At 66.8% G+C, this 114,179-nt stretch carries 101 protein-coding genes (1 of these 101 running past the window's edge); 52 read left to right on the plus strand and 49 right to left on the minus strand.

Annotated features, from left to right (window positions below; genetic code table 11):
- Positions 1–72: 72 nt before the first annotated feature.
- Together istB and istA are read right to left on the minus strand one after the other, a co-directional pair.
- Entirely contained in the window at positions 73–867 is a 795-nt protein-coding gene (gene istB, locus ASG43_RS00005; RefSeq protein ID WP_055845215.1) for an IS21-like element helper ATPase IstB, read from the minus strand.
- A complete protein-coding gene (gene istA, locus ASG43_RS00010) occupies positions 857–2,386 on the minus strand; it encodes an IS21 family transposase (protein WP_156381419.1) in 1,530 nt (509 codons plus the stop codon). The genes istB and istA overlap by 11 nt, the downstream gene beginning before the upstream one ends.
- Before the next feature lie 488 nt (positions 2,387–2,874).
- Between istA and sctE the strand changes: the two genes are divergently transcribed.
- From sctE to ASG43_RS00055, 8 genes are all read left to right on the plus strand, one after another.
- Positions 2,875–4,068, plus strand: a complete 1,194-nt coding sequence (gene sctE, locus ASG43_RS00020) for a type III secretion system translocon subunit SctE (protein WP_056498794.1) — start codon at positions 2,875–2,877, stop codon at positions 4,066–4,068.
- A 31-nt stretch (positions 4,069–4,099) separates the two neighbouring features.
- The gene (gene sctB, locus ASG43_RS00025; protein WP_056498797.1) at positions 4,100–5,065 is read left to right on the plus strand and encodes a type III secretion system translocon subunit SctB; all 966 of its coding nucleotides are present in this window, start codon (positions 4,100–4,102) and stop codon (positions 5,063–5,065) included.
- 22 nt (positions 5,066–5,087) lie between these two features.
- The gene (locus ASG43_RS00030; RefSeq protein WP_056498800.1) at positions 5,088–5,579 is read left to right on the plus strand and encodes a hypothetical protein; all 492 of its coding nucleotides are present in this window, start codon (positions 5,088–5,090) and stop codon (positions 5,577–5,579) included.
- A gap of 74 nt (positions 5,580–5,653) precedes the next feature.
- On the plus strand, positions 5,654–6,130 hold the full coding sequence (locus ASG43_RS00035; protein WP_056498803.1) for a hypothetical protein: 477 nt from the start codon (positions 5,654–5,656) through the stop codon (positions 6,128–6,130).
- Between the two features lie 26 nt (positions 6,131–6,156).
- On the plus strand, positions 6,157–6,759 hold the full coding sequence (locus tag ASG43_RS00040; protein ID WP_056498807.1) for a hypothetical protein: 603 nt from the start codon (positions 6,157–6,159) through the stop codon (positions 6,757–6,759).
- Between the two features lie 2 nt (positions 6,760–6,761).
- Entirely contained in the window at positions 6,762–8,267 is a 1,506-nt protein-coding gene (locus ASG43_RS22410) for a hypothetical protein (protein WP_156386310.1), read from the plus strand.
- Positions 8,268–8,521: 254 nt separating this feature from the next.
- Positions 8,522–8,818, plus strand: a complete 297-nt coding sequence (locus ASG43_RS00050) for a hypothetical protein (protein ID WP_056498815.1) — start codon at positions 8,522–8,524, stop codon at positions 8,816–8,818.
- Positions 8,819–9,170: 352 nt separating this feature from the next.
- Positions 9,171–9,863, plus strand: coding sequence for a superoxide dismutase (locus ASG43_RS00055; RefSeq protein WP_056500827.1), 693 nt, complete (start codon positions 9,171–9,173; stop codon positions 9,861–9,863).
- A 393-nt stretch (positions 9,864–10,256) separates the two neighbouring features.
- Here ASG43_RS00055 and ASG43_RS00060 read toward each other — a convergent pair whose 3' ends face one another.
- Both ASG43_RS00060 and ASG43_RS00065 read right to left on the minus strand, forming a co-directional pair.
- On the minus strand, positions 10,257–12,161 hold the full coding sequence (locus ASG43_RS00060) for a potassium transporter Kup (RefSeq protein WP_056498818.1): 1,905 nt from the start codon (positions 12,159–12,161) through the stop codon (positions 10,257–10,259).
- A 417-nt stretch (positions 12,162–12,578) separates the two neighbouring features.
- Positions 12,579–12,851, minus strand: a complete 273-nt coding sequence (locus tag ASG43_RS00065; protein ID WP_244487929.1) for a hypothetical protein — start codon at positions 12,849–12,851, stop codon at positions 12,579–12,581.
- 302 nt (positions 12,852–13,153) lie between these two features.
- Between ASG43_RS00065 and ASG43_RS00070 the strand changes: the two genes are divergently transcribed.
- Genes ASG43_RS00070 through ASG43_RS00080 form a run of 3 tightly spaced genes read left to right on the plus strand, consistent with a single transcriptional unit; the run spans position 13,154 to position 17,813 of the window.
- Positions 13,154–14,935: an N-acetylglutaminylglutamine amidotransferase gene (locus ASG43_RS00070; protein ID WP_056500835.1), complete on the plus strand. Its 1,782-nt coding sequence runs from the start codon at positions 13,154–13,156 to the stop codon at positions 14,933–14,935.
- The gene (ngg, locus tag ASG43_RS00075) at positions 14,932–16,629 is read left to right on the plus strand and encodes an N-acetylglutaminylglutamine synthetase (protein ID WP_056498820.1); all 1,698 of its coding nucleotides are present in this window, start codon (positions 14,932–14,934) and stop codon (positions 16,627–16,629) included. Before ASG43_RS00070 ends, ngg begins: the two co-directional genes overlap by 4 nt.
- Before the next feature lie 14 nt (positions 16,630–16,643).
- On the plus strand, positions 16,644–17,813 hold the full coding sequence (locus ASG43_RS00080; RefSeq protein WP_056498823.1) for an osmoprotectant NAGGN system M42 family peptidase: 1,170 nt from the start codon (positions 16,644–16,646) through the stop codon (positions 17,811–17,813).
- Between the two features lie 76 nt (positions 17,814–17,889).
- Here ASG43_RS00080 and ASG43_RS00085 read toward each other — a convergent pair whose 3' ends face one another.
- The 8 genes from ASG43_RS00085 to ASG43_RS00120 all read right to left on the minus strand — a co-directional run bounded on the left by ASG43_RS00085 (position 17,890) and on the right by ASG43_RS00120 (position 26,252).
- Positions 17,890–19,068, minus strand: a complete 1,179-nt coding sequence (locus ASG43_RS00085; RefSeq protein WP_056498826.1) for an alpha-hydroxy acid oxidase — start codon at positions 19,066–19,068, stop codon at positions 17,890–17,892.
- Positions 19,065–19,796: a histidine utilization repressor gene (gene hutC / locus ASG43_RS00090; protein WP_056500838.1), complete on the minus strand. Its 732-nt coding sequence runs from the start codon at positions 19,794–19,796 to the stop codon at positions 19,065–19,067. Before hutC ends, ASG43_RS00085 begins: the two co-directional genes overlap by 4 nt.
- 58 nt (positions 19,797–19,854) lie before the next feature.
- The gene (hisD, locus tag ASG43_RS00095; protein ID WP_056498829.1) at positions 19,855–21,192 is read right to left on the minus strand and encodes a histidinol dehydrogenase; all 1,338 of its coding nucleotides are present in this window, start codon (positions 21,190–21,192) and stop codon (positions 19,855–19,857) included.
- A gap of 8 nt (positions 21,193–21,200) precedes the next feature.
- On the minus strand, positions 21,201–22,001 hold the full coding sequence (locus ASG43_RS00100; RefSeq protein ID WP_056498832.1) for an ABC transporter permease: 801 nt from the start codon (positions 21,999–22,001) through the stop codon (positions 21,201–21,203).
- Complete coding sequence (locus ASG43_RS00105) at positions 21,998–22,948, minus strand: ABC transporter permease (RefSeq protein ID WP_056498835.1); 951 nt, start codon at positions 22,946–22,948, stop codon at positions 21,998–22,000. Before ASG43_RS00105 ends, ASG43_RS00100 begins: the two co-directional genes overlap by 4 nt.
- Before the next feature lie 80 nt (positions 22,949–23,028).
- Entirely contained in the window at positions 23,029–24,141 is a 1,113-nt protein-coding gene (locus ASG43_RS00110) for a PotD/PotF family extracellular solute-binding protein (protein ID WP_056498838.1), read from the minus strand.
- 28 nt (positions 24,142–24,169) lie between these two features.
- The gene (locus tag ASG43_RS00115; protein ID WP_082490607.1) at positions 24,170–25,240 is read right to left on the minus strand and encodes an ABC transporter ATP-binding protein; all 1,071 of its coding nucleotides are present in this window, start codon (positions 25,238–25,240) and stop codon (positions 24,170–24,172) included.
- 214 nt (positions 25,241–25,454) lie between these two features.
- A complete protein-coding gene (locus tag ASG43_RS00120) occupies positions 25,455–26,252 on the minus strand; it encodes a glucose 1-dehydrogenase (protein ID WP_056498843.1) in 798 nt (265 codons plus the stop codon).
- 361 nt (positions 26,253–26,613) lie between these two features.
- On the opposite strand from ASG43_RS00120, the gene ASG43_RS00125 reads away from it, so the two are divergent.
- Positions 26,614–27,477: a DUF6492 family protein gene (locus tag ASG43_RS00125; protein ID WP_056498848.1), complete on the plus strand. Its 864-nt coding sequence runs from the start codon at positions 26,614–26,616 to the stop codon at positions 27,475–27,477.
- A 19-nt stretch (positions 27,478–27,496) separates the two neighbouring features.
- On the opposite strand, the gene ASG43_RS00130 is transcribed toward ASG43_RS00125, so the two are convergent.
- Positions 27,497–28,441, minus strand: a complete 945-nt coding sequence (locus tag ASG43_RS00130) for a nucleoside hydrolase (RefSeq protein ID WP_056498852.1) — start codon at positions 28,439–28,441, stop codon at positions 27,497–27,499.
- 481 nt (positions 28,442–28,922) lie between these two features.
- Between ASG43_RS00130 and gndA the strand changes: the two genes are divergently transcribed.
- The 3 genes from gndA to ASG43_RS00145 all read left to right on the plus strand — a co-directional run bounded on the left by gndA (position 28,923) and on the right by ASG43_RS00145 (position 32,018).
- Positions 28,923–30,350: an NADP-dependent phosphogluconate dehydrogenase gene (gene gndA / locus ASG43_RS00135; RefSeq protein ID WP_156386313.1), complete on the plus strand. Its 1,428-nt coding sequence runs from the start codon at positions 28,923–28,925 to the stop codon at positions 30,348–30,350.
- Positions 30,351–30,447: 97 nt separating this feature from the next.
- Positions 30,448–31,215 carry an SDR family oxidoreductase gene (locus tag ASG43_RS00140; RefSeq protein WP_056498855.1) on the plus strand — a complete coding sequence of 256 codons (768 nt, stop codon included), beginning with the start codon at positions 30,448–30,450 and terminating at the stop codon, positions 31,213–31,215.
- A gap of 275 nt (positions 31,216–31,490) precedes the next feature.
- A complete protein-coding gene (locus ASG43_RS00145) occupies positions 31,491–32,018 on the plus strand; it encodes a gluconokinase (RefSeq protein ID WP_056498858.1) in 528 nt (175 codons plus the stop codon).
- 10 nt (positions 32,019–32,028) lie between these two features.
- Here ASG43_RS00145 and ASG43_RS00150 read toward each other — a convergent pair whose 3' ends face one another.
- Positions 32,029–33,144 carry an HWE histidine kinase domain-containing protein gene (locus tag ASG43_RS00150; protein WP_156386314.1) on the minus strand — a complete coding sequence of 372 codons (1,116 nt, stop codon included), beginning with the start codon at positions 33,142–33,144 and terminating at the stop codon, positions 32,029–32,031.
- 585 nt (positions 33,145–33,729) lie between these two features.
- On the opposite strand from ASG43_RS00150, the gene ASG43_RS00155 reads away from it, so the two are divergent.
- Positions 33,730–35,220 carry an MDR family MFS transporter gene (locus ASG43_RS00155; protein ID WP_056500842.1) on the plus strand — a complete coding sequence of 497 codons (1,491 nt, stop codon included), beginning with the start codon at positions 33,730–33,732 and terminating at the stop codon, positions 35,218–35,220.
- Positions 35,221–35,297: 77 nt separating this feature from the next.
- Here the strand turns inward: ASG43_RS00155 and ASG43_RS00160 are convergent, their stop codons facing one another.
- The 4 genes from ASG43_RS00160 to ASG43_RS00175 form a co-directional block, all read right to left on the minus strand.
- Entirely contained in the window at positions 35,298–37,586 is a 2,289-nt protein-coding gene (locus ASG43_RS00160; protein ID WP_056498866.1) for a glycosyltransferase family 4 protein, read from the minus strand.
- Complete coding sequence (locus tag ASG43_RS00165; protein WP_082490608.1) at positions 37,586–40,747, minus strand: glycosyltransferase; 3,162 nt, start codon at positions 40,745–40,747, stop codon at positions 37,586–37,588. The genes ASG43_RS00160 and ASG43_RS00165 overlap by 1 nt, the downstream gene beginning before the upstream one ends.
- Before the next feature lie 83 nt (positions 40,748–40,830).
- Positions 40,831–43,095 carry a UDP-galactopyranose mutase gene (glf, locus tag ASG43_RS00170; RefSeq protein ID WP_082490609.1) on the minus strand — a complete coding sequence of 755 codons (2,265 nt, stop codon included), beginning with the start codon at positions 43,093–43,095 and terminating at the stop codon, positions 40,831–40,833.
- Between the two features lie 234 nt (positions 43,096–43,329).
- A complete protein-coding gene (locus ASG43_RS00175) occupies positions 43,330–44,556 on the minus strand; it encodes a glycosyltransferase family 4 protein (RefSeq protein ID WP_244487931.1) in 1,227 nt (408 codons plus the stop codon).
- A 220-nt stretch (positions 44,557–44,776) separates the two neighbouring features.
- On the opposite strand from ASG43_RS00175, the gene ASG43_RS00180 reads away from it, so the two are divergent.
- A complete protein-coding gene (locus ASG43_RS00180) occupies positions 44,777–45,685 on the plus strand; it encodes a hypothetical protein (protein ID WP_056498872.1) in 909 nt (302 codons plus the stop codon).
- A gap of 94 nt (positions 45,686–45,779) precedes the next feature.
- Here ASG43_RS00180 and ASG43_RS00185 read toward each other — a convergent pair whose 3' ends face one another.
- Complete coding sequence (locus ASG43_RS00185; RefSeq protein WP_056498874.1) at positions 45,780–45,968, minus strand: hypothetical protein; 189 nt, start codon at positions 45,966–45,968, stop codon at positions 45,780–45,782.
- Between the two features lie 247 nt (positions 45,969–46,215).
- Between ASG43_RS00185 and ASG43_RS21905 the strand changes: the two genes are divergently transcribed.
- On the plus strand, positions 46,216–47,022 hold the full coding sequence (locus ASG43_RS21905; RefSeq protein WP_082490505.1) for a cell wall hydrolase: 807 nt from the start codon (positions 46,216–46,218) through the stop codon (positions 47,020–47,022).
- A gap of 79 nt (positions 47,023–47,101) precedes the next feature.
- Here the strand turns inward: ASG43_RS21905 and ASG43_RS00195 are convergent, their stop codons facing one another.
- The 6 genes from ASG43_RS00195 to ASG43_RS00220 form a co-directional block, all read right to left on the minus strand.
- A complete protein-coding gene (locus ASG43_RS00195; RefSeq protein WP_056498877.1) occupies positions 47,102–48,109 on the minus strand; it encodes a zinc-binding alcohol dehydrogenase family protein in 1,008 nt (335 codons plus the stop codon).
- Positions 48,106–49,089: an ABC transporter permease gene (locus ASG43_RS00200; RefSeq protein ID WP_056498880.1), complete on the minus strand. Its 984-nt coding sequence runs from the start codon at positions 49,087–49,089 to the stop codon at positions 48,106–48,108. Before ASG43_RS00200 ends, ASG43_RS00195 begins: the two co-directional genes overlap by 4 nt.
- A gap of 25 nt (positions 49,090–49,114) precedes the next feature.
- A complete protein-coding gene (locus ASG43_RS00205) occupies positions 49,115–50,641 on the minus strand; it encodes a sugar ABC transporter ATP-binding protein (RefSeq protein ID WP_244487932.1) in 1,527 nt (508 codons plus the stop codon).
- A 242-nt stretch (positions 50,642–50,883) separates the two neighbouring features.
- Positions 50,884–51,882: an ABC transporter substrate-binding protein gene (locus ASG43_RS00210; RefSeq protein WP_056498886.1), complete on the minus strand. Its 999-nt coding sequence runs from the start codon at positions 51,880–51,882 to the stop codon at positions 50,884–50,886.
- A gap of 146 nt (positions 51,883–52,028) precedes the next feature.
- Positions 52,029–52,457 (minus strand): RbsD/FucU domain-containing protein, encoded by a 429-nt coding sequence (locus ASG43_RS00215; RefSeq protein ID WP_056500847.1) that lies wholly within the window; start codon positions 52,455–52,457, stop codon positions 52,029–52,031.
- A gap of 106 nt (positions 52,458–52,563) precedes the next feature.
- On the minus strand, positions 52,564–53,553 hold the full coding sequence (locus ASG43_RS00220; protein ID WP_056498888.1) for an aldo/keto reductase: 990 nt from the start codon (positions 53,551–53,553) through the stop codon (positions 52,564–52,566).
- Positions 53,554–53,711: 158 nt separating this feature from the next.
- Here ASG43_RS00220 and ASG43_RS00225 point away from each other — a divergent pair, with 158 nt between their 5' ends.
- The 5 genes from ASG43_RS00225 (at position 53,712) to ASG43_RS00245 (ending at position 61,602) form a co-directional block, all read left to right on the plus strand.
- Positions 53,712–54,635 carry a GntR family transcriptional regulator gene (locus tag ASG43_RS00225; protein WP_056498890.1) on the plus strand — a complete coding sequence of 308 codons (924 nt, stop codon included), beginning with the start codon at positions 53,712–53,714 and terminating at the stop codon, positions 54,633–54,635.
- Positions 54,636–54,821: 186 nt separating this feature from the next.
- On the plus strand, positions 54,822–55,457 hold the full coding sequence (locus tag ASG43_RS00230) for a TetR/AcrR family transcriptional regulator (RefSeq protein WP_244487933.1): 636 nt from the start codon (positions 54,822–54,824) through the stop codon (positions 55,455–55,457).
- Positions 55,458–55,519: 62 nt separating this feature from the next.
- The gene (locus ASG43_RS00235) at positions 55,520–56,707 is read left to right on the plus strand and encodes an efflux RND transporter periplasmic adaptor subunit (protein WP_056500849.1); all 1,188 of its coding nucleotides are present in this window, start codon (positions 55,520–55,522) and stop codon (positions 56,705–56,707) included.
- Positions 56,704–60,321 carry an efflux RND transporter permease subunit gene (locus tag ASG43_RS00240; RefSeq protein ID WP_056498897.1) on the plus strand — a complete coding sequence of 1,206 codons (3,618 nt, stop codon included), beginning with the start codon at positions 56,704–56,706 and terminating at the stop codon, positions 60,319–60,321. Before ASG43_RS00235 ends, ASG43_RS00240 begins: the two co-directional genes overlap by 4 nt.
- Positions 60,322–60,399: 78 nt before the next feature.
- Complete coding sequence (locus ASG43_RS00245; protein WP_162244653.1) at positions 60,400–61,602, plus strand: bis-aminopropyl spermidine synthase family protein; 1,203 nt, start codon at positions 60,400–60,402, stop codon at positions 61,600–61,602.
- Here ASG43_RS00245 and ASG43_RS00250 read toward each other — a convergent pair.
- Genes ASG43_RS00250 through ASG43_RS23020 form a run of 3 tightly spaced genes read right to left on the minus strand, consistent with a single transcriptional unit; the run spans position 61,596 to position 63,945 of the window.
- The gene (locus tag ASG43_RS00250) at positions 61,596–61,871 is read right to left on the minus strand and encodes an acyl carrier protein (protein ID WP_056498902.1); all 276 of its coding nucleotides are present in this window, start codon (positions 61,869–61,871) and stop codon (positions 61,596–61,598) included. The genes ASG43_RS00245 and ASG43_RS00250 overlap by 7 nt on opposite strands.
- Positions 61,868–63,595, minus strand: a complete 1,728-nt coding sequence (locus tag ASG43_RS00255; protein ID WP_056498907.1) for a hypothetical protein — start codon at positions 63,593–63,595, stop codon at positions 61,868–61,870. The genes ASG43_RS00250 and ASG43_RS00255 overlap by 4 nt, the downstream gene beginning before the upstream one ends.
- On the minus strand, positions 63,592–63,945 hold the full coding sequence (locus tag ASG43_RS23020; RefSeq protein ID WP_056498910.1) for an S-adenosylmethionine decarboxylase: 354 nt from the start codon (positions 63,943–63,945) through the stop codon (positions 63,592–63,594). Before ASG43_RS23020 ends, ASG43_RS00255 begins: the two co-directional genes overlap by 4 nt.
- Positions 63,946–64,071: 126 nt before the next feature.
- On the opposite strand from ASG43_RS23020, the gene ASG43_RS00265 reads away from it, so the two are divergent.
- Positions 64,072–64,617 (plus strand): hypothetical protein, encoded by a 546-nt coding sequence (locus ASG43_RS00265; RefSeq protein ID WP_056498915.1) that lies wholly within the window; start codon positions 64,072–64,074, stop codon positions 64,615–64,617.
- Between the two features lie 72 nt (positions 64,618–64,689).
- On the opposite strand, the gene ASG43_RS00270 is transcribed toward ASG43_RS00265, so the two are convergent.
- Entirely contained in the window at positions 64,690–65,436 is a 747-nt protein-coding gene (locus ASG43_RS00270; RefSeq protein WP_056500850.1) for an SDR family oxidoreductase, read from the minus strand.
- Positions 65,437–65,608: 172 nt separating this feature from the next.
- Between ASG43_RS00270 and ASG43_RS00275 the strand changes: the two genes are divergently transcribed.
- Complete coding sequence (locus ASG43_RS00275) at positions 65,609–66,754, plus strand: glycosyltransferase (protein ID WP_056498917.1); 1,146 nt, start codon at positions 65,609–65,611, stop codon at positions 66,752–66,754.
- 161 nt (positions 66,755–66,915) lie between these two features.
- Positions 66,916–68,055 carry a DegT/DnrJ/EryC1/StrS family aminotransferase gene (locus ASG43_RS00280; protein ID WP_056498920.1) on the plus strand — a complete coding sequence of 380 codons (1,140 nt, stop codon included), beginning with the start codon at positions 66,916–66,918 and terminating at the stop codon, positions 68,053–68,055.
- Between the two features lie 12 nt (positions 68,056–68,067).
- On the opposite strand, the gene ASG43_RS00285 is transcribed toward ASG43_RS00280, so the two are convergent.
- From ASG43_RS00285 to ASG43_RS00315, 7 genes are all read right to left on the minus strand, one after another.
- On the minus strand, positions 68,068–69,702 hold the full coding sequence (locus ASG43_RS00285) for an FGGY-family carbohydrate kinase (RefSeq protein WP_056498923.1): 1,635 nt from the start codon (positions 69,700–69,702) through the stop codon (positions 68,068–68,070).
- Between the two features lie 125 nt (positions 69,703–69,827).
- On the minus strand, positions 69,828–70,604 hold the full coding sequence (locus tag ASG43_RS00290) for a glucose 1-dehydrogenase (RefSeq protein ID WP_056498925.1): 777 nt from the start codon (positions 70,602–70,604) through the stop codon (positions 69,828–69,830).
- 33 nt (positions 70,605–70,637) lie between these two features.
- Entirely contained in the window at positions 70,638–71,642 is a 1,005-nt protein-coding gene (locus ASG43_RS00295) for an ABC transporter ATP-binding protein (protein WP_056498928.1), read from the minus strand.
- A 24-nt stretch (positions 71,643–71,666) separates the two neighbouring features.
- Positions 71,667–72,497: a carbohydrate ABC transporter permease gene (locus ASG43_RS00300; protein ID WP_056498930.1), complete on the minus strand. Its 831-nt coding sequence runs from the start codon at positions 72,495–72,497 to the stop codon at positions 71,667–71,669.
- Between the two features lie 52 nt (positions 72,498–72,549).
- Complete coding sequence (locus tag ASG43_RS00305) at positions 72,550–73,416, minus strand: sugar ABC transporter permease (RefSeq protein WP_056498933.1); 867 nt, start codon at positions 73,414–73,416, stop codon at positions 72,550–72,552.
- A 204-nt stretch (positions 73,417–73,620) separates the two neighbouring features.
- Positions 73,621–74,934 (minus strand): sugar ABC transporter substrate-binding protein, encoded by a 1,314-nt coding sequence (locus ASG43_RS00310; protein ID WP_056498936.1) that lies wholly within the window; start codon positions 74,932–74,934, stop codon positions 73,621–73,623.
- 141 nt (positions 74,935–75,075) lie between these two features.
- Entirely contained in the window at positions 75,076–76,029 is a 954-nt protein-coding gene (locus ASG43_RS00315; RefSeq protein WP_056498939.1) for a sugar-binding transcriptional regulator, read from the minus strand.
- A gap of 222 nt (positions 76,030–76,251) precedes the next feature.
- On the opposite strand from ASG43_RS00315, the gene ASG43_RS00320 reads away from it, so the two are divergent.
- The 3 genes from ASG43_RS00320 to ASG43_RS00330 all read left to right on the plus strand — a co-directional run bounded on the left by ASG43_RS00320 (position 76,252) and on the right by ASG43_RS00330 (position 79,607).
- Complete coding sequence (locus ASG43_RS00320; RefSeq protein WP_056498942.1) at positions 76,252–77,646, plus strand: circularly permuted type 2 ATP-grasp protein; 1,395 nt, start codon at positions 76,252–76,254, stop codon at positions 77,644–77,646.
- A 2-nt stretch (positions 77,647–77,648) separates the two neighbouring features.
- On the plus strand, positions 77,649–78,596 hold the full coding sequence (locus ASG43_RS00325; protein WP_056498944.1) for an alpha-E domain-containing protein: 948 nt from the start codon (positions 77,649–77,651) through the stop codon (positions 78,594–78,596).
- Between the two features lie 207 nt (positions 78,597–78,803).
- The gene (locus ASG43_RS00330) at positions 78,804–79,607 is read left to right on the plus strand and encodes a peptidase (RefSeq protein WP_244487934.1); all 804 of its coding nucleotides are present in this window, start codon (positions 78,804–78,806) and stop codon (positions 79,605–79,607) included.
- 138 nt (positions 79,608–79,745) lie between these two features.
- On the opposite strand, the gene ASG43_RS00335 is transcribed toward ASG43_RS00330, so the two are convergent.
- Positions 79,746–79,964, minus strand: a complete 219-nt coding sequence (locus tag ASG43_RS00335) for an alkylphosphonate utilization protein (protein WP_056498947.1) — start codon at positions 79,962–79,964, stop codon at positions 79,746–79,748.
- A gap of 39 nt (positions 79,965–80,003) precedes the next feature.
- Complete coding sequence (locus tag ASG43_RS00340; RefSeq protein WP_056498953.1) at positions 80,004–80,369, minus strand: DUF971 domain-containing protein; 366 nt, start codon at positions 80,367–80,369, stop codon at positions 80,004–80,006.
- 245 nt (positions 80,370–80,614) lie between these two features.
- On the opposite strand from ASG43_RS00340, the gene moaA reads away from it, so the two are divergent.
- Together moaA and ASG43_RS00350 are read left to right on the plus strand one after the other, a co-directional pair.
- Entirely contained in the window at positions 80,615–81,604 is a 990-nt protein-coding gene (moaA, locus tag ASG43_RS00345; protein ID WP_056500853.1) for a GTP 3',8-cyclase MoaA, read from the plus strand.
- A gap of 15 nt (positions 81,605–81,619) precedes the next feature.
- Positions 81,620–82,087, plus strand: a complete 468-nt coding sequence (locus ASG43_RS00350; protein WP_244487935.1) for a hypothetical protein — start codon at positions 81,620–81,622, stop codon at positions 82,085–82,087.
- 6 nt (positions 82,088–82,093) lie between these two features.
- Here the strand turns inward: ASG43_RS00350 and ASG43_RS00355 are convergent, their stop codons facing one another.
- Positions 82,094–82,654 (minus strand): hypothetical protein, encoded by a 561-nt coding sequence (locus ASG43_RS00355; protein ID WP_056498959.1) that lies wholly within the window; start codon positions 82,652–82,654, stop codon positions 82,094–82,096.
- Between the two features lie 124 nt (positions 82,655–82,778).
- On the opposite strand from ASG43_RS00355, the gene mobA reads away from it, so the two are divergent.
- The 4 genes from mobA to ASG43_RS00375 all read left to right on the plus strand — a co-directional run bounded on the left by mobA (position 82,779) and on the right by ASG43_RS00375 (position 85,952).
- On the plus strand, positions 82,779–83,372 hold the full coding sequence (gene mobA, locus ASG43_RS00360; RefSeq protein WP_056498962.1) for a molybdenum cofactor guanylyltransferase: 594 nt from the start codon (positions 82,779–82,781) through the stop codon (positions 83,370–83,372).
- A gap of 120 nt (positions 83,373–83,492) precedes the next feature.
- On the plus strand, positions 83,493–84,284 hold the full coding sequence (locus ASG43_RS00365) for an ABC transporter substrate-binding protein (protein WP_056498965.1): 792 nt from the start codon (positions 83,493–83,495) through the stop codon (positions 84,282–84,284).
- 166 nt (positions 84,285–84,450) lie between these two features.
- On the plus strand, positions 84,451–85,158 hold the full coding sequence (locus ASG43_RS00370; protein ID WP_056498968.1) for an ABC transporter permease: 708 nt from the start codon (positions 84,451–84,453) through the stop codon (positions 85,156–85,158).
- Positions 85,159–85,160: 2 nt separating this feature from the next.
- Positions 85,161–85,952, plus strand: a complete 792-nt coding sequence (locus tag ASG43_RS00375; RefSeq protein ID WP_056498971.1) for an ABC transporter permease — start codon at positions 85,161–85,163, stop codon at positions 85,950–85,952.
- A gap of 22 nt (positions 85,953–85,974) precedes the next feature.
- Here the strand turns inward: ASG43_RS00375 and ASG43_RS00380 are convergent, their stop codons facing one another.
- Complete coding sequence (locus ASG43_RS00380) at positions 85,975–86,460, minus strand: Lrp/AsnC family transcriptional regulator (RefSeq protein WP_056498976.1); 486 nt, start codon at positions 86,458–86,460, stop codon at positions 85,975–85,977.
- Between the two features lie 202 nt (positions 86,461–86,662).
- Between ASG43_RS00380 and ASG43_RS00385 the strand changes: the two genes are divergently transcribed.
- The 3 genes from ASG43_RS00385 (at position 86,663) to ASG43_RS00395 (ending at position 89,190) form a co-directional block, all read left to right on the plus strand.
- Positions 86,663–88,168 carry an ATP-binding protein gene (locus ASG43_RS00385; protein WP_056498979.1) on the plus strand — a complete coding sequence of 502 codons (1,506 nt, stop codon included), beginning with the start codon at positions 86,663–86,665 and terminating at the stop codon, positions 88,166–88,168.
- Between the two features lie 118 nt (positions 88,169–88,286).
- The gene (locus tag ASG43_RS00390; protein ID WP_056498983.1) at positions 88,287–88,466 is read left to right on the plus strand and encodes a DUF1289 domain-containing protein; all 180 of its coding nucleotides are present in this window, start codon (positions 88,287–88,289) and stop codon (positions 88,464–88,466) included.
- Positions 88,467–88,470: 4 nt separating this feature from the next.
- Positions 88,471–89,190: a TIGR02281 family clan AA aspartic protease gene (locus tag ASG43_RS00395; protein WP_056498985.1), complete on the plus strand. Its 720-nt coding sequence runs from the start codon at positions 88,471–88,473 to the stop codon at positions 89,188–89,190.
- A gap of 46 nt (positions 89,191–89,236) precedes the next feature.
- On the opposite strand, the gene dusA is transcribed toward ASG43_RS00395, so the two are convergent.
- Complete coding sequence (gene dusA, locus ASG43_RS00400; RefSeq protein WP_280137180.1) at positions 89,237–90,235, minus strand: tRNA dihydrouridine(20/20a) synthase DusA; 999 nt, start codon at positions 90,233–90,235, stop codon at positions 89,237–89,239.
- A gap of 142 nt (positions 90,236–90,377) precedes the next feature.
- Between dusA and ASG43_RS00405 the strand changes: the two genes are divergently transcribed.
- The 5 genes from ASG43_RS00405 (at position 90,378) to ASG43_RS00425 (ending at position 95,252) form a co-directional block, all read left to right on the plus strand.
- A complete protein-coding gene (locus tag ASG43_RS00405; protein ID WP_056498988.1) occupies positions 90,378–90,659 on the plus strand; it encodes an acyl carrier protein in 282 nt (93 codons plus the stop codon).
- A 67-nt stretch (positions 90,660–90,726) separates the two neighbouring features.
- Positions 90,727–91,944: a beta-ketoacyl-ACP synthase gene (locus ASG43_RS00410; protein ID WP_056498991.1), complete on the plus strand. Its 1,218-nt coding sequence runs from the start codon at positions 90,727–90,729 to the stop codon at positions 91,942–91,944.
- Between the two features lie 31 nt (positions 91,945–91,975).
- Positions 91,976–93,244: a beta-ketoacyl-ACP synthase gene (locus ASG43_RS00415; RefSeq protein WP_056498994.1), complete on the plus strand. Its 1,269-nt coding sequence runs from the start codon at positions 91,976–91,978 to the stop codon at positions 93,242–93,244.
- A 29-nt stretch (positions 93,245–93,273) separates the two neighbouring features.
- Positions 93,274–94,338, plus strand: a complete 1,065-nt coding sequence (locus ASG43_RS00420) for a zinc-binding dehydrogenase (RefSeq protein ID WP_056498997.1) — start codon at positions 93,274–93,276, stop codon at positions 94,336–94,338.
- Positions 94,335–95,252, plus strand: coding sequence for a lipid A biosynthesis lauroyl acyltransferase (locus ASG43_RS00425; protein WP_056499001.1), 918 nt, complete (start codon positions 94,335–94,337; stop codon positions 95,250–95,252). Before ASG43_RS00420 ends, ASG43_RS00425 begins: the two co-directional genes overlap by 4 nt.
- Positions 95,253–95,270: 18 nt before the next feature.
- Here the strand turns inward: ASG43_RS00425 and ASG43_RS00430 are convergent, their stop codons facing one another.
- Positions 95,271–95,693, minus strand: a complete 423-nt coding sequence (locus tag ASG43_RS00430) for a L,D-transpeptidase (protein WP_244487936.1) — start codon at positions 95,691–95,693, stop codon at positions 95,271–95,273.
- A gap of 243 nt (positions 95,694–95,936) precedes the next feature.
- On the opposite strand from ASG43_RS00430, the gene ASG43_RS00435 reads away from it, so the two are divergent.
- From ASG43_RS00435 to ASG43_RS00455, 5 genes are all read left to right on the plus strand, one after another.
- Complete coding sequence (locus ASG43_RS00435) at positions 95,937–97,928, plus strand: GGDEF domain-containing phosphodiesterase (RefSeq protein WP_244487937.1); 1,992 nt, start codon at positions 95,937–95,939, stop codon at positions 97,926–97,928.
- 201 nt (positions 97,929–98,129) lie between these two features.
- On the plus strand, positions 98,130–98,471 hold the full coding sequence (locus tag ASG43_RS00440; RefSeq protein ID WP_056499005.1) for a hypothetical protein: 342 nt from the start codon (positions 98,130–98,132) through the stop codon (positions 98,469–98,471).
- A gap of 619 nt (positions 98,472–99,090) precedes the next feature.
- On the plus strand, positions 99,091–100,095 hold the full coding sequence (locus ASG43_RS00445) for an ABC transporter substrate-binding protein (RefSeq protein ID WP_056499008.1): 1,005 nt from the start codon (positions 99,091–99,093) through the stop codon (positions 100,093–100,095).
- A 115-nt stretch (positions 100,096–100,210) separates the two neighbouring features.
- Positions 100,211–101,122: a proline/glycine betaine ABC transporter permease gene (locus tag ASG43_RS00450; protein ID WP_056499012.1), complete on the plus strand. Its 912-nt coding sequence runs from the start codon at positions 100,211–100,213 to the stop codon at positions 101,120–101,122.
- On the plus strand, positions 101,115–102,173 hold the full coding sequence (locus ASG43_RS00455) for a betaine/proline/choline family ABC transporter ATP-binding protein (protein ID WP_056499014.1): 1,059 nt from the start codon (positions 101,115–101,117) through the stop codon (positions 102,171–102,173). Before ASG43_RS00450 ends, ASG43_RS00455 begins: the two co-directional genes overlap by 8 nt.
- 229 nt (positions 102,174–102,402) lie before the next feature.
- On the opposite strand, the gene ASG43_RS00460 is transcribed toward ASG43_RS00455, so the two are convergent.
- Both ASG43_RS00460 and ASG43_RS00465 read right to left on the minus strand, forming a co-directional pair.
- The gene (locus tag ASG43_RS00460; RefSeq protein ID WP_056499016.1) at positions 102,403–103,893 is read right to left on the minus strand and encodes a HAMP domain-containing sensor histidine kinase; all 1,491 of its coding nucleotides are present in this window, start codon (positions 103,891–103,893) and stop codon (positions 102,403–102,405) included.
- On the minus strand, positions 103,890–104,564 hold the full coding sequence (locus ASG43_RS00465) for a response regulator transcription factor (protein ID WP_056499020.1): 675 nt from the start codon (positions 104,562–104,564) through the stop codon (positions 103,890–103,892). Before ASG43_RS00465 ends, ASG43_RS00460 begins: the two co-directional genes overlap by 4 nt.
- Before the next feature lie 141 nt (positions 104,565–104,705).
- Here ASG43_RS00465 and ASG43_RS22415 point away from each other — a divergent pair, with 141 nt between their 5' ends.
- Positions 104,706–105,644 (plus strand): hypothetical protein, encoded by a 939-nt coding sequence (locus tag ASG43_RS22415; RefSeq protein WP_056499024.1) that lies wholly within the window; start codon positions 104,706–104,708, stop codon positions 105,642–105,644.
- Between the two features lie 219 nt (positions 105,645–105,863).
- Here the strand turns inward: ASG43_RS22415 and ASG43_RS22420 are convergent, their stop codons facing one another.
- Positions 105,864–106,115: a hypothetical protein gene (locus ASG43_RS22420; protein ID WP_156386315.1), complete on the minus strand. Its 252-nt coding sequence runs from the start codon at positions 106,113–106,115 to the stop codon at positions 105,864–105,866.
- Between the two features lie 110 nt (positions 106,116–106,225).
- Positions 106,226–106,372: a hypothetical protein gene (locus tag ASG43_RS23190; protein WP_200939450.1), complete on the minus strand. Its 147-nt coding sequence runs from the start codon at positions 106,370–106,372 to the stop codon at positions 106,226–106,228.
- Positions 106,373–106,544: 172 nt separating this feature from the next.
- Here ASG43_RS23190 and ASG43_RS00475 point away from each other — a divergent pair, with 172 nt between their 5' ends.
- Both ASG43_RS00475 and ASG43_RS00480 read left to right on the plus strand, forming a co-directional pair.
- Positions 106,545–106,889 carry a hypothetical protein gene (locus tag ASG43_RS00475; protein WP_056499026.1) on the plus strand — a complete coding sequence of 115 codons (345 nt, stop codon included), beginning with the start codon at positions 106,545–106,547 and terminating at the stop codon, positions 106,887–106,889.
- A gap of 140 nt (positions 106,890–107,029) precedes the next feature.
- Positions 107,030–108,061, plus strand: a complete 1,032-nt coding sequence (locus ASG43_RS00480) for a GlxA family transcriptional regulator (protein ID WP_056499029.1) — start codon at positions 107,030–107,032, stop codon at positions 108,059–108,061.
- 150 nt (positions 108,062–108,211) lie between these two features.
- On the opposite strand, the gene ASG43_RS00485 is transcribed toward ASG43_RS00480, so the two are convergent.
- Positions 108,212–109,048, minus strand: a complete 837-nt coding sequence (locus ASG43_RS00485; RefSeq protein ID WP_056499032.1) for a DUF1194 domain-containing protein — start codon at positions 109,046–109,048, stop codon at positions 108,212–108,214.
- A 67-nt stretch (positions 109,049–109,115) separates the two neighbouring features.
- A complete protein-coding gene (locus ASG43_RS00490; protein ID WP_056499036.1) occupies positions 109,116–111,629 on the minus strand; it encodes an FAD-dependent oxidoreductase in 2,514 nt (837 codons plus the stop codon).
- A gap of 225 nt (positions 111,630–111,854) precedes the next feature.
- Here ASG43_RS00490 and ASG43_RS00495 point away from each other — a divergent pair, with 225 nt between their 5' ends.
- On the plus strand, positions 111,855–113,576 hold the full coding sequence (locus tag ASG43_RS00495) for a hypothetical protein (RefSeq protein ID WP_082490507.1): 1,722 nt from the start codon (positions 111,855–111,857) through the stop codon (positions 113,574–113,576).
- 75 nt (positions 113,577–113,651) lie between these two features.
- Here ASG43_RS00495 and ASG43_RS00500 read toward each other — a convergent pair whose 3' ends face one another.
- A protein-coding gene (locus ASG43_RS00500; RefSeq protein ID WP_056499039.1) for an aspartate aminotransferase family protein crosses the window boundary here: on the minus strand, positions 113,652–114,179 show its 3' end. It continues 927 nt past the right edge of the window; only the last 528 of its 1,455 coding nucleotides appear in the window; its start codon lies beyond the right edge, outside the window; it ends in the stop codon at positions 113,652–113,654.

Below are 114,179 nucleotides of genomic sequence, written 5' to 3' on the forward strand. Positions count from 1 at the left end.
TGTTGATTTCCACTGAGAGCTGACCCAGGATTTCCATCAAGAACTGACCCGGCTTTGACGATGTTGGGCTGGTCAGGCCTTGGTCAAGTTCCGAGTTTTCTCCCGGGTTGGTCGTTCGATTTTGGCTGAGCTGTTCTTGAAGCGGAAGCTGTCGTTTCCGGTCTCCAGGATGTGGCAGTGATGGGTTAGGCGATCGAGCAAGGCGGTTGTCATCTTCGGGTCCCCGAAGACCGTGGCCCATTCGCTGAAGCTGAGGTTCGTGGTGATGACGACGCTGGTGCGTTCGTAAAGCTTGCTGAGAAGGTGGAACAGCAAGGCACCGCCCGAAGCGCTGAACGGCAGGTAGCCCAGCTCGTCCAGGATGACGAGATCGGAATGGACGAGCCGCCCGGCGATCTGACCGCTCTTCCCTTGGACCTTTTCCTGTTCGAGGAGATTGACGAGCTCGACGGTGGAGAAGAAGCGAACGCGTTTGTGATGGTGTTCGATGGCCTGGATGCCCAGAGCCGTGGCGATGTGGGTCTTGCCTGTTCCAGGTCCTCCCACCAGCACGACGTTGTGCGCGTCCTCCAGGAACTCGCAACGATGAAGTTGGCGGACGAGGGCTTCATTGACCTCGCTGCTGGCGAAGTCGAAGCCGCTGAGATCGCGGTAGGCCGGGAAGCGGGCCGTCTTCAATTGGTAGGCCGTCGATCTGACCTCCCGCTCGGCTGTCTCGGCCTTCAAGAGCTGTGACAGGATCGGGATGACCGCCTCGAAGGCCGGCGCACCCTGTTCGGTCAGTTCGCTGACGGCTTGTGCCATGCCGTGCATCTTCAAGCTGCGCAGCATGATCACAATAGCGCCGCTGGCCGGGTTATGACGCATGGCGCACCTCCGCAGTCCGGCGCAGGGCGTCATAGCGTTCGACATTGGCACGGGGCTCGGTGGTCAGCGCGAGCGCCCGGGGAGCCTGCACAGTCGGTGGGGCGATCGGCTTTCCGTCGATTAGGCGATGCAGAAGATTGAGGATGTGGGTCTTGGTTGGAACACCAGCCTCGAGAGCCATGTCGACCGCACACAGCACGACCTCTTCGTCGTGCTGGAGGACCAGGGCCAGGATCTCGACCATCTCACGATCCCCGCCGGGTACCTTGAGAAGGTGCTGCTGCAAGGTTTTGAAGGCTGCCGGCAGTTCTGCGAAGGGCGCACCATTGCGCAAGGCGCCGGGTTTGCGCTGAACGACCGCCAGATAATGTCGCCAGTCATAGATCGTCTGGCCCTGACGATCATGCGATCGGGCAAAGATCCGGCGATGTTCGCAGATGGCCTGCCCCTCGCCGACGATGACGATGCGGTCGGGATAAACGCGCAGGCTGACCGGGCGATTGGCGAAGGACGCCGGCACGCTGTAGCGATTGCGTTCGAGATGAACGAGGCAGGTCGGAGAAACGCGCTTGGTATGTTCGACGAACCCGTCGAACGGACGAGGCGTTGGCATCAGTTGACCGACTTCCTCGGCCCAGGCTTCGGCAATCGTGCCGGGTTGGGTCGGGTGGGGTGCCAGCGCCCACAGATCCTGGCATCGCCTTTCCAGCCAATCGTTCAGCGCGTCCAGCGACGACACGTTAGGCATAGGCTGCCAGAGCCGGTGACGGGCATCTTGAACGTTCTTCTCGATCTGCCCTTTCTCCCAACCGGACGCTGGATTGCAGAACTCGGCCTCGAACAGGAAGTGGCTGACCATCGCCGAGAAGCGCATGTTGACCTGGCGCTGCTTGCCGCGCCCGACCTTGTCGACGGCAGTCCTCATATTGTCGTAGATGCCCCGCCGCGGAACGCCGCCCAGAACGCGGAAAGCGTGGTTATGGGCGTCGAACAGCATCTCGTGGGTCTGGAGCGGGTAGGCCCGCACGGTGAAGGCGCGGCTGTAGGACAGCTTGACGTGGGCCACCTGCAATTTGGTCCGCTCGCCGGCGATGATCGCCCAGTCTTCGGACCAATCGAACTGGAACGCCTCGCCCGCCACGAACGCCAATGGCACGAAAGTGCCTCGGCCCGTGGTCTGTTGCTCGCGGTGACGAGCTGCCTTCCAGTCGCGAGCGAAGGCCGCGACCCGATTGTAGGAGCCCTCATACCCAAGGCGCATCAGATCGGCATGCAACTGCTTGATCGTGTGCTTCTGCTTGCGCGATTTGCCCGTCTCGACGCGCAGCATCGCCGAGAGTTTGTCGGCGTAGGGATCAAGCTTGCTCGGACGATCCGGAACCAAGAACTGCGGCTCCAAACGATCGGCGCGCAGGTACTTACGAACCGTGTTCCTGGAAAGCCCGCTCCGCCGGGAGATCTCCCGGATCGAGAGGTCGTCTCGGTGACGCCAGCGTCGAATGACACTCAATAACTCCATGTCGATCACTCCGATGTCCCCGCACCGATGGCGTGGAGACGAGTTCAAACATGGGTCAATTCTCGATGGAAAAACCGAAGCTGCCTGGGTCAGCTCTCAGTGGAAATCAACANACTCCGATGTCCCCGCACCGATGGCGTGGAGACGAGTTCAAACATGGGTCAATTCTCGATGGAAAAACCGAAGCTGCCTGGGTCAGCTCTCAGTGGAAATCAACACCTTGCGCAGGACGCCACCAACCCTCTCGGATATCTCCGGCTGGGCGAATGCCTCATCGCCGCCCGCGAATACGATCAGGCTTACGGCGCCCTCCACGCCGCCCGCATCTTCGCGGCGGAGGGCAAGGGGCAGCCGGGCACGCTCGCGGAGGTCGAGCGCCTGATGGCGCTCCCGGAAATCGCGGCGGCCGCGTGAGCGGGCTGTCCTGCGAATCTTGACGTCCGACCCCCATCGAACGCGCGGCCCGGCCGCCTCCCGAGGACCCCGACATGTCTTCCATTTCCTCCCCATCATCGACCCCGATCGACACCAGCCGCTTCAACACCGACAAGACGGTCGGCAAGACCGACGTGCAGACCGGCAAGGGCGTCGCGGGTGTTGCGACGACCGCGCCGGATTCGCCCCCGAAGATGCCGACCGACAGCGTTCTCGCATCGCTCAGCTTCTTCATGTCCAACAGCTCCAACACCGATACGGAGGTCCTTCTCGTTCAGGTGGCGGTTTCGATGCGCGACACCGAAGCCATTTCGCAGAAGTCCAAGATCAACACGGATCAGGAATCCAAGAAGGCCGAGATGCGGGAGAAGGAGAAGAAGCTGGAAGACGCCGCGAAGAAGCTCGAGGAGTCTCGCAGCAACAACCTGTTCGACAAGATCAAGCTGGCCTTCGAATGGTTGGGTGCCCTTCTGGCGGTCGTCGGCGCGGTCCTGGCGCAGGTGGCCAACATATTGCCGGGAGGCCAGATCGCCGCCGGGTTGGCGATTGCCGGTGCCGTGACGGCCTTGATCATGGTGATCGACTCAACCGTCAAGGTTGCGACCGGAATGGGCATCGCCGGCAATATCGAAATGGCGGTGTCCCTGTCGCAAGGCAAGTCGGAGTCGGAGGCACGTGCCTCCGCCGCCAAGGCCGATATGGGCTTCGGCATCGCGGTGGCCGTTCTCGGCATCGCGCTCTCGGTCGTAGGGGCCGCCAAGGATCCCTCGAGCGGAATCAGGGCGGCGGTGAATGCCGGCACGAACGCCCTCAAAGCGGGAGTCGATGCCGGTCTCAAGATCGGCGCCCTCCTGAAGAGTGTGGCGGGGGCCATCAAAGAGTCGTTCAAACTGACAGACGAAGCTGTCGGCCTGCTCATGAGCGCAAAGAACGTTTCGGAAGGCGTGAAAACCGCCAAGTCTGTCATGGGTGCCGTGAGTACCGCAAACCAAGTCGCTCAAGCCGGCGTGTCCGCAGCCGGCGTCGGCATCCAAGCGGAATCCGCGATGTTGAAGGCCGATGCCAAGAAGCTCGAAGCAGACGCCAAACGCAACGAGGCCGCCATGCAAATCCTGGACGAGATGATCGACCAGGCCTTGTCTCGCCTCATGGCCTCCGGCGACCGGTTCAACGCCATGCTCGATGCCATCACCGACGGCATGCAGGACCGCAGCCAGACTTTGAGCCGCGCCCAGTTCGGCGCCTGATTTTCTCCGAGCCATTGCAGGAGCCATCCACATGATCACCACTGACGTCAGCCTAATTCCGCGGTCCTTCTACAACGCGGACGCGACGGCCCTCACCGTCTCCAAGTCCCTCGCGGACACGGTCCAGAGCGGCGTGCAGGCCAAATTCGACAAACTGCCGCCCGTCGCGAAGGCGGAGTTCCTCAGCCAGGTCGCGAACCTCGCTCCTGGCGAGGTCGACACCCCGCAGGAACTGACGGCGACCTTGGACCGGTTGGACACCGCCGCGCGAAACGTGAGTGAATTGGCTTCGACGGTCGTCGCCTTCGTCGGCGACATCGCGAAGTTTCTCGGCCGCGCCATGATCGAGTTTGCAGGCCAGCAGCGCCAGAGCGCCCTTGACGATCGCATGGCCGCCCGCGACGCCGCCAAGGCGCAATTGCTCGAACAGGCCAAGGAGATGGACCAGTCCGCCGACAAGATGATGACCGGCGCGATCGTCAACGCCGTCGTCGGCGGGCTCAGCGCGGCGGTCTCGGGAATTTCGGCAGGCCTCTCGGTCGCCCAGCAAGGCTCCCAGATCAAGACCATGACGGGTGCGATGGCCGAGACGAAGAGCGGCAACAAAGCACTGTCGGACATGCACGGTATCGACACCGACGTGGCCAAGGGCGTGAAGTTCGATATCAACGCCAATATCGCGACGAACAAAACCAAGTTCGACATCGCGCAGGCGGGGTCGCAGCGAGCCATGACATCGGGTCAGATCGGCGAGGCCGTCGGTTCGGGGATGAAGACGGTCGGCGGCACCACGGATGCCAGCCTGCAGGCCGACGCCAAGCACGACGACGCGCAAGGGGCCCGCGACGCCGCCGATGCGACCTACCAGCAGCAGGTCGGCGACCAGAAGAAGGAACTCCAGCAGGCCATGGACGAAATGATCAAGCAGTTGATCAGCTTTCTTAAGGACATGCAGGAAAACGAGGTCGATGCGATGCGGGCGTTGACCAAGGTCTGATCGGCCGGGCGAGGAGACGGGCATGCAGCGCGACGACTTCCCCTCCGCGATAAGGGCTCTCTGGACCGAGCTGAAGCTCGGGGAGCCACGCATGGTCGATCCCGAACACGTGCGGCTTCGAATCGAGAGCATCGGCATCGATCTCTACGACAGCGGTCGCGGCATCGTTCTGATCGAGGCGGTGGCGGGGCTTCTGTCCGAGGATCCCGCCCGCGCCGCGAGGCAGGTGAGCCAGATCCTGCGGACCAATCTCGGATTTCTCGTCGACGGCGACGCCGGCGTCTTCCTGAGAGCCGCTCCTTCGGGAGCCCAAAGTCTCGTCGCCACGTCGAGCTACCGCCTGGATGCGTCTTCGACGACCCGGTTCGTCGCCAAGATCGAGGATACGTTGCGCATCGCCGAGTTCTACGCGGGCGAGTTGAAGGGGAATGATGTCCGCCTCGTCCCCGCGCGGTCTCCCACAGGCTCCATCGCTTCGACCGAACCCGAAGCCGCCGTGATTTTTCGTCCATGAATCCGACAGCGTCCGGACCGTCCCTGAAATCCGGGGTGACCCAGGTGAACCTGTCGAACCAAGAGAGTCTACCGATGTCCGCCATCCCGACGACCGACGGCATGCAGGCCGAAACGATCGCAGCCCTGCTCGACGGCAAGCTGCGCAAAGACCTCGGACTGGAGCCGGAGGATCTCAAGATCGGGCTGACGGTCGCGAGGAACCTCTTGAACCGCGGCCATCAGGGCGAAGCGATGCGTCTCTACGCCGTGCTGGTCCTGTGCCAGCCGACCGAGGTCGATTTTCAGGTCGGTCTCGCCAATTGCGCCAGCGCGATGGGCGAGCATTACATCGCGCTGCAGGCCGCGTCGGCGGTCATCGCGCTCGCACCCTCCGATCCCCGTGGCTACCTCCTGTCCGGTCGCAGCTGCTTCCACACGGGCAGCTTCGCCGAGGCCGAGCAGGATCTCGGCGACGCGCTGGGCCTGGCGGAGCAAACGGGACATGACGTGGTGCGCCGCGAAGCCGACATGCTTCTTGGTCGAATCGCAGCCGCGCGCGCGGCTCTCTGAACTCTCGCCGATCGGACGATGCGAAGATGGGCGATGGGGCAGTCGTTGGATCGAAGCTCGCGACCGGGGGAGAAGAGGCCCCGGGTGGCTTTCTCGGTCTCTCGGGCGAGGAATCGCGCCTCGTCGAGGACCTCTGCAGCGATCTGTTGAAGACCTCCGGTGTCGATGGCACGAGCTTCTTCGCACGGCTGCGCGCCGGCCACGACATCGACACGGCACTGGGACTGCCCTCCCATCTCCGCGAATTCATGTATGCGCGCGCGCACCGCTGGTTCAGCGTCGGACGGGTCGACAAGGCCGAGCAATTGTTCCGCGCCCTCTGCGCCGCCGACCCGCGAGACGCCGATTACTGGGTCGGGTTCGGAATTTGCCTCCGCAAACGCGGCGATCTTGTCTTCGCGAGGCTGGCGTTCGAAACCGCCATCGCCCATCGCCCGACCTGGGATGTTCCGCACCTGCACGCCGTGGAGGTCGCGATACGACGGGGCGACCGGGCCGGCGCTCAGGATCACGCCGCAAAGTTCAGGCAGGCAGCGGGGGAGAACACGCCGCCGGAGCTTCTCGCCGAACTGGCCAGGCTGGACGTCGCGATGAACACGATGTCGTCCGACACGCCCGTGGCGCGTTGACGATGAGCCTCGACGGCCCCCTCTCGCTGCAGCATCTCACCGAGAAGGCCGAACTTCTCATTCGCATCGCCAACAATATCGGGGGCGAACGGCTGGCCACGCCGCCGCCCGTTTCGCCTCTCCCATCATCGGACGTTCACCGCCCCGACCGAACGAGCGGCGCGCGGGACTCGGGACGCGTTGAGCAGAGCCCCGAACCTTGGCCGGAGCCGGATGATCCGTCATTTTCATCACGGCCCGATGCTCCTCGCAGGCTCCTGTCGGCCACGCTGTTCGGACTGCGGGCGCCCGTGCTTCCCCCATCCGCGGAACGAGACGGCGTCGCATCTCTCAACCGGTTCTCGACCAGTTTCAATGCCGGGGGCGACATCACGGCCGCAGCTCCCGGAGTCGAGGACACGGCCTTCGCCGCGCTCGTCCGCGCCGTCACCGCCGCGATGGTTTCTCCGTCCTCCGAGGGCCGTCTGGCTTTGAGCCCGCAAGAAGCCGCCGCCGCGTCGCAAGACAAGGAGGCGAACCCCTGGTCGCGCTCACCCGATGCCAACGGCACGAAAGGTCTCCCGACCGCCGTCACCCGCGTCCCTGAACCTTTCACCCGCACTCACGATCCTTCGGATGGGGCCCATGCGGCGCTGTCGAATGGGACCCGTCCGGCAGAGGACGTGGCCCTTTCCGCACAACCGCCACACGAGGCGGTCTCGCTTGCTCTGGGGGCGGAGGTCGACCCGGTGCAAGGCCCGCCCGCTCTGGAGAGGACGGGGGACAGGACCGCGACCACAAAATCGCCCTCGGCGAGCGCAACGGGCGGCCTGTCGCGAGATTTCGGTAGCGACGGCCGCGCCACGCCACCATCGGTCTGGACGGCGGAGGCCTCCAGGCCGAGTTCGCCTGCGATTCCGATCGCATCGAGGTCCGATCCCGTCATCGCGGAGCCGCAGCCGGAAACTGCCGCTGAGAATACCGGCATGATTCTTTTCGACCGAGGGCCTTCACCCGCAGTCCGCTCACCGACGGAAGGGGCCTATCCCATGCCCTTCAGCGCGGACGGCACGGATCTGGACGCGGCCACGCAGGCGCTTCAGGACTTGGGTTTTGGTGGTCACGAACCGATGTTGCCAGCCGGCACAGAGCGCGCCGGCATCCTCGCCTCGTTCATCCTCAATGCCGCGATGATCCCCGGCTGGCCACCGCCGCGTCCGATCGAGGGCGTCGAGATCAAGACGTTGCAGACGCTGCTATCGAAGAACCAGATCGTCTCCAAAGGCGATCTTGAGCTTCTTCTCTATCTTGCGAACATCGGATTTTCGCGCGCTCACCTCTCGAAATTCCTGAAGCGGGTCGAAGATCGCAAGCGTCGCTCGCGCATCCTGCGCGCGGTTGCACTGATCATGACAAACCTCGTGGCGGTCGTCGATGTCATGGGCCGCGAACTTCAGATGCTGCGCGAGGAAGCGAGCGACGAAACCCGCCCGAAAGGTCCAAGCCACCGTGCTAGGATCGGCGTCTGAAGCGAGGTCTTTCGAACGAACCGGACAAGCAGGGTTCAACAGCGAAGCTGGCGGCGGGACGAGGATTCACCTGGTCATGTCGTTCGGGACATCGCGGCCGGCTTCTCTCACGCGGCGAGACGTCGAAAGGCGTCCTCGCCGATGCGACGCCCGGCGGTACGTCCACCCTGGGCCCGCTGAACATCCTGGCTTCGCCGATACGATGGCCCGGCAAGCCTTCGCGCACTGGTTACGTCCAAAACGAGGTCGGTGCGATGCACCCGGCACAGCGGATTTCGCCTGAATTCATTGTCCGGCCAACCTGGAAGCCGATCGAGAAAGAGATCGTCGTGCAAGCGCAGGGGACACCGATCGTCCTGCGCACGGCGCTGAAGCCGCACAGCAATATCGGCAAGACGTTCGAGGACATGGAAAATAGCGGCGTGGTTTGTGACGTCGCACAAGAGTTCAAGCACGGCACCAACGTCGTTTCACACGGCGGTTCGTCTGCGGATCGGGCGCGAATGAGAGGGAATGGCGGGGCGTCGGATCTCGGCGCTCCCCCGACCTGAACGGCATCAAGGCGATCGAAGCTCCGTCGCCGTCGTGTTGTCGAGAGCCTTGCCGAGGCGTCGTCCGGTCGCATCGAGCGGGTCGAAGCGCGTGCCAAGATCCGTGACGACGGAGTTTGCTCGATAGACCGGGAATCGCTTCCTTGCAGGGTCAGATGACGACGTCCCGTTCGCGGACGAGACCACGGCCCGTCGCGGCGTCCGCCACCGATCACAACTTGTTTTTGAAACGGTACCTCTTCGCATCCATTCGGCATGAGAGAGCCTTTTCCTCAACCGGAGCTTCCGAATGCAAAAACACCGCATCGCCACGTCGATGATCGCCCTCGCGCTCGTATGCGGGTCCCCTTTCATGGTCCAGCCGGTCGCCGCGCAGGCGAGTTCCGACGCAGCGACCCCGGCGGCTCCCGCGGCCGCTCAGACCGGCGCCTTCAAGCTGCCCGAACTCGGCTACGCCTATGATGCGCTTCAGCCGACGATCGACGCGCAAACCATGGAGCTACACCACTCCAAGCATCACCAAGCCTATGTCACCGCCCTCAACGGAGCGGTCGAGGCGGATGCGGCGCTGGCCGGCAAGACGCTCGAGGAGCTTGTCGCCACGGCGGGTCAGCAGTCGGCGACGATCCGCAACAATGCCGGCGGTCACTGGAACCACAGCTTCTTCTGGCAGATCATGGCGCCGGAGGGCCAGCGGGGCGAGCCATCGCCCGAACTGAAGGCGGCGATCGACGCGTCGTTCGGCTCGATGGACGCGTTCAAGGAAGCCTTCAACAAGGCCGGCACGGGCCGCTTCGGCTCGGGCTGGGCTTGGCTCATCGTGAACGACGCCGGCGAACTCGCGGTCACCTCGACGCCGAACCAGGACAATCCGCTGATGGACATCGCGGAAACGCGCGGCAAGCCGGTGATCGGCAACGACGTCTGGGAGCACGCATACTATCTCAAGTACAACAACCGGCGGGCCGATTACCTGAAGGCCTGGTGGGACACGGTCAACTGGACCAAAGTCTCGGAAAACTACGCCGCGGCGGTCGCCGGCTGAGCAGCTAGCGGCCTTGCGCAAGCCCGATGGACTTCGCAGCCTTCGCTGCGGAGCCCGTCGGATTTCGGCAGCGGAGCGGCAGGGATTCGTCGGATCGACCTCGCCATCCCGCCAATCGGCAAGGTCCAGGCGAACTACGGGTGCATGCCATCAGACGCCCATCCGGCCTGACGAGGACCCGGTGATATCAGGATCGAACCGCCCGAACCTCTTCAGTCCCGAGCGGATGGCGATGGCGACTGAGAGCGCGTCGACACGACGATCACCGTCCTCGACGGCGGCGGGCGAGATCGGGAGGCCAGCATCCGGTCGGCGCTGCCCAGACAACGGCCGGAGACGGCCCGCAGGCCAAACCCTGCGCGACCGCTCGGAACGTCGCCGAACTCCTCTTTCTCAGACCGTGAACTGCTGGCCGAGTTCGACGACGCGGTTGGCGGGCAGTTTGTAGAAACCCGTCGCATCCGCGGCCGAACGCGCCATGGCGATGTAGATGCGGTCCTGCCAGACGGGCATGCCGGACGTCGAGGAAGCGCGGAAGGAGCGGCGGCTGAGGAAGAACGAGGTCGCCATGATCTCGAATTTCAAGCCCTGCTGCTTGGCGAGCTTCAGCGCTCGCGGCACGTTCGGCTCCTCCGAATAGCCGAAGGTCATGTGAACGCGCGTGAAGCCATCGGCGACCTCGACGACCTGCACCCGGTCCTCGTCCGCCACGAAGGGCGAGTTCGAGATCTTCACGGTCACGATGACGTTGCGCTCGTGCAGGACCATGTTGTGCTTGAGATTGTGCATCAGCGCGCTCGGCGCCATTTCGGGATCCGAAGTCAGGTAGACGGCCGTTCCGCGAACGCTGACCGGATGCGACTTGGCGAGCATCGCGACGAGGCTGTCGAGGGAGATGCTCTCCTTGTGCGCCTTGTCGAAGACGATCCGGGTGCCGCGGATCCACGTCCACATCAGGAGCGCCAGCGCTGCGGCGAAGAACAGGGGAACGAACCCGCCGTCGACGACCTTCAGGAGGTTCGATCCGAGGAACACGAGCTCCAGAAGCAGAAACGGCACGAAAATCGCGAGAGCCTTGACCAGCGACCATTTCCAGAACCGCCAGAAGACGAGGAAGGCGAGCGTGGTCGTCACGACCATGTCACCGGTCACCGCGATCCCGTAGGCGTTCGCAAGTTCGCTGGAGGAGCGAAAGGTGAAGACGAGCGCGAGAACGACGACGAGGAGATACCAGTTGACCCGCGCGATGTAGATCTGGCCGAACTGCGTTTCCGACGTGTGTGCGACCTTCATGCGCGGCAGAAGGCCGAGCAGCATGGCCTGCTGCGTGACGGAGAAGGCGCCGGTGATCACCGCCTGGCTGGCGATGACGGTGGCGACCGTCGCGAGGCACACGAGCGGCAGCACGCCCCATTCCGGCGCCAGCAGGAAGAACGGATTCTCGATCGCGGAGGAGTCGTTGAGGATCAGCGCTCCCTGCCCGAGATAATTGAGGGCGAGCGCGGGGAAGACGACGGTGCCCCAGGCGAGCCGGATCGGCCGCCGGCCGAAATGCCCCATATCCGCATAGAGCGCCTCCGCGCCCGTCACGGCCAGGAAGACAGAGCCGAGGACGGCCAGCGAAATGAAGCCATGATTCCAGATGAAGATCACGGCCTGGTGCGGGCTGATCGCCCAGAGAATGTCGGGCTGGTCGCCGATATGGGAGAGGCCGAGCAGCGCCATCACCGCGAACCAGACGAGGGTGATGGGACCGAACCACCGCGCGACGCTGCCCGTCCCCCGCGCCTGGATCGCGAAAAGGCCGACGAGAATCGCCATGGTGATGGGGAGCACGTAGCCGTCGAAGCCGGGCGCGACGATCTTCAGGCCCTCGACCGCGGAGAGCACCGAGATGGCGGGAGTGATGACGGCGTCGCCGTAGAACAGCGAGGCGCCGAGCACACCGATGCCGAGAAGGAAGGGCTTTCGCCCCATCGCCTTGATGGCGAGCGCCAGGAGGGAAAGCGTCCCGCCTTCGCCGTTGTTGTCGGCCTTCAGGATGATGGCGACGTATTTCAGCGAGACGATCAGCGTCAGCGTCCAGAGCAGCAGCGACACGACGCCGAGCACCTCGCTTTCGCTGAAGCCGCCGCTCGAGGCATGATGAAGCGCCTCGCGCAACGCATAGAGCGGGCTCGTCCCGATATCGCCGTAGACCACGCCGATCGAGCCGATGAAAAGCGTCCGAAAGCTTCCTGCATGGCCGCTCGAGCCGATCGGCTCGATGGGCGTCGCAGTGTTCACGTCAGCCGGCATGGCTTTGGCCTCATCAGGCTGTCTTCCGAGATCGAAACGGGACACCTTGCGACCCCACGACATGACACGTTCGACGCCGCGAGGCGAACGCAGCCGGCGAGAAAGTCCGGACGGGATAGACGGGGCCTCATGCCAGCGCAACTGCCGTCGCTCGCCGCGAGCCGTTTGCGGCGCGAAATCGAGAGCGGATATCCGCCACCGCGTCTCTAGGAGCGGGAAAACGCCCTCTGCCGCGCCGATATCGCCGAGGTCCTGTTCGAAAAGCCGCCTTGCCCCCGTGCGGCGGCTGAAGCGGGAGGTCTGCGCCGACCGGGAGGAACCGGGCGACCAAGGTCGAACGGTCGGGCTTGGAACCGTCGCGGATCCAACGGTTGGCGACGCGCTGGCCATGGCGGCGCGGGCGAGCCCACACGACCGTCAGTCGCCATCGGAGAGAATGGCGTCCGTATAGGGTACGACGCGGAGCACCAGGCCGCCCTCGTCGCAGATCCGTATGGCATCTCGTCGCGAAACGTCGTGGCCACGCGAGATCGACCGGCTCATCGCATCGCGTGCATTTTCGATCGCCTCGTCCAACGCGGCGTCGAGATCGGCCAGTTCGCTCCCCTCTGGATCGTGAACCGTCCCAGTGGTCGAAACCACATGAAAGAAGTACCGCGGCATTTCCTCGTCTCCGCGCGTCTCCTTCAACATGTGAGGGCTTCGACCGACATCCAGGTTCAAGATCTTAGCTGTCTCCTCAGGTTCCGACCACCGCCGCCGATTGCAAAGGTGGATGCAAGGATGCGACCTCCGAACGAGTCGCCGGAAGCACCCGACAGAGGCCCTCGGGCAGAGCGACCTCCGTTCATTCCCATCGCTGCGGCGCAACACTCCTTCCTTTTGTGCATTAGGGCAGGACACGCCTCGGACCGTCGCGGCGCGATCGGGCCATGGCGGTCGCGGTCGCCGCGGTCGGAATGGAGAGCGACGGCAAACTGGAAGGATGCCCCATGTGTGGAATCTGCGCTGAGATCCGGTTCGATGGACGATCGGCTTCGGCCGAACGGATCTCGGCCATGGCCGCGTGCCTGGAGCGCCGGGGACCAGACGGAGGCGGACAGGTTGTCCGCGGCCGAGTCGGGCTCGGACACCGCCGCCTGAAGATCATCGATCTGTCGGAAAAGGCCGAACAGCCGATGGTCGATCCCGAACTCGGCCTCACCATCGCCTTCAACGGCTGCATCTACAACTATCCGGAATTGCGCCGGGAGCTCGAGGCCAAGGGCTACCGATTCTTCTCGACCGGCGACACCGAGGTCATCCTCAAGGCCTATCATGCCTTCGGCCCGGACTGCGTGAAGAAGCTCCACGGCATGTTCGCCTTCGTGATCCACGAGCGCGACAGCGGACGCGTGATCCTGGCGCGCGATCGGTTCGGCATCAAGCCGCTCTATCTTTCGCAGACGCCGGAGCGGCTCTACGTCGCCTCGTCCCTCCCCGCGATCCTGCGCACCCGCGACGTCGACACCTCGATCGACCGCGTCGCGCTTCACCATTACATGAGCTTCCACGCCGTCGTGCCGGCGCCGCTGACGATCCTCTCGGGCGTGCGCAAGCTGCCGCCCGCCACCGTCCGGATCGTGGAGCGCGACGGCGCCTTCAAGGACGAGGTCTATTGGTCCGCGCCGTTCGGACCGCAGGCCGGCGACGAGGCCCTGAGGTCCGACGACTGGCGCGACCTCCTTCTGGAGTCCCTGAAGACGGCGGTGAAGCGCCGCATGGTCGCGGACGTTCCGGTGGGCGTCCTCCTCTCGGGCGGCGTCGATTCCTCGTTGATCGTCGGCCTTCTCGCCGAGGCGGGACAGGCGGGCCTCACCACCTTCTCGATCGGTTTCGAAGAAGCGAACGGCGAGAAGGGCGACGAGTTCGTCTATTCCGACCTGATCGCGAACCATTACGGAACGCAGCACCACAAGATCTTCGTGCCGTCGAGCGAACTCATGGCGCATCTCCCCGGCACGATCGCCGCCATGTCGGAGCCGATGGTCTCCTACGACAATGTCGGCTTCTACCTGCTTTCCCGCGAGGTCTCCCGGCACATCAAGGTCGTTCAGTCCGGCCAGGGGGCGGACGAGATCTTCGGCGGCTATCACTGGTATCCGCCGATGGCCGGCGCCGCCGATCCCGTCGGCACCTATGCCGGGGCCTTCATCGACCGCAGCGACGCGGTTCTGCGTCGTCAGCTCTCGCCCGCCTGGCTGGCGGACGGGGACGTGTCGCGCGCCTTCGTCGAGCGGCACTTCGCGCTGCCCGGCGCCGAGGACCCCGTCGACAAGGCCCTGCGCATCGACGCCAACGTGATGCTCGTGGACGACCCGGTGAAGCGGGTCGACAACATGACCATGGCCTGGGGCCTCGAAGCGCGCGTGCCCTTCCTCGACCACGAACTGGTCGAACTTGCCGCGCGCATCCCGGCCGCCGAGAAGCTGAAGCAGGAGGGCAAGGGCGTCCTCAAGGAGGTCGCCCGCCTCGTCGTTCCGCACGCGGTGATCGATCGGCCGAAGGGATATTTTCCCGTGCCGCAACTGAAATACATCTCGGGACCCTATCTCGACATGGTGCGGGACCATCTGACGTCCGAACCGGCCCGATCGCGCGGCCTGTTCCAGACGAGCTATCTCGAGACGCTCTTTGCCGATCCGACGGCCCACATCACGCCGCTGCGGGGCTCGGAGCTCTGGCAGGTCGCGCTGCTCGAAATGTGGCTCCAGCAACACGGAGTGGGCGGATGAGCGAGGCGCGTGGACCGGTTCCGACGTCGAACGCCCATGTCGACTGCGGCTGGGGGCGGCTGATCTTCGGACAGACCTTCGACGACGCGGCGGCTCTGATCGAACGCCTGCGCGAAGAGCGCCCCGAGCGTCGCGACATCAGCTTCTATATCCGCGACCCCCACGTCGTTCTCGCCCATGCGCCACAGGAGGTCTTCCTCGACCCCTCGCACAGCTTCCGGCTCGATCTTTCGCGCTATGGCGAGGCGGACCGGCCCGCACCGGGCATCGCCATTCGAGGATTGTCGTCGCCGGCCGACGCGGCCGCCATGAACCGCATCTACCAGATCCACGGCATGGTCCAGGTCGACCCCGACTTCATCTGGACCAACCGCGAGAGCGCGGTGCTGACCTATCTGGTGGCCGAGGACGAGGCGACCGGCGAGGTCGTCGGCACCGTCATGGGGGTCGACAATGTCGGCGCCTTCGGCGATCCCGACAACGGCTCCTCGCTCTGGTGCCTGGCCGTCGATCCCCAGGCGACGCGTCCGCGCATCGGCGAGATGCTGGTGCGCCGTCTCGCCGAACGCTTCCGCGACGCCGGTCGCGCAACGATGGATCTCTCCGTCCTCCACGACAACCTCTCCGCCATCGCGCTCTATGAGAAGCTCGGCTTCGAGCGGCTGCGGGTCTTCACGATCAAACGCAAGAACGAGATCAACGAGCGGCTCTTCGTCGGCGCAGCGGAGGGCTACGAGGCCTTGAACCCCTATGCCCGCATCATCGTCGACGAGGCGCGCCGGCGGGGAATCCACGCCGAGGTCACCGATGCCGAGGGCGGATTCTTCCGGCTGTCCTACGGCGGCCGCTCGATCCACTGCCGGGAAAGCCTGTCGGAACTCACGACGGGCGTCGCCGTCTCCATCTGCGACGACAAGGCCGTGACGCGGCGCATCGTGGAAGCCGCGGGCGTCGTCGTACCCGAGCAGATCGAGGCGGACGGCGATGCCGGACGCCTCGCCGCCTTCATCGAGCGTCACGGTTCGATCGTCGTCAAACCGGCGCGGGGCGAACAGGGTCGCGGCGTCGCCGTCGGAATCGACGATCCCGGCGATGCCGCGGCGGCGATCGCGATCGCCCGCGAACAATCCGATCGGGTCCTTCTCGAAGCCTGCTTCGAGGGCGAGGATCTCCGCCTCGTGATGATCGACTACGTCCTCGTCGCCGCTGCGTTGCGCAAGCCGCCAATCGTCGTCGGCGACGGCCGCTCCACCATCCGCGAGCTGATCGAGCACCTGTCGCGCCGGCGATCGGCGGCGACCGGCGGCGAGAGCCGCGTGCCGCTCGACGCGGAAACCGAGCGCTGCATCGGACAGGCCGGCCGCGGACTCGACGACGTTCCGGGCGAAGGCGAACGGATCGGCGTTCGACGCACCGCCAATCTCCACACGGGCGGGACGATCCACGACGTGACGGCCGACGTCCATCCCAGCCTCGTCGCCGCGGCGGTGGCCGCCGCGCGCGCGATTGCCATCCCTGTCTGCGGGATCGACTTCATGGTGAAGTCCCCGCAGGATCCGGACTACGTCTTCATCGAAGCGAATGAACGGCCGGGCCTCGCCAACCACGAGCCCCAGCCGACCGCAGAGCGCTTCGTCGATCTCCTTTTCCCGATGAGCGTGACCGCCGCCGCGCGAGCCGCCCGAACGCCCTGAACGACGGACCGAAAATGCCCCGCCTTTCGATCGACACCCCCTATCTCGCCGAGCAGTTGCGGGCGCTTCTCTCCATTCCGAGCCCGACCGGCTACACGGATACGATCGTGCGCCATGTCTCGCTGGAGCTGGAGCGGCTCGGCCTCAAGGTGGAGCTGACGCGCCGAGGCGCGATCGTGGCGGTTCGCCAGGGCAGCCGCCGAGCGTCGTCGCGCGCCATCGTCAGCCACGTCGACACGCTCGGCGCCCAGGTGAAGGCGATCAAGGCCAACGGCCGGCTGGAACTTGTGCCGATCGGCACCTGGTCCGCGCGTTTCGCCGAAGGGGCGAGAACGACGATCTTCTCCGAGAAAGGAGCCTATCGCGGCACGATCCTGCCCCTGAAGGCATCCGGCCACACCTACAACGAGGAGATCGACACGCTTCCCATCGGCTGGGACCACGTGGAGCTGCGGATCGACGCGATGGCGCGCAGCCGCGCGGAGGTCGATCGGCTCGGGATCGAGATCGGCGACATCGTGGCGATCGACCCCCAGCCGGAGTTTCTGGAGAACGGCTTCATCGTCTCCCGCCATCTCGACAACAAGGCCGGCGTCGCGATCACGCTCGCCGCCATCCAGGCGCTGGAGCGTGAAGGCGCGGTAACGCCCGTCGACACGCACTGGCTGTTCACGATCGCCGAAGAGGTCGGTGTCGGCGCCGCCTCCATCCTCGAGCCCGACGTCGCCTCGATGGTCGCGATCGACAACGGCACGTCGGCGCCCGGTCAGAACTCGTCCGAGTTCGGGGTGACCATCGCCATGGCGGACCAGACCGGACCCTTCGACTACCATCTCACCAAGAAGCTCGTGCGCCTCTGCAAGGACGAGGACATCCGCTACCAGAAGGACATCTTCCGATACTATCGATCGGATTCGGCATCCGCCATCGAAGCGGGTCACGACGTGCGCACGGCGCTCGTCACCTTCGGCGTCGACGCCTCGCACGGTTGGGAGCGGATCCACATGCACGCGCTCCGCTCCGTCGCCGAGCTCGTCACCGCCTATGCGATCTCGCCGGTCGAGATCGAGCGGGATCTCGAAGCGCATGCCGGGTTGAAAGGCTTCACGCGCCAGCCGCTGGCGGAGGCCGCGCAGGCGCTCGTCGATGTCAGCGTCGAAGAACCCCACGACGAGACGCCCTGATCGCGCCGGACGGCACGCAGGTCCCGGGGCGGCGGAGGGGCGCTCGGATTCGCCGCAGCGGGCGCCGACATCGGCGTCAGGACCGATCCGCCGGTCCGAAGACGTCGCGGTCGACGAACGCATCCCGGCCGAGGCGCTTCAGTTCATCCACCGAGGAGAGGCCCATCAGCGCCAGCGTCACGTCGATCTCCTCCTTCAGGAGCGCGATGACGCGGGCCGCACCCGCCTCCCCGCCGGCCGCGATTCCCCAGGCATAGGCCCTGCCGAGAAGAACGCCGGAGGCGCCGAGCGCGAGAGCTTTCACGATGTCCGTTCCCCGACGGATGCCGCCGTCGAGAAGGACCTCCAGCCCGTCCGCGGCTTCGACGATGCCGGGCAGCGCCGAGACGGTCGAGCGCGCGCCGTCGAGCTGCCGTCCGCCGTGGTTGGATACGACGATCGCATCGACACCCGCCTGCCGCGCCCGCCGGGCATCCTCGGGATGGAGGATGCCCTTGATCGTCATGCGCCCGGACCAGCGCTCGCGCAGCCGGTCGACATCCGCCCAGGACAGAGCGGGATCGATCAGACGCGACAGCGTGCCGGCCTGTTCGAGAATGTTGGCGCCGAACTCGGCGCGTCCGCGCACCGCGCCGACGCCGGGCCGGCCCGCGCGCAACATGTCGACGACCCAGGCCGGCCGAAGGGCCATTCCGAGCCCCATCCTCGGCCCGATGCGCGTCGCGGCGCGGAAGCCGTTCCGCGCGTCGCGCTCGCGGATGCCGGTCACGGCGGTGTCGACGGTCAGATGAAGCGTCTCGACGCCGGCCGCCTGCGCCGCCGCGAGGAACTCGTCCGCGAGGCCCCGATCCTTCAGGACATAGAGCTGGAACTGCAGCGGACCCGCGCAGCCGGCCCGACGGAGATCGTCGAGCGAGGCGATGGAGAAGTTCGACAGGCAGGACGGAATGCCGGCTGCGTGGGCGGCGCGCGCCGCGAGGATCTCGCCCCCGCCGGCGAAGAGGCCGAGAAAGCCGACCGGGCCCAGCATGAAGGGGAGCGCATGGCGCTGTCCGAGGAAGACGGTCGACAGGTCGCGCGGCTCCAGGCCGGCAAGAACGCGCTGATGCAGCGACAGGCGATCGAAATCGCCGGTGTTGGCGGCGAGCGTCGCCTCGGCCGAGGCGCCGCCGTCGACATAGTCGAAGAAGATCTTCGGCAGGCGGCGCCGCGCGAGGCGGCGCGCATCCGCCACGTTGGCGAAGGCGATCGTCATGAGGGGCTCGTCGGCTTGTAGCGGCTGCCGAGGCAATGGCGGCTGCCGGCATAGAGAAGGCGATTGACCGTCGCCACCGTCGGCCCTGTCCAGGTCCGCCGGTGCAGGAGAAGGCAGGGCTCGCCCGGCGCGACGTCGAGATGGTGGCCCGTCTCCTCGTCGGCGGCGATCGCCGAGACGACGTGCTCGATCTCCGTCAGCGCGGTCACGCTCTGGAGATAGTCGAGCGTGGAGACGCGGGCGAAATCCTGGCGGTCGTAATCGGGCGCGAGATCGGGATTGACGAAGCGCTCTTCGAACTGGACCGGCACATCGTCCTCGTAGTGCACGATCCGCGAATGGAAGACGTCGCGCTGCGCCGCGAATTCGAAGGAGGCGAGGATCGCCGCCGCCGGCACGACACGGCCAAGGGTCAGGACGTCGGCGCGATGGCGGTGGCCGCGCGCGCCGATTTCGGCGGGGATATTGGCGACCTCGACGAGCGCCGAGCGCGGACGCGGCGCCGCGACGAAGGTGCCGACGCCCTGGATGCGCTTGAGGACGCCCTCCCGCGTCAGTTCCGTCAGCGCCCGGTTCACCGTCATGCGGGAGACCCCGAGCGACTGGACGAGGTCGTTTTCGGACGGCAAGCGCTGGTCGAGCCGCCATTGGCCGTCGCGGATCAGGTCTCGGACATAATGCTTCACCCGTTCGTAGAGCGGGCTCGCGGCCTCGGGCAGCGCCGTCATGCGGCACCGCGTCCGGTCCGGCGACGGCATCGGCTCTCCCGGCCGGGTCTTTCCTCCGTCATCGCCGGGGACGCCCGAGGATCTCGTCGCGCATCTCCGACACCGCGTTCTCGTGCGAGGAAAACCCCTCGTAGCGCGCGAGGCGTCGGGCGTGGAGCGCGAGTTCGGGATAGCCGGCCGAGGTGACGTAGCCGATCGAGGATCGCTTCAGGAAATCCGTCACCGAGAGCGGTCCAAAGGTGCGCGCCCAGCGGCTCGTCGGCAGGACGGCGTTCGGGCCGAGCACGAAATTGCCGAGCGTCACGGGCGTGTGCGGCCCCATGAGGATCTCGGCCGCCTCGGTGATCCGGCCGAGGTGACGGAACGGCTCGACCGACAGGATCTCGAGATGCTCCGGGGCATAGTCGTTGATGAAGCGATAGCTCTCCTCCAGCGACGCGGTGAGGACGATCCCGCCATAGGCGCCGGAGAGAACCGCGCTCGCGAAGGCTCGGCGCTGCTCGGTCATGCGGGCGAGATGGCCGGGCAGCGCGGCCATCGCTTCTTCCGCCACGCGCCTCTCGTGCGTCACCAGATAGGCCGAGGAATCCGGTCCGTGCTCGGCCTCGATCAGGAGATCGAGCGCGGCGAGCGCCCCGTCGACGGTCTCGTCCGCGAAGACGACGGCTTCGGAGGGTCCGGCGGGAAGGCCCGTGTCGAGGACGCCGGAGAGCAGGCTCTTGGCCGCGACGACGAAGGGCGAGCCGGGACCGACGATCTTGATCTTCGCCCGGATCGTCTCGGTGCCGTAGGCGGCGGCGGCCACCGCCTGCGCGCCGCCGACCTTGTAGACCGTCTCGACGCCGGCAAGACGCGCGGCGACGAGCGTCGCGGCATCGACCGAGCCGTCCGCCGTCGGCGGCGTCAGGATGCAAAGGTCCGGCACCCCGGCGACGACGGCCGGAACGCTCGTCATCATGGTGACGGAGGGAAACGCGCCCTTGCCGCGCGGCACGTAGAGCGCGGCGGACTGGATCGGTGTCCAGCGGTCCCCCGCGAAGGCGCCGGGACGCATCTCCTTGAACCACATGGGCTCGGGCTTCTGCTCCTCGTGGAAGCGGCGGATGTTGTCGATGCCGAAGCGGATGGCCTCCACCACGTCCGGCTCGACGGTCGCGAAGGCGCGATCGAACTCCGCCTCGCTGGCCTGCAGCGCGCCGGGCGCGACGTCCGCGCCGTCGAGTTCGCGCGCGAAGCGCAGGAGCGCCGCATCCCCTTCGCTGCGCACCGCGGCGATGATCGGCCGGACCTTCTCCACGAAGGCCGCCAGATCCGTCTCGGAGCGGCGCAGAAGCCGAGCGCGCGCGGCCTCGTCAAGGCCGGCGAGGTCGTGGAAGGAACAGGAAAAGGTCGTCATGGGAGCCGTCACTTCGATTTCAGGAAGATGTCGAGGCCGACGAGGCGGTCGAGCGCGAGAATGGCGAGCGCGGCGCAGGCGATGAAGACGACCGAGATCGCGGCGAGATCCGGGGTGATGATGGAGCGGATCGAATTGTAGATCTGAACCGGCAGCGTCACCGTTCGCGCGTCGACGAGGAGCAGGCTGACGAGGAACTCGTTCAGCGCCAGGATGAACATCAGGAGCGAACCCGTGATGATGCCCGGCGCGACGGCCGGCACCGTGACGAGGAGAAAGGTCTGCAGCGGCGGGGCGCCGCAGCTTGCGGCTGCGAGTTCGAGATCGGGGTCGAGCGCCCCCGCGCTCGCCGTCACCGCCCAGATCATGAAGGGCAGGTTGATGACGCAGGCCGCCAGCCCGACAGGCCAGAGCGAACCCAGGACACCGGCCTCGCCGAACATCAGCATCAGCCCAATGCCCGAACCGATGAGGGGAATGGTGAAGGGCAGCAGCAGATAGACCTGCAACAGGCCCGAAAAGCGCACGCGGTGCTTGGCGAGCGCGAGCCCTGCGAGGGTGCCGGCGGGCACCGCGACGGCCGTGCAGATCAGCGCGACCTGGAGCGAGCGCCAGAAGGCCTGGCGCAGGTCGCTCGCGCCCGCGACCTTGGCGTACCACTTCAGCGAAAGACCGTCCGGCGGAAAGGCGATGATGTTGCCGGCCGTGAAGGACGCGCCGAGGACGACGAGCGTCGGCGCGGAAAGGATGAGGAGCGAGACGGCGACGAGCGTTCCGATCGTCCACCGTTGACCGCGCGCCGCCGTCACGTGCCGCGCCCCCGGAGGGCGAGCGTTCCCGCGCCGAACAGCGCGAAGACGAGGCCGACCAGCGTCGAGCCGGCGAGGACGAGGAGAAGGGTCAGCGTGGCGCCCATGCCCTGGTCGGAGGTGCGGAAGAACTGGTCGTAGATGGCGTTGGCGATGAAGTCCTGCCCGCCGCCACCGAGGATGGCGGGCATGGCGAAATCGGTCAGCGTCAGCGTCAGGACGACGAGGCCCGCGCCGACGAAGCCGGGTTTGGCCATGGGAACGACGACGTGGAGGAGCGTGCGTCCCCAGTTCGCGCCGAGCGATCCCGCCGCCGCTTCGACCTCCTCGGGAATCGCCGACAGCGCGGGCGCGAGCATCAGGACGGCAAAGGGCAGCATGTACTGGACGAGGCCGAAGAGGACGGCCCAGTAGTTGAAGAGAAGGCGCACCGGCCCGATGCCGAAAAGACCGAGAATCTCGTTGGCGAGGCCCTGGTTGCCGAGCAGGATCAGCCAGCCATAGGCGCGCACGACCTGTCCGATGAAGAAGGGCAGAAACAGAGCGATCAGCAGCGTCTTGCGCCAGGCGGCCGAGGTCGTCCGCACCATGGCATAGGCATAGGGAAAGGCGAGGACGAGGGTCGCCAGCGTCACGATCAACGCGCCGCCGAGGCTGCGAAGGCCGACCGCCAGCACGACCGGCTCGGAAAAGGCGCGCGCGTAATTGGCGAGCGAGCGGTCCTCGGAGGGCAGGAAGGTCGCGGTGTCGAGCGTGCGCAGGCTGGCATCGGCGATCTCGAAGAGGCTGAGAACCAGGAGCCCGACGAGGAGAACCGCCGGCGCCAGCATGAGCCAGGGCACGCCCCGCTTGAACCGCGCCGGCCAAACGGCACGCCCGCCCGCTTCCAGCGCATCGAGGACGCGCCAGGACAGGGGGTAGGCGGAGCGGGAGGGGCGAAGGGGCATCGGCGGCTTTTCGGTGATCGGACGCTGTTGGACGGAGCCGCCGACCTCCCCGTTCGGGGAGATCGGCTGGAGCCTGCGCGTCAGCCCTGCATGATCGCCTTGAACTTGCCGAACCACTCGGCTTCGTTCTCGACCTGAACCTTCGAGGAAATGCGAATCAGATGCTCGAAGTCGGCGGGCTTCGTCGGGTAGGACGGATCGCCGGAGAGATCGGCCGGCGGCGTCAGGCCGGGCACGACGCCGGGCAAGCCGAGCCCGTCGAGCCAGACCTGCTGGCCCGCCTGGGTGATCGCCATGTCGATGTAGGTCTTGGCCCAGTAGAGCTCGTTCTCCGGCAGGCCCTTCGGAATCCAGAGCCCGTCCGTGTCGAACTTCGCCCCCTCCTCCGGCACGGTCCAGGCGACGTCGATGCCGTTCTTCTTGGCCTCGCGCGCATTGGTCGAGATCGTGCAGGCGAGGTCGATCTCGCCGTTCTGGAACCAGGTCGTGAAATCCGGGTCCTCGCCGAGCAGCGGCTCCTGTTCCTTGACCTTGGCGATGAAGTCCCAGGCCGGCTGCATGTTCGCCGGGATGTCCTCCAGCTTGCCGCCGCCCGCGACCTGCGCCGGGAAGTGGAAGCCGATGCCGTCGTTGTAGAGCGCGATGCGGCCCTTGAACTTCGGATCGAGCAACGCCTTCCAGGAGGTCGGCGGGCCGTCGGGAAACGCGCCCGGCCGATAGGCGAGGACATAGACGTAGCCGTAGGTGTTGACGATCGGATAGCCGTCGAGCCCGACCGGCTTGGCGAGATCGGTAACGGTCTTGAGGTTGGGCAGATCGGACAGGTCCTCGGTCACGCCGCGCAGCGCCGACTTCGTCGCGTTGGTCGTCGTGTCCCAGTTGATGTGGATCGGCGGCACGCGCTTTTGCGCGACGGCGGCCCAGACCTTGGGCTGGATCTCGTTGTCCTCGGTCAGGTCGTGGCGCACGGCGATGCCGGTCGCCTTGGTGAAGGGATCGGAGACGCCAGCCTTCAGCGCCTCGACCCAGGAGCCGCCCCAGGCCCGCACGATGATCTCGGCCGGCTTTTCCGGCGCCTGCGCCAAGGCGGGGCGCAACCCCGCCGCAGACAGGGCGCCGATCGAGCCGGCGGCGGCGGCGCCCTGGAGGAAGCGGCGTCGGGAGAGTTCCAGAAAGGATGTCGGGTCCGTCATGATCGTGGCTCCTCTGTCGGGTTGCAGGTCAGGTTCCGGGGAAGACGATGAGGTCCCGGCGATTCCAGCCGAGCCGGACCAGGGCGCCGACAGGATGGACGTCGTGGCCGACGGGATCGTGGTCGAAGACGCGAAGCACCGTTTCGGGATGCGCCGCCAGCCGCGCCTCGTAGACGACCCGCTCGCCCTCGAAGATGACGTCGACGATCTCGGCTCGGACGGACACGTCCAGCCCCGTCCCGTTCCCGGCCAGAGCTCCGACGCGGATCTGTTCGGCGCGAAGCATGCCGATGGCCGGCTCGCCGGAACGCGGCGAGCGGCCGGCGCTCGGGGACCAGCGCCCCACGCATCCGCCGAAGCCGCCATCCAGCGTCACGTCGTCGCCGCCGATCTCGGCCAGCACGCCGGTCAACCGGTTCGTGACACCGATGAAGCTCGCGACGAACGCGTTGGCCGGTTCGCGATAGGTTCGCATCGGGTCCGCCATCTGCTGGATGCGGCCGCGATCCATCACGATGACCTCGTCCGAGACGACGAGCGCCTCGCGCTGGTCGTGCGTGACGTTGATCGTGGTGATGCCGAGCTCCTTCTGGATCCGTCGGAACTCCAGCTGCATCTCCTCGCGCAGCTTGCGGTCGAGCGCGGCGAGCGGCTCGTCCAGCAGGAGAAGATCGGGTTCGAAGACGAGAGCTCGCGCGATCGCGACCCTCTGCTGCTGGCCGCCCGACAGTTCATGGATGCGCCGGTCGGCATAGGGACCGAGATGGACGAGATCGAGATAGCGCGCGACGCGGGCCGGAATGTTCCGCGCATCGTAGCGCCGCATCTTCAGGGGAAAGGCAACATTCTCTGCCGCCGTCATATGCGGAAAGAGCGCGAGCTTCTGGAAGACCATGCCGATCCGCCGCCGGTGCGGCGGCACGGCCGAGACCGGCTGGCCATTGATGGCGATCTCGCCGCGGGTCGGATGCTGAAACCCGGCGATCATGCGAAGGAGCGTGGTCTTGCCCGAGCCCGATGGTCCGAGGATCGTGAGGAACCGGCCCGTGTCCAGGTCGAAGGAGGCGTCCGTCACCGCCGCCTGTCCGGAAAAGACCATCGCCACGTCGCGCACGGAGACGGCGGGAATGGGGCTCGCGGCGCCATCCGCTTCCGCACGGTGGGCGACGCTCACGCCATCGCTCCAGAGCGCAACCTGGCATCCCAGGTCGTCATGACAGGCACATACAAGTCCATACAGCATGCTTGATCGAGGTGCAGGTCGAGCGCAAGCTTGAATTGAAGGCAGAGAGAGATTTCCGAACCGGTTGTTCCTAGATCGAGGCGAGAAAGCCCCCGTCGATCGTGATGCACTGTCCCGTCATGTAGGCCGAAGCATCGCTCACGAGAAACTGCGCGGCGCCCGCAAGATCGTCGAGATCACCGAACCGGTTCTGCGGGATTCCCGAGAGCATGCGAGACCGCCATGCCTCGTTCTCGTAGAAGACCTCCGTCATATCCGTCCGAAAATAGCCGGGCGCGATGGCGTTGACGCGAATGCCGATGGGCGCCCATTCCGCCGCCAGCGCCCGCGTCATCCCGAGGAGGCCCGATTTCGACGAGCCGTAGGGAACCGCCGTCGGCACGCCGACCATCGAGGTCAGCGAGGCGATGTTGACGATGCTGCCGCCGCCCCCGTCGCGCAGGGCCCGGCCCGCGATCTGGGCGGTGAAGAACGCGCCCTTCAGATTGGTGTCGAGGATCCGGTCCCAGAGAGCTTCGTCGACGTCGAAGCTCGGGCGCACCTCTTCGACGCCGGCATTGTTGACGAGACCGTCGAGCCGGCCGAAACGCGCGACGGCCAAACGGACCGCCTCCTCGATCGTCGGCAGCTTGGTCACGTCGAGGGTCACGGGAAGAACCGTCGCGCCGGTCGCGGCGACAGCCGAGGCGGTGCCGTCGAGATCCCCCGCCTTGCGTGCGCCGAGCACCAGCGAGGCGCCAGCCTCGGCCAGCGCGATCGAAAGCGACGCGCCGATCCCGCGGGCTGCGCCGGTGACGAGAACGGTGCGCCCTGACAGATCGAAGCGCCGCAACCCTGCGGCTTTCCCGCCGTCGCCCTCCCGAACCATGCTCCGCCCTCCTCAGCCGCCGACACGGGATCCGTGTCTGTCACGCCGATCGGAGGCCGACAACCCGCCGAGGTCGGATCGATGAGGCCCTTTCGAGGCAGCGACGTTTCCTGGCGGATCGGTCGAGCCGGTCCCGGCACCGTTTCCCGGTCCGGGAGCCTTCGCCCTCGAACCGTCGACCTCCGTCCGGATACGACCGAAGCCTTCGCTGATGGTCCATCATCGAGCGAAGTCACCATGCCGTCGCCCATGTCCGGCAAGACTTGCTTAAGATCGTCTCTATTAACCGATTGTTCATTTTAAAAATTCACTAAGCATGACCTGCGTTATATCGTAAGCATCACTTCATGGGAGATGCTCGATGCAAACCGCGATCGTCACACCGAGTTATAGCGGTGACTTCGAGCGATGCCGGCTTCTTTGCGAAAGCATCGATCGGCGTGTGACGGGTTACACGGATCATTACATTCTCGTCGAAAAAGGCGATCTCGACCTGTTCGAGGCCTTGGCGGGACCCCGCCGACGGATCGTCGACGAGCGCTCGATCCTTCCCGCCTGGCTGACGGTGGTGCCCGATCCCCTGTCGCTCGGACGCCGCCGCCTCTGGCTCTCGCCCTACGGATTGCCGCTTCGGGGCTGGCACGTCCAGCAATTGCGCAAGATCGCGATGGCAGCGCTTCTGGACGAGGACGCGGTCCTCTTCTGCGATTCCGACACCGTCTTCGTGCGCGAAGCCGACATTGGCGACCAGTGGACGGAGGGCCGCCTCGCCTTCTTCCGCAAGCCGGGAGCGATCGGGTCCGACATGGCCGAGCACCTCGCCTGGTCGGCGCGCGCGGGCCGGCTTCTCGGCACGAAGGAAGAAACGACGCACACCGACTACATCGCCCAGGCCGTCGCATGGCGCGGCGATACGGTCCGCGGCATGATCGGGCGGATCGAAAGCATCAGCGGACGCTCGTGGGCCGCGGCGGTGGCGGCGCGGCGGACCTTCTCGGAATATCTTTTCTACGGTCGCTATGTCGACGAGATCGAACAGCGTCCCGATCGTCACGCCCCGATCGACACGCCGCTCTGCCTCGGCTGCTGGACCGGCGCGACACTGGCCGGACAGAACATCGAGACCTTCTTCCGCCAGGCCGGCCCCTATCAGCCGGTGGTCGGCATTCAGTCCTTCATCGGCGCCGATGTCGGCTCCATTCGCCGAGCCGCCGGGCTCGCCTGATCCGCCCCGCGCGAGGCCGTCAGGGCAGGCGCGCGATGCGCTCGGTCAACAGCGCGTAGAAGCCGTCGGCATCGCCCGATCGCACGAAGAAGGCGTTCTTCGCGCGGTCGGTCACGCCCCAGAAATCGGCGACCGTCATGCCGCGCGTCAACTCGCTGGCGGTCTCGATCTCCACGTTGATGTGCCGACCCTCGAAAAGGTCCGGCCGGAGCAGGAATGCGGTGACGCAGGGGTCGTGGAGCGGTGCGCCCTCCCAGCCGTACTTGGCGAGATCGAAGCCCTGCGAGAAGGACAGCATGGCGTGGACGGCCTGTCCGGCGCGGTTGCCGATGGCGCGGAACGCTTCGATCCGCTCGGGCGTCGCGCGCATCTGATGGGTGACGTCGAGCGGCAGGACCGTCAGCGGCACGCCCGAGGCGAACACGATCTTGGCCGCTTCGGGGTCGACATAGATGTTGAACTCCGCGGTCGGCGTGATGTTGCCGACCTCGAAATAGGCTCCGCCCATGAGAACGATCGCTTCGAGGCGCGTCGCGATGTCCGGCGCCTTCAGAAGCGCCAGCGCGACGTTGGTCAACGGACCGAGAGCCAGGATCGAGATCGTGCCCTCCGGCGAGGAGCGGACGATGTCGATGATGAAATCCACGCTGTGCCCGGACCGCGCTTCGGCGCTCGCGGCGGGAAGATCCGGCCCGTCGAGCCCGGTCGATCCATGGACATGCTCCGCCGTTTCGAGACGACGCGTGAACGGGCGGTCTGCGCCCGCGAAGACGGGAATGTCCGGCCGCCCGGCGAGTTCGACGAGGCGTAGGGCGTTGTTGACCGTGTGATGCAGCGGCACGTTTCCGGCGACGACGGAAATGCCGAGCACCTCGATCTCGTCCGGCGATCCCAGCGCGGCGAGGAGCGCCACGGCATCGTCCTGCCCGGGATCGGTGTCGAAGATGACCTTTCGAGCCGCCATGTCCTCGTCTCCTCGTCGCACGGTCGCCGGTCGAGCGAACCGCCATGTCTGCGCAGTGATGACCGAACTGCCAGCCATTGGCGAGCCCCCGCTCCGGCCTTCGCGATCCCTCGGCCCTCGATGTCGCGCGCCACCCGTCCAAAGGCCGCGCCGGGCGTCGCACGAGATCGGGAGCGACCCCGTTGACGATCTCCTCATGATATCGATATCACCCGAAGCGTCAGTTCGGCTGCGGAGGGACGGTGTCAGTCGGGATCCCCGATCGAAACCTCTTCTTCGGCAGACCGGAAAATCGATCGTCAGACTGAAGAGCACGCCGCCGGGTCTTGGCGTGGAGCTCGCGACGGTTCATGCCTAACCTCTCTCGCTCAACCGGTTCGTCGACCGGCGCGAGTGTTTGTAGAGCTGGCGGCTTGCCGACGAGATGCGGCGGGCGAGCCGGCGAGAATGCCCGGCGGTTCGGGCCGCAGGAGATCTGGCCATGACGATGAAATCCGATATCGGCGTCCTTGGAATGGGAACGATGGGCGGCATGCTGGCCCTCAATCTTGCCGAGAAGGGCCATGAGACCGCGATCTTCAACCGAACGGCCGAGAAGGCCCATCGCCTGGTCGCCGACAATCCGGCTCTCGCCGCGAGGCTCCATCCCGAAGACAGCTTGGAAGGCTTCGTCGCCCGTCTGAAGACACCGCGCATCGTGCTCGTCATGGTGAATGCCGGCGCTCCCGTGGACGAGCAGATCGCCCATCTCATGCCGCTTCTGGACGCCGGCGACATCATCATCGACGGCGGCAATGCCGATTTCAACGACACCGTCCGCCGTTCCCGGTCCGCCGAAGGAACCGGCATCAACTTCGTCGGCATGGGCGTTTCCGGCGGCGAACAAGGCGCGCGCCATGGCCCCTCGATCATGGTCGGGGGCGCCAAGGAGGTCTGGCAGCGCCTGCAGCCGATCCTCGAGCCGATCGCCGCCCAGCACGAGGGCGAGCCCTGCGTCGCCTGGCTCGGTCCGGACGGCGCCGGCCATTTCGTGAAGACCATCCACAACGGCATCGAATATGCCGACATGCAGATGATCGCCGAAATATACGGCTTGCTCCGCGACGGCGCCAAGCTCGATGCGCCCGCCATGGCCTCCATCTTCGCCGACTGGAACACGCGCGGCCTTTCCTCCTACCTCATCGAGATCACCGCGACGGTCCTTGCCGAAACGGACGAGGCGACCGGCAAGCCGCTCGTCGACATGATCATCGACGAAGCCGGGCAGAAGGGCACGGGACGCTGGTCGGTCATCGAGGCGCAGAAGCTCGGCATCGGCGCGACCACGCTCGAAGCAGCGGTCTCCGCTCGCGGCATCTCATCGCGACGCGACGAGCGAATCGCGGCATCGGACATCTACGGCACCCTCTCGCTCGACACGGGTTCGGCCGTCCCCGCCGATGCCGCCGGCATCGCGGACCTCGAGTCGGCGCTCGAAACGGCCAAGATCATCGCCTATGCGCAAGGCTATGCGGTGCTCGCCGCCGCGTCCGCCGAATACGGCTGGAAGCTGCCGCTCCGCGACATCGCGCGCATCTGGCGCGCCGGCTGCATCATCCGCTCCGTCTTCCTCGACGACATCGCCCGGGTCTACGAGGCTGGCGACGGAATCGTGAACCTCCTGCAGGCGCCGAGCTTTTCGGAGCGTGTCACGGCGGGACAGGCGGCGCTGCGCCGGGTCGTCTCGCGGGCGGTTCTCGCCGGCCTGCCGGTTCCCGCCCTGGCCGCGGCCCTGTCCTATTTCGACGATTACCGTCGTGCCCGCGGCACCGCGAACCTGGTTCAGGGGCAGCGCGACTTTTTCGGCGCCCACACCTATCGGCGTTTCGACCAGGGCGGATCCCACCATCACGTTTGGCCGGTGATCTGATGAAAGCCGCCGCATCGGATGCGTTCGGTATCGATAACGGCTTGAGCTACCAAAGGGAGGGCGACGCTTCGCAAGTCGCGTCGCTGGGAGATTTGTCATGTCGCTGAAGCTTTTCGATCTGACGGGGCAAACCGCCCTCATCACCGGCTCGAGCCAGGGCATCGGCTATGCGCTCGCGCAGGGCCTGGGACGGGCGGGCGCGAGAATCGTTCTCAACGGTCGACGGGCCGACGCCGTCGAGGCGGCCGCCGAGACGCTGCGGGCCGAGGAGATCGCGGTCGAGACCGCCGTGTTCGACGTGACCGATATCGAAGCGGTTCGGAGCGGCGTCGACCGCATCGAGGCCGGGATCGGGCCCATCGGCATCCTCGTCAACAATGCCGGGATCCAGCGACGGGCCCCGCTCGAGACCTATCCCGCCGAGACCTGGTCGGAGATCATGCGGGCCAATGTCGATTCCGTGTTCTTCGTCGGACAGGCGGTCGCCCGGTACATGATCCCCCGCTCGCGCGGCAAGATCATCAACATCGCGAGCCTCCAGGCCCAGGCCGCCCGGTACTCCATCGCGCCCTATACCGCCACCAAGGGCGCGGTCCTCAATCTGACCAAGGGCATGTGCACCGACTGGGCACGTCACGGCCTGCAGATCAACGCGATCGGTCCCGGCTACTTCGAGACTCCCCTCAACCAGGCGCTGGTGGACGACCCGACGTTCACCGACTGGCTGAAGACCCGCACGCCGACCGGGCGCTGGGGCCGCGTGGAGGAGCTTCAGGGCGCGGCGATCTTCCTCGCCTCGTCCGCATCGGACTTCGTCAACGGACAGATCATCTACGTGGACGGCGGCGTGCTCGCGACGCTCTGACCCGTCGGCCGGGCTCCCGGGATTTCCGGACGGACCTTCCCTTCGGAACGACGTGGCGCCGACCCCTTGCCGCGACCGGGCGGCCGGGGCTGCGGCCGGAGCGTTTCACGGTCGGTCCCGAATTCCAGCCTGTCCGCGGGTGATCCCAAACCCATATGGCGGGCAGAGCGCGCGACGAGCCGGCCGCGATGAGCGTTCTCCGTCTCGTCGCCGGCCATGACGGCCAACCGGCCTCTGACGTGCCTCGCTCATCGCCGGAAAAAATTGGATACGTCATGGATCGCAAGCAGTCCCGGATCGTCGTCGCCATGGGTGTCTCCGGCAGCGGGAAGTCGACGCTGGGAGAGGCGCTGAGGGACCGCCACGGCTTTCGCTATGTCGATGCGGACACCGTTCATCCGCCGGCCAATGTCGAGAAAATGAGGGCGGGAACCCCGCTGACGGACGATGATCGCGCGCCGTGGCTCACCGCCCTCGCCTCGATCCTTCTCGAAGGAGCCGTGAAGGGCGAGGACCTCGTCGTCGCCTGTTCCGCCCTCAAGACGCGCTACCGGGAGGTTCTCTCGTCGAGCGCAGCGCCCGTTCTCTTCGCCTTCCTCGCCATCGATCGCGACGAGGTCACGCGCCGGGTCGCGGCGCGGCCGGAACACTACATGCCGGCGTCGCTGGTCGACAGCCAGTTCGCGGCCCTGGAGGAACCGGAGCCGGGGCCGAACGTCCTGCGCCTCGACGCGACCCGTCCGGTGGAGGACCTCTGCCGCGACGTGCTGGCGAGGCTCGACGAGCGGGCGTCCGCCGGATGACACGGTCCTGCTATTTCGAAAGAACGCCTTCGAGTTCGTACCGAACGCCCGTCGCATCGTAGCAGAGCACGGCTGTGCCTTCGAAATAGGTTGGAACCACCCGTTCCGTCAGCCGCGTCCCGAATCCGCGCCGCACCGGCACGATGACAGCGGGACCCTCGCTTTCGGACCAGTCGAACCGGAACCGGCCGCAATCGTCGAGCGCCCAGGCGACGCGGATTCGGCCGCCTTCGTTGGACAGGGCCCCGTATTTCGCCGCGTTGGTCGCGAGTTCGTGGATGGCGAGGGCGAGCCCCATGCCTTGCTGCGCGGTCAACTGGACCGAGGGCCCGATGATCTCGAAGCGCTTGCCCCCGTCGACATGCGGGGAGATCGCCGCCGAGACCACCGTGCCGATCTCGGCCGTCTCCCAGTTCGATTCCGTCAGCATGTCCTGGGCTCGACTGAGCGCCTGAATGCGCTCTCCCGCCAGATGGGCGGCTTCGTCGAGCGAGGAGGCGTTGCGCAGACTTTGCGTGACGACGGCCTGAACCATCGTCAACGTGTTCTTCATCCGATGGGCCAGTTCGCGCTGCAGAACGCGCTGGCGCCGGTCGGCCTCCCGGCGTTCTTCGAGCAGACGCTGCGTCTGCGCGAGCTTGCGCGCCGCGTCGATGTGGAAGGCGATGAGCTCGGAAAACAGCTTGAAGGTGCCGGAGAGTTCCGGCGTCTTCAGGATACGCGGAGACGGATCGATCGCGCAGAGCGTCCCGAAGAAGACCCCGTCCGGCAGCACGATCGGAAACGAGATGTAGCTCTTGAAGCCGTAGAGCGCTGGCGTCGGATGGCTGCGAAAGATCGGATCGGCATCCACATCCTCGATGATGACGGGCTGGAGATCCCGGTGGATTTCGTGGCAGATCGTGGTGTCGACGGGAAGCTCTCCGCCGGGCACCAATCCGAAGCCGATCGTATCCAGGGTCGAACAGGCGATCCAACGGGTGTCCGTCACGCGCGCGACGGCAGCAAATCCCATTCCCGTCGTCCGACGGATGATGTCGAGGATCGACGGTACGGCGCTGATGCCGGCGATCGTTTCGAGATCGGCCGGATGATCGTCCAACTCCATGAGGCTGTCCCCGGTCACGCAAGGACCTCTTTCGATACAGACGACGGGGCTCGTCTCCAACGTGACGCTTTGATACCCGTTTTGTTCTTACCCTCGCACCGGCAGCTCTGACAACCGTGCCCCCACGCCGCGAAGGGACTATGCCGTATCGTCACAAGCACGAAAAGCTCGGCAGTGCGGAAGCCGGGACGTCGGCTGCGGCATTTTCGCAAAGCCCGGCTCGGCAGCGGGCTTTGACGTTCCACGGACCGTCGAGGAGACGGACTATCGGCCGGCGCGGCACGACGCCTCGCGCGGAACGGCGGCTTCGACGAGGATCGAGCACCGTCGATGGCTCAGCCGACGCCTTGAGACACATGCCTGCGCGCACGGGGCGAGGAGGTCCATGCGGGTGCCGAACCGCGCCGAAATCGGTGTGACCATCTGGTCCGTGCGGGGCCTCGCCCCAGTTCCATCCGAAGCCTCGCGTCGACGCCGTCCGGGTCGGGCGCCATCGCAACCGGGATGTGGACCTTCCTGGAATTGTTCTGTGAGACGGCTCAATATAAGCATGCCTTAACGACCGCCCCTCGACGGCCGGCCTCGCCCCAACGAATGGCTTTCATGAACCAGACCCCAGGATTGCGCCGCCCGCTGATACTCGCGGCGGTGATGGCATCGATGGCGATGATCGCGATCGAGGCGACGATCGTTTCCACGGCCATGCCGCAGATCGCGGGACAGCTCGGCGACCTCCAGCTTTACGCCTGGGTCTTCGCCTCCTTCCTTCTGGCGCAGACGGCGACGACGGTGATCTTCGGCAAGCTCGCCGATACGTTCGGGCGCAAGCCGGTTCTGCTCGCCGGAATCGCCATCTTCCTGGTGGGCTCCGTTCTCTGCGGACTGGCCTGGTCGATGCCCTCGCTGATCGTCTTCCGCCTGATGCAGGGCATCGGCGCGGGCGCGATCCAGCCGGTCGGGCTCACCGTCATCGGCGATCTCTACACGGTGGAGGAGCGCGGCAAGATCCAGGGCTATCTCGCCAGCGTCTGGGGGATCTCGTCGGTCGTCGGACCCTTTGCGGGCGGCCTGATCATCCAGAGCGTGTCCTGGTCCTGGATCTTCTGGATCAACCTTCCGATCGGCGTTCTCGCGGCGCTCTTCTTCATGCGCTTCCTGTCCGAGGAGATCAGGCCGCGCGAGCGCTCGCTCGATTTCGCCGGCGCGGCGCTCTTCACGCTCGCCGTCGCGGCCTTGATGATCTCGCTGACCGAACTTGGAACCGCCAGCACCGGCTTCGTCCTCGGCGCCTTCGCCCTCTTCGTCGCCGCGACGATCGGCTTCTTCATTCGTGAAACGCGCGCGAGCGATCCGATGATGGACCTGAAGCTCTGGTCCCGGCGCACCATCCTCACCGTCAACGGGGCGACGCTTCTCAGCGGCATGTCCGTGATCGGCCTCACGACCTTCCTGCCGATGTACGTTCAGGGCGTGCTCGGACAGAGCGCGCTCGTCGCGGGCTTCACGCTGACGGCGATGGTTCTCGGCTGGCCGATCGGCGCCACGATCGCGGCGAAGACCTTTGGACGCTACGGCCTTCGCCGGGTGATGATCTTCGGCGCGACGCTCCTGCCGATCGGCGCCGTCGCCTTCGTGGTCCTGTCGGCGGGCACCTCGCCGCTCGTCGCGGCCGGAGGCTCGATCGTCATGGGCTTCGGCATGGGCTTCCTGTCGACGGCGGCCATCGTCATCGTCCAGAGCAGCGTCGGCTGGGCCGAGCGGGGCTCGGCGACGGCCTCCAACATCTTCTCGCGCAATCTCGGCTCGACGCTCGGCGCAGCGGCCCTCGGCGCGGTCTTCAACATCGCTCTGGCCCATCGGGACGGCGGCGCGGTCGGTTTCGACCGGATCCGCGAGCTTCTCGACCAGCCGGGTCGACTGGCATCGGATGTCCTGGCGCGCGGCGCGCTGGACGACTCGCTGCACCTGACGTTCTGGGGCGTCTTCCTGATCTCGCTGGCGACCCTCGCGCTGACGCTCGTGGTTCCCCGCCTGACCGCGGCAGCCCCGGCGGCCGGCGCGAGCGCCAAGGCCGAGGCCAGCACGGCCCATTGATCACGATCGCCGATGCGGCGAAACGAGACCTCGGCCGGCATCGTCCGTGCCGTCCGGCCGAGGTCGCGTGGCGGCGCTCAGGCTGCCGTCAGGTCCACGTCGCGGACGCGCATCCGCGCCGGCTCGAACAGCGCGCGTTGCCGCGCGAGTTCGGCCGCAAGCGGCGCGTAGGCCGTGCGGGTTCCGCGGCCGCGATGGAACTGGAGAAGACCGTTCGGGCAGTAGCGCTCGTCGTCCCAGCCGGGATGGTCGAGAATGGGATAGAGGCAGATCCCCTCCACCGGAACGCCGGCCCGCATGGCGGCGCGAACCTCCGAGCAGATATAGGCGAACCAGGCGGGACGCCGTTCGCCCTCCGTGCCGGTTTCGGCGACGAAGATCGGACGCCCATATCTCGCATAGGTCTCGATCAGGATCGCGCGGAAGGGCTTGTAGAGCGGATGCCCGATATCGATCGGGGGTCCGCCGTGGATCCATTGATTGTTGAAGTAATAGTTCACGCCCACGATGTCGAGCAGCGCCTCGCGCCCTCCGACCTGCGGCCAGGCACGACCGGCCATGATGTCCCAGGCCTGGAACTGCGCCTGACGGTGCCCCTCCGCGAAGGGTGCCTCGTGCGGCCTCGAGGGATCGCAGATCACGTTGATGACGGGATCGGCATGGACGAAGCGGGCCCGCGGCACGACGGCGAGGATCGCCTCCATCGCGGCGACGGCGGCCCGGCAGAGCTGGACCTTCAGCTCATGCCCCCGACCGTGGGCGAACGGGTTGAGATAGCCCGCGTCGCCGCCGCCCCAGGAGAAGAACGAGATCTCGTTGACCGGTGCGAAGAAGGGCGTGCCCGGCGTCGAGGCGGAGACGACCATCGCGGCCTCGGCGGCGAAAGCGGCGAAGCGCTCGACGAAGTCCGGTCGCCAGATGTCGATGTCGTCGGGCCAGCCGTAATGAAGGATGTCCCAGACGACTTCGGTGCCCGAAGCCCGCGCTGCGCGAAGCTGTTCCTCGAGGCTCGACCAGTCGTAGCGCCCCGGCGCGGTCTCGATGCGGTGCCAGCGCAGACCGTCGCGGACCGTCAGGATGCCGTGATCGGCGAGGGCTCGGAAGTCGCTCTCGGCATGGGTGTCGTGGCCGGTCGCCGCGATCATGTCGAGCCGCAGCCGGTCGCGGATCCGCCGGTGGCTCGACGATTCAAAGCCGCCCTGCAGGAAGCTCCTGAACAGCGTCGGCCTGGGATGGGCCGCGCGGCGTTCGGAGAGCACCGTTTCGAAGAGCGCCTGCCATTGCGGCAGGACCGCTGATATCGCGTAATCCGCCTCGACCCTTGCGCGAAGTCCTTCGCCGAGGGTGCGACGGAGCGCTGGATCGTCGATCAGCCGCGTCACGGCCTCGGCGACCGCGACCGGGTTCTCGTGGGGAACGAAGAGCCCGGTTTTCCCATCGGAAATCTGCTCGAGCGTGCCGTTATCGGCGGTGGCGACCACGCAGAGCCGCGCCGCGCCGGCCTCGGCCACGACATGGGGCATGCCCTCTCCCCGCGACAGCCAGACGAAGATGTCGAGCGCGGCGAGAAGCTCGGGCACGTCGGCGCGGTCGCCGAGAAAGCGCAACGCGCCGCCCAGCCCGAGCCGCGCCGCCCTCGCCTTCAATTCGGTCTCGTAATGCGGCAGGAACGCATCGGCGCCGCCGATGACGAGGAAGCGGGCGTCCGGCCGGCGCTTCGACACGATCGCGGCGGCGTCGATGAAATCCTCGACGCGCTTCTTCGGATCGAGCCGTCCAAGCCAGCCGATCACGGGTGTCGCCGGGGCAAGACCGAGCGCTTGGCGCGACGCGGCGCGCGACGCCCGGTCGAAGGGCGCCAGATCCACCATGGAGGGGATTTCCAGCGCGTGATCCTCGCGCCCCGGCATTCGCGAGGCCGCCGCGTCGCGGATCGTCCGGCAGACGCCGACATAGCGGGCGGTCAGGTGCTTGGGGCCGGCCAGCGCCTCGGAGACGAGCCCGCCATGCTCGATCAAGGGCGGCCGCAGGTGCAGACGCTCCAGGGCCGGGTAGATGTCTCCGACATTCTGGCAGGAGACGACGACGTCATAGGCCGGGATCTTGCCCGCGAGGTAGGCGACCGTATCCTCGAACGACAGTGCGTACGGCGTCCGGTCGACCGCGATTCCCAGCGCCTCGAGCTGCTCGTGCGTCTGATCCGGCATGCCGTCCTTCCGGAAGCAGGCGACGACGTCGATCCGGTAGCGCGCGGGGTCGAGATGCTCGGCGAGGAGCCGCACTTCCGTCTCCTCTCCGCCGACGACGAGCCAGGCGAAGACGAAGAGGATGCGGATCGGCTCGGCGGGGTTCGAATCGTCCGGCATCAGTCCTGGACCTTGAAGACGATCTGCAGGAAGTCCGGCCGGTCGCGGACGAGGCCGGCGAGGAAGGAGGGAGCCTCCTCGAAGGGCACGACATGGGTGATCATCTCAGCCTTGATGTCCTCGCCGCGGGTCTGGAGAAGCCCGATCGTTTCCGCCGCCAGACGGCGCTTGTTCCAGGAGAAGCCGAGACCACGCGGCACGCGGTTGATCTGCGCGCAGCGAATGTTGAGGCCGTTGTGATGGAATTCCTCACCGAGCCGCAGCGCATCGGCGCCGCCCTGGTAGAAGGCGAGGTCGATCACCGTTCCCTGCGGCCGCAGGGCCTGCAGCGCTGTGTGGAGGCTCGCGCCCGAAGCCCGCGTCTGGAAGACGAAGTCCGCTCCGCGATCCCCGCCGCCATGGTGCCACGCGGATTTGGCGTAGGCGGCGGCCTCGTCCTCGCCCATCGCCGAAAAGCCCAGCGCCTCGGCCCGCGCGCGGCGGAACGGCGATGGATCGGCGACGACGATCTCGGCAGCGCCCGCCCGGGCGGCGAAGAGCGCGGTGAGAAGGCCGACGACGCCGCCGCCGATGACAACCGTCGGGCGGCCCGCCACCCCCTCGCCGAGCCTCGACACTTGGGTTCCCGACATCTCCGCGTCGGCATGGAGGATGCCGTTCGCCGCGATCGGGCCCATCTGCGCGACGTAGATGCCGAGCATCGGGTCGAGGTCGGCCGGCATCGCGACGAGGAGGTCGTGGAAGGGATCGGCGGTGTGACCGCTCTTGTGCGCATAGGTTGAAGCGACGACGTCGCCGGCTGCGAAGCCTGGCGCCCGCGATTCCGAGACGCGCGCGACCTCCATGTAGCCGAGGAAGGGCACGGGGAAATGCTGACCCGCCTCCCCCGGCACGAAGACGCCGCGTGCGCCGTCCCATCTCGAGTGCAGATAGGGATTGGTGTTCTTGTAGAAGGTCAGCTCCGTGCCGGCGGAGAAGCCGGTGTAGAGCGTGTCGAGCCGCACCTGCCCATCGCCGGGAGGGCCTTCCTCGTACTGGAAGTGATAGGCCTCGCCCGGTCGCTCCACGCCGAGCGATCGGACATGGCGATGGCCGGGGGGAAGGCCCTGCGGCGGCTCGTGACGGGGTTGGGGCTGCAGCGGTGCCGGCTCGGTGCGCGCGATGGCGGGCGGGGATAGACGAACGGCCTGGCCGCTTCGCGCGGACTGGACGACGGCGAGCGCCAGCCGATGCGTCTCGAGCGCGTCCGCATAGGGACAGCGAATTCGGTTCTCGCCGCCGCGGACGGCGTCGATGAAATCGCGATCCTCACGCCAGACGGGATCGCCGTCGGCCCCGCGAACGGGACGGCCGCGACCGACGTCCACCATGATGTCGCGGTCGGTCAGTTCGATCGCGAGCTTGTCGGCGAAGATGTGCAGACCGACCCGATGGTTCCAGCCGAGGAGACAGGTCGAGGAGATGTTGGCGACGACCCCGGTGTCGAAGGTGAGGCTCGCCGTCGTCACGGTCGGCACGTCGAGGCCGGGGAAGTCCGGCCGGTCCACATGCCCTGCGCGGCCGTAGACCTCCGTCACCTCGCCGACGAGGAAGCGCGCGAGATCGAGAAGATGCGTCGTCTGCTCGACCATCTGCCCGCCCGACTTGTCCTCATGCCACCACCATTGCGGCGGCGGCGTCGAGTCCAGCCAATAGCCGGACAACAGCTGGGCGGGATTTCGCGATAGGAGCGCACGGGCCTCGTCCACCGTGTCGAGATAGCGCCAGTGATAGCCGACCGCCGTCACGAGATTCGCCTGTGCGACGGCTCGGGCGATGTCCTCCGCCGTCTCGACGTCGAGCGAGACGGGTTTCTCGACGAAGAAAGGCAGTCCCTTCGCGATGGCGGCCCGCTCGGGCGCGCCGTGGGCGAAGGGGGGAACGCAGATGTAGAGCGCGTCGAGGTCGACGGCGGCCAGCATCGCGTCGTGCGAGGCGAAGGCTTTTGCTCCGAACCGCGCCGCGGTCTCCTCCGCGCGCTTCGCGTCGACATCGGCGAAGGCCGCGATCACCACGTCCTCGAACCCGTCGAGAATGCCGAGATGGCGCTGCGCGATGCCGCCCGCGCCGATGAAACCGATCCGGGTCTTCTGCATGGGTCTCGTCTGCCTTTCCTGCGGCAGCGCCGCGCGATAGAGATCGAAGGTGGCCTCGGCCATGCGCGAGGCCTGGAAATGTCGCTCGAAGCGCTCTCGGCCCGCGTCTCCGCGGGCTCGGGCTTCGGGCAGGTCGTCGAACGCTTCGGTGATGGCGGCCGCGAGCGCGGCCGGATCCGCCGGCGGAACCAGCCAGCCGGTTTCTCCGGCGACGACGGCCTCCTGCGTGCCCGCGACGTCCGTCGCAACGACCGGGAGGCCCGCCGCCATGGCTTCCAGCACCACCAGCGGCAGGCCCTCGAACAACGATGGCAGGACGAGGAGATCCGCCGCGTCGAGAAGATCGGGAACATCGTCGCGCCCGCCGAGACGGACGACCGAGCCGTCCAGCCCCATTTCCGACGCGGCTCCCGCGATCTCGTCGTGCAGCGGCCCGGTCCCGACGAGAAGAAGGAGCGCATCGGGATGCCGCGCCAGCACGGCCGGCAGCGCGGCGAGAAGGTGGCGATGTCCCTTCTGCTCGGTCAGGCGGGCCACGGTGAGGATCACCGGCCGCGACGGCGACACGCCGAGCGTTGCGCGGACGCCGGCGCGGGATCGCACGGGAGAAACGGCGCGGATGCCGTTCGGCACGGCGGCGACGAGGTCCGAGGGGTAGCCGGCCCTTCGAAACGATTCGGCGGCGCCATGCGAAACGCAGACGAGACGATCGACCGCCGCGATCCCGTCGATGTGCTGCGCCGTCTGCAGCGGATCGGTGATCACATGCGGCAGATGCTCGGTGCGCAGAACCGCGCCGACTCCCGCCCGACGGCCGAGCCTTGCCAGCTCGTGCCCCTCCCAGCCGATGCCGGCATGGACATGCAGGACGTCGTGCCCGGCCCGCGCCAGCCAGTCGTCGAAGCCCTCGGCGACGCTCTTGATGGCAAGACCCCGGCGCGCGGCCCGCTCCAGCAGTCCGGAACGCGGATCCGCCGCGACGACGACATCGGCCCGCTTGGACAGCTCGACCGCCAGCAGCATCATGTGTTCGCCGAGGCCGGACGGCTCCAGGCTGTCGGTCGCGAGGCAGATGCGCAGTCTTGTGCCGGCCTCTGACGTGGATCCGCTCAAGGCGTCGGGCTGGCCGTCACGAGGGCGGAACCGAGGGCCGCGCCCGTGCGCGGTTCACACATCCGCCGATAGGTCGCAAGCGCCTGCCCGACCACCTGATCCATGTTGTAGTAGCGATAGGTGGCCAGCCGTCCGACGAAGTGAACGTCCGGACGTTCCGCCGCCAGTCGTTCGTACTGGCGATAGATCGCCTGATTTTCCTCGCGCGGGATCGGATAGTAGGGATCGCCGCGATCGGACGAGACCTCGTAGCTGATGCTGGTCCGGGCATGCACCTGACCCGTCAGATGCTTGTATTCGGTGATCCGCGTGTAGGGCGTCTCCTCGCCGGGATAGTTCACGACGCCGACCGGCTGGAAGCGTTCCACGTCGTGCGTCTCGTGGCGGAACGACAGGCAGCGATAGGGCAAGGGCCCGAAGCGGTGGTCGAAGAATTCGTCGATCGGCCCCGTGAAGACCGTGCGCTCGGCGTCGAGATCGGCCGCCGCGTCCCGATGGTCGACGCCGGTCTCCACGCGGATGAGGGGATGGTCGAGCATGCGCTCGAACATGGCCGTGTAGCCCTTCGCCGGCATCGCCTGGAACGTGTCGAGGAAGTAGCGATCGTCGGTCGAGGTGCGCGTCGGCACCCGCGCCGTCACCGACCGATCGAGCTCCGAGGGGTCGAGACCCCACTGCTTTCGCGTGTAGCCGCGAAAGAACGTCTCGTAGAGATGCCGCCCGACGGTCCCGACGACGACGTCCTCCGAGGTACGGATATCGGAGACGGGCTCGGCCTTGGCCGCGAGGAAGGCGGCCGCCTCCGCGTCGCTCGTGAGGTCGATTCCGTAGAGACCGTTCAGCGTCGTCCGGTTGATCGGGATCGGCAGAAGCTTGCCGGCGACGCTCGCCAGCACCCGGTGCTCGTAGGGCCGCCATTGCGTGAATCGCGACAGATAGTCGGCGACCGCGCGGCTGTTGGTGTGGAAGATGTGCGGCCCGTAGCGGTGCACCAGGATCCCGGCGGCGTCGTGATGATCGTAGGCATTGCCGGCGATGTGGTCGCGCCGGTCGACGACGAGAACGCGCTGGCCGGAACCGGCGGCGAGACGCTCCGCAAGGACCGCCCCTGCAAATCCCGCCCCGACCACGAGGACGTCGAAGGGCTGACGCCGCCCCGCGGGACGGACGCTCGGCGCAGCGAGGCCCTCGTCGTTCGCGGCCGGCGCGCGGGCCGTCCGCCCCTGGATCACCGCCTCGCCGAGAAGGCGGGCCATCCGGTCCTGCGTGAGGTCCCAGGACATGTCGGCGAGCAGCGCATCGGCCTCGTCGCGCCAGGCGCCGGCCTTCGGCAGCGCCAGCATCGCCTCGCAACCCGCGATGAAATCCTCTGCGTCCCCGGCGACATGGACGCCTGCGATGGCCCCGTAATGGCGCTCCACGTCCTTGATCGACGTCGAGACCACCGGGCGACCGCCGGCCAGGTATTCCGGCGTCTTGGTCGGGCTGATGAAGCGCGTCGCCTCGTTCCGCGCGAAGGGCATCAGCGCGACGTCCCATCCCGACAGGTAGGCGGGCAACTCGTCGTAGGAGCGTCCCCCGATCCAATGAAGGTTGGGCCGGTTCGGCAGGCTGGCGGGATCGATCTTCACGACGGGTCCGATCATGACGATCGTCCAGTACGGGCGCGCCGAGGCCAGCCGGTCCACGAGGTCGAGGTCAATGCGCTCGTCGATGACGCCGAAGAAGCCGAGCAACGGTCCGGTCTGTGCAGGCTGACCCGCAGGCGCGGCCGGTCCGGCCGTTCGCGCCTTGCCGAAATGGGCGGCATCGACCGCCGACGGAAACGGATGAATGTTCGGATGCCGATCGCGCTTGGCTTCGTAGAGGCTGTAGCCGCCGGTGAAGACCACGTCCGCGCGTCGAAGGAGAGCATCCTCCTCCGCGATGAGGCGGGGATCGGCGAAGGCGAAGTTCGCCAGTTCGTCCATGCAATCGTAGACGACGGCCGCAGCCGCGACGTCGCGGGCGAAGGCGAACATCATCGGCGTGTAGAACCAGAGAACCGGGGGCGCCGTCAGGCTGGTCTCGACCAGCATGCCGAGCAGCATGGCCAGCCCGGCCTCGCGCTCGGCCTGCGTCCACCAGTGGGGCAGCCGCGGGCGGATCGCCGTCAGCCCGTCCTTGGGAAACGGATGATATTCGAGATAGGGCAACGGATGATCGCACGGGATGTGTTCCTCGAAGAAGAACACCCGCCGTCCCGCCGCGAAACGCCGCATCAGGTGCTGGGGACGCTGCACCACGAAGTCCCAGCGCAGATGCGAGAAGCAGATGATCGCCGGCTCTTCACCGCCGAACCGCACGGCTTCGCCCGCCCCTTGGTTCTGCGAGACGCCGCGCTGGGGGGGCGGCGGGGAAGAAGCGTTCGACAAGGCGGTCTCCGGTCTCGCAGTGCGGGAGACGGGAGACTTAAACGCGCAGGCCCCGACGGCGACGGGCAATCGACGCCTTTATCAAGTCGGGCCTATGCTCCTTGTGAACCGCGCGACGGTTCGCGGCCATATCCACTGCTCCATGGCGGCGGCGCGCGGATCGTAACGGTCGAGATGGGCCAGAACGTCGGCAATGCCGTCCGCGAAGCCCTCCGCCGTGGCCGTGCGTCCGGTTCGCGGCGAAATGAACTGCAATCCGCAACGCAACCCCTCATTGGCAAGGACCGGCAGCCCCGCCAGCATGTACTCGGTCAGGATGGCAGGCGCCCCGTCGTCGACGCCGCAAACGACCCCGATGCGCGCGCGGTTCATGAGGGCGTTGACCTCCTCGAAGGAAACGCCGGGCGGTCCGACGAAATCCACCGACAGCCCGCGGTCTGCGGCGTCACGCCGCAGATCGTCCGCCATTTCGCCATAGCCGAAGACGCAGAGAGCACGCACCGTTCGCGGCAGGCGCGCCAGCGCGTCGAACAGGATGTCGTGCCGCTTGTAGGGCTGCGCGGCCGCGACGTAGATCACGTCGTAGTCCTTACCGACACCGAGCGGGCGGAAGGTCTCGGGATCGGCGAATTCCGGACCGATCGGCATGATCTCCGTCGCCATGCCCGGATGTCGCGCGCGAACGGCCTCCGATTGCCACTCCGCCCCGGTCAGGACGAGGTCGAAATGCCGGCTCACCTCCGGCGGCACTCGCAGGGCCGGCGCGTCGATGGAATTGTAGATCTTGAAGCTGCGGGCGCAGGCCTTGAGAATCGTCTCGTCGATGCCGAGCCCGAGCACGACCAGGATATGCGGCGCGCCGTGGACTTGCAGAAAGCCCAGCATGTCGTTCGAAGCGAACGGCGCATGTTCCCGGTCGAGCCGAAACGCCCGGCGGACGAGAAGCGGCCCGTCGCGCCCAACCGGCCCCGGCCCCTCTCCCCGCCAATGGTGCCAGATCTCCGCATGATCGACGAGCCCGGAGCGCACGCAGGCCAGGGGCAGGCGCTCCAGATAGCCGCCGACGACGGACAGATGAGGACGCAAGGCGGCGATGTCGGTCGATCGTCCCCAGGGTGCGTCGCACGCGGTCCGGCGCCAGTGCGCCTGCGCGTCCTCCATCGTGATCGCGTCCCCCGCGCGGGGCGGCCAGCCCTCCACGAGATCGCCGATCACGACGACCGTCGGCACGTCGCTGAGCTGCAGAGCATCGCCCGAGCGGAGCCTGGATGCCTCGCCGCTGCGGCGCAGCGTTGTGTGAACTGTCATGGAAGAGCTCATGTCGATTCGGTCGGCGCTCGATAGACGCTCGTCGCGCCGACCGCCAGAGCCACCAGAGCCATGCCGACGCAGATGGCCACCGTGTCGGCCAGCTTCTGCCTCATTTTTTTGCGACCAGCCCGAACTTTATGGCGCACTGAACGTTTCGGGAGCCTCCAGTGCAATCAGTCCGGTCGCGAAGACGCCGGCTCCGCCGAAAGTGTATCCCATGAGTGAATCGAGAAACGCCGCGCTTCGCACGGACGACGTCGTGACATCCTCCGTTCGAGACGACGTGCACACGTCCTTGCTGAACAAGGTGTCCTGGGGCGCGATCTTCGCCGGCATCGTCGTCGCGGTCGTCGTTCAGGTCCTTTTGACCATGCTGGGCGTCGGCATCGGCGTCGCCACGATCGATCCCGCCAGTGGCGACAGCCCGATGGTGAGCACGTTCTCGATCGCAGCCGGCATCTGGTACGTGGTGTCCGGTCTCGTCGCGTCCTTCGCCGGCGGCTATGTCGCCGCACGCATGTCCGGCAAGACCGTCGCGACGACGGGTGCCCTGCATGGGCTCACCACCTGGGCCGCGACCACGCTGCTCGTGATCTATCTTCTGACGACCGCGGCCGGCGGCATCATCGGCGGAGCTTTCAGCGGCATCGCGTCCGCCGTCGGCGGCATCGGTTCGACGGTCGCCCAGAGCGCCGGCCCGACCCTTGCGCAGATCAACCCGCTCGACCAGCTCGAGCAGGAGATCCGTGCGACCGGCACCGACCCCGAGGCTCTGAACGCGGCGGCGGTGAGCGCCATGCGCGCCGTCGTCACCGGTGACGAGGCCGAGAAGGCCGCGGCCCGAGATCGGGCTGCCAACGCCCTCGCCAGCGCCCGCAACATTCCGGTCGAGCAGGCCCGCGCCGATGTCGACCGCTATGAGGCTCAGTACAACCAGGCCGTCGAGACCGCCAAGCAGAAGGCCACCGAAGCCGCGGACACCGCTGCCTCGGTCGTCTCCACCGGTGCTCTCCTCGCCTTCTTCTCGCTGGTCCTCGGCGCGGTCGCCGGCTGGCTCGGCGGTCGCTCGGGCGTTGTCCATCCGGTCTATGCCGACCGCGTCCTGCCCGCGCGTCGCGGCCTCTGATCCCCGCCGCATCGAAGCTGAAAAGCCCCGGATCGAAAGATCCGGGGCTTTTTCGTTGAGATCGCATCGTCGCGGTCGTGCGAAGGACAGGAGGTCAGCTAACCTCCGGCATCCTCTGCGCGACATGGCCGCGGATCGCGTCGCGCTCGAGCGCGGCTTCTGCCTGATCGAATCCGTCCTTCCAGTCGGTCCAATCGTGTGTTCCGAACCGGTTCGGGTTGTCGGCGCGCCGCCCGCCGTCCCGGAACGCCTTCGCGCCTTCGTCCTTGTGTCGATTGCTCATGGGATGCCTCCGACGCCCTTCGCGCGCAGCGATCGGTCGAGCTTCGGGCTTTTTTGAGTCCGGTTCGACTCTCCATCGCCATTTCACCGCGTTCGGTCGGCGTGATCGAAAGATGCAGGACCGGACGAGGCCGAAGACGGGCACGCGAACCTTGCCGCGAGCTTGCCGCTCAGCCTCGTGCACGAACCTTTAAGCTTTCCAGATCAATTTCGGTCGACACGTCCTCGACACGGGAAGCCCGAAGCCGATGCCTCGCGCCCTGCCCCGCCTGTGCGTCTCGTACGCCGCGCGCTCCACGCCTCTGCTCTGCCTCGTCCTGCTGGCGGGATGCGCGGGAAGACCGAGCCTGACGGCGGAAGACTGCATGGCGCGGGCCATGTATTTCGAATCCAACCGATCGAGCGCCGAGGGCATGCTGGCCGTCGGAACCGTCGTCATGAACCGCGTCAAATCCGGCAAATATCCAAGATCGGTCTGCGGCGTCGTCGGCCAGAAGAAGCAGTTCGCCGGCGGCGTGCTGACGAAGAAGATGGGCCGCGGACGCGATCTCGCCTACAAGACCGCGCGAAAGGTTCTGCGCGGCCAGAAGCATGCAGCGGTCGGCAAGGCGATGTTCTTCCACACCGCCGGTTATTCGTATCCCTACGACAACATGCATTACGTCACGATCGCCGGCGGCAACGCCTTTTACGAGAAGAGGCGGAACGCCTCCTCGACGCAGGACGACGTTCGCCGCCGCGAAGCGCGTCTCGAGTTCACGCCGCCGGGCCGAGGGACGGCCCCTTCCGTCGATCCCGCGCGCTATGGCCGGCGGGACGCCGTGCCGATCGGCCTGTCAGACCCCATGACCGCCCGAGCGCCCGGCCTGCCGGACAGCGCCGGCGATCTCCGCAGCTTCTCGTCCGACTGGACCTCGGTCGCCACGGGCGAAGCGCTTCCCGCGCCTTCGGCAGCGCCCCTCTCGGCGGCCGAGATGCCGCAGCGCATGCCCGAGCCTCCCCTCGAAACCTATCCCGACGAACCCGGCGTGACGCTTTATCCGGTCGCGCCGTAACCCGGCCCGTCCGACCGCAGCGGACGCGCCGCCGTCCCGTCCGCTGAAGGCCGGTTCGCCAGGCGAGCCGGCGATCCGGTCACAGGTCGATGATGGCCTTGATCAGGCCGCTCTTCTCGTGCGCCCAGCTTTTGATGCGCTCGGGCGCTTCTTCCAGCGTCGCGCGGTGCGTCGCGAGCCGGTCCGTCGGAACCTGCCCGGCGCGGATCGCGGCCATCACATGCTCGAAGTCGACGCGCGTGGCATTGCGGCTGGCGATGAGACGCATCTCCCGCTTGTGGAATTCGGGATCGGAAAAGCGGATCTCGTCCCGCACGACGCTGACGAGAACGTAGCTGCCGCCATGCGCCACGAACGAGAACCCCGCCTCGATCGAGCGGGCGTTGCCGGTCGCGTCGAACACGACGTCGAATCCGTCGCCCTCGGTCATGTGCGCGATTTCGCCGGCGGCTGCCGGACCCGCGATCACCGAGCGCTCGAAGCCGAGCGCCTCGCGGGCGAATCCGAGCCGCTCGACGCTCGTATCGAGAAGCGTCACGTCGAGACCGGCGATCTTGGCGAAGATCGCCGCGCCGAGCCCGATCGGCCCGATGCCGATGACGAGTGCGCGGGCGCCGGGCTCGGCCTCTGCGCGGCGAACCGCATGGGCTCCGATGGCGAGGAACTCGACCATCGCCGCATCGCGCAGCGACAGATCACCGGCCGGGTAGAGATTGCCCTCCGGCACCACGATCCGTTCGCGCAGGCCACCGTCGGTGTGGACGCCGAGCACGGCGATCCGCGTGCAGCAATTCGGCTTGCCGCGGCGGCAGGCGATGCAGGATCCGCAGGAGATGTAGGGATTGACGATCACGGGCGTGCCGGGCGCCATGTCGATGCCCGCCGATGCGGTGACGCCGGACAACTCATGGCCCATGATCCGGGGATATTCGAGGAACGGATGCTTGCCCTCGGTGATGTGGTAGTCCGTTCCGCAGATGCCGACGTGACGGATGTCCACGGCGATCCAGCCGGGGCGGACCTCCTCGGCCACGGCGTCGTCGACGAAGTCGAGCCGGCCGGGTTCGCGCGTGACGACCGCCCTCACCGTCCCCGTCTCCGCAGACCGTCGAAGTAGACGATCACGATGATGAGGCCGCCGGTGATGATGCGCTGCCAGAACGAGTTCACGTTGAGAAGATTGGCGCCGTTGTTGATGGTGGCGAGGATGAAGGCGCCGATCAGCGGTCCCTGCACCGACCCCACCGCGCCGAAGAGGCTGGTGCCGCCGATGACGGAGGACGCGATGGCCTGGAGCTCCCAGCCTTCCGCCTGCGTCGCGTTGCCGACGCCGATGCGGGCGGCCAGGAGGATGCCGACGAAGGCCGCGCAGAGCGCCGACAGGCTGTAGGCGAGGTAGATCATGCGGGGGACGTTGACGCCGGACAGCCGCGCCGCCTCCGGATTGGAGCCGACGGCGAACAGATAGCGGCCCCAGCGCGAGCGGTGGAGGAAGAAATAGGCGGGAACGGCGACGACGATCACCATCCAGAAGAGGTTCGGGATGCCGAGAAAGCTGTTGCGCGAGAACTCGTTGAAGCCCGCATTGGTGATCGAGATGGTCGAGCCGTTGGTGATGAGAAGCCCGATGCCGCGCAGAGCCGTCAGCGAGGCGAGTGTGATGATGAAGGGCGGCAGGCCCATCCGCACGATCCCGAAACCGTGGAAGAGGCCGATCGCCAGGCCCATGAGAAGGGTGAGGAGGATCGCAGCCCAGACGGGAACACCGGCTTGCAGAAGCCAGGCGATGACGGTCGTCGAGAAGCCGACGATCGCGCCGACCGAGAGATCAATGCCGGCGGTGATGATGACGAAGGTCTGCCCGAGCGCGAGGATCGCGATCATGGAGCCTTGGCGCAGGAGGTTGGCGATGTTGTTGGAGGTCGCGAAGTTCGGCGTCGCGGCCGCCAGCGCGATCCAGAGCAGCACGAGCAGGCCGAGCAGCGTCAGCGCGAAGAGGAAGTTCCAGTTCCGCCGGGGCTTGACGGCGGCGGCGGCCGCGTTGGCGTTCGAAGTCTGAAGCGTCATGGGGTCCTCCCGGAAGTGTTGGCCGTCAGACGCCGATGGCCTGGGCGAGGATGTCTTCATGGCTGGCCGCGCGGTGCTGGCGCGTCGCGACGAGCCGGCCGGTGCGGAAGACATGCAGCGTGTCGGCCAGTTCGTAGACCTCCGGCAGGTAGGAGGAAATCAGGATGATTCCCGCTCCGTTCTTCAGGAGGCGCCCGAACAGGCGGTAGATCTCGGCCTTGGTTCCGACGTCGACGCCGACCGTCGGCTCGTCGAAGATGAAGATCTCGGCCCCATGGTTCAGCCATTTGCCGATGACGATCTTCTGCTGATTGCCGCCGGACATCGAAGAGGCGAGCGAGGCCCGGCTCGGCGTCTTGATCTGAAGGTCCCTGATCTGCTGGTCGGCGTGTTCGGCCTCCAGGCGCTTGGAGATCGTCAGCCCGCGCGTCAATCGATCGTAGATCGGAAGATTGAGGTTGAGCCCGATCGGAAGGTTCAGCGCGAGGCCCTGGTCGCGGCGGCTCTCGGGAGCCAGCGCGATGCCGAGATCGATCGCGGTGCGCTCCGACCGGATGTCGACGGGCTTGCCCTTCCACAGGATCTCGCCCGCCGTCTTCGGTTGCCGGCCGAAGAGGCCGAGCGCAAATTCGGACCGCCCCGCCCCGATCAGGCCGTAGAGCCCGACGATCTCGCCGGCGCGGACCTGGATCGAGATGTCCTCGAAACCCGGACCCGACAGGCCGCGCGTCTCCACGAGCACCGGTCCGAAGGGGATCGTCTCCTTGTGGTAGATCTGTTCGAGCGTGCGGTTGATCATCATCGCGACGAGCTCGGCGTCGTCGGTCTCGTGGATGAGGCGGGTGCCAACGAGCGTTCCGTCCCGCAGGACCGAAACGCGGTCCGCGAGCTCGAAGACCTCCTCCATGCGATGGCTGATGTAGACGATCGTCACGCCCTCCGCCTTCAGGCGACGGATGAGGGCGAAGAGCTGGGCCGCCTCCTGCCGTGTGAGATAGGCGGTCGGCTCGTCGAAGATGAGGAAGCGCGTGCCGCGGAGCGAGGCCCGGGCGGTGGCGACGAGCTGTTGCTGTCCGATGGTCAGCGAGCCGAGCAGGGCGTCCGCCGGCAGCTGGAAGCCGAGATCGTCGAGGATCTTCTGCGCCGCGCGGTTCATCTCGCGCGACTGGAGAAGCCCGAACCTCACCTTCTCGTCGCCGAGGAAGATGTTGGCGGCGACCGTGAGGTGCCGGCACAGAACGACCTCCTGATGCACCGCGTTGATACCGCGGTCGATCGCCTCCTGCGGGTCGGCCAGGGCGACCGTCTGGCCCTGCCAGAGAATGTCGCCGCCCGAGCGCCGGATGACGCCCGTGAGAAGCTTGATCAGCGTCGACTTGCCCGCGCCATTCTCGCCGACGATGGCGTGGACCTCGCCTTGCCGGAAGGCCAGGGATGCAGGCTTCAGCGCGAGAACGGGACCGTAGCTCTTCTCGAGTCCGCGCAGCTCCAGGATGGGGGCAGTCGACGGGATGGACGCATGGGGCGCGGCGGGTTCGATGACGCTCGACACGGCACGACTCCTCGAAATGGAGGGCGAGGACCGCCGCCCCATGCGCGAGGCATCGGGCGGCTGCTCTCAGACGAAGCGAAGCGGGACGCGACGGTCCGCAGGTCGTGGCCGCGGCGCCGCCCGGCCAGGGCCGCTGCGGACGCCTGCCGCATCGGCCCGAGGATCGGAATGCAACTCCGGAACATTCGATGCCCGGAGAGCGAGGGCGCCATGCGCCCGAAGGCGCCCGGCGCCCTCGAGCCTTACTGGACCTTCGGGTTCAGGAGCTCCTGCGAGCGCGGCTCGTTCATGTTCTCGGTGGTGATGAGGTTCGCGCCGGTGTCGACGAACTTCTCCACGCTCTCCTTCTTGGAGGCCGCGAGCGCCGTCTTGATGCCGTCGTAACCCATCCGGTACGGGTCCTGAACGACGAGCGCGGAGATCACGCCGTCCTTGAGGAAGCCGACCAGACGATCGTCGGAGTCGAAGCCGATCAGCGCGACCTTGTCCTTGACGCCGTTCTCCGCGACAGCCTGGCCCGCGCCCTGCGCCATGATGAGGTTCGAGGCGAAGATGCCGACGAGGTTCGGGTTGGCGGTGAGAAGGTCGGTCGTGATGTTGAGGCCGGTGGCGGCCTGACCGTCCGCATACTTGTCGGCGACGAGCTTCAGGCCGGGATACTTGGCGGCGAGCTGCTCGGTGAAGCCTTTCTTGCGCTCCTCCAGGGAGCCGGCGTTCGGCGCGTTGGTGATGAGCGCGACCTCGCCCTCCTCCTTGCCGGTCTTGGCCTTGATGGCGGCGGCGAGGCCGTCCGCCGCGATGCGGCCGCCCTGCACGTTGTCGGTCGTCAGGAACGACGTGAAGGCGTCGGACTCGGCCGAGGAATCGATGCCGATGATCGGAACGGACTTGGCGGCTTCGGTGATCGGGGCGCCGAGCGCGCTGCGCTCGGTTGGCGCGATCACGATGGCGGCGGGCGAACCGGAGACGGCGTTCTCGAGAATGGAGATCTGGCCGTTGATGTCGGTCTCGGCCTGCGCGCCGAGCTCGGGAACCTCGACGCCGAGGTCCTTGCCGGCCTGCCGGGCGCCGGCGAGCACGATCTGCCAGTAGAAGGAGGTCGTGTCCTTCACGATGATCGGAATGGTGGGGTTCTGCGCGAAGGCGGACGGCACGCCCGCTGCGAAGACGCCGACGGAGAGCGCGATGCCCGCGAGAAGCGAACGACGGGTCGTGGAAGCGGCACGGGATGCAATGGTCATGCGAGGGTTCCTCCCTGGATCTCTGGTGAAAACGCCGACTTCTGCGTCGATCTGTTCTTTATTGGGTAAGAGACATGGATGAAAATATCCGTTTGCCTCGACGAATGCAACGTGTGTTCCAAAAATTTTACGCCTTCCATCTCGGGTTACCCGTCGATCAGGACCCCCGTCTTCAGGATGAGGTTGCCGTACAGCCGACGCTCCCCGGTCGCGACGATGAGCTGAGCCTTGCGGGCGCGCTCGTAGAAGGCGAAGCGTTCGATCGACTGGATGGGAAAGTCCCCCGCCAGCCGAAGGACGACGTCTTGGAACAGGCGGCAGACCTCCGGCTCCTCGTCGGGACGGCCGACCACTTCCATCCGGAACGCGGCATCTTCGAACGTGTCGAGCGGCAGATGGGTCAGGATCGCCTCGGCCGCGGCGACGGCGTCGATGCCGTCGAGGCGCACGACCTCCGGGCCGATCGAATGGCTCGGGAAGTTCGCGTCGGCGATGACGACCTCGTCGCCATGCCCGAGGGCACGCAGGGCGCCGAGAAGATCGGGGCCGAGCAGGGGATGGATGTGGCGCAGCATGGCAACCTCTTCAATCGGTGCCTTCGCGATCGAAGGCCGGGACCGGAACATTCGTTCGCCGCGAGGCGGCAGGTGGAGCTTCGAACCGAACGGTGTCGACGCAAGATCAGAGCATGATCGCGTCGCGGTCGAACGACGACAGCGCCGCATCCGAGACCGGCGACGACAAGAGTTCGAGATTGCGCGACAGGCTCGATGCCTTGGCGGTGCCGATGAGCACCGTCGAGACGACGGAGGATGCGAGCGGAAACTGGAGCGCCGCCGCGGCCAGCGGCACGCCGAGACGTTCGGCCGTCGCCGACATCCGCTCGACGCGGCCCACAATGTCCGGAGAGGCCGGTCCGTAATCGAAATGCGCGCCCTCCACGGCGCCGGTGGCCAGGATTCCCGAATTGAAGACCCCGCCGACGACGAGCGTCGTGCCGCGGGCCTCGCAGAGCGGAATCAGATCCGCGACCGCCGATCGATCGAGAAGCGAGTAGCGGCCGGCGAGCAGGATGCAGTCGAGCGGCGCTTCGTGCAGCACGTTCAGGCAGACCTCGACCTCGTTGACGCCCAGACCGTACGCCCGGATCGTGCCCTCCGACTTCAATCGCTCGAGGGCCTTCAGTCCGCCGTCGAGAAGATCCCGGAGATGGCGCTCATTGCCCTCCGCGCCGTGCGTATAGGCGCCGATGTCGTGAACGAAGGCGATGTCGATCCGGTTCAGCCCGAGCCGGGCGAGGCTGAACTCGACCGAGCGAAGGATGCCGTCGTGGGAATAGTCGTAGTCGATCGCGAAGGGCAGCGGGTCGACATATCCATGCTCGGGAACCTCGTTTTCCGGAACGGGGCGCAGCAGTCGGCCGACCTTGGTGGAGAGGACGTATTGGTCGCGCGGATGGTCTCGCAGAAAATCGCCCGTGCGGCGCTCCGAGAGGCCGAAGCCGTAGAAGGGCGCGGTGTCGTAATACCGGATGCCGGCATCCCAGGCGACGCCCAGCACCTCCAGGGCCGCCTCGCGCGGAACGGCACGGTAGAGCCCGCCGATGGCCGCGCCGCCGAAGCTGACTTCGGTGACCTCGAGCTCGGTGCGACCGATCCGCCTGCGTTTCATGCGTCTCTCCCCTGCCGAGCGGACGCGTCTCCTCCACGCGCCTTGCCCAGCGACGGCAGGCGTAACGCAATTGCTTTTCATCGACAAGAAACATTTTCCGGCGCTATAGAGTCACGGGCCGGCCAGGACCGGAGACTCCCTTTCGCGATCGAGCTGCCGTGTCGAAGCCGAACACCCTCTTCAAGGAGGCCTACAATCGGAGCCTGCGCCTCCTGGAAACGGCGGACGGGCTGCCGTCCGAGACCGAGCTCGGCGCCGCTCTCGACGTGAGCCGCACGACGGTTCGCTCCATTCTCGGCCGCCTCGAAGAGGGCGGTCTGATCCGCTGGAACAAGCGCGAGAAGACCCTCCTGCGCCGGCCCAAACGCGCGGACTATTACCCCGACAGCGAGACCGATCCGCTGTCCCAGATCATCGAGCGCGGCTTCATGCACCGCATCCTCGCCGGCGGCGCCCATGCCGGCGATCTCATCGGGGAAGCCGACATCGCGCGCGATCTCGGGGTCGGCGTTTCGGCCGTGCGGGAGTTCCTCATCCGTTTCAGCCGGTTCGGCCTCATCGAGAAGCGTCGCAACAGCCAGTGGGTCCTCAAGGGTTTCACGCGAGAGTTCGCGCTTGAGCTGACGGAGGTGCGCGAGATGTTCGAGCTTCGCGCCGTGCAGCGCTTCGCAGCCCTGCCGCCCGACAATCCCGCCTGGCTCCGTCTGGACGAGATGGAAGCGGAGCACCGCACCTTCCTCGAAACGGTGGAAACCCGCTACGAGGCCTTTTCCGAACTCGACGAGCGCTTTCACCGCCTCATCCACGAGGCTTCGCGCAATCGCTTCGTCATCGATTTCTACGACGTGATCTCGATGATCTTCCACTACCACTACCAATGGAACAAGACGGGCGAGAAGGATCGCAACCGCGTCGCGCTGTCCGAGCACATCGACTACATCGCCGCGCTGAAGTCGCGCGATGCGACGGAGGTCGAGTTCTTCTGCCGGCGGCACCTTCGCTCCGCCCGCACGACGTTGCTCCAGTCGATCGCCCCGGTCGGCGCACCACCGGGTCCGCCGGCCAACGACCCTGAGACCTGACGCTCTCCCGTCTCCCCTTCCCGACCTCCTGCCCCTCCAGCCGTCCACCTTAGTCCCGGCCCTGGACGACACGTCGTCCCGCCGAGGTGGATCCCGGCTGCTGCACCGCGACATCTCACCGTCTTTCAGCCATAATGCCCCGAGATTATGAGAACGATCGTTCGCTCTCCGCTGGATCCTGTCGCCTTGTCTTATTCCGCTACCGTCACGCCTCAGGGCCCCGGATCCTCCAACGCGCAGGATGCCCGCCGCAAGCAGATCCTCGCCGCGGCGCGGGCCTGCTTCGCTCGCTCGGGTTTCCACGGCGCATCCATGGGGCAGATCTGCAGCGAGGCCGCGATGAGCCCAGGTGCGCTCTACCGCTACTTTCCGAGCAAGGACTCCATCATCGAGGCCATCGCCGAGGAGGAACGCATCGGCGCCGGTGAATGCATGGAGATCTTCTTCGGCAAGGGATCCCTCGTCGATCGGCTGGTTCTCAGCGCGATGGACTATCTGGAGAAGTCGATCGCCGAGGCGACCGGCGGCCTGATGATCGAGATCGTGTCGGAGAGCATCCGGAACACCGCGATCGGCGAGCGCTTCCACGCCATCGAGAGCGATGTGCGCAGCACCATCCGGGCCGCGCTCGACGAGGCGCAGAAGACCGGCGAGATCGGCGCGGATGTCGATCTCGACATCGCCTTGGTCATGCTTCTTGCGGTCGGCGACGGTCTCGTCATGCGGCTGCAGCTCGAGCGGCGCGTCGATCTCGGCGCGATGGAGCCGTATCTGCGCCGGATGATCGCCGCCATCCTCGCCGGAGCGGAGCGCGCCTCGTGATCGCCCTGTTGAATACCCGCCCCTTCCGATCCCGGAGCCCCTCGCGTTTTCCGATGTTTGCGATGATTCTGCGTTCCCTTGCCCTCGCTCTCGCCATCACGGCGATCCCTGTCGCCGCCGGGGCCGAGGACATCGCCCCCGTCTCGACCGCCGCGCCCAAGCCTCCGAGCGTCACCGTCCTGCCTGCGCGGCAGCGCGAGCTCGTCGCCCGCGTCAGCGTGACGGGAACGCTCGTGCCGCGCGAGACCGTGGTCGTCGGCTCGGACATCGCCGGCCTTCGCATCGAGGCGCTGCTCGCGGACGAAGGCGACCGCGTGGAGGCCGGCGCCGTGCTCGCCCGTCTCTCCACCGACATGATCGAGGTCGAGCTCGCGCAGAACCAGTCCCAGGTCAGCCGGGCCGAGGCGGCCATCGCGCAAAGCCGCGCGCAGATCGAGGAAGCGAGGTCCGCGAGCGTCGAAGCCGAGGCCGCCTTGGGGCGCACGCGCTCGCTGCAGGAAAAGGGCATCGTCGGGCAGGACATCCTGGACCAACGGATTTCGGCCGCCGCGGCCGCGCGTGCGCGCCTGTCCAGCGCCGAGCAGGGCGTCGCGGCCGCGGAGGCCGATCGCAATCTGGCGCTGGCGCAACGCCGCGAACTGGAACTGCGGCGCGCCAAATCCGAGATCAAGGCGCCGACCGCCGGCCTCGTCCTCTCCCGCGCCGCCCGCCTCGGCGCGATCGCCTCCTCCACGTCGGGAGGTCTTTTCGAACTGGCCCGCGACGGCCTGATCGAACTCGACGCCGAAGTCAGCGAGACCGTTCTCAATGCGTTGAAGACCGGCCAGCCCGTGACCGTCAGCCTCTCCGGCGGCGGTGCGGCGGTCGAGGGCAAGGTCCGTCTCGTATCGCCAAGGGTGGACGAGTCCACGCGCCTCGGTCGCGTCCGCATCGCGCTCCCCGCCTCGGATCAGCTGCGCAGCGGCGCCTTCGCCCGCGGCAGCGTCGAGATCGCGCGGAGCCGGGGGCTCACCGTGCCCCAGACCGCCGTCGTCGTCGATGCCGACACATCGCGGGTCCAGGTCGTCAAGGACGGCAAGGTCGAGACGCGGACCGTCGAGACGGGCATCCAGGCCGGCGGCCAGATCGAGATCGTCTCGGGCCTTGCCGACGGCGACACGATCATCTCGCGAGCGGGGACCTTCGTGCGCGAAGGCGACCTCGTCACGCCCGTCGAGCAGACCGAAGCATCGCTGGAGGTGCGTCCGTGAACTTCAACATCTCCGGCTGGGCCATCAGAAACCCGGTTCCCCCGATTCTCCTCTTCGTCGTGCTGGTGGCGCTCGGCATCGTCAGCTTCATCAACCTGCCGATCACGCGCTTCCCCAATATCGACGTGCCCGTCATCGCGGTGACCGTCATCGAGCAGGGCTCCGCGCCCTCCGAACTGGAAACCCAGGTCACCAAGCGGGTCGAAGACGCGATCGCAGGCGTCGCCGGCATCAAGCACGTCACCTCCACCATCACGGACGGCCAATCCGTGACGGCGGCCGAATTCCGGCTGGAGGTCGATACCGATCGCGCGCTGAACGACGTGAAGGACGCGATCTCCAAGATCCGCACCGATCTTCCCCGCACGGTGGAAGAGCCGATCATCCAGAGGATCGAGGTCGAGAACCAGTCGATCGTCACCTATGCCGCCTCCTCGCCGGGCCGGACGCCGGAGGAGCTTTCCTGGTTCGTGGACGATGTCGTCGTGCGCGCGCTTCAGGGTTTGAAGGGCGTCGGCCGCGTCGAGCGGATGGGCGGCGTGGAGCGCGAGATCCAGGTCCGGCTCGACCCCGACCGGCTGGCGGCCCTCGGCGTCACCGCCTCCGACGTCAATCGTCAGCTTCGTTCGACCAATGTCGACCTCTCCGGCGGTCGCGGCGAGTTCGGCGGACAGGAACAGGCGATCCGCACGCTCTCGTCCGCCGCGACCGTGGAAGGGCTCGCCGGAACGCGCATCTCGCTGCCCGGCGGCCGGCAGGTGCGGCTCGAAGAGCTCGGCGCCGTCGTCGATGCCTGGGAGGAGCCGCGCTCCTTCGCGCGCCTCGACGGGCAGCCTGTCGTCGCCTTCTCGATCTACCGGTCGAAGGGCGCCAGCGATGCCTCCGTCGCCGATGTCGCGGAGGCCAAGGTCGCCGAGCTCGGCGCGGCGCATCCGGACGTCACCTTCTCGAACATCGACAATTCCGTCACCTATACCTACGGCAATTTCGAATCCGCCATGGAGACGCTCGCCGAGGGCGCGCTGCTCGCCGTCATCGTGGTGCTTCTCTTCCTGCGCGACTGGCGCGCGACGGCGGTCGCCGCGATCACCCTGCCGCTGGCCGCCATTCCGACCTTCTGGGCGATGTCGGTTCTCGATTTCTCGCTGAACCTCGTCAGCCTCCTCGCGATCACCCTCGTCACCGGCATCCTCGTCGACGACGCCATCGTGGAGATCGAGAACATCGAGCGTCACATGGCGATGAAGAAGTCGCCCTACCGCGCGTCCATGGAAGCGGCCGACGAGATCGGCCTCGCCGTCATCGCGATCACCCTGACGATCATGGCGGTCTTCGCGCCGGTCTCGTTCATGGGCGGCGTGGCGGGTCAGTATTTCAAGCAGTTCGGCCTGACCGTCGCCATCGCCGTCTTCTTCTCGCTCCTCGTCGCACGGCTGATCACGCCGATGCTGGCCGCCTACTTCTTCCGCCCGCATCGCCACACCGGGCCGGGCTTTCGCCGGCTGCTCGGGCGTTACCTCCTGATCGGCGTGCCGCTCGGCGCGCTCGGGATCGGCGCGCTCTTCGCACTGGCCGCCCTCCCCGGCGCCGATCCCGCCAACCCCCTCGTTCGCTTCGCCGCGCCCTACGCGGCCGCTCTGCCACCCGTGTCCTTCGACCGCGCGGCGGAGCTCGCCCGGATCGTCATGGGCACGGTCGTCGGCCTGGCGATCCTCTTCGCCTACCTGAACCGGCCCCATCCCGAGGAGGAGCGCGACGGGTTGTTCATGCGCGCCTATACGGGCTTCCTCAGGGGCACCATTCACACCTTCCGGATCTGGACGCCCTTTCACCGCCGGACGTCATCGGGCGAGCGTCGGCGCATCCGCATCCCGTTCGGCATGCGATGGGTGACGCTCTGCGTCGGCATCGGTCTCTTCGTCTACTCCCTCGGCCTCACCCAGAACCTTCCGACCGGCTTCATTCCGAAGGAAGACGCCTCGCGCATCGTCGTCTCGCTGGAGCTTCCCCCCGGCTCGACGCTGGCGCGCACCGAAGCCGTCACCGACGCCGCCGTCGCCAGCATCCGGGAGCTACCGGAGGTGCGCAGCGTGCTCGTGATCGGAGGATCGAGCCCGACCGGAACGCTCGAGGTTCGCCGCGCGGCGCTGACGGTCAACCTCACGCGCAAGTTCCAGCGCTCCCGCAGTCAGGGCGAGCTGGAACCGGTGATCGCCGAAAGGCTCGCCGCCATACCCGACATTCGATCCTTCTACGTCAACGATCGCGGCGACCGTCAGCTGTCCGTCGGCATTCTCGGCCAGGACGGCGCGAAGGTCGCGGAGGTCGCGGCCAATCTGGAAAGCCAGATGCGGCGCGATCCGATCTTCGCCAATCCCTCCGCCATGGCCTCCTTCGCCCGGCCCGAGATCCGCATCCGCCCGCGCCTCGACGAGGCATCCGATCTCGGCATCGCGCCGGATGCGATCTCGGAGACCGTGCGCGTCGCCACGATCGGCGATGTCGGCGCCAATCTCGCCAAATTCAACGTGGGAACGCGCCAGGTTCCGATCCGCGTCCAGCTGGAGGAAGCCGCCCGCGAGGACCTGTCGACTGTCCGCGGGCTCCGCGTGACCACCGCGTCCGGCAAATCCGTGCCGCTCGAAGCCGTCGCCGAGATCGGCTTTGGACAGGGTCCCTCGACGATCGACCGCTACGACCGCGACCGGCTCGTCAAGGTCGGCACGGATATGGCGCCCGGCCACGAGATGGGCGAAGGGTCGGAGCGCATCAAGACGCTGCCCGCCATCACCGGCATGCCGGCAGGAGTGCGTGTGCAGGAGGTCGGCGACGCCGAGATCCAGGCCGAGGTCTTCTCGGGCTTCGCCTCGGCCATGGGCGCCGGCATCATGATGGTGCTCGTCGTCCTCATCCTCCTCTTCGGAAGCGTCTTCCTGCCGATCACCATTCTGGCCTCGCTGCCCCTGTCGGTCGGCGGCGTCGTCGGGGCGCTGCTCCTGACGAACACGGCCGTCTCCATGCCGGTCGTCATCGGCATCCTCATGCTGATGGGCATCGTCACGAAGAACTCGATCATGCTGGTCGACTTCGCGGTCGAACAGGAGAAGCACGGCATGAGCCAGCGCGACGCGATCATCGACGCCGGCCGCAAGCGTGCGCGCCCCATCATCATGACGACGCTCGCCATGGCCGCCGGCATGGTTCCGGCCGCCATGGCATCGGGCGAGGGCGGGGAATTCCGCGCGCCCATGGCGATCGCGGTGATCGGCGGCCTTCTCGTCTCGACGGTCCTCAGCCTCGTCTTCATCCCGTCCGTCTACACGCTGATGGACGATCTCAGCCACGGCACCGGCCGCGTCTTCGGCTGGCTACTGAAGCCGAACAAGGCCGAGGATGTCGGCGGGCCCGCGCTCGCCATCGCCGGTCCCGCCGCGGCGGAAGAGGTGCCGGTGCTCCCGGCTCCGCCGGCCCAGCATCGCCTCACCGACGAACGACCGGAATCCTGGAAGCGCGTGACGGATTTCCCCCATCGCGCACGCACCGACGAAAGGGACGAGGGGACGAACCACCGGCGCGATGATGATCCGGACGAAATGCAGCCGGCGGCGGAGTAACCGGGAACCCCGGGGGATCCGGCGTTTCGAAGCCGGACGCTCTGGACCTTCGCGCTCCGTCCGCGCATGAAGCCGCTCATGACCGACTTCCAAGAACGGCCCCCGACGCCCTCGACGACCCGCGATCTTCTCGCCGAGATCGCCCGTGCGACCGACCTCCGCGAAGGCCGCGAGGGTGTCGCCCTAGTCATGCGCACGGCGTTTCGCGAAGGACCCCTGCCGCTGCGCGATCTCGCCCGCGTCGTCCGGATGCCGCTGCCGGTCGTCGGCGCGGTGCGGCGCGAACTGGAAGCTCGGGATCTTCTCGAGCGGGGCCAGGGCGTCGCGCTCAGCCCGTCCGGTCAGAGGTTCTGCCGCGAGGAACTCGGTCTTTCCGCGCGGCACGATCCCCGCTGCACCGGCTGCGCCGGACGGGGCATCGTGCTGGAGCCGGCCCTCCACGAGGTCGTCGCGGCGATGACCGCGCACATCGCGGCGGGACCGCCGGTCGACGTCACGCTCGACCAGGCGCCCTGCACGCCCGAAACGTCCGTCCTGCGCGCGCTCGCCATGCACGAGGCCGGCGCGATCGAGGGCCGCGAGATCCTGATTCTCGGCGACGACGACAGCCTGTCCGTCGCCCTGTCGCTGCTCGGCAAGGCGATCGGCGCGGTGCCGAGGCGCCTGACCGTCCTCGAACTCGATCCGGCCCGGACGCTCCAGCTGCAGGAAGCGGCGGAGACCCACGATTATCCTGTCGAGATCCTCGCGCACGACCTCCGCGACCCCTTGCCGGAAACGCTTCGCCGCCGCTTCGACGTCTTCCAGACCGACCCGCCCTATACGGTGGACGGCATGAGCCTCTTCGTCTCGCGCGGTCTCGAAGGGCTTCGCGCGGAGCCGGGCCTGCCCGGCTTCCTGTCCTTCGGCGACCTGTCGCCCGACGACATGCTAGACGTGCAGGAGCGGCTGACGCTCATGGGATGCGTCGCGACGCGCATCCGCCCGTCCTTCAACACCTATGCCGGCGCATCGATCCTCGGCTCGGTCGGCCAGTTGATCGAGCTTCGCACCACGCGCCGCTCAAGACCTTTCGCAGAACGCACAGCGCGTTTCGCGGCGCCGATCTACACGGGCGAAGTCCGGCCGCGCGAGCGGCGCTATCGGTGCAAGTCCTGCGCCACGATCGTAGCCGTCGGCTCGGGCGAGACCTTCGCGACGGTGGAGGCGCTGAAGGAGACGGGCTGTCCCACATGTGGCGGAACCACCTTCCAGCGCCAGCACGCCAAGACCCCTTATTGATCCGGCCGGGCCTCCGCACGCCGCCCGGCCGCCTCGATGACCGAGACGAGCCCCGCTATGGAATCGGCCGCCTCGATCTCCGCCATCGAAAGCTCGACGGCGAAGAGTTGCTCCAGCGCGAGCACGATGCGGACATGGCCGAAGCTGTCCCAGGCTTCGAGATCGGCCGCGCGCGTGTCGATGCCGATCTCGGTCTTCGGCACGTTCAGCACGTCGGCGACCGCGTGAAGAACTTGGGCGAGCACGACGTCGCATTGCGGGTGGCTCATGCCTCGTCCTCGTCCAGTTGCCAACGAATCTCGGGCGCGTCCTGAGCCGGAAGCGCGGATTCACCCACAGGATAGTCGAAGCTGCCGTCCGCCGCGAGCCTCGCGAGGCGCGCGACGAAGGCCTGCGCCGGCGCGTTGCGGGAGAGCGGCGCGACTCGCCCGGCGATGGTGCGGTGACCCGCTCGCCGTGCGAGATCGGAAAGGCCCGCCAGCATCGCGTCCTCGACGCCCCGCTCCAGCGCCCGGCAGGACAGGTAGAGATTGTCGAGAAGGAGCGCATCGCCGGCGGGCGACGCGAGGATCAAACCGACGATCCCATGCGATCCGAAGGCATCGTCGAGCCGGACGACGAGGTCGAATGCCGAGTGTCGCTCCGCCAGGGCCGGCGCGCTCGGCCGCATCTCGTTGAGAATGAACTGGTTGACGCGGCCGGAAAGTTCCGCGGCCCGGCGGAGATCCCCCGTTCCCAGTCGCCGGAACGTCAGCCGCGTACCGAGGGCCGAGAGGAAGGCGCCGATGTCCGGCGCTTCGGCCCGCAACCGCTCGACGCCGGCCTTGGCCTGGTAGCGCTCCGCCCGCGCCGCGCCCTCCGCGTCGCCGCCGAGAAGAAGTGGATCGCACAGAAGCCGGGCGGCGAAGTCGTCGGGATCCCCGGCGAAGAGCCGGACGTCCATGTCGGGATAGCGCGCGGCGACCTTGGCGCAGTTCACGGGATCATCGTCGATGAAAACGGCATGTTCGGAGGCGAGGCCGGTCCGGGACAGGACGCGCTCGACGAGAAGCGCCTTGTCCTCCCAGCCGACCGCCATCGCCGCGACGTCGCCCCGCGACAGGGGCGCGGCGGCACCCGTCGCAAACGCCGCCTCGACATCGACCGTCTCGTTTCGGCTGGCGACGGCCAGGACGATCCCCCGCTCGACGAGGGTGCGCAGCGCGTCGGCATAGGCACGGTTCAGCGGCGGCGTCGCCTCGCCGTCCGCCCGTTCGCCGAGAATGCCCGCCCAGAGCGTTCCGTCGAGATCGGTCACGAGCAGCTTCGGGGCCCGCCCCGCTCGGCGCGCGGCCCAGCCGGCCACGGCGTCGGCGACGCGATCGGCCGCCGCCGGTTTCAAAATCGTCCCGAAGCTTGCGGAAAAGCGCCCATCGAACGCGTCCGCCGGCGCAATGCCGACGTCGAGAAGGTCGGTGTTGGCGCCGAGCGCTCGCTCCGCGAGGCCGGAGCCGAACTGCACGAGGGCGACCGGCACGTGGAGACGCGCGGAGAGTTCGTCCGCCAGCACGCGGAGCGTCGGTTCTCCTTCCGCCCTTCGCACCCCTGCTTCCCCTTGTGGTGCGGCTGCCGACGGATCCAGCAGCACCGCGAGGTCGACCCCGGCGTTCCGTTCCGATCGCCCGGCGAGCGGCGCGAAACCGTCGACGAGCTCCACATCCGGGCGCAGACCGGCGATCCCGAAGGCGACCTCCAGCGCATCGAGCAGCGATTGCGGCTGGATCGGCGCGGCGAAGAGGAGCCGGATCGTCTGACCCGGACGGTTCGGCAGAGCCCGCAGCTGCGCCGCCGTCCGCGCGGCACCGAGCAGGTCTCGGCTGGATCGCAGGGCGCGCGAGAGGGCTGCGGGACCGTCCGCCTGCGCGGCCAGAAGATCGTTGGCGGCGTCGAAACGATTCCCGGCACCGATCGGGGGCGGCAGGAAGCGCCAGCCGGCGCTTGCCTCCCGCGTCAAGCCGGCAGCGGCTCGATGTGCCGCGTGACGTAGGATCGTTCCACGAGCCCGTTCGGGCACAGCCGCGCGGCGACCGCATCGACCGCGGCATCCTCGGACATGTCGGGATTGCAGAGCAGGATGTCGACGAGCACCATCCGGTATTCCGGCCAGGTCGTCAGCATGATGTGGCTTTCCGCGAGGAAGATGATGAGCGTGATGCCGTGCGGCACGTAGCGCATGGCATGCTCGCCGATCGTCGTCGCGCCGGCCGCCGCCGCGCCCGCATAGGCTGCCTCGCGAAGCGCCGCCTCGTCCTCGATCAGGGCCTCGCAATTGCGCATGTCCGCCAGGACCTGCCGGATCTTCATGTCGTCGTTCCCGTCGGGAGGAGGCTCGGCCGCTCGCCGTTGCCTCGGGGTCGAGCGAGCCTATAGACGCCCCCCGCCCACCCGACAAGCTTGCACGCCTGCCGTGCCGCGCGCTACGAGCACGCCATGACGACGAGCGACGACGCGGCGATGACGGGATCGAACCCTCAGGCGAAGGGCGAGTTGATGCTGCGCGGGCTCCTGCAAGGCGACATCGACGCGATCGCGGCCTTCGAGGCGGAGATCGCCATCCGGTCCTTCGCCGACGAGGCGGTGACCGATCTCGGCCACTACCGCAAGAAGCTCGGCAAGCTGCTGAAATACGGCGGCGACTGGACCCAGGTCCTGACGCGACGCGTTCCGGGCGAGGCGGACCTCGTTCTGGGCTGGGCCTGGGTGGCGCCGCGCGAAAACTTCATCACCGGCGACCGCTACGCCGACTTTCGCTCCTTCTACGTGGACGGACGGCGGGCCGGTCCCGCCGCCGCGATCACGCTCCTGCGCGCGGTGCTCGCCCATTCCCGCGCGAAGGGCTACACGCGGATCGTCGGGCGCACCGCCACCTCGAACGAGGCCATGCGCTCGCTCTACGAACTCGCCGGCTTTCACGAGCGCCATGTCGTCTACGAACTCGACATCGGCCCCGGCGATGTCGGCGGCCGCCGTCTCTGAGAGCCCGGAGCGAGCTTCGGCGGACGAGGATGGGCCAGCGGTGTTCGAGCCCGACGCATGCGGCCCCCCGCTTCAGACGATCCCGCCCTCGACGAAGAAGTTCTGCGCGGTGCACAGGGCGGAATCGTCGGCGGCGAGAAACAGCACCATCTGCGCCACGTAGGCCGGTTCGATCGCGACCGGGATGCACTGGCGCTCCAAGGCGGTGGCGAGGCTGTCCGGCGTCACCCAGAGCGCCTTCTGGCGCTCGGTCATGACCCAGCCGGGGACGACGGTGTTGCAGCGGATATGGTGCGGACCGAGATCCCTGGCGAAGGAGCGCGTCATGCCGTGAACGGCCGCTTTGGCGGTCGTATAGGCCGGCATGCCGCCCTGCCCCTGCCACCACGAGGTCGAGCCGAGATTGATGATCGAACCCTTGCCCGCGGCGATCATGCCGGGTGCGACCGCCTGAATGGCGAAGAACATGTGGCGCAGATTGGTGGCGATCCGCTCGTCGTAATAGTCGGGCGTCACGTCCTCCCAGCCATGCCGGTCGTCGCGTGCGGCATTGTTGACGAGGACGCCGGCCGGCCCGTTCGCCGCTTGAAGCTTCGCCAGCGCCGCCTTCAGCGCCGCGATATCACGCAGATCGCACGGCTCGAAGGTCACGCCGAGTTCGGCCGCCAACGCTTCGCCGCGCGCTTCGTCGAGATCGACGAAACCGACGCGCGACCTTTGGGCGGAGAAGGCGCGCACCAGTTCGGCGCCGATGCCGGACGCGCCGCCGGTGACGACGACCGGCAGATCCTCAAGGCTCGGATAGGTCGCAAATCGCATGGGCTCGCCGTCTCCGTTTCGTTCGGCGGCGCTTTGCACGTCCGCGATGTCGGCGGTCAAGCGCCGAAGAAGCCCCGCACGTCGGAACCACGGCGGACACCCGCCCCTTCGCGCAAAGGCTTTCCCGGAAAATCCTCTTCGATTCGTGAGCCGATGCTGTAGAGCATGCGGCATGTCGACCGCCGCCTCTTCGCCCAAGATCCTCTTTCTCGCAACGGAGGACTGGTTTTTCGCCTCGCATTTCCTGCCGATGGCCCGGGCCGCGCGCGAAATGGGACTGGAGGTCGTGGTGGTCGCGCGGGTTCGCGCCTCCACAGCCGCGATCGAGGCGACCGGGGCGCGGGTCGTCGCGCTGGAGGCGGACCGCCGCAGCCTCGATCCGCGCGCGATCCGCCATGCCGTCGGGACGGTTGCGGACATCCTGACGCGGGAGCGACCGCACATCCTGCACTGCATCGCGCTGCGCTCGATCCTCGTCGGCGGCGCCGCGGCGCGGCAGGTCGGCCTGACATCGCTCGTCTTCGCGCTCACCGGCCTCGGCTTTCTCGGCGCCAAGACCGGCTCCGCCGGGATCGCGGCCCGGCTCGGCGTACGGATCGCGATCCGGCGCATCCTGGAAACGCGCCGCACGCGCTATCTGTTCGAAAATCCCGACGACCCCCGTCTGCTCGGCCTTGGTCCGGCCGCACCCAACGTCACGATCGTCGGCGGGGCGGGTATCGATCCCGACATGCTCGCGCCGACGCCGCTGACCGGCGGCTCGACGTTGCGCCTTGCGCTCGTCTCGCGCATGCTGTGGTCGAAGGGCGTGGACCTTGCGGTGAAAGCCGTCGGCAAAGCGCGCGAGGGAGGCGCGGACGTCACGCTGTCGCTGTACGGCGCGCCCGATCCGGCCAATCCCAAGGCCATTCCCGTGGCCGATCTCGAAGACTGGGCAAAGCGCGAGGGCATCGAATGGCGCGGGCCGACGCGGGACATCGCGGCTGTCTGGCGGGAGCACCATGTCGCCTGCCTTCCCTCGCGTGGCGGCGAAGGTCTGCCGCGAACGCTTCTCGAAGCCGCGGCCTCCGGACGCGCCATCCTGACGACGGACGTTCCGGGCTGCCGCAGCTTCGTGCGGGACGGCATCGACGGGCGCGTCGTGGCCCCCGATGTTGCCTCCCTCACTGCCGCGATCCTCGATCTGTCCCGAGATCGCGCGACGGTGGAGCGGATGGGCGCCAACGCTCGATCTCGCGTCCTCGACGGCTACACCGAGCGCGACGTCATGGAGGACGTCAAGCGCCTCTACGCGGGGCTTCTGGCGGATCGGCACTGACGCCGGGGATCACGCCCCCCCGCCCTCCGCGACAATTCTTGACGCGGCCGAAGCGGGTGCCGCGCTTGATATATCCGGGGAACCTTGTAGCCCGGTTCCATCGCGGGGCGCGCCGTCATGTCTGCCGGCTCCTCGCCTCCGACGCCTTTCGAGAGACTTCGATGACGCAACCGATCGCCTTCATTGACCTCGCAACCCAGCGCGACCGGGTGCGCGATCGCGTCGAGGCCCGCTTCAAGCGCATCCTCGACGAAGGCTCCTACATCATGGGACCGGACGTTCTGGAACTGGAGGCGGCGCTGTCGACCTTCGCCGGCCTGTCCGAGACGATCTCCTGTGGGTCCGGAACCGACGCGCTGCTGCTGCCGCTGACGGCCTGGGGCATCCGGCCGGGCGACGCGGTGTTCTGCCCGAGCTTCACCTTCGCCGCGACCGCGGAGGTCGTCGCGATGCTCGGCGCGAGCGCCGTCTTCGTCGACGTGCTGCCGCACACGTTCAACATGGATCCGGACAGCCTCTCCCATGCCATCGAGGAGACCCTCGCCGCGGGCCGGCTGAAGCCCCGCGCCGTGATCACGGTCGACCTCTTCGGGCTTGCCGCCGACTATCCCGACATCCGCGCGATCTGCGACCGGCATGGCCTGAAGCTCGTGTCCGATGCGGCGCAGGGCTACGGCTCGACGCTGGACGGCCGGCAGGCGGGCGCCTGGGCCGACGTCGTGGCGACGAGCTTCTATCCCGCCAAGCCTCTCGGGTGCTACGGCGATGGCGGCGCGGTCCAGACGAACGATGCGGACCTCGCCGCCGTGATGCGCTCGCTGCGCGTCCATGGCGGCGGGTCCGACCGCTACGACAATGTCCGCATCGGCATGAACGCGCGCATGGACACGCTGCAGGCGGCCGTCGTCCTCGAAAAACTCGCGATCTTCCCGGACGAGATCGAAGCCCGAATGCAGATCGGACGGCGCTACGCGCAAGGATTGCCGGACGGGCTGACGCCGCAGATGCTGCCGAACGGCGCGGTGTCGACCTTCGCGCAATACACGGTGCGCGTATCGGGCGGCCGTCGCGACGCCTTCATGGCGGGCATGAAGGCGCGAGGCGTTCCGACCGTGATCTACTATCCCCGCCCGCTCCACCGCCAGACGGCCTACGGCCACTTTCCCGTCGCCGGGAATGCGTTGCCGGTAACGGACGACCTCGCGGCCGAGGTCGTGAGCCTTCCGATGCACGCCTATCTGTCCGAGGCGACGCAGGACGTCATCCTGACGGCCGCGAGGGACGCGCTCGCCGAAGCCTGATCGCGTCGCGGATCAGGCTTCGGCCATCATCCGGCGCACCTCGCGTTCGGTGCGCTGGAGCGTGCGATAGACCTCGTACTTGCGCGCGTGGAACGCGGAGATCGCACCCGCCGAGGGCGAGGTCTCCTCGCCGCTGCGCACCATGGCGCGCGCGGCGTCGGACAGATCGCGATAGGCCCCGCCCGCGACCGCGCCGAGCATCGCCGAGCCGAGGAGAACGGGTTCGGTGGTCTCCGGCAGGGTCACGCGCAGGCCCGTCGCATCCGCCAGGATGCGGCGCAGAAGCGCGCTGCGGGCCGCGCCGCCGCTGACGACGATCGTGTCGATGGGAACGTTGCGAAGCCGCGTCGCCTCGACGATCTGCCGCGTTCCGTAGCAGAGCCCGCAAAGGCCGGCGACGAAGAGTCGGACGAGGCTTTCGAAGCTCGAATCGAGCGCCAGCCCCGCCAGGACCGCGGTGGCCTTCGGATCGGCTTCCGGCGAGCGGTTTCCGAGAAATTCCGGCACGATGTGGAGCCGCCGGGATAGATGGGCCGCCGCCTCGGCCGAGCCGGCCATGGCGATGGCGCGGCCTTCCAGAAGGTCGAGAACCGACAGGGAGGCTTCGGCGGCCATCGCCTTGGCGGCGGGGAAGGCCGGGTGCAGCGCGACGAGATAGTCGAGCGCCGCGCCGTAGGCCGATTGCCCGCCCTCGAGCAGCCAGTAGCCCGGCAGCATCGCGTTGAAATAGGGGCCCCAGACCCCTTCGACGAAGACCGGCTCCGGCGTCAGCGCCATCGCGCAGGACGACGTTCCCAGGATCAATGCCATTTGCGCTGCGGGATCGGTCGCCGCGCCCGAAGCCTTCGGCCCGCCCAGCGTGCCGACGCCGCCGGCATGGGCGTCGATCAGCGGTGCGCCGACGGGCGTGGCGACAGGCAGGCCGAGTTCTTCGGCCGCCGTTCTGGAAAGCCCCTCCCCCAGCGGCGAGGCGATGTCGACGATCTCGGTGCCGATCCGCCGGAAGCCTTCGTCCGCGAACTCCTCGAGACCGATCGCGCGGAAGTAGCTGGGGTCCCACCGGGCCTCGTGCGCCAGATAGGTCCATTTGCAGGTCAGCGTGCAGACCGAGCGGGCGAGAGAGCCGGTTGCCCGCCAGGACAGGAAGTCCGCAAGGTCGAAGAAATGACCGGCGCGCGCGAAGACGTCGGGCCGGTTCTCCTTCAGCCAGAGGAGCTTCGGCGTCTCCATCTCAGGCGAGATGACGCCGCCGACATAGCGCAGGACGGGATGGCCGGTCTCGTTGATGCGGCGCGTCTGGTCGAGGGCGCGATGGTCCATCCAGACGATGATGTCGCGGGCGGGATCCTCGGACGGACCAACGGGCAACGAAGAGCCGGCCGCGTCGAGGACGACGAGCGAGCAGGTCGCGTCGAAGCCGAGGCCGCCGACCTGATCGGGTGCCGCTCCGGAGGTTGCCATCGCCTCGCGCACGGAGGCGACGACGGCGGCCCAGATGTCGGCCGAGGATTGCTCGACGATGCCGCCGTCCTCGTGCCAGATCCGGATGGCTCGCCTCGCGGAGCCGAGCAGTCGACCGGCGGCGTCGAAGACGCCCGCCCGTGCGCTGCCCGTTCCGACGTCGACGCCGACGAACACCTGGCCCATGATCCCTCCCGATCGCGTTGGGAGGGATGCTCTAACCCATGTCGCCGCCGCGAGAAACGCCGGAAGCGTCGCGGTGCGTCGAAGGAGCGGCGATCGCCTTGCCCGTCAAGGCGATCGCCTCGCGCTCACCAGCAGGTGTAGCCGCCGTCGGCGATGACGATCGAGCCGGTGAGGAGGCTGGATGCGTCGGAAGCAAGGAAGTGGACGACGGATGCGATCTCGCCGGGCTGGCCGACGCGGCCCATCGGCGTCATGTCGAGCCAGGTCTTGTACATGTCCGGGTTCTCGTTGATGCCGAACGAGGTCAGCGGTGTCTCGATATAGGTCGGCGCCACCGCGTTGACCCGCACGCCGCGCTGGCCCCATTCGGCCGCGAGCGACTTCGTCAGGTGGTGAACGGCAGCCTTGGAGGCGTTGTAGAACGACTGCGGCTGCGGCTTGTTGACGATGAAGCCCGACATAGAGCCGATGTTCACGATCGAGCCCGAGCCCTGCTCCAGCATCTTGCGGCCGAACTCGCGGCAGCACCAGAAGACGCCGTCGACATTGACGTCCATGTGGAAGCGCCAATGCTCGTCGCTCGTGTCCTCGGCCTTCACGTCGGATTTCGCGACGCCGGCATTGTTGACGAGAACGTCGATCCGGCCGTGCTCGGCGAAGACCTTGTCGGCGAGGGCGGCCACATCGGCGGACTTGGTGACGTCGAGCGTCGCGCCGTGCGCCTTGATGCCCTTGGCCTTCAGCCGGGCGACGGCGCCCTCGACCCGGTCCGCCAGCATGTCGGCGACGATGACGGTCGCGCCGGCCTCGCCGAGCGCTTCCGCGCAGGCCTCGCCGATGCCCTGACCGGCGCCGGTGACGACGGCGACCTTGCCGTCGAGCTTCAGCTTTTCGAGATACATGGGATGTCTCCTTGATGCGTCTTTGTCGGTCGATCAGGCACGAATGGCCTGACCGGCCGTGTCGAATCGGTGGATGAGAGTGGGTTCGGGCGACAGGAAGACCGTGTCGCCGGTGGAGACGCGCACCTCGCCCTCGCTGCGGACGGTGATCAGCCCGGCGTCCGGCACCTCGACATAGAGGAAGGTGTCGCTGCCCAGATGCTCGGCGATCTGGACGGTTCCCTTCCAGTCGCCGCTTTCGCGCGACAGGCGCAGGTGCTCGGGCCTGACGCCGATCGTCGTCGCCTGGAGCGCGCCCGCGATGCGGCCCGTGACGAGGTTCATCTTCGGCGAGCCGATGAAGCCGGCCACGAAGAGATTGTCGGGGCGGTTGTAGAGATCGATGGGCGAGCCGACCTGCTCGATCTTCCCGGCGTTGAGGACGACGATCTTGTCCGCCATGGTCATCGCCTCGACCTGATCGTGCGTCACGTAGATCGCCGTCGTGCCGAGCGAATTCTGGAGGCGCGAGATCTCGAGGCGCATGTTGACGCGCAAGGCCGCGTCGAGATTGGACAGGGGCTCGTCGAAGAGGAAGGCCTTGGGCTGGCGCACGATGGCGCGCCCGATGGCGACGCGCTGGCGCTGACCGCCCGAGAGCGCGCCGGGGCGGCGTTCGAGATAGGGCGTGAGATTGAGAAGGGCCGCGGCCTCCTCGACCTTCCGGTCGCGCTCGGCGGCCTTCATGCCGGCCATGCGCAGGCCGAAGCCGATATTGTTGCGCACCGTCATGTGCGGGTAGAGCGCGTAGGACTGGAAGACCATGGAGAGACCGCGCTGGGACGGCGGCTGGTCGATCACGTTCACGCCGTCGATCAGGATCTGCCCGCCGGTCGCGTCCTCCAGCCCGGCGATCAGGCGCAGCAGCGTCGACTTCCCGCAGCCGGACGGGCCGACGAAGACGACGAAGGCCCCGTCGTCGACGACGAGGTCGACGCCCTGAATGACGCGGACATTGCCGAAGGCCTTTTCGACGCCCTTCAGTTCGATCTTGCCCATGGTCTCATCCCTCGTTTCGTCTTTTTACTTCACGGCGCCGAACGTCAAGCCGCGAACCAATTGCCGCTGACCGATCCATCCGAGCACCACGATCGGAAGGATGGCGAGTGTCGATGCGGCGGACAGCTTCGCCCAGAAGAGGCCTTCCGGCGCGGAGAAGCTCGCGATGAACTGCGTCAGGGGCGCGGCGTTGATCGTGGTCAACTGCAACGTCCAGAAGGCCTCGTTCCAGGCGAGGATGACGTTGAGGAGGACCGTCGAGGCGATCCCCGGCACCGCCATCGGCGTCAGCACGAAGACGATCTCCTTCCAGGTGGAAGCGCCGTCCATGCGCGCGGCTTCCAGGATGTCCTTCGGGATTTCCTTGAAATAGGTGAAGAGCATCCAGATCACGATCGGCAGGTTGCCGAGGCACAGCACCACGACGATGCCGATGTGACTGTCGAGCAGCCCGAGCTTGATGAAGATCAGGTACATCGGCACGAGAACGCCGACGGCCGGCATCATCTTGGTCGAGAGCATCCAGAGCAGCGTGCCGCGCGTGCGCTTGCCCGGCGCGAAGGCCATGCCCCAGGCGCAGGGGATGGCGAAGAGCAGAGCCAAGAGCGTGGAACCGCCGGCGATGATGACCGAGTTCGTCGCGAACTTCAGGTAGGCGCTCTGCTCGAGGATGAGGTGGTACTGCTCCAGCGTCCAGTCGAAGTTCACGAAGGAAGGCGGCGAGGAGAAGGCCTCCCGCTCGGTCTTGAAGCTCGTGATGATCATCCAGAGCACGGGAAAGAAGACGACGAGGCCGACGACCCAGCCGATGACGGTCCAGAACGCGATGCGGGCCTTGGTGTCGCGGCGAGCCATGGGATGCCTTCCTCGGAGGGAGATCGGAACGTTGCGCTGCGGGTCGGCCGGTTCAGGCGTCGAGATTCTTGCCGACGATCCGCACGAGGAAGCTCGCGACGATGTTGGCGAGGATGACCGCGATGATGCCGCCCGCCGATGCAAGGCCGATGTTCTGGTTGCCGAGCGCCTCCTGGTAGATGAGGAACGGCAGGTTCGTCGTGTCCGGCCCGCCGTTCGTCGTCACGCGGATCTCGGCGAAGACGGACAGGAGGAAGATCGTCTCGATCATGATCACGACGGTGATCGGACGCGCCAGATGGGGAAGGACGATCCACCAGAAGTAGGAGAGCGCGCCGGCCCCGTCCATTTCCGCAGCCTCCTTCTGCTCGAGGTCGAGCGATTGGAGCGCGGTGAAGATGATGAGCGTCGCGAAGGGCAGCCACTGCCAGGCGACGATGATGACGATGCCGAGCAGAGAATGCTGGTTGAACCAGACGATCGGGTCGAGGCCGGCCGATTTCGACAGGAAGGCGAGGAACCCGTTGATCGGGTCCATCATCAGGTTCTTCCAGACGAGCGCGGCGACCGTCGGCATGACGAAGAAGGGGGCGATCACGAGAAGGCGGACGATGCCCTGTCCGAAGATCGGCTTGTCCAGCATCAGCGCGAGCAGCGTGCCGAAGACCACCGTGATGATCAGCACCGATCCGACGAGCACCAGCGTGTTCTGAAGCGCGCCGAGAAAGGCCGGGTTGCTGAAGAAGCGGAGATAATTGGCGAAGCCGACGAAGGCTTCGCGGTCGGGATAGTTGAGGTTGTAGCGCCGCGCCGAGAACCAGAGGGTCATCGCGAGCGGCACGATCATCCAGAGAAAGAGGATGCCGACGGAAGGAGCGACCGCGAGGCGACCCATGGTCTTCGATTGTTCGGTGGCCATCGCAACTCCCCTCCCCGATGATGTTGATCGCGCGGCCGGCCGGAGCGAAGCGCCCACCTCTATGCGGCCGGACATCGCGTCCCGCAGCACGGGATCGGCAGGACGACGGTTCGCCGCCGGCCTCGCTCCTCCCCTTGCGGCAAAGGCCCGTCGTGGCGGAGGGGGCGTCTCCCGCTCCCCTCCGCGAGGCCGGCGCGACGCCGATTACTGGATGTAACCGGCCTCGGTCATGACGTCGGTCGCCGTGGCCTGAGCCTGGGCGAGCGCCTCGTCGACGGTCGTGGAGCCCGCGAGCGCGGCCGAGAAATACTGGCCGACGGTGGTGCCGAGCCCCTGGAATTCGGGGATCGCGACGAACTGGACGCCGGTATAGGGAACCGGATCGACCGTCGGCTTGGTCGGATCGGCCGATTCGATCGAGGCGAGCGTCAGAGCCGCGAAGGGCGCGGCCTTGGTGTATTCCGGATTGGCGTAGAGCGACTTGCGGGTGCCGGGGGGAACGTTGGCCCAGCCTTCCTTGGCCGCGACGAGCTCGGTATAGCCCTTCGAGGTCGCCCAACCGATGAACTTCTCGGCCGCCTCGACCTTCTGCGAACCTGCGGGAACCGCGAGGCTCCAGGCCCAGAGCCAATTGGCGTTCTTGCCCTTGCCCGTGTTCGGGGCGAGCGCGAAGCCGACCTTGTCCGCGACGCTGGAATCCTTCGGGTTGGTGACGAAGGACGCCGCGACCGTCGCGTCGATCCACATGCCGCACTTGCCGGAATTGAAGAGCGCGAGATTCTCGTTGAAGCCGTTGGAGGAAGCGCCGGGAGGACCGGACTCGTTCAGCATCTTCACGTAGAAGTCGAGCGTCTCCTTCCAGGCCGGCTGATCGAACTGCGGCTTCCAGCTTTCGTCGAACCAGCGCGCGCCGAAGGAGTTCGCCGTGGCGCTGAGGAAGGCCATGTTCTCGCCCCAGCCGGCCTTGCCGCGCAGGCAGATGCCGTAGACTTCCTTGCTCTTGTCGGTGACCTTCCGGGCGGCGTCCGCGACGAAGTCCCAGGTCGGGCTCTCCGGCATCGTGAGGCCGGCCGCATCGAACAGGTCCTTGCGGTACATGATCATCGAGCTCTCGCCGTAGAACGGCGCGGCATAGAGCTTGTTCTCGTAGGTAAGGCCCGCCTTGATCGGCGGCAGGATGTCGTCTGCGTCGTAGTCCGCGCCGAGATTGTCGAGCGGCACGAGCCAGCCTTGCTTCGCCCAGATCGGAACCTCGTAGGTGCCGATCGTGAGGACGTCGAACTGACCGCCCTTGGTGGCGATGTCGGTCGTCACGCGCTCGCGGAGCACGTTCTCCTCGAGCGTCACCCACTGCAGCTTGATGTCGGGGTTCTTGGACGTGAAGTCGTCCGTGAGGGCCTGCATGCGGACCATGTCGCCGTTGTTGACGGTCGCGATCGTCAACGTGGTTTCGGCATGGGCCGAAGCGCTCATGGCCATCAGACAGGCCGAGCCGAACAGAATACCTTTAAGCGTCATGATAAAGCCTCCCAGCTGCGTTGAGCAATTGACCAACGTGCGGGCAAATTCTCATCGGACGGCAAGGCTGTCAATCGATTCCGGATCGCACATCCGCAATTCGTCATTGCATCGCAGCAATCGAGACGAGGACGATCAGGCCTAAAGCAGAAGCCGGGCGGTGGCTTCGTCGGTCACGAGCCCGTTGGCGATCCGCCCGCTGAGGGCGGCCTTCAGACCCCTCGCCTTCAAGGCCCCCATGCCGACGACCACGACGATCGTGTGCTGGGTGCTCGGTATGGGCGAGCTCGCCACCCGTTCGTTGAAGGAGCAGTCGAGGATCCGGCCCGAGGCGTCGAAGGCCCAGCCGACGATCTCCGCCACGGCCCCGAGATCGGCAAGGCCCGCGCGGTCCTCTTCGGTGATGAAGCCGTCGATCACGAGCGGCGCGTTCGGCCCGAGATCGCCGACGCCGACGAAAGCGACGCTTGCTTCGGCGGCGAGCGCCAGCGTTCCCGCCACGACCTTCTGTTCGTGCAGCAACGCCCGCTCCTCGGCGCTCGAGACGATGACGGGGAGCGGCATCGGAAAGTGCCGCGCCTGAATCGCATCCGCCATGGTGAACACCACGTTGTAGACGGACGCCGAGCCGTCGAGGGCGATGTTGCCCGTCAGCGAGACGATCCGGTGCTGCGGGCAACTCATGGATGGCAGCTTTTCGACCGCCGCCTTCAGCGTGCGCCCGGTGCCGATGGCGATGACGGTCGGGTCCGGCATCGCCAGGCGCCGCTCCATTTCCGCCGCGCAGGCCTCCGCGATGCCGAGGGTGGTCGAGGCGGACGCCGGATCGGACGGAACGACATCGCAGACCTTGAGGTCGAATCGGGCCTTGAGGGCGCTGGCGAGTTCGAGGCAGGCGGCGATCGGATGATCGATCCGCACCTTCACGAGACCGGCGGACACCGAGAGCGAGACGAGTCGCTGCGCCGATTGCCGCGAAATGCCGAGCTTGGCGGCGATCTCCTCCTGCGTGTTGCCGGCGACGTAGTAGAGCCAACCGGCGCGCGCAGCATCGTCGATCTTGCCGGCGTCGTCGCCCCTGCCCCTCGCCGCCATGCCGCCCTCGTCGCACGGGTCCGATCAGAGGCCCGCTTTGGTGCAAAATGGCCGATGCCGCTGCTCATGAAAAGAGCATCGACGGACCGTTTCACCGTCGCTTCGCGGAAAGATGCCGCGATTGCCGCTTTACCGGCCCACGACCCTTGATTTTCGGGCGTTCGGCTTCTCTTCTAGGCGCAGTTGGAATGGAGACTTTATTTGGCCAAGCCGTTTGACGAGATGCTGGACGGGGTCGACGACGTGCGTCAGCCCTACGAACGTTTCAACGACTGGTACAAGCGGCAGGATCCCGAGCTGCTGGTCGAGAAGACCAGCGAGGCGGAAGGCGTGTTCCGTCGCACGGGCATCACCTTCGCGGTCTACGGGGATGCCGAGGCGGCCGAACGGCTGATCCCCTTCGATCTCGTGCCGCGCATCATTTCGGGCCGCGAATGGGCCAAGCTCGCCGACGGTATCGAACAGCGCGTGAAGGCGCTGAACGCCTTTCTCCACGACATCTATCACGACCAGGAGATCGTGAAGGCCGGCAAGCTGCCGGCCCGCCTGATCGAGGGCAACGAGACCTTCTTGAAGGAGATGGTGGGCTTCACGCCGCCCGGCGGCGTCTACACGCACATCATCGGCACCGACATCGTGCGCGTCGGCGAGGATCAGTTCTACGTTCTCGAGGACAATGCGCGCACGCCCTCCGGCGTCTCGTACATGATCGAGAACCGCGAGACGATGATGCAGATGTTTCCCGAGCTCTTCGCGGAGAACCGCGTGCGCCCGGTCGAGACCTATCCGCACCACCTGCGCCGTTCGCTCGCCGCCGTGGCCCCGCCGCTCTGCGAGGGCACGCCGACCATCGCGGTGCTGACCCCCGGCATCCACAACTCCGCCTATTACGAGCACGCCTTCCTCGCCGACCAGATGGGCGTGGAACTCGTGGAGGGTGCGGACCTGAAGCTGGTGGACGGGCGCATCAAGATGCGCACGACCCAAGGGTACAAGACGATCGACGTTCTGTACCGGCGCGTGGACGACGCCTATCTCGATCCTCTCGCCTTCAAGCCGGACAGCGTTCTGGGCGTCGCCGGAATCATGCAGGTCTACAAGGCCGGCGGCATCACCATCGCGAACGCGCCGGGAACCGGAATTTCGGACGACAAGGCGATCTATTCGTACATGCCCGAGATCGTCGAGTTCTACACCGGCGAGAAGGCCAAGCTCGAAAACGTTCCGACCTTCCGCTGCGCGGAAGCCGACAGCCTGAAATACGTCCTCGACAACATCGCGGATCTCGTCGTGAAGGAGGTCCACGGATCGGGCGGCTTCGGCATGCTCGTCGGTCCCACCTCGACGAAGGCCGAGCAGGAGGCTTTCGCGCAGAAGCTGCGCGAAAGGCCATCGAACTACATCGCCCAGCCGACGCTGGCACTGTCCACCGTTCCGATCCTCCTGGAGAAAGGCCTCGCGCCCCGGCATGTCGACCTGCGTCCCTTCGTCCTCGTTTCCGACCACGTGAAGATCATCCCCGGCGGCCTCACCCGCGTCGCTCTGAAGGAGGGCTCGCTCGTCGTGAACTCCAGCCAGGGCGGCGGGACGAAGGACACCTGGGTGCTGGAGGACTGACGATGGCGCTTCTCGGACGCACCGCCCAAGGGCTTTTCTGGATGCACCGCTACATCGAGCGGGCGGAAAACATGGCCCGCCTGATCGACGCGGGTCTTCGCCTGTCGCTGACCAACCTGTCCTCCGAACCGGACGAGTGGCAGTCGGTTCTGGTCTCCGCCGGTGTCGAGGCGGCCTACAAATCGAAATACAGCGACTTCGAGCCGGCCCACATCGTCGACTATCTCCTGAGAGACCTCGAGAATCCGTCGAGCGTGCTGTCGGCCATCGACACGGCCCGCATGAACGGGCGCATGGTGCGCACCGCCTTGACGCGCGAGACGTGGGAAGCGCTGAACGAAGCCTGGATGACGCTGAAGCGACGCCTCGCCAGCCCGATTCGCGATTCCGAACTGCCCGCGACGCTCGATCTGGTGAAGAAGCAATCCGCCCTCATCCGCGGGACGTTCCATGGAACGATGCTGCGCAACGAAATCTTCGACTTCTGCAATCTCGGCACCTTCATCGAGCGCGCCGACAACACGGCGCGGATTCTCGACGTGAAATACTGGGTGCTCCTGCCCAAGCACTCCTCGGTCGGATCCTCGCTGGACAACTTTCAGTGGGGCTCGATCTTGCGCTCGGTCTCGGCGCACCGGTCCTATACATGGGAATACGATGCGGACTACCGCGCCCGCGACATCATCGACTTCCTGATCTTCAACAAGCGGATGCCCCGCTCCCTGGCCTACTGCTACGGCTCGATCCAGGAAAGTCTCGGCTTTCTGGCTCGGACCTACGGAGTCGAGCATGAATGCCACGGCACGGCTCTGACGACCAACAGCGGGCTTGCCGACCACAACGTCACGGACGTGATCGATTCGGGCCTCCATGAATTCCTCACGGGCTTCATGGTCGATCACAACCGGCTGGCGTTGGAAATCGCGAGGAGCTACCGCTTCTACTCGTAGGGCGCGAGGACGCGGTGGCGGTGACGACACAGGACGGTGGAGAGTGCCGGGATCGGCACCTCCCTGCCGACAGGTTGCATTTTCGCGCTTGCGGCCACCGGTCTTTCCCGCGACAGTCGACCACCGATGTCGGCGTCCTCGATGGCGCGGCAGGCTGGAGGCCGTTCACGCCATTGCAGGGCGAACGGGTATGCGGGAGTTGAAACCATGACGTATTGCGTCGGCCTTCTCGTCGACAAGGGGTTGGTGTTCATGTCGGACACCCGCACCAATGCGGGCATCGACAACATCTCGGTCGTCACGAAGATGAAGACCTGGGACGTCCCCGGCGACCGCTTCCTGTGCCTTCTCAGCGCCGGCAACCTCGCGACGACCCAGGCGACCGTCTCTCTCCTGGAGGAGCGCGGCGTCGCGCCGGCCAAGCGCGTTCCGGCGATCCTCAACCAGCCGTCCATGTTCCAGACCGCCAAGCTCGTCGGCGATACGCTGGCCGAAGTGATCGCGCACACGCGCGCCGCCTCCGGTCCGTCCTCCGAAAGCCGCTTTTCCGGCTCCTTCATCTTCGGCGGCCAGATCAATGGCGGGCGACCGCGCCTCTTCATGATCTATCCCGAGGGCAATTTCATCGAGGCCGGCGCGGACAATCCGTTCTTCCAGATCGGCGAACACAAATACGGCAGGCCCATCATCATTCGGACATACGACCGGAAGATGCAGCTGGAGGACGCCGCCAAGCTGCTGCTCGTGTCCTTCGACTCCACGATCCGCTCGAATCTGTCGGTCGGCCTGCCCATCGACATGCAGTTCTACGATGCCGACAGTCACAAGGCCGGCCATCGCCAGCGATTCGATCACCGCGATCCCTATTATCGGAAGATCTCGGAGGGCTGGTCCGACGCCCTGAAGAACGCCTTCGACCGATTGCCCCCGTTCCGGATCGGCATGCCGAGTTCCGAGGACATGCCGGAAGACGACCGCGGCGAGCTCGACCGCCCCCGCCGCGTCATCTGAGGATCGTCGAGGCGGCGATCGACCGGTCCGACCTCGGCCGGCCGGTGCGGCGGCTCGTGCGATCGTCCGGGAAGGCGGACGTCGAGGAGCGGCGGCGGCGGACAGACCCGGTTCGAAGGCCGGTGTCGGATCCGTCGGTCAGGCTTTCTTCAGGAACTCGGTCCGCAGCACGAGGCCCTTGACCTTCTCGGCATTGCATTCGATTTCCGCGGGATCGTCGGTCAGGCGGATATTTTTCACGAGCGTGCCGCGCTTCAGCGTGACCGACGTGCCCTTGACCTTGAGGTCCTTGACCAAGGTCACGCTATCGCCCTCGGCGAGGGCCGTTCCGTTGCTGTCCTTGACGACGATCGCCATGGGCTTCTCTCCGTTCGTGCGAGGCTTCAGGTCGTCGCGTCAGCGCTCGCGGCGCAGGCCCTTGGCGCGAAGTTCGTCGAGATAGGCCTGCCAGCGCTGATCGCGCTCACGACCGAGCGTCGCGAGGTAGGCCCAGGTGAAGAGGCCCGTATCGTGGCCGTCGTCGAAGACGATGCGGATCGCATAATGGCCGACCGGAATGATGTCGCGAATGGCGACCTCCGCCTTACCGCCGACCGTGACCCGCTGGTCCGGTCCATGACCCTGCACTTCGGCGGATGGCGACATGACGCGCAGCATTTCGGCGGGGAACTGATCGCTGGCGCCACCGGGCAGACGAACGGTCAAGATGCGTCGATCGGGTGAAACGCGGATCTCTTCCGGCGTCGAGGCGGTCTGGCTCATCGTCGTCTCCTCACGAACCGGCAGGAACGTCGAGAACCCCCGGGTTCCGGACCCGTCGCCCCGACAACGGTAAAAGGGATGGCATCGGCGGATGCCGCCGACTTGACCGATGGGGTCGAGGCTTCCACATTCCTCTGATGATCGATCCTATGAACGACGCTTCCGGACTGCGCAATCTCGCCGGCAGCGAGAACGACATCCGCCTTCCCCGCGAGCCGCAGGTTCGCGCGACCGGCGGACCCGGCATGACCGACCCTTTCGGCCGTCGCATCACCTATCTCCGGGTGTCCGTCACGGATCGCTGCGACTTCCGCTGCGTCTACTGCATGGCGGAGGACATGACGTTCCTGCCCAAGCGCGATCTCCTCACCCTGGAGGAACTGGACCGGTTGGCGAGCGCCTTCATCGAGAAGGGCGTGAAGCGGCTGCGGCTGACCGGCGGCGAGCCGCTCGTGCGCAAGAACATCATGCACCTCATTCGCTCGCTCTCGCGCCATCTGGACTCGGGCGCACTCGACGAGTTGACGCTGACCACGAACGGCTCCCAACTCCAGCGCTATGCGGCTGAGCTCGCCGATTGCGGCGTCCGGCGTTTGAACGTGTCCGTGGACACGCTGGACGCGACGAAGTTCAAGACGATCACACGCTGGGGCGATCTCGACCGGGTGCTCGCCGGCATCCGCGCGGCGCAGGAAGCTGGGATCCGGATCAAGCTCAACGCGGTCGCGCTGAAGGATTTCAACGAGGCCGAGATCCCCGAGATGATGCGGTGGGCTCATGGGGAGGGCATGGACCTCACCCTGATCGAGACCATGCCGATGGGCGAGATCGACGAGGATCGCACCGACCGCTACCTGCCGCTGAGCCGGGTGCGGGCCGATCTGGCCAGCCGCTTCACGCTCACCGAAAGTCCGCACCGAACGGGTGGACCCGCCCGTTATGTCGAGGTCGCCGAAACCGGCGGTCGCCTCGGCTTCATCACGCCGATGACGCACAATTTCTGCGAGAGCTGCAACCGCGTCCGCGTCACCTGCACCGGTACGTTGTTCATGTGCCTCGGGCAGGAGGACGCCGCCGATCTTCGCGCGCCGCTCCGCGCCTCCGAAGGCAACGAACTCCTGTCGCGCGCCATCGATGCCGCGATCCTGCGCAAGCCGAAGGGCCACGACTTCATCATCGACCGCGCGACGCAGCGTCCGTCTGTGTCGCGCCATATGAGCGTCACGGGAGGCTGAGGAATGAACGGGCGGTTGCGGATTTCACTGGCGCTGGCCGCCGCTCTGTCGATGGCGATGTCGGTTCCGGCCGCCGCTCGCGACGTCACCTACCGGAACGAGCGCTTCGGCACGGTCGCGACATTCCCGTCCGAGGCTTTCCGGGAGGCGCTGCCCGAGCCGACCAACGGCGACGGGCGCGCGTGGCGTTCGGACAACGGGGCCGAACTCTTCATCTATGCCAGAGCCAATGCCGGCGGCGAGACGCCCGCCTCCATCGTCCGCGACCGGGCGGCCGACGACACCGTGACCTACCGCAGGGCCGGGGATCGCTGGGTCGTCGTGTCCGGCTTTCGCGACGGCAAGATCTTCTACGAACGCTACATTTTCCGCGGCGACGTCATTCATTCCGTCGCGATTCGCTATCCGCCGAACCTGCGCAAGACCTATGACAGGCTCGTCGGACCGATCACCAAGACGCTCCGGGTCGATCGATCCTCCTGACGCGGATCACCCGAGCCTTTGGCTCGAACGCGGCCAGCGGACCTGGTATGGCCGCTCGGACGGCTCGCCCGCGACGTCGACGAGGTCGCCGGCCCCGCGCGGCGCCTGGATGATCGATGTCGCGGCCCGGCCGTCCGCGAACCACTGCAGCAATTCGCGCATGCGGACGGGGTCGTCGCCATAGGGCTGCGGCTCCACCACCGTCTGCGGCTCGGGCTGCAGCAGCCAGTCGCGTCGCGGGGACGAGAGATCAGCGGCAGGTGCGTCGGTCCTTTCCTCGCGCACGACCTCGACAGACGCTGCGGGCCCGAACGCATCGGTGCGGGAGGGCGCCATCGGTTGAATGCTCCGGTCCTCCCCCGCGGTCGGCGCGGGATCGAGCATCAGGGGCGCGGAGATCGGCCGATAGGCCTCTTCCGGCGAAGGCTCTCTCGACGCTCTCGGCGGATCGACCGTTTCGATCTCGAAGAGGCGGCGAGCCTCCTGCGCGGACAGGAGAGACAGGTCCTCCGTCGGCCGAAGCTCGCGCAGAGCGGTGATTTCAGCGGTATAGGAACGCTCGTTCATGGCATCTCCCCGGATCGGCTGAATGGGATCCTGCGGGAGTGATGCATGAAGCGACTTGGCATTGTCTAAAATCAATCGTTAAGCTTTTCTCCATCGCTCGGACGGTGCCGGGGGAGTCCTCCACATGAAGCTCGCTGCGATGCTCCTGGCGGGAGGGCGAGGCTCGCGCATGGGCGGCGATGTGCCCAAGCCCCTTGTCGAACTGGCCGGGCGCCCCCTCCTCGCCCATGTGCTTCAGGCGGTTCCGGCAGAGGTCGATCCCGTCATTCTGAACACCTTCGATTCCGAGGCGTACGGGGCCTTCGGCCTTCCCTCTGTCGCGGATCGCCGCCCGGGCTTTGCCGGACCGCTGGCCGGGATCGAGGCCGTCGGGCTTTCACCATGCCTTCAGCACGCCGGCGTCACGCATCTCCTCGTGCTGCCCGGCGATACACCCTTCTTGACGCGCCGGGTCGTCGAGGCGCTCATCGGGTCACCGGGTCCACGGATCCGCGTCGCCCGACATCGGGACCAACTGCAGCCCACCGTGGCGCTCTGGCCCATGGCGGCGCTGCAGGGCCTTTCGGCCTTCCTGGATGCCCCACGTCGCCATGCCATCCGCGCCTATCTCGACGAGGCCGGCCACGAGCCCGTCGATATCGAGGGTGACGACCCGTTCTTCAACGTGAACACGCCGGCCGACCTCGCCGAGGCGGAGCGTCGATGGTCAGCCGGTTGAAAACTGGATTTCGGCGCATTGCGCTGTTGCGCTCACCCTTCAAACGAGGTGAGTATCGCCTGCATAAAGGGCATGCTCATCGCAGAGGCGTTGGCCGGCCGCACAACATCGGAGTCTTCTATGCGTCTTGCCAAAATGCTGGCCGTGGCGACGGCGACCTTGTCGCTCGGTCTCGGCGTCGCGCTCGCCGACGATTCGTCGAAGGACTGGTCGAAGGTGGTGATCGGCACCGAGGGAGCCTATCCCCCGTTCAATTTCCTCTCGGCATCGGGCGAGTTGCAGGGTTTCGACGTCGACGTGGCCAAGGCTCTCTGCACCCAGATGAAGGTGGAATGCACCTTCGTCACGCAGAACTGGGACGGTATCATTCCCGCCCTTCAGAACGGCAATTTCGACGCGATCATCGCCTCGATGTCGATCACGCCGGAGCGCGAACAGCAGATCGCCTTCTCCAACAAATACTATCAGACACCGCCTGCGATCGCCGTTCCCAAGGATTCCCCGATCGAGGCCGCGACGGAACAGGCCCTGGACGGCAAGGCGATCGGCGCGCAGACCGGAACCACGCATAGCCAGGCCGCCGAGGCGCTGTTCCCGAAATCCGACGTGAAGGTCTATCCGACGGCGGAGGAGTACAAGCTCGACATCGGCAACGGCCGCCTCGACGCGGTCATGGACGACGTGGTCGTCCTGTCCGAGTGGGTGAAGTCGCCGGAGGGCGCCTGCTGCAGGATTCTGGGAACGCTTCCGGCCGATCCCGCGATCTACGGCAAGGGCGCGGGCATCGGCCTTCGCAAGGGCGACGACAAGTTGAAGACGATGTTCGACGACGCGATCTCGGCGATCCGTGCGGACGGCACCTACAAGACGATCCAGGACAAGTACTTCGACTTCGACGTCTACGGCGAATAAGGCCTTCTCGTCGTCCCCGGCCGACAAGGCGCGGGGACGATGATCTCCCCGCATCGAGAACAGAGGGGTCGTCCGCCATCGCCACCTTCGACAAACGACCCACCCGTCATCGAGCCGATGGGGCGACGATCATCCCTTCATGGCATCGCGGCAGAGGCGAACGCCGATGAGCGACGATCTCCTCCTACTGGGCTGGGGCGAGACCGGATGGGGTGACGATATCCTGCGGGGCGTCCTCGTGACGGCCACTCTGGCGCTGGCGACGCTTCCGATCGGACTCGTCGTCGGCTTCCTCATGGCGCTGGCCAAACAGTCGGGCGACCGGGCGCTGCGGCTTTCCGCCGATATCTACACGACGATCTTTCGCGGCCTTCCCGAGCTCCTGACGCTGTTCCTCGTCTATTACGGCGCACCGCCCGCCATCAACGCCGCCTTGGCCGCGATGGGCCTGCCGACCTTGTCGATCCCACCCTTCCTCGCGGGCATGTTCGCGCTGGGCTTCGTGTTCTCGGCCTTCGCGAGCGAGGTTTTCCTCTCGGCGTTCCGGGCGATCCCGCTCGGCCAGACAGAAGGGGCCATGGCGCTCGGCCTGTCGCGCTGGCGAATCATGCTCCTGGTGATCCTCCCGCAATTGATCCGCATCGCCCTGCCCGGTCTCGCCAATCTCTGGATGAACCTCCTGAAGGACACGGCCCTCGTCTCGGTCGTCGGCCTTGCCGACACGCTGCGGCAGGCGGACGTCGCCGCGCGCGTCACGCGCCAGCCTTTCCTCTTCTTCGGCGTCGCCTGCGGCATCTATCTCGTTCTGACCATGCTCTCCTCCATCGCGATCGGACGGATCGACCGCTGGACCCGGCGGGGAGCCGTGCGATGAGTATGGCGCCCCCCATTCTCGCCAAGCGCCGGGTCGGCGTGGGCGGCGCGATCGCGCTGGGTTTCTGGGCCGTGATCATCGCCGGCCTCGCCTTCTATCTCGTCACCTCCTACAATTCCGCCCTCGTCGCGCGCTACGCACCGGCCTATGTCGAAGGTCTCGGCGTCACGATCCAGCTGGTTCTGGTCGCCTTCGTCGTCGGCGCCGTCTTCTCGCTGCCGATCGCGCTCGGCCGCAAGTCGACGAATTCGGCGGCGCGCGGAGCGAGCTTCGTCTTCGTCTACTTCTTCCGCGGCACGCCGCTGATCGCCCAGATCTTCCTCGTCTATTACGGCTTCGGCCAGTTCCGGCCGCAGCTGGAAGCGGTGGGGCTCTGGTGGTTCTTTCGCGAGGCCTGGTACTGCGCGATCTTCTCGCTCGCCCTCAACACCGCCGCCTATCAGGCCGAGATCCTGCGCGGCGCCATCGAAAGCGTACCGCGCGGCCAGTGGGAGGGAGCGCGCTCGCTCGGTCTCTCGAAGGTCGTGATCTTCTGGAAGATCATCCTGCCGCAGGCGATGATCGTGGCGCTGCGGCCCTATGCGAACGAGATCATCCTGATGATCAAGGCCTCGGCCATCGTCGCCATCATCACGGTCTACGATCTCATGGGCGAGACGCGCCGCGCCTATTCGCGCAGCTACGATTTCCAGACCTATCTCTACGCTGCGCTGTTCTATCTCGCGATCGTCGAGGTGCTGCGCCACGCCACCAATTTCGCAGAGCGCCGGCTGATCCGGCACCTCAAGCGGTAAGGGGGTCGGCGCGGAACGGCGCTCAGCTCTCTCGCGGCTCCTTCTCCAGGACGATGTAGTCGAGCGGCATTTCGGTCGTGTACTTGATCTGCTCCATGGCGAAGGAGGAGGAGACGTCGCGGATCTCGATGCGCGCGATCAGTCGCTTGTAGAAGGCGTCGTAGGCGGCGATATCCGGCACCACGACGCGCAGCAGATAATCGACGTCGCCGCTCATCCGGTAGAACTCGACCACCTCCGGGAAATCGCCGACGACCTCCGAAAAGCGCTTCAGCCATTCGGTGGAATGCGAATTCGTGCGAATCGAAACGAAGACGGTGACGCGAAGATTGATTCGCGAGGGATCGAGAACCGCCACGCGGGCGCGGATGACGCCCTCTTCCTCCAGCTTCTGGATCCGCCGCCAGCAGGGCGTCGTGGACAGGCCGACGCGCTTGGCGATGTCGGCCACCGCCAGCGTCGCATCCTCCTGCAGGAGCCGGAGTATCTTCTTGTCCAGTCGGTCCATGAATCGTAGCTTTCCCTGATCACCTGGAACCTACACCAAGCCCGTCGCCCGCGTCAGCGTTCGTCTTCGCCGATGCACCCGACGGGGACCGGTCGCGCCATGCCTGTCGCATTTTCGTTCTTCCTTAAGGCACTTTCTTAAGGTTCTCGAAACATGATCGCGGTGCTCATTCCCTGCCGTCCAAGGCTCTTCCACCGGTCTCATGTCCTTTGCCGCCCCCTCCTCCTATGACAAGACGATCGTCGATCGTCGGCGCCCCCCGCGGAGCGTCGAGATCGCGAAAGTGCTGCGGGGCGCGCGCGAAAGGCTGACCTCGCGCGGCGGACTTCTCCCGCGGTTCGATCACGAGCTCCTGATCCAGCATGCCCTGGCCGTGCGCCTCGCCGCGGTGGTGATGCCGCTGCCGGTGCTTCTCGCCAGCTTCGGCCTCTCGCGCTTCGTGGGCATCGAAATCGCGACGGCCTGGGGCGTCGTTGCGATCGCCGGCTACCTGCTCCTCTTCGTCCTGACCCGCCGGCTACCGGAAGCGGCGCCCTCGCCGTTCAGACCCGAAGCCTGGCGGCGGATCTTCCTCGCCGGGCATCTGGCGGCGGGACTCGCCTGGGCGATCCTGGCCGCGCTCGAATGCTCCGATTGCGAGCCGTTGCGATTCGAGATTTTCCAGTTCGCGACGCTCCTCATCGTCGTCGCGCTGACGGCGATGGTCTCCTTCACGCTGAAGAACGTCGTCGCCGTCGCCTTCGTGCCGCTCGTCGCGGTGCTGGCCGTTCGCCTCATCGGCGCGGCCGAACCGGTGACGATCGCCATGAACGCGATCAACATCGGCGCGGTGCCCTTCTTCGCCCTCGTTGCCGAACACCTGCGCCGCGTCGCCGCCGAACGCCTGACGCATCAGGCCGAAAAGGACGAACTGATCGCCGAACTGGAAACCGCCCGCGTCATGTCCGAGGAGGCGCGACGCCGGGCGGAAGAGGCCAATCTCGCCAAATCGCGGTTCCTCGCCACGATGAGCCACGAGCTTCGCACGCCCCTCAACGCCATTCTCGGCTTTTCAGAGGTCATTTCGAACGAGATTCTCGGCCCGGTCGGTAATCCGACCTACAAGGACTATGTCGCCGACATCCATTCGTCCGGTCAGCATCTCCTCGATCTCATCAACGAGATCCTCGATCTCAGCCGCGTCGAGGCGGGGCGCTATGCGCTGAACGAGGAGGCCGTGGAACTGACGCGGATCGCGCGCGAATGCGCCGGGCTGGTGCAGCTGAAGGCGCAGGCCAAGGGCATCCATCTCGAGGCGCAGTTCGAGCCCGAACTGCCCCAATTGTGGGCCGACGAGCGCTCGGTGCGTCAGATCATCCTGAACCTCCTGTCCAATGCCGTGAAGTTCACGCCCCAGGGCGGCAAGATCGTCCTCAAGGTCGGCTGGACGGCTGGCGGCGGGCAATATGTCGGCGTCTCCGACAACGGTCCCGGCATTCCGGAAGACGAGATTCCCGTCGTCCTGTCCTCCTTCGGCCAGGGCTCCATCGCCATCAAGAGCGCCGAGCAGGGCGCCGGTCTCGGGCTTCCCATCGTCCAGGCGCTGATGGCGCTGCATGACGGCGAATTCCAGCTGACCTCCGAACTGCGCGTGGGAACCGATGCGCTGGCGATCTTCCCCCATTCGCGTGTTCTCGAAGTGATGCACGCCTTCTCGGAAGACGACTGAAGTCCGGCTTTAGCCGGAGCCGAACGTCGGCGCCGCCGACGAGGACCGGCCCGGCGCTTGTCGCCCGTCTCCGGACCCCTTACCTCCCGCTCGACCCTTTGGCCGCGACGGGAGCCACATGCCGATCCTTTCTCCTTGCAACAAGACCTGCGTGATCGACCCCCGGCGCGGCATCTGCATCGGCTGCGGTCGAACCGGCGCGGAGATCGGCGGCTGGCTCGGCTTCACCGACGAGGAGCGGGGACGGCTGATGGCCCTCCTGCCCGCCCGCCTCGCGGCGCCGGCGATCGGAACCTGACGCCATGCGCGGCACGGGCGGCCTTCGCTGGATTCTCGGTATCATCGCGGTCGTCGTCGCACTTCTCGTCGCCAACGATCTCTGGAACGACGGCGACCGGATCGCCGGTTTCGATCCCGGGGAGATCGGCCAGTTGTCCTATCTCGGCATCTGGGGCGTGGTGGTGGCGGCCGGCGCTCTGTTGGCCTTTCGCAGGAACGCCCGCGGCATGGCGCGCGACGCGCTTCTCTGGCTGGTCGCCTTCACGGTGCTGATCGGTCTCTACGCCTTTCGCGGCGAGTTCGGCGAGCTTCGCGACCGCATCCTCGCCGAACTCATCCCGGGACGCGCCATCGAGCTGGCCGGTTCGGATGCTCGCCAGGTGGCCGTCGTGCGGGCGGGCGACCGCCATTTCCACGTGAAGGCCGAGGTCAACGGCGCCACCGTCTCCTTCCTCGTCGACACGGGCGCCAGCGTCGTCGCGCTCGACCGGTCGACGGCGCAGGCGCTCGGCCTGGAGCCGGAGGACCGGGCCTTCTCCGCGCGCGTCGCCACCGCCAACGGCATCGCGCGGGCCGCAATGATCCGCATCGACGAGCTCCGGGTCGGCGATATCGTGCGGCGCAACGTGGAAGCCGCCGTTCTCGACCAGAGCGGCAGCGGCATCGGCCTTCTCGGCATGAGCTTCCTCGGAACGCTCGAGGCGTTCGAGTTTCGCGGCGATCGCCTGATCATGACCGATTGATCCTGATCGACCGATCAGGACCGGGTTGAACTCATGTCCGGTCGGCTTACGCCGCCCGCGGCTCGGCGTCGAGATCGACGAAGGACAGCGCCTCGGCGAAGAGCTCCGGCCCGGCATCGCGGCGGCTTCCGGCCTCCGACAGCGTTTGACGCCAGCGACGCGCCCCCGGAAGCCCCGTGAAGAGCCCCGTCATGTGGCGCGCGACATGGACGAGCCGCCCGCCGGCGGCGATGTGCCGTTCGGCGTAATCGGCCATGGTGGCGACGACGGCGGGAAGATCCACCGCCGGAGCGCTGTCGCCGTAGATCCGGGCGTCGATTTCGGCGAGCTGTCCCGGCACCTGATAGGCTCCTCGCCCCATCATCACGCCGTCCACACGGTCGAGGCAGGCGACGGCCGCGTCCACCGTGGAGAGCCCGCCGTTGATGCCGACGAAGACCTTCGGCGGCAACCGCGCCTTCAGCCGGAACACGCGCTCGTAGTCGAGCGGCGGGATGTCCCGGTTCTCCTTGGGGCTCAGGCCCTGGAGCCAGGCCTTGCGGGCATGGACCCAGATCCCCGCGACGCCCGCGCGGACGGCGGCATCGGCGAGATCGTCGAGCGCGGGCTCGGGGTCCTGCTCGTCGACGCCGATCCGGCATTTCACCGTCACCGGCACGTCGACGGCCTCGCCCATCGCCTGGAGGCAATCGCCGACCAGAGCCGGTTCGCGCATCAGGCAGGCGCCGAAGGCACCCGACTGCACCCGGTCCGATGGGCAGCCGACATTGAGGTTGATCTCGTCATAGCCGAACGCGGCGCCGATCCGCGCGGCGCGGGCGAGCTTCTCCGGATCGGACCCGCCGAGCTGCAGCGCGACCGGATGCTCCGCCCCGTCGAAACCGAGCAGCCGCTCGCGATCGCCGTGGATCACGGCATCGGCCACCACCATCTCCGTGTAGAGAAGCGCCCGGCTCGTCAGCTGGCGATGGAAGAACCGGCAGTGCCGGTCCGTCCAGTCGATCATCGGCGCGACGGCGAAACGGGTGGCGGGCGAGAGCGGCAAGAGCGGTCCTTCGGATCGGGAAATGGATTGCGGCAGTGCACAGGCCAATTTGCTTTTCGCATCCGAGCCCCTATAGGTGCGGGAAATAGGACCGATCGGGGTGGCCCTGCAAGCCGCCGATCTCTGGATTGAGGGACATCCATTGTCTTCGACCTTCGACCGCGTCGCCGACATCATCGCTGAAACCAGCGAGATCGATCGGGATCAGATCACGCCGGACAGCCACACGATCGACGATCTCGGGATCGATTCGCTCGACTTTCTCGACATCGTCTTCGCGATCGACAAGGAATTCGGCATCAAGATCCCGCTGGAGAAGTGGACGCAGCGCGTCAACGACGGCGAGGCGGCGACCGAGGAATACTTCGTCCTGAAGAACCTCTGCGCCCAGATCGACGAACTGCGCGCCGCCAAGACGGCCTGACGCCCGACCGAACCAGACCGAGGCGGCTCGCCGATCGCCGGCGGGCCAAAACATCTTGGGAAGCCCGATGACCGAACGCGCCGAGGATGTGCTCATCACCGGGATCGGCCTCGTTTCCTCGCTCGGCGAGGGCATCGAGGCCCATCTCGATCGATTGACCGGCAGCGCCGTGCCGCAGCCGGAGATCGAGGCGGACCGGTTCGCCCCCTATTTCGTGCATCCCCTGCCCCCCATCGACTGGTCGCAGCAGATCCCCAAGAAGGGCGACCAGCGGCAGATGGAGACCTGGCAGAAGCTCGGCACATACGCGGCCGGCCTCGCGCTGGCCGATGCCGGAGTCGCTCCCGACGAGGAAACGCGGGCGGGCGTCGACATGATCGTGGCGGCTGGCGGCGGCGAGCGCGACCAGACCGTCGACGCGCTCGTGATGAGCCGCGCGCGCGGACAGGATGCGCCGCAGGCCCTCGTCAACGAACTGCTCTCGACCGAACTTCGCCCGACCCTTTTTCTCGCGCAGCTGTCGAACCTTTTGGCCGGCAACATCTCCATCGTCCACAAGGTCACGGGCTCGTCCCGCACCTTCATGGGTGAGGAAGGCGCGGGGATCTCCGCCATCGCCACCGCCGCGGCGCGCATTCGCTCCGGTCAGAGCGGCATCTGCCTCGTCGGCGGCGCCTTCTCGGCCGAGCGCAAGGATCTCCTCACCAATTACGAGATGGGCGGGTTCCTCCTCAAGGACACCTGGAGCCCCGTCTTCGGACGCGCGCCGGGCGCGGACGGCTTCACCGTGGGAAGCGTCGGCGCCTTCCTGGTGCTGGAATCGGCAAGCCATGCGAGCGCGCGGGGCTCGGCGGCCTATGCAAGGCTCGACGGCGTCTTCGGCGACCGGGGTAAGCGCGACAAAGCCTCGCTCGACCAGCGTTTCGATGCCTTGATCGAGAAGGCGCATCTTCGCGACTGCGACCTCCTGATCCTGTCCGGCGCCACCGGACTCGCCGATCTGTCGGAGGTGGAACGGTCGGTGCTGCGGCGTCATTTCCCCGAAGCTGCGCTCCGGTCCTACGGCACGCTTCTCGGCCAATCCTTCGAGGCGCAGTTCTCGGCCGGCATCGCCTTGGCGGCCGCCGCGCTGGCCCGGCGCCAGGGCTTGCCGCCGTTCGACGGCCGGGTCGAGAACCAGGTCCGTTTCACGCCGTCGACGGCGCTCGTGACGACGGTCGGACATGTCCAGGCCGAGGGGATCTGCATCCTCAGCGCGCTCGGCGGCCACGCATCGGAGGTCTGACGGAACCATGGCAATCCATCCGGCGTCACGCATGACCGACACGCACGGCCGCCCCGTTGTCGCGGTGACCGGCATCGGCGTCGTGTCCTCGCTCGGACGCGGCGTGGAAGACAATTGGGCGGCGCTGACCGCCGGCCGCTCGGGCATTCACCGCATCACCCGCTTCGCCACCGAAAACCTGCGCACCACCATCGCCGGGACGGTGGATTTTATGGATGTCGCGCCGCTCACGGCCATCGATCTGTCCTATGCTCTCGCCGAGACGGCCGGGCTCGAAGCGGTGCGGATGGCGGGCTTCGAGGGCGACTTCGCCGGTCCGCTCTTCCTCGCGGCGCCCCCGGTCGAACTCGAATGGCAACACCGCTTCGCGCTGGACAGGCTGCCCGGCGAAGCGCGCGAAGAGGCCGGTTACGATCGCCTCCTCGAACTCGTCCGCCAGCATCCCCAGCCCGCCATGTATCGCCAGACCCTGTTCGGCGGCATCTCGGACAGGCTGGCGGACCGACTGGGAACGCGCGGGCTTCCCGTGACCCTGTCGACCGCCTGCGCATCCGGCGCGAGCGCCATCCAGCTCGGCGTCGAGGCCATCCGGCGGGGCGAAACCGACCGTGCGGTCTCGGTCGGCACGGACGGATCGGTCAGCGCCGAAGCCCTGATCCGCTTCTCGCTCCTCTCGGCGCTGTCCACCGACAACGACGATCCGGAACGGGCGTCCAAGCCCTTCTCCAAGGACCGGGACGGCTTCGTCATCGCGGAAGGCGCGGCGGCGCTCGTGCTCGAATCCCTCGAGGCGGCGACCGCACGGGGCGCCCGCATCCTCGGCATCATCCACGGTGTCGGCGAGAAGGCGGACGACTTCCACCGCACCCGCTCCAAGCCGGACGGCTCGCCGATCATCGCGACGATCCGGCGTGGCCTCGCCGATGCGGGCCTGACGCCCGAGGACATCGACTATGTCAACGCCCACGGGACGTCGACGCCGGAGAACGACCGCATGGAGGCAGGCGGTCTGACCGCCGTTTTCGGCGAGCACATCAAGTCCGTTCCGATCTCGTCCAACAAGTCGATGATCGGCCACACGCTGACTGCGGCCGGCGCGATCGAGGCGGTGTTCTCGATCCTCACGATGCGCGACGGCATCCTTCCGCCGACCATCAACTACGAGGTGCCGGACCCCGCGATCCCGCTCGACACGGTGCCGAACGTGAAGCGCTCGGCCGATGTCGCGGCCGTGCTCTCCAATTCCTTCGGCTTCGGCGGACAGAATGTCAGCCTCGTCCTCGGGCGCGAACCGCGCTAAGAGCGGGACGAACTTCGAGGACAGACCCCATGCGCGCATTGCAGCTGCTCGGCGACCGTGACCTTCGCCAAGTCGACATCGCCGAACCGCCGGCCCCAGGCCCCGGCGAGGCGCGCGTGCGCATCAACGTCGTCGCGCTGAACCACATCGACGTCTGGGGCTGGCGCGGAATGGCCTTCGCCAAGCGCAAGCTGCCGCTGACCATCGGCGCGGAGGCATCGGGCACGGTTGAGGCACTGGGACCTGGCGTGTCGAACGTTCTGCCCGGCCAGCTCGTTTCGATCTACGGCGCGCGCACCTGCGGGCTCTGTAAGCCTTGCCGCGAAGGCCGGGACAATCTGTGCGAGCACGTCTCGGGCGTTCACGGCTTCCATCTCGACGGCTTCGCCCAGGACTACGTGAACCTGCCCGCCCGCCAGCTCGTGCCGGCGCCGCCCGGCTGCGATGCGATCGGCGCAGCGCTTGCCCCCGTCACCTTCGGCACCGTGGAGCATATGCTGTTCGACAATGCCAAGCTCGAACCCGGCGAGACGATCCTCGTGCATGCCGGAGGGTCCGGTATCGGAACGGCGGCGATCCAACTCGCCAAGCGCCATGGCGCGACCGTCATCACCACGGTCGGTTCCGACGAGAAGATCGAAGGCGCCAAGGCCCTCGGCGCCGATCATGTGATCAACTATCGCAGCGATCGCTTCGAAGGCGCCGTGCGCAAGATCACCAAGAAGAAAGGCGTCGACGTCGTCTTCGAGCATGTCGGCAAGGACACGATCGCAGCCTCCATGTTCTCGTTGAAGCGCGGCGGCCGGCTCGTCACCTGCGGCTCGACATCGGGCGTGTCGGCCGAGATCAACCTCATGATGCTCTTCCAGCAGCAGCTCCGCCTCATCGGCTCGTTCGGCTGCCGGATGGAGAACATGGCCGATGCCATGCAGAAGATGGCGCGGGGGCTGGTGAAGCCGGTGATCGACACCGAGATCGGTTTCGACCAGCTCGATGTCGCGCTGCGCCGCATGGAAGGGCGTCAGGTCTTCGGCAAGATCATCCTGAACCTCGATCGATCCGGTGCCTCGGCGACGGCAGACCGCGCGGCATGAACCTGCGTTACGCCAAGGCCTGGAAACGCTGGCGCAAGGCGAGCGACTTCGTCGTCGCGCAGACGCTCTTCATTCTCCTGCGACTTCTGCGCCTGCTCCCGGCCAAAGCCGGCTTGGCGACCGCCGCCGCCATCGGGCGAACGCTGGGCCCCCTGACGCCACGCCACAGGCTGGCCGTCGAGAACCTGCGCCTCGCCTATCCCGACAGGGACGAGGCCTTCATCGAAGCGACGGCGCGCGCGAACTGGGAACAGATGTCCCGGCTGGCCGCGGAATACGTCTATCTCGACGAGATCTTCGACTACGATCCCGATCGGCCGAACGAGGGCATCGTCGAAGTCGAGGGCGCCGAGATCTTCGCGGAACTGCGGGAGCGCAAAGGCCCCTTCGTCTTCTTCACGGGACATCTCGGCTGCTTCGAACTGCTGCCGATCTGTGCGGCGACGTTCGGGCTCGAAGTCACCGCCCTCTTTCGCCAGCCGAACAACCGCTATATCGCACGCGAGATCCTCTCGACGCGGCGCACGCGCGGCGGGCATCTCGTCCCGTCGAAGGCCGGCGCCGCCTGGGCGCTGGTGGGCACGCTCGAGCGCGGCGGCGCCGTCGGCATGCTCGTGGATCAGAAGTTCAAGAAGGGCATGCCCACGACCTTCTTCGGCCGCCCCTGCCGCACCAACCCGCTTCTTCCCAAGCTTGCACGGCAGTTCGACTGCGAGATCTACCCCGCGCGGTCGATCCGCCTGCCGAACGGGCGCTACCGACTGGAGCTGAAGCCGCGCCTGGAGTTGCCGCGCGGGGCCGACGGGACGATCGATGTCGGCGCCAGCTGCCAGACCCTCAACGACGTCGTCGAGGGCTGGGTTCGCGAGCATCCGGAACAGTGGATGTGGTTCCACCGCCGCTGGCAGATGTGAGCCGACCGACGGGTTCCGTCAGCGGTTGATCACGATCGAGGTGTTGCCGGCGCCCGCCTCGCGAACGAGCGCGTAGAGCTTGGCGGCATTCGTCGGATGCAGCCGAACGCATCCGTGCGAGGCTGGCGTGCCCAGCCGCTTGATCGATCCCGTTCCATGAATGGCATAGCCGCCGCGGAAGAAGATGGCGTACGGCATCGGGGAATTGTCGTATTTCCGGGAATACCACATGCGATGCATGCGCGTCGGACGGTAGGCGCCGGTCGGCGTGCGATAGCCGCGGCCGGCGGTCGAGACCTTCCATCGGTCGACGACGCGGCCGCCGTAGGACACGGTCATCGTCTGCGTGGAAATATCGACGTTCGCGACCAGTCGAGCCTTGGCTTCAGCCAGACTCGCGCCTGACGCGAGAAGGGCTCCGGCCATCGCAATCGTTATCATGAGGTCTCGCATCCAGGACTCCGCTCGTTGGAAAAGGCGTCGACAGGATGACACGTTGTTGCCGCGATTCCGCTACCAGGAAGCCTTCAAACGTCGGTTTTGACTTAGCATCCTCTTCACGAGTCCCGACACGTGTGAGTTGTGAAAGCGAAGCCGAAGGAGCCGGTGTCGCCGTTGCCTCGCCAGACGTTTTCTTTACTTTCGCAGCCTAATGGTAGCAGCAGGTCTCACATCGAAGCGATCATGCTGACAATAGCGAAGCGATATTGGGCGACGGTTCTCGGAGGCGGGGTCATCCTCGGCTTCGTCGCGATCAGCATCCTGAACATCAGCACGCAGACCGTCGGCAACCTCGTGGAAAGCGCGATGCGCGAGAAGGGCCGCAACTTCGCCGCGCTGCTGCTGAAAGACGGGCAGATCGATCCCTTCCTCATCGGCATCGCCCGCGATGCGGACAGCGAGATGGTCGTGCGCCGGGTCGCGGGACTGGCCGACATCGACAGTTTTGTCATCTTCGATCGCAACGGCGCGTCCGTCTTCAGTTCTCGCTCGGACCGCTATGCCTGGCTGCTTCGGGATCGTCCCGGCGGCATCAGCGGCGGCGATCGCCTGGCACCCGCCCTCACCGGGCGCACGGGCTTCTGGCAGATCGTCAAAGACGACGGGTCGTCCAATCCCTCCGTCATCACCTCCCTCGTGCGCGAAGGCCGCACCATCGGCTTCGTTTCCGTGGTCGCCGACCTCACCGACGACCGCCGGGCCTATACGAACGCGCTGGCCACGGCATCGCTCGGCTTGATCCTGACGGTCGTCGCGGCGACGGGGATCCCGGCCCTCCTCTATGTTCGCCGCCAGCGCAAGATGGCCGAAGCCGACGATCGGATTCGCTTCCTCGCCAATCACGATCCGCTGACGCATCTCCTCAACCGGACGCGCATGAAGCAGGAAACCGACCGGGTTCTCGCCAACATTCGGGCGACGCGCGAGGAGATGGCCTTCTGCTTCATCGACATCGACGGGCTCGCTGACATCAACGACGGCCTCGGCCTCGCACAGGGCGACGAGTTGCTGCGCATCGTCGCGCAACGGCTGGAGACGGTGGTGGAGCGGGCCGATCTCCTGGCACGGATCGGCGCCGACGACTTTCACCTGCTCCACCGCCGCATGACCGGCACCCACGAGCTGGCCGATCTCATCGATCGCATGAAGAAGGCGGTGGCCGAACCGGTCGAACTCAAGGGCAAGATCATCCGACCCCAGATCTCCGTCGGCGTCGCCTGCCTGCCGAAGGACGGTAAGACCTATGGCGAACTCGCCAAGCATGCCGAGCTCGCCCATGCGCACCAGAAGACGCTGAAGAGTGGTGCCTTCACGCTCTTCGAGCCGCATATGGACGAGGCGACGAACGTTCGGCGCGAGATCGAGAGCAAGGTCCGTTCGGCGGTCGAAGAGGGTGGTTTCGAGCTGTTCTACCAACCGATTGTCGATGGCAGCGGATTGCGTCTGGTCGGATTCGAATCGCTGATTCGCCTGCCCGACGGAAAAGGCTCGTATCTGTCGCCCGCGACCTTCGTGCCGATCGCGGAAAGTCGGGGTTACATCCGCGCGATGGGAACCTGGGTCATCCAGGAAGCCGCACGCCAGGCCGCGCTGTGGCCCGACGACCTCTTCGTCTCGGTCAATCTGTCCGCCGTTCAGTTCCGGGACGGCGATCTCGTGGAGATCGTGGAACAGGCGCTGAAATCCTCGAACCTGCCCGGCCGGCGCCTCGAGATCGAGGTCGTCGAGTCGCTTCTCCTGGAGCGCTCCGAGGAGGTGCTCAGCCAGCTGAACCGCCTGAAGGCCCTCGGCATCTCCATCGACATGGACGACTTCGGAACCGGCTACTCCTCGCTCGGCTACCTCTGGCGTTTCCCCTTCGACAAGCTGAAGATCGACCAGAGCTTCATGGTCGCTTTCGAACAGGGTGAAGCGAACATCCGCGAGATCGTCGGCACGATCGTCTCGCTGGCCAAGCAGATGCACATGAAGGTGACGGCGGAGGGCGTGGAAACGGCGGAACAGGCCGCCTTCCTGCACAGTCTCGGCTGCGACCAGCTCCAGGGCTATCACTTCGGTCGCCCGATGCCCGCGGACCGGATTGCAGGCGAGGTCCTGAACCGGTTTCGAATCGGGCGGGACGCCGCTTTGCTTCAAGCCGAGCAGACGCCGGCGCTGACCGCGGTCGTCGCCTGATCTCACGAAGCCTTCGACCCGCCTTCGCCGGCATGGCGCAAGCGCGGATGCCGCGAACACCGTCTCCTAAGTTCAAGCGAATCACGGGCGAAGACTCAGTCTTACCGCTTCTCGGTCCCACCGATTTGAATCAAACCATGACCGAACTGTGCAACTTCGGTCGCAGGACTGCATTGACGTCTGGTAGATAGGGACACAACAATGCGCGTCTTGATCCTGGAAGATGAGCCGATCATTGCGATCGACTTGGAAGATATCGTGACCTCCGGTCATGCGGATGTGGAATGCGTGCTCGCGGCATCGATCGCCGGTGCGCGTCGACATATCGAAGACGGGGTGGACTTCGCCCTTCTCGACATCAACATCGGACACGACAGAAATCGCTCCTATGGGATCGCCGCCGATCTGATGGAACGCGCGACGCCCTTCTGCTTCGTGTCGAGCGCCGACGGATCGGTGCCGACAGCGTTCGCGAACGTTCCGTTCGTCTCAAAACCGTTCCGGCCGGCCCAGATCTTGAACGCGTTGCCGCCGGCAGCCTGACGCCCCCAACTCCGTATCGCCGCGGGAACGACCGGCTGGTCGATGATGATCGGCGGGATGCGGTGGGATGTCGGCGTCGACCGGAGCGTTGGCTCGACGGGCGGCGACGCCATCCCGGTACGCAAGACCTTTGCCGGGATGGGGCGCCGTTTCGCCGCACCTCCTTTATCGCAAGGAATGGTTACCGATGGGCTAACGCCGATCCGGTGACAACGACCCTTTGCGCGCCCCTGTTCGGTTCTCAACGTCCGATCGGTGGCCGAAGCGTCCGTGTCATCTCGGCGTTGCGAGACATCCGCGTCCCCTGTGGACCGCGCATCGCCGCTCCACGCCGCGGCCGAAACCGAACGCTTTCTTCCAATCTCCCGCGGCAAGTCGCGAACGGACCACGACGCGTCGCTTTCATGGGGCCGCGCAGGGATGGTTGCGCCATCGTTCGAGGGTGGGTTGAAAGAGGTTGGAATCGCTAAAGCAACGCGATAGCGTTCATGGCGATGTGGGGGCCGCGACTTACTGGGTCGCACCGCATGCTGATCGATACGAAGTCTTCGACGGCTCTTCGCCGGCGATGGATTTTCTTTGTCTGTCTTGTCGTGACTATTCTCGAAAGGTGCCACTCGTGAAGAAACTGCTCGCCTCCACCCTATTCGTCGCGGCCGCCTGTGTCGGCGTCGGCAGCGCCTCCGCCCAGGAGAGCTGCGGGAAGCTGACGATCGCGGACATGAACTGGGCCTCGGCTCAGGTGCTAGCCCAGGTCGACAAGATGATCCTGGAAAAGGGCTACGGCTGCGAGGCCGAAATCGTCCCCGGCGACACCATGCCGACCTTCGCCTCCATGACCGAGAAGGGCGAGCCGGACGTGGCGCCGGAAATGTGGGTCAATCAGTTCCGCGATCAGATCGACGCGGCCGTGAAGGAAGGACGCATCGTCTACGGTGCCGCGAGCCTTTCCGACGGCGGCGTCGAAGGCTGGTGGGTGCCGACCTACTTCGCCAAGGAGCACCCCGAGATCAAGACGATCAAGGACGCCCTCGCCCATCCCGAACTGTTCCCGGCATCGGAGGATCCGTCCAAGGGGGCCGTGCACAACTGCCCGTCCGGCTGGGGCTGCCAGATCACGACGGCGAATTTCTACAAGGCCTATGACGGTGATTCCAAGGGCTTCACCCTCGTGGACACAGGCTCCGGAGCCGGGCTCGACAGCTCCATCGCCAAGGCTTACGAGGACAAGAAGGCGTGGCTCGGCTATTACTGGGCGCCGACGCCGATCCTCGGCAAATACGATATGACGCGTCTCGGCTTCGACACGACCTTCGACGAGGCCGAGTGGAAGCGCTGCACATCGGTCGCGGACTGCACCGATCCCAAGGTCAACGCCTGGACGAAGACCGAGGTCTTCACGATGCTGACGCCCAAGGTCGCCGAGCAGTCTTCGGGAGCGGCAGAGTATTTCAAGACGCGCGCCTGGGACAACGCGACCGTCAACAAGCTCCTCGCCTGGAAGGAAGAGAACCAGGACCCGAACGGCCAGGACACGGCGGAGCACTTCCTGAAGACGCAGCCCGAGGTCTGGTCGAAATGGGTGTCTCCGGAGATCGCCGAAAAGGTCAAGGCTGGCCTCTGAAGCTCGAAAGCGGGACGCGGGGACCGGGGGGTCCCCGCGTCCCGCGTCTTTGATCCGGCGATCGAGATGAACAACGGGGCCCGAGGCTTCAGGGGGCGTGCGCTTGACTGCATTGATGGAGTTTCTCCGGTCGATCCTGCCGGGCTGGCTGACCAGCTTTCCCGCGCTCGAGCGCGGCACGCTGCGGGATGCGGCGCGCGCGATCGACGGGCAGTATCGTCAATTCTCGCGCGCCTGGGGTGACACGATCGAGGCGCTGTTCCGACCGCTCCTCGACTTCCTGCTGTGGTTCGAGAAGCTGCTGATCGGAATGCCTTGGCCGATCGTCCTCCTCGTCATCACCGGCATCGTCTGGCTCGCCAGCCGCTCCAAGGGCATCACGATCGGCACCTTCGTCGCGATGCTTCTCATCGGTTTTCTCGGCATGTGGGAACCGACGATGCAGACGCTTTCCATCATCATCGTCTGCACCCTTCTCTCGATCGTCATCGGTCTTCCCATCGGCATCCTCATGGCGAAGTCCGACCGGGTGCAGGCGGTCGTCGCGCCGATCCTCGACGTGATGCAGACCATGCCCTCCTTCGTCTATCTCATTCCCATCGTCATGCTGCTCGGCATCGGCCTGATCCCCGGCCTCATCGTCGTCGTGATCTACGCCATGCCCCCGATCATCCGCCTCACCAATCTCGGCATCCGTCTGGTCGACAAGGAGGTCATGGAAGCGGCTGATGCCTTCGGGGCGTCCGGCTCCCAGCGCCTTCTCCAGGTGCAGCTGCCGCTCTCGTTGCCGACGATCATGGCCGGGATCAACCAGACGATCATGATGGCGCTCGCCATGGTCGTCGTCGCCTCGCTGATCGGCGTTCGCGGGCTCGGACAGCCCGTCCTCCAGGCGATTCAGAACCAGTATTTCACACAGGGCGTGATGAACGGCATGGCGATCGTGGCTATCGCCATCATCTTCGACCGAGCCAGCCAAGCCTTCGGCAAGCGGCTGCAGCGCCATCGCGAGGCCTCCCATGGTTGAAGCCGCGATCAGCATCCGCCACCTCTACAAGATCTTCGGCGCACGGGACCGCGAGCTGGTCGACGCCGTGCGCGGCGGCATGGGCAAGGCCGAACTCCTGGAGCGCCACCATCATGTGCTGGGCCTGAAGGACATCAGCATCGACATGCCGAAGGGCGGCATCCAGGTGGTGATGGGCCTTTCCGGCTCCGGAAAATCGACCCTCATCCGTCACATCAACCGGCTGATCGAACCGAGCGGCGGCGAGGTCGTGATCTCGGGCGAGAACGTCCTCGCCATGTCGCCGGGCAAGCTCCGCGATTTCCGGCGCCACAAGATCTCGATGGTCTTCCAGCGCTTCGCGCTCCTGCCGCACAAGACGATCTACGACAACGTCGTGTACGGCCTCGCCATCCAGGGTGTCTCGCGCGAAAAGCAGCGCGCGTCCGCCCAACGCTGGATCGAGCGCGTCGGCCTCAAGGGCTACGAGAACCGCTACCCCGCGCAACTCTCCGGCGGCATGCAGCAGCGCGTCGGGCTGGCGCGCGCGCTGGCGACCGACGCGGAGATCCTCCTGATGGACGAAGCCTTCTCCGCGCTCGATCCGCTCATCCGCAGCGACATGCAATCGGTGCTTCTCGATCTCCAGGAAGAACTGCAGAAGACGATCGTCTTCATCACCCACGATCTCGACGAAGCCCTTCGGCTCGGCGACCGCATCGCGATCCTGCGCGACGGCGAGATCGTGCAGCAGGGCACCGGCCAGGAGATCGTGCTGACGCCGGCCGACGCCTACATCCAGTCCTTCGTGCGCGAGGTGAACCGGGGCCGGGTGATCGAGGTCGACACGATCATGCGGCCGGTGACGCCAGAGACGGCCGGCATGGCATCCGCCGGCCCTTCCATAGCGAGCGGGTCCGTGATCGAGGAGGCCGCGCGGGCCATGGCGCGCGACGATGTCGGCACCGCGAACGTCGTCGGACCCGACGGCCGCATTGTCGGAGGTCTGACGTTGCAGGGCGTTCTGGCCGCCATGGTGACCCCGGCGGAGGACCGTCACCCACCGCGCTGAGAACCCGCAGCGCGATGGGGTCCGCCTCGATGCCGGACAGCGCTTGGCGTGAGGCCGACGACTGCGAGCCGAACGAACGCGGCGGACAGGGCCTCATGTCCTGCGCGGCGCCTTAGAGCGTCGCGCCGGCGATCGGGCCTCCGAAGGGCGGCCTCACTCTCTCGGTCTTGGCAGCGGACGTCTGGACGATCTGTCCGCCGTCGCGTCCGAACCGATGGAGATCGGTGATCTATGCCGCAGCGGACGCCGGCGCGGCCGGAAGGGTGAGTTGCGCCAGCAGGCCCCCGGAGGCGCCGCGCCGAAGCCTCAACGATCCCCCATAAAGCTCCGCGAGTTCGGAGGTGATCGGCAGTCCGAAGCCATGACCGGGCTGCGTCTCGTCGAGCCGACGCCCCGGCTGGAGCACGGCTTGCGTCTCCGCATCGGTCAATCCCGCCCCATCGTCTTCGATGGACAGGATGATCCGGCGGTCCTCCCGCTCCGCCGTCACACGCACGCGCGAGGCAGCATGACGAGCGGCATTGTCGAGGAGGTTGCCGAGCATCTCGTCGAGATCCTCCGGCTCCACCGCGACCAGCGCGTCATCGGCGATGGCGATGTCGATCCCGATCTCGTCGTCGGCGCGAAGGCGGCCGACGACGGCGGCGATATCGGCGGCATGGGAGGCCAGGGATGTGCGATAGCGTGCATGACCATCGAGGGCCGCGGCGCGGGCGCGGCGCAGATGATGGCGGATCCGCCGGTCCATCAGTTCGATGGAGCCCGCGAGATCGGCGCGGTCGGCGGCGTCGGGCAAACGCTCGAAGGCGGCGGACAGCGTGGCGAGCGGGGTCTTCAATCCATGGGCCAGGTTCGCGACGTGGCGCCGCGCCTGCCTGAGATTGGCCGCATCCTGGGCGATGAGCGCGTTCAGCTCCTCGACGAGCGGGCGTAGCTCGGAGGCATCGACCTCCGGCAGGCGATCGCGCTCGCCGTTGCGAACGGCAGCCAGCGAAGCGCGCAGCGCCTCGAGCGGGGCCAATCCGAAACGGACCTGCAAAGCGATGGCGCCGACGAGGAGCAGTCCGCAGAGCCCGATCGGAAGGGCGACAGCGAAACTGGCCTCGCGGAGCGGCCGCGACACCGCGGCGTCGGGCGCCGTCGCGACGATCACGACACGCGTGCCGCCGGGACCGGCGATCTCGCGGCTCTTCACGATGAGGCCGGCTCGCGCCGCCGCCTCGCGGGAATGGCCGCCGCGCCCTCCCGGCTCGGCGCGCCCCGCAAGATCGGACGACAGCCGTTCGCTTGCCAGCGATGCCGACCGAAGGACACTCCCGTCCGGACCCTCGACCTGCCAGTACCAGCCCGAACCCGGGCGATCGAACGGCGGTCGATCGAGATCGCCCGGACGCCCTCGCCGATGCACCGGGGCGTCAATGTCCGCGTCCCGCTCGGCCGCTCGCTCGCCGGACCGCTCCCGGCGATGCGACCCTCGATCCCAGCTCGCCTCGTTGCGAGCCGGACCGAACGAGCGGCCGTCCGGCGAGAGCGATTGCGCGATCTGCGAGATCTGCGCCTCCAGGCGGGCCTCCACCTCGCCATGGACGAAGCGTTCGAACATCTTGCCGACGACGAGGCCGACGACGAGCATCGAGATGAGAACGAAAACGGTGGCGGACAGGACCAGCCGCCCGCGAAGCGAGCGGGTGAAGCGGCCAAACGCCCGACGCGGCGTCATCCCGCCGCCTCGGCGCGCGCCGTGATCCGATAGCCAAGCCCGCGCGTGGTCTCGATCATCTCGTGCCCGATCTTGCGCCGGAGACGGGCGATGATGACCTCCACCGAATTGGAATCGACGTCGGCGTCGCCCTCGTAGACCCGCTCGATGAGGTCGGCGCGCGGCACGACGATCTCCTTGCGCAGCATCAGGCAGGAAAGGACGCGCCATTCGAGGCCCGTCAGTCGGAGCGGCAGACCATCCTTTTCGAAGGTCCCGACCTGCGCGTCGAAGGCGATCGGCCCGCAGACGATCCGTGCGTCGCCATGTCCGCGCGAGCGGCGGACGAGGGCGCGCAGGCGCATGACGAGCTCCTCGATACGGAAGGGCTTGACGAGATAATCGTCGGCGCCGGCCTTGAACCCCTGCACCTTGTCGCTCCACCCGTCGCGTGCGGTGAGGATCAGCACCGGCAGGCTCTTGCCGGCCGCGCGCCAGGCCTTCAGGACGGCGATGCCGTCGATCTTGGGAAGGCCGAGATCGAGAACGGCGACGTCGAAAGCCTCCGTCTCCCCCAGATGCGCCGCGTTCTCCCCGTCGAAGGCGGGATCGACCGCGAAGTTCTCGGCTCGCAGCGCCGCCTGGATTTCGCGGCTGAGGCCGACATCGTCTTCGACGAGGAGAATGCGCATGGAGAGGTGCCTCGCGGGAGCGCGGGAGAAGGGTCGGAGCTACAGGCCGCGGCTGAATGGAACCTGAACCGTCGCATTCAGAGGAGGTTGCACCGCGTTGGCTAGAACCGTTCGCATCGATCCAACGAGAAGGACCTATCGATGACGACCGACACGAATCGCCGCGCCATCCACATGTTCGCCGCCGCCGCCCTCGCCCTCCCCATCCTGGCGGGAACCGGCCTGTCCTTCGCTCAGGGCACTCCAGCACCGGCCGCGCCGGTCGCCGCGGCGCCTGCGCCCGCAGCTCCGCCCGCGGGGTCGCCGGCCCCTGCCCCGATCACGGAGATCGGTGCCCTTCGCGACATGAGCCGCATCGCGATACGCGGACGCGTCGCCGAGATCTTCGGCGGTGCCTTCGTCCTCGAAGACGCCAGCGGTCGCGCGCTCGTGGAAACGGGCCCGTCCGGGGACGAGAGGCCCCTCGTCGCGGCCGGCGAAACGGTGACCGTCGAGGGTCGGTTCGAGCGCGGCACGCTCCGCGCGGCACAACTGACCCACGAGGACGGACGGCGGGAGACCCTGCGCGAGCCTCGGGGTGGAGGACGCGGCGGGCCGGAGGAGGACGCGCGGCGCGGCGGCCCGCACGGCAGGCATCACGGCGGCCCCGGCCCGCGCGGCGAGACGGAAGACGGCCCCCGCGCGGAGAAGCGCGACGAGGGCGGCGTCTTCGGTTGGTTCTCTGGCGGCATCGACGAAGCCGAGGCGACGAAGGTCCTGACGACGGCCGGCTATACGGAATTGACGCTCATGGACACCGGCCGGCACCATGCCGAATTTCGCGCCAGGGATGCCGCCGGCGCCGAATGGAGCCTGACCGTGAATGACGACGGCGAACTGGCCGAGCGTGAGCCCTTCAAGCCCCTTCCGACCCCAGAGCAGGCGCGAACCGCCGTGGAAAAGCTCGGCTACACGTATGACGGGGATGTCGAGACGCGGCGCGAACATGTCGAGGTCGATGCCAGGACCCCGGCGGGCCGGTCCGTCGTCGTCGAGTTGAACGCCGACGGCAGTCTGCGCAAGGAACGCTTCGCCGACTGACCCGACGGCTAAAAGGTCCCGGCTCCTCGAAGCCGGGACCCGTCCCGCGATCGGGGCCGTGAGGCGCCCGATCCGTCGGCGCAGGCTCCGCTCGTGGCCGACATGGGCGCGGCGCTCTCGAAACGGACCGACGTCACAAGCGAACCGCCGGCCGCAGGTGACGTCGATGGGTTTGCATGACAGATTTCGAGTCGTCGTCCGCGGTGCTGGACCGCAGGGTCAGGCCGCCCGGTCGCGCCGTCGCTTGTCGCGAGGTACCGCTGCGGCATAGCAGTCCGCATGCCGGTCGGCATTGGCTGCCGTCGTCGGCTTGCGCAGGGCGGCTTCGATCCGATGAGGCTGAAAACCGCTGTCGACCAGTAGCTTGACGAGAGCGGCGACGGCATTCACCTCGCGCTCATGCTCGTTCTCAGACGATGAAGACGATGGATCGACCAAATGGCACCTCCCGTTCGACAGGAAGGCGATCATTGGCCCGGCAGCCTTAAGGGCCGGTTAAATGAAGGGGAGAGGAATAGAGACGAGGCGAATGACCGCGCGGTTGGCGCGGTCATTCCATGGACGAATGTCGGGCTTTGCGATCAGCGAGCGACGTCGTTGACGGCCGCGCCCGTCGCGTCGACCGTGTTTCCGACGTCTCGGCCCACACCCCGCACCGTGTTGGCGCATGCGGACAGCGTGATGGCGGCGGCGAGGGCGAGCGAAAGAGCGGCGAAACGGCGGGACATGGCTTTACTCCGTTGATCTCATGTGGCGAAAAAACGGCAGATCGAGTGATCGGTTCCCTGAACAAAGCCGCCCGACGCAGAAAAACACGGTTGTTGCCTTGAAGCCGGGCGGAAGCGAATAGATGCTGGTTGCGGCTGGCTCCACTCCCGGAGCGTCAAGCGCGAGGCTCCCATGCTCAAGCAGACCAACAACGCCGCCGCAGAACTGTCGACGCTGATGCTCCTCTCGCCTCTCGTCATCTCCAGCCGACTGACCGAATTCTGGATGACGGCGTCGGCGCCCACCGGGCGCTCGAAGCTGGAGGCGTCGCGCATGGTCAGCGAGAAAGTCCAGGCCATCGGCGAAAGCGCCATCGCGGTCAATCTCGCGGTGACCAAGGTCGCGATCGACAGCGCGACCGCGGCGATGACCGGCGTGCTGCGCCAATCCCACAATGACGTCGACACGATCCTGACGGCGGCGCTGAAGCCCTACAGCACGCGAGTGACGGCGAACCGCAAGCGTTTGGCCCGCTGAAGCGAGACCCTGTTTCCGTCGGGTGCGGCAAGGTCCACAAAAGCGGGATGTATGTTCCGCAAATCAAAGTGTCTGCTTGAAACGGTTCCAAGAAGCGCGCAAGTTCGGATCGGCCGCAACGCGCAACCTGCCGAGCCTCGATGCAGCATTCCGCCCTTCGAACCATCCCGACGCCGACGCCTGTGCCCAAGCGCAGCATCGTATTTCTCCTCGCGCCGAATTTTTCGATGATCGCCTTCGCCATGGCGATCGAGCCGCTGCGGATCGCCAATCGCATCCTCGGATTTGAGTCCTATCGCTGGCGCCTCGCCTCCACGGACGGCGAACCCGTTCTCGCCTCCAACGGCGTGGAGATCACGGTCTCCTCGTCGGTCGAGGATGAACGCCGCCATCTGGCCGGCGAGCGCCGTCCGTCCATGGTCTTCGTCTGCGCCGGCGTGTTCGTGGAGGATTTCAACGACCGCTCCAGCTACGCGTTCCTGCGCGAAGCGCACGGGCGCGGCGTGTCCGTCGGCGGATTGTGCACCGGCGCGTGGATTCTGGCGCGCGCGGGACTTCTGGCGGATCGCCGATGCGCGATCCATTGGGAGAACCTGCCGGGCTTTTCCGAAGCCTTTCCGCGCGCCGACGTCCATGCCGACCTCTTCGAGATCGACCACAACATCTACACCTGCGCCGGCGGCACCGCGTCGCTCGACATGATGCTCGCCTTGATCGGCGACGATCACGGCGAAGACGTCGTGAACCGGGTCTGCGAGCAGGCCTTGACCGATCGGGTGCGCGCCAGCAACGACCGCCAGCGCCTGCCGCTTCGCGCGCGCCTCGGCGTGCAGCATGCCAAGGTGCTCGCGATCATCGAGATCATGGAGGCCAATCTCGGCGAACCGCTCTCGCTGGTCGAGATCTCGAGGGGTGTCCAACTGTCGAGACGACAGGTTGAACGCCTGTTCGAAAAGGAAATGGGTCGCTCGCCCGCGCGCTACTATCTGGAGATCCGGCTCGACCGGGCCCGTCACCTCCTGCTCCAGTCGTCTCTTCCGATCGTCGAGATCGCCGTCGCCTCGGGCTTCGTCTCGGCGTCCCATTTCTCGAAATGCTATCGCGAGCTCTATGGCCGCTCGCCGCAGCAGGAACGCGCCGCTCGGGCCATGGCGAGCGCCGCGGCCGCCTGACACGAAAGATGCGTCCGTCTCGGTTCCGGCGTCATGGCGCCCGCGCCCGTGTGATGGCGACGACTCCAGCATCGTGCGGACGACTCCGGCATCGTGCGTTCGAATGAGTTCAGATGTGAACGATCGACCTCGGACGCCGATGCGACCGGATCAGCGCTCGCTGGGCCAGCGGAACTGCCGCTCCTGCCACTGCTTCTCGCCGACGAGGCAATCGGCGTCCCCGCCCGTCGCAGCGAGATGGCGGATGTCGTCGTCCGGATCCTTCGGGAGCGGCCATCCCCCGGCGAGTTCCATGACGAGCTTGCGGCGCACGGCCTCTGGAAACTGCGCCCAGTCGTTGACGGGGATCATGAAGGCACCGGGCCCGCCGATGACGCAGGACTCGTAGTAGCGGTCGAGATCGGGGATCGATCCCCAGGACGAGAAGCCCTGTCCCGAACCCGACGTCATGAGAGGCAGTCCGTTGATGGTGATGCCGCGCCGCACCGCCGCGTCGCGGGCTTCGGTGACCATCCGCCCCTGGTTGTTCGGCCCGTCGCCGGAAATGTCGATGACACGGCGCAATCCCCGGAAGCCGTTGTCATCGAACATCGGTGCGGTGAAGTCGATCGCCGAGGCGATCGAGGTGCGACGCGCACGCTCGGGCTCCTCTTCGGACAGGCGGTAGGCGAAGGCGTCGGCGGCCGCTTTCGAATCGATCCGAGTCCAGGGAACGATGATGCTCTGGGAGAACTCGCCGGCCCATTCGACATAGGTGACCGCGACCGCCTGATGGCCGCCGCCGAGGATCGCCGCCTGCACCTCCGGACTGCGGAAGGCCGCGACATAGCCGTCGCGCTGGATGCGCTGCTCGCCCTGATCCATCGACCAGGACACGTCGACCGCGAGGATCAGCTCGACATCGACCGGAACCTCGTCCGCGGCCCGCAAGGGAGCGGGAAGGAACAAGAGCACACTGGCGAGGACAGAGGCGATCCGGCGGCGCATGAGGAATGGTTTCCCCAATGCACCGCCGCGGCAAATCACAAGCCCGTCATGGGATCGGGCGGATGCGTCAGGCGCGAAGCCGCGCGTTGTCGGGATCGAACGGACTTTCGCCGATCACGGTCGCATCGAAGAGTTGGCCGAGGATTCGGATCTTAAGCTTCGTGCCCTCGACCGCGAGATCGGGGCGCAGCATGGCGAGCGCGAGACTCTTGCCGACCCGCCAGCCATAGCCGCCGTTCGTCGCGCGGCCGACGAGGACGCCGTCCTGGTAGATCGGTTCCGATCCCCTGGCATCGGCATCGGTGACCCCGTGGACCTCCATCGTCGCGAACAGGGCGGTCAGCCCGTCGGACCGCCCGGCGACGGCGGCATCGCGGCCGATGAAGTCGCCCTTGTTGGGATGCACGAAGCGATCCAGCCCGGAGGCGAAGGCGTTGTATTCGATCGAAAGTTCTCGTCCCATCTGACGATAGGACTTCTCGATCGACATCACGCCCATCGCCCGGATGCCGAAGGGCTTGATGCCGAACTCGGCCCCGGCCTCCATCAGGAGGTCGTAAAGGGCGTTCTGCATTTCGATCGGGTGATGCAACTCCCACCCGAGTTCGCCGACGAAATTGACGCGGAGCGCATCAAGACCGACCGGGCCGACGGAGATGCGCTGGCCCGTGAGCCACGGGAAGGCCTTGGTCGACAGATCGGTCCGCGTCAGCTTCGCCAGCACGTCGCGCGATTTCGGTCCGGCCAGCACGAGCACGCCCGTGGACGCCGTGATCGTGCGGAACGAGACGCTGCCGTCCGCCGGCAGGAGCTTGCGCATCGTGTCGTGATCGACCGATTCCAGCGCACCGCCGGACACAAGGTAGAACTCGTTCGGCCGACGCTCGTAGACCGTGAACTCCGAACGCACCCCGCCGGCCGGCGTCAGAAGATGGCTGAGGGCGATGCGTCCGCGATTTTTAGGGATGCGGTTGGCGAGCACCGAGTCCAGCCACGCCCGCGCGCCGGGTCCGGTGACGAGCGCCTTGGCGAAGGCGCTCATGTCGAGAAGGCCGACGCCCTCGGTCACCGCCTTCACCTCGTTGCCCACATGCTCGAAATAGTTGGAGCGGCGGAAGGACCATTTCTCGCGGATCTTACCCGTATGGTCGGCGGGCGCATGGTTCTCGTTGGTGAGGACGTCCGCGCCGAGGTCGAGATCGGCCGCCGGCACCTCGTAGCCCTCCGGCGCGAACCAGTTGGCGCGCTCGAAACCGTAGACCGAGCCGAACACCGCGCCGAGCGCCTTCTGCCGCTCGTAGGAGGGCGAGGTCTTCAACGGACGTGCGGCGGAGCGTTCCTCGTCCGGATAATGGCAGGTGAAGACGTTGGCATAGGCCTCCTCGTTCTTCGCCTTGAGATAGCCTTCGCTCGCATAGGGGCCGAAGCGGCGGGGATCGACGCCGGCCAGATCGACCGTCGGCTCGCCGTCGACCATCCATTCCGCCAGCTGCCATCCGGCGCCGCCGGCCGCCGTGATGCCGAAGGAATGCCCTTCGTTCAGCCAGAAGCCCTTGAGCCCCGGCGCGGGGCCGACGATGGGAGAGCCGTCGGGCGTATAGGCGATGGCGCCGTTATAGACCTTCTTGATGCCGACCTCGCCGAAGGCGGGCACGCGCGCGATGGCGGTCTCGATATGCGGCATCAGCCGGTCGAGCTCTTCCTGAAAGAGCTCATACTCGCTCTCATCGTCGGGACCGTCCATGTAGCAGCAGGGCGCGCCCTTCTCGTAGGGTCCGAGCAGCAGGCCGCCATTCTCCTCGCGCATGTACCACGCCGAGTCGCTCTCCCGCAGGACGCCCATCTCCGGCAGACCCTGACGCTTGCGCTCCAGGATCGCGGGATGCGGCTCGGTCACGATATACTGATGCTCGACCGGAATGACCGGCACGTCGAGCCCGACCATCCGCCCCGTGCGTCGCGCGAAATTGCCGGTGCAGGACACGACGTGGTCGCAGACGATGTCGCCCTGATCGGTCGAGACCTTCCATTCGCCGGACGGCAGCTGCTCGATCGCGGTGACCGTGGTGTTGCGGTGGATCTTGGCGCCCATGCCGCGCGCGCCCTTGGCGAGCGCCTGCGTCAGATCGGCGGGCTGGATATAGCCGTCTTCGGGATGCTGGATCGCGCCGAGAATGCCGTCCGTCTCGCAGAGCGGCCAGACCTCCTTCAGCTCCTCGGGCGTCAGGAGCTTAACCTTGACGCCGATCGTCTCGGCGATGCCGGCATAGTACATGAACTCGTCCCAGCGATCCTTCGTGCGGGCGAGACGGATGTTCGTGACGTTGGAGAAGCCGACGTTCATGCCGGTCTCCTCCTGCAGCTCGCGGTAGAACCGCACGGAGTAGCGATGAAGCTGCCCGACCGAATAGCTCATGTTGAACAGGGGCAGAAGGCCCGCGGCATGCCAGGTCGAGCCGGAGGTCAGCTCCTTGCGCTCGATGAGGACGCTGTCCGTCCAGCCCTTCTTCGCCAGATGGTAGAGCGTCGACACGCCGACGACACCGCCTCCGACGACGACGGCACGGGCACGGTTCTGCATGGGGAACTCCTCGGGAGGCGAAACGGAAACGACGCGACGGAGCCGGAGACTAGTCCAGCCCCGCCCTGCCCCGCAGTCTCTTTGCGACATCGCCCGTCGAGACGACGGCGGCGAAGGGCGCCTCTTTCCGGTGGCGGCGAGCGCCGTCGCTTCGCGGCGACGTCCTCGGGCAAGCTTTGTCTGTCAGGTTGCCGCGAACAGACCGTAAGTCGGACTAATTATTCCGTGGCATCCATTCCCGACAGTCCCGGCCAAGCCGTCCTTTCCTCGACCCGGCGCATCCCGGCCACCGCGGTGGCGCTGGCCATGGTCGTCGTGGCGATCGTCCTTCTCCTGTGTCTCCCGCTGACCCTGCCGGTCGGCTCGATGTACTGGGATCTCGTCGTCTATTTCGACGGATCGCAGCGGCTCCTGTCGGGTCAAGTGCCCTCGGTCGATTTCTTCGCGCCGGTCGGCGCCCTCGGCTACGCTTTGTTCGCCGCCGGCCGGACGATCTTTCCGGATGCCCAGCCCCTGCTCCTGGCGCAGTGGATGCTGCTCGTCGTCACGCTGCCGCCGCTCGTGCCCGTCCTCGCCTTTGTCGAGGCGCGCGCGCGGGGAATGGCCTTCGCCCTCCTCGTGCCGTTCCTCGTCTTCCAGCTCCTGCCCATGAATGTCGAGCAGACGTCGAACTATCCGTCGGTCGACGGCTTCGGCCTCTACAATCGGCAAGTGACGGAGGTTCTCTATGTCCTGATGACGGCGCTGGTGTTCGAGCGGCGACAGCGTGTTCTCGCCTTCGCCATCGCCTGGTGCGTCACCGCCTTGTTCTTCCTGAAGATCACGGGCTTCATCAGCGCGGGCCTCCTTTGCGCCTTTGCCTTCCTGGCGGGGCGCGTCGCGCTGCGGACGGCGATCGTCTCGCTCGCGGCGTTCCTGCTGGTCCTGGCCGCGATCGAGCTCGGCTCGGGTCTCTTCAGCGCCTATATCGGCAACATCCTGCAGCTCGTCGCCTTGAACGAAGGCGTCATCGCCACCCGCTTCCTGCAGGCCGCCTCCATTCATTTCGGAATCTTCGGCGCCGGGCTCTGCCTCCTCGCCAGCGTCGCCTATGCCGGCGGACGATCGGCCCTTGCCGCGGCCGGGACGTTTCTTCGGCGCCCCAGGCTCCCCGCCTTTGCCGCACTCCTCGATCGGGACATGGCGTGGCTCGCCGTCGCGCTCTTCACGGGGCTGTTCTTCGAGACGCAGAACACCGGCGGACAAGCCTTCATCTTCCTCTGGCCCCTCCTTCTCCACATCGCGGTCGCCGCGACCGGTCTCGCACCGCAGCGCGCCGTGCTCGTCCTGACGCTCGTCGCCGCGACGGCGATGCCGCCCCTCGTGAACGTCCTTCACCGCTTCGCGCGCGCCCTCGTCGGGCAGCTTCAATATGTGGAGGTTCCCCAGACGCATCTGCGTTCGCTGGGTGCGGTGACGCAGCGGGCCGAGATCGTCGAACGCGCGATCGCGATGAAGGCGATCTACGCAAGCCATCGCGGCACCTATGCCGCCATTGCCGACGAAGGCTACCTGCCCGGTTTCCTGCTCTACACCGACATCGACTATCAGGTGACCTGGCTCCTCGCGACGGACGAGGCCGTGTCCGCGATCCTCGCCTACGAGGCCGCGAACGGCGTGCGCTTCGAGACGATCCTGCCGTTGAACTTCGTCAATCCGTTTCCCTATCTCCTCGACCGGCAGGCGCCCCGACACGTCGCGATCGGTGCCGATCCCTCGCGGGCCGTGCCTCGACCGGACGACGAGACCCTGGCCGCCATCCGCGACACCGATCTTGTCCTCTATCCGACCTGCCCGATCACGACGGCCAATATCGAACTTCGCGACCTCTACCGGTCGGCGCTGGAAGGCCGAAGAGAGATCGCGCTGTCGCCCTGCTGGACCGCCTATCTCCGCGATCCCGCGTGAGCGCCGCGCATCGACATGCGAAAGGCCGGACGTCTCGGGACGCCCGGCCTTTCCTCTTGGGGCGATGGGTCGGCCTCAGCTCATCTGCGACTTGATGAAGTCCTTGACGATCGAGACGATGCCGCGGCCGAGGAGTTCGTCCAGAGCGTCGACGAACTGGTCGACATGCGCTTGCGTCGCGATCAGCGGCGGCTCCAGACGGATGACGTTGCGATTGTATTCGGTGAAGGCGACCAGCACGTCGTGATCGCGCAGGAGCAGAGCGCCGATGAAGCCCGACAGCGAACCCTTGAGCTTGTCGTCGAGGATGGCGACCACGGGCCGAAGGGCGAAGGGCAGCGTGCGGGAGAAGTCCTGGAATTCGATGCCGACCATCAGTCCGCGGCCACGGATCTCCTTGATCAGCGTCGGATACTTCTCGTGCAGCGCCTTCAGGCGCGTCAGGAGATGGTTGCCGACCACCTCGGAATTGCCGATGAGATCCTCGTCGTAGAGCGTGTTCAGGGCCTCGATGGCCGTGACGCAGCCCTCGCCGATGCCGCCGAAGGTCGCCGCGGCGTGGATCATGGCGGTCTTCGGAGTGCCGTAGGCCTTCATGTAGAC

This window comes from Aureimonas sp. Leaf454 (assembly GCF_001424685.1).
Classification (GTDB): Bacteria; Pseudomonadota; Alphaproteobacteria; order Rhizobiales; family Rhizobiaceae; genus Plantimonas.

Excerpts from the sequence above, each read along its gene's own strand:
- ASG43_RS00040 (WP_056498807.1), top strand. The coding sequence starts at position 6,157 with ATGGGCGATGGGGCAGTCGTTGGATCGAAGCTCGCGACCGGGGGAGAA.
- ASG43_RS22410 (WP_156386310.1), top strand. The coding sequence starts at position 6,762 with ATGAGCCTCGACGGCCCCCTCTCGCTGCAGCATCTCACCGAGAAGGCC.
- ASG43_RS21905 (WP_082490505.1), top strand. The coding sequence starts at position 46,216 with ATGCCTCGCGCCCTGCCCCGCCTGTGCGTCTCGTACGCCGCGCGCTCC.
- ASG43_RS00185 (WP_056498874.1), bottom strand. The coding sequence starts at position 45,968 with ATGAGCAATCGACACAAGGACGAAGGCGCGAAGGCGTTCCGGGACGGC.
- ASG43_RS00060 (WP_056498818.1), bottom strand. The coding sequence starts at position 12,161 with ATGCCGGCTGACGTGAACACTGCGACGCCCATCGAGCCGATCGGCTCG.
- ASG43_RS00335 (WP_056498947.1), bottom strand. The coding sequence starts at position 79,964 with ATGGCGATCGTCGTCAAGGACAGCAACGGAACGGCCCTCGCCGAGGGC.
- ASG43_RS00380 (WP_056498976.1), bottom strand. The coding sequence starts at position 86,460 with ATGGACCGACTGGACAAGAAGATACTCCGGCTCCTGCAGGAGGATGCG.
- ASG43_RS00395 (WP_056498985.1), top strand. The coding sequence starts at position 88,471 with ATGCGCGGCACGGGCGGCCTTCGCTGGATTCTCGGTATCATCGCGGTC.
- ASG43_RS00030 (WP_056498800.1), top strand. The coding sequence starts at position 5,088 with ATGCAGCGCGACGACTTCCCCTCCGCGATAAGGGCTCTCTGGACCGAG.
- ASG43_RS00370 (WP_056498968.1), top strand. The coding sequence starts at position 84,451 with ATGAGCGACGATCTCCTCCTACTGGGCTGGGGCGAGACCGGATGGGGT.
- ASG43_RS00385 (WP_056498979.1), top strand. The coding sequence starts at position 86,663 with ATGTCCTTTGCCGCCCCCTCCTCCTATGACAAGACGATCGTCGATCGT.
- ASG43_RS00215 (WP_056500847.1), bottom strand. The coding sequence starts at position 52,457 with ATGCTGCGCCACATCCATCCCCTGCTCGGCCCCGATCTTCTCGGCGCC.
- ASG43_RS00120 (WP_056498843.1), bottom strand. The coding sequence starts at position 26,252 with ATGGTTCGGGAGGGCGACGGCGGGAAAGCCGCAGGGTTGCGGCGCTTC.
- ASG43_RS00320 (WP_056498942.1), top strand. The coding sequence starts at position 76,252 with ATGCTGGACGGGGTCGACGACGTGCGTCAGCCCTACGAACGTTTCAAC.
- ASG43_RS00365 (WP_056498965.1), top strand. The coding sequence starts at position 83,493 with ATGCGTCTTGCCAAAATGCTGGCCGTGGCGACGGCGACCTTGTCGCTC.
- ASG43_RS00420 (WP_056498997.1), top strand. The coding sequence starts at position 93,274 with ATGCGCGCATTGCAGCTGCTCGGCGACCGTGACCTTCGCCAAGTCGAC.
- ASG43_RS22420 (WP_156386315.1), bottom strand. The coding sequence starts at position 106,115 with ATGATCGCCTTCCTGTCGAACGGGAGGTGCCATTTGGTCGATCCATCG.
- ASG43_RS00425 (WP_056499001.1), top strand. The coding sequence starts at position 94,335 with ATGAACCTGCGTTACGCCAAGGCCTGGAAACGCTGGCGCAAGGCGAGC.
- ASG43_RS00490 (WP_056499036.1), bottom strand. The coding sequence starts at position 111,629 with ATGCAGAACCGTGCCCGTGCCGTCGTCGTCGGAGGCGGTGTCGTCGGC.
- ASG43_RS00295 (WP_056498928.1), bottom strand. The coding sequence starts at position 71,642 with ATGGGCAAGATCGAACTGAAGGGCGTCGAAAAGGCCTTCGGCAATGTC.
- istB (WP_055845215.1), bottom strand. The coding sequence starts at position 867 with ATGCGTCATAACCCGGCCAGCGGCGCTATTGTGATCATGCTGCGCAGC.
- ASG43_RS00055 (WP_056500827.1), top strand. The coding sequence starts at position 9,171 with ATGGTCCAGCCGGTCGCCGCGCAGGCGAGTTCCGACGCAGCGACCCCG.
- ASG43_RS00440 (WP_056499005.1), top strand. The coding sequence starts at position 98,130 with ATGCGCGTCTTGATCCTGGAAGATGAGCCGATCATTGCGATCGACTTG.
- gndA (WP_156386313.1), top strand. The coding sequence starts at position 28,923 with ATGACGATGAAATCCGATATCGGCGTCCTTGGAATGGGAACGATGGGC.
- istA (WP_156381419.1), bottom strand. The coding sequence starts at position 2,386 with ATGGAGTTATTGAGTGTCATTCGACGCTGGCGTCACCGAGACGACCTC.
- ASG43_RS00325 (WP_056498944.1), top strand. The coding sequence starts at position 77,649 with ATGGCGCTTCTCGGACGCACCGCCCAAGGGCTTTTCTGGATGCACCGC.
- ASG43_RS00110 (WP_056498838.1), bottom strand. The coding sequence starts at position 24,141 with ATGACGGACCCGACATCCTTTCTGGAACTCTCCCGACGCCGCTTCCTC.
- ASG43_RS00070 (WP_056500835.1), top strand. The coding sequence starts at position 13,154 with ATGTGTGGAATCTGCGCTGAGATCCGGTTCGATGGACGATCGGCTTCG.
- ASG43_RS00035 (WP_056498803.1), top strand. The coding sequence starts at position 5,654 with ATGTCCGCCATCCCGACGACCGACGGCATGCAGGCCGAAACGATCGCA.
- ASG43_RS00250 (WP_056498902.1), bottom strand. The coding sequence starts at position 61,871 with ATGAGCCACCCGCAATGCGACGTCGTGCTCGCCCAAGTTCTTCACGCG.
- ASG43_RS00180 (WP_056498872.1), top strand. The coding sequence starts at position 44,777 with ATGAGTGAATCGAGAAACGCCGCGCTTCGCACGGACGACGTCGTGACA.
- ASG43_RS00050 (WP_056498815.1), top strand. The coding sequence starts at position 8,522 with ATGCACCCGGCACAGCGGATTTCGCCTGAATTCATTGTCCGGCCAACC.
- glf (WP_082490609.1), bottom strand. The coding sequence starts at position 43,095 with ATGCGGCGTTTCGCGGCGGGACGGCGGGTGTTCTTCTTCGAGGAACAC.
- hisD (WP_056498829.1), bottom strand. The coding sequence starts at position 21,192 with ATGACGACCTTTTCCTGTTCCTTCCACGACCTCGCCGGCCTTGACGAG.
- ASG43_RS00220 (WP_056498888.1), bottom strand. The coding sequence starts at position 53,553 with ATGAAACGCAGGCGGATCGGTCGCACCGAGCTCGAGGTCACCGAAGTC.
- ASG43_RS00310 (WP_056498936.1), bottom strand. The coding sequence starts at position 74,934 with ATGACGCTTAAAGGTATTCTGTTCGGCTCGGCCTGTCTGATGGCCATG.
- ASG43_RS00245 (WP_162244653.1), top strand. The coding sequence starts at position 60,400 with ATGACCGACTTCCAAGAACGGCCCCCGACGCCCTCGACGACCCGCGAT.
- ASG43_RS00140 (WP_056498855.1), top strand. The coding sequence starts at position 30,448 with ATGTCGCTGAAGCTTTTCGATCTGACGGGGCAAACCGCCCTCATCACC.
- ASG43_RS00265 (WP_056498915.1), top strand. The coding sequence starts at position 64,072 with ATGACGACGAGCGACGACGCGGCGATGACGGGATCGAACCCTCAGGCG.
- ASG43_RS00115 (WP_082490607.1), bottom strand. The coding sequence starts at position 25,240 with ATGGTCTTTTCCGGACAGGCGGCGGTGACGGACGCCTCCTTCGACCTG.
- ASG43_RS00485 (WP_056499032.1), bottom strand. The coding sequence starts at position 109,048 with ATGCGCCGCCGGATCGCCTCTGTCCTCGCCAGTGTGCTCTTGTTCCTT.
- ASG43_RS00165 (WP_082490608.1), bottom strand. The coding sequence starts at position 40,747 with ATGATGCTGCTGGCGGTCGAGCTGTCCAAGCGGGCCGATGTCGTCGTC.
- ASG43_RS00080 (WP_056498823.1), top strand. The coding sequence starts at position 16,644 with ATGCCCCGCCTTTCGATCGACACCCCCTATCTCGCCGAGCAGTTGCGG.
- ASG43_RS00330 (WP_244487934.1), top strand. The coding sequence starts at position 78,804 with ATGACGTATTGCGTCGGCCTTCTCGTCGACAAGGGGTTGGTGTTCATG.
- ASG43_RS00275 (WP_056498917.1), top strand. The coding sequence starts at position 65,609 with ATGTCGACCGCCGCCTCTTCGCCCAAGATCCTCTTTCTCGCAACGGAG.
- ASG43_RS00305 (WP_056498933.1), bottom strand. The coding sequence starts at position 73,416 with ATGGCCACCGAACAATCGAAGACCATGGGTCGCCTCGCGGTCGCTCCT.
- hutC (WP_056500838.1), bottom strand. The coding sequence starts at position 19,796 with ATGACGGCGCTGCCCGAGGCCGCGAGCCCGCTCTACGAACGGGTGAAG.
- ASG43_RS00210 (WP_056498886.1), bottom strand. The coding sequence starts at position 51,882 with ATGACCATTGCATCCCGTGCCGCTTCCACGACCCGTCGTTCGCTTCTC.
- ASG43_RS23190 (WP_200939450.1), bottom strand. The coding sequence starts at position 106,372 with ATGTCCCGCCGTTTCGCCGCTCTTTCGCTCGCCCTCGCCGCCGCCATC.
- ASG43_RS00415 (WP_056498994.1), top strand. The coding sequence starts at position 91,976 with ATGACCGACACGCACGGCCGCCCCGTTGTCGCGGTGACCGGCATCGGC.
- ASG43_RS00480 (WP_056499029.1), top strand. The coding sequence starts at position 107,030 with ATGCAGCATTCCGCCCTTCGAACCATCCCGACGCCGACGCCTGTGCCC.
- ASG43_RS00300 (WP_056498930.1), bottom strand. The coding sequence starts at position 72,497 with ATGGCTCGCCGCGACACCAAGGCCCGCATCGCGTTCTGGACCGTCATC.
- ASG43_RS00235 (WP_056500849.1), top strand. The coding sequence starts at position 55,520 with ATGATTCTGCGTTCCCTTGCCCTCGCTCTCGCCATCACGGCGATCCCT.
- ASG43_RS00270 (WP_056500850.1), bottom strand. The coding sequence starts at position 65,436 with ATGCGATTTGCGACCTATCCGAGCCTTGAGGATCTGCCGGTCGTCGTC.
- ASG43_RS00455 (WP_056499014.1), top strand. The coding sequence starts at position 101,115 with ATGGTTGAAGCCGCGATCAGCATCCGCCACCTCTACAAGATCTTCGGC.
- ASG43_RS22415 (WP_056499024.1), top strand. The coding sequence starts at position 104,706 with ATGACGACCGACACGAATCGCCGCGCCATCCACATGTTCGCCGCCGCC.
- ASG43_RS00340 (WP_056498953.1), bottom strand. The coding sequence starts at position 80,369 with ATGAGCCAGACCGCCTCGACGCCGGAAGAGATCCGCGTTTCACCCGAT.
- sctB (WP_056498797.1), top strand. The coding sequence starts at position 4,100 with ATGATCACCACTGACGTCAGCCTAATTCCGCGGTCCTTCTACAACGCG.
- ASG43_RS00450 (WP_056499012.1), top strand. The coding sequence starts at position 100,211 with ATGGAGTTTCTCCGGTCGATCCTGCCGGGCTGGCTGACCAGCTTTCCC.
- ASG43_RS00315 (WP_056498939.1), bottom strand. The coding sequence starts at position 76,029 with ATGGCGGCGAGGGGCAGGGGCGACGACGCCGGCAAGATCGACGATGCT.
- ASG43_RS00410 (WP_056498991.1), top strand. The coding sequence starts at position 90,727 with ATGACCGAACGCGCCGAGGATGTGCTCATCACCGGGATCGGCCTCGTT.
- ASG43_RS00280 (WP_056498920.1), top strand. The coding sequence starts at position 66,916 with ATGACGCAACCGATCGCCTTCATTGACCTCGCAACCCAGCGCGACCGG.
- ASG43_RS00430 (WP_244487936.1), bottom strand. The coding sequence starts at position 95,693 with ATGATAACGATTGCGATGGCCGGAGCCCTTCTCGCGTCAGGCGCGAGT.
- ASG43_RS00290 (WP_056498925.1), bottom strand. The coding sequence starts at position 70,604 with ATGTATCTCGAAAAGCTGAAGCTCGACGGCAAGGTCGCCGTCGTCACC.
- moaA (WP_056500853.1), top strand. The coding sequence starts at position 80,615 with ATGACCGACCCTTTCGGCCGTCGCATCACCTATCTCCGGGTGTCCGTC.
- ASG43_RS00435 (WP_244487937.1), top strand. The coding sequence starts at position 95,937 with ATGCTGACAATAGCGAAGCGATATTGGGCGACGGTTCTCGGAGGCGGG.
- ASG43_RS00125 (WP_056498848.1), top strand. The coding sequence starts at position 26,614 with ATGCAAACCGCGATCGTCACACCGAGTTATAGCGGTGACTTCGAGCGA.
- ASG43_RS00465 (WP_056499020.1), bottom strand. The coding sequence starts at position 104,564 with ATGCGCATTCTCCTCGTCGAAGACGATGTCGGCCTCAGCCGCGAAATC.
- ASG43_RS00200 (WP_056498880.1), bottom strand. The coding sequence starts at position 49,089 with ATGACGCTTCAGACTTCGAACGCCAACGCGGCCGCCGCCGCCGTCAAG.
- ASG43_RS00355 (WP_056498959.1), bottom strand. The coding sequence starts at position 82,654 with ATGAACGAGCGTTCCTATACCGCTGAAATCACCGCTCTGCGCGAGCTT.
- ASG43_RS00475 (WP_056499026.1), top strand. The coding sequence starts at position 106,545 with ATGCTCAAGCAGACCAACAACGCCGCCGCAGAACTGTCGACGCTGATG.
- ASG43_RS00105 (WP_056498835.1), bottom strand. The coding sequence starts at position 22,948 with ATGCCCCTTCGCCCCTCCCGCTCCGCCTACCCCCTGTCCTGGCGCGTC.
- ASG43_RS00285 (WP_056498923.1), bottom strand. The coding sequence starts at position 69,702 with ATGGGCCAGGTGTTCGTCGGCGTCGACGTCGGAACGGGCAGCGCACGG.
- ASG43_RS00145 (WP_056498858.1), top strand. The coding sequence starts at position 31,491 with ATGGATCGCAAGCAGTCCCGGATCGTCGTCGCCATGGGTGTCTCCGGC.
- sctE (WP_056498794.1), top strand. The coding sequence starts at position 2,875 with ATGTCTTCCATTTCCTCCCCATCATCGACCCCGATCGACACCAGCCGC.
- ASG43_RS00460 (WP_056499016.1), bottom strand. The coding sequence starts at position 103,893 with ATGACGCCGCGTCGGGCGTTTGGCCGCTTCACCCGCTCGCTTCGCGGG.
- ASG43_RS23020 (WP_056498910.1), bottom strand. The coding sequence starts at position 63,945 with ATGAAGATCCGGCAGGTCCTGGCGGACATGCGCAATTGCGAGGCCCTG.
- ASG43_RS00390 (WP_056498983.1), top strand. The coding sequence starts at position 88,287 with ATGCCGATCCTTTCTCCTTGCAACAAGACCTGCGTGATCGACCCCCGG.
- ASG43_RS00130 (WP_056498852.1), bottom strand. The coding sequence starts at position 28,441 with ATGGCGGCTCGAAAGGTCATCTTCGACACCGATCCCGGGCAGGACGAT.
- ASG43_RS00175 (WP_244487931.1), bottom strand. The coding sequence starts at position 44,556 with ATGACAGTTCACACAACGCTGCGCCGCAGCGGCGAGGCATCCAGGCTC.
- ASG43_RS00085 (WP_056498826.1), bottom strand. The coding sequence starts at position 19,068 with ATGACGATCGCCTTCGCCAACGTGGCGGATGCGCGCCGCCTCGCGCGG.
- ngg (WP_056498820.1), top strand. The coding sequence starts at position 14,932 with ATGAGCGAGGCGCGTGGACCGGTTCCGACGTCGAACGCCCATGTCGAC.
- ASG43_RS00155 (WP_056500842.1), top strand. The coding sequence starts at position 33,730 with ATGAACCAGACCCCAGGATTGCGCCGCCCGCTGATACTCGCGGCGGTG.
- ASG43_RS00160 (WP_056498866.1), bottom strand. The coding sequence starts at position 37,586 with ATGCCGGACGATTCGAACCCCGCCGAGCCGATCCGCATCCTCTTCGTC.
- ASG43_RS00375 (WP_056498971.1), top strand. The coding sequence starts at position 85,161 with ATGGCGCCCCCCATTCTCGCCAAGCGCCGGGTCGGCGTGGGCGGCGCG.
- mobA (WP_056498962.1), top strand. The coding sequence starts at position 82,779 with ATGAAGCTCGCTGCGATGCTCCTGGCGGGAGGGCGAGGCTCGCGCATG.